At 65.9% G+C, this 92,092-nt stretch carries 104 protein-coding genes, 1 tRNA gene and 2 rRNA genes (2 of these 107 cut by a window edge); 40 read left to right on the forward strand and 67 right to left on the reverse strand.

Going from position 1 to position 92,092, the window contains the following annotated elements; all coding sequences use genetic code 11:
* The 3 genes in view from C0V78_RS06125 to C0V78_RS06135 are tightly spaced (at most 57 nt apart) and all read right to left on the reverse strand, a layout consistent with a single transcriptional unit that may run on beyond the window.
* Positions 1 to 1,035: the 5' portion of an amidohydrolase family protein gene (locus tag C0V78_RS06125; protein WP_101796910.1), read on the reverse strand. Its footprint begins 144 nt before the window's first position; 1,035 of the gene's 1,179 nt are visible here — the first part of the coding sequence; its start codon is at positions 1,033 to 1,035; its stop codon lies off the left edge, out of view.
* 57 nt (positions 1,036 to 1,092) lie between these two features.
* Positions 1,093 to 2,112, reverse strand: a complete 1,020-nt coding sequence (locus C0V78_RS06130; protein ID WP_254049835.1) for a DUF2889 domain-containing protein — start codon at positions 2,110 to 2,112, stop codon at positions 1,093 to 1,095.
* A gap of 2 nt (positions 2,113 to 2,114) precedes the next feature.
* Complete coding sequence (locus C0V78_RS06135; protein WP_158241481.1) at positions 2,115 to 3,362, reverse strand: MFS transporter; 1,248 nt, start codon at positions 3,360 to 3,362, stop codon at positions 2,115 to 2,117.
* Positions 3,363 to 3,475: 113 nt separating this feature from the next.
* Here C0V78_RS06135 and C0V78_RS06140 point away from each other — a divergent pair, with 113 nt between their 5' ends.
* A complete protein-coding gene (locus C0V78_RS06140; protein WP_254049836.1) occupies positions 3,476 to 4,276 on the forward strand; it encodes an enoyl-CoA hydratase-related protein in 801 nt (266 codons plus the stop codon).
* Positions 4,277 to 4,285: 9 nt separating this feature from the next.
* Here C0V78_RS06140 and C0V78_RS06145 read toward each other — a convergent pair whose 3' ends face one another.
* The 15 genes from C0V78_RS06145 to C0V78_RS06215 form a co-directional block, all read right to left on the reverse strand.
* Positions 4,286 to 6,466, reverse strand: coding sequence for a molybdopterin cofactor-binding domain-containing protein (locus tag C0V78_RS06145; protein ID WP_101796913.1), 2,181 nt, complete (start codon positions 6,464 to 6,466; stop codon positions 4,286 to 4,288).
* Complete coding sequence (locus C0V78_RS06150) at positions 6,463 to 6,939, reverse strand: (2Fe-2S)-binding protein (RefSeq protein WP_101796914.1); 477 nt, start codon at positions 6,937 to 6,939, stop codon at positions 6,463 to 6,465. The genes C0V78_RS06145 and C0V78_RS06150 overlap by 4 nt, the downstream gene beginning before the upstream one ends.
* 41 nt (positions 6,940 to 6,980) lie before the next feature.
* Positions 6,981 to 7,448: a pyridoxamine 5'-phosphate oxidase family protein gene (locus C0V78_RS06155; RefSeq protein ID WP_101796915.1), complete on the reverse strand. Its 468-nt coding sequence runs from the start codon at positions 7,446 to 7,448 to the stop codon at positions 6,981 to 6,983.
* Between the two features lie 14 nt (positions 7,449 to 7,462).
* The gene (locus C0V78_RS06160; RefSeq protein ID WP_101796916.1) at positions 7,463 to 7,984 is read right to left on the reverse strand and encodes a nuclear transport factor 2 family protein; all 522 of its coding nucleotides are present in this window, start codon (positions 7,982 to 7,984) and stop codon (positions 7,463 to 7,465) included.
* 160 nt (positions 7,985 to 8,144) lie between these two features.
* Positions 8,145 to 8,621 carry a nuclear transport factor 2 family protein gene (locus C0V78_RS06165; RefSeq protein ID WP_101796917.1) on the reverse strand — a complete coding sequence of 159 codons (477 nt, stop codon included), beginning with the start codon at positions 8,619 to 8,621 and terminating at the stop codon, positions 8,145 to 8,147.
* Positions 8,618 to 9,058: a hypothetical protein gene (locus C0V78_RS06170; protein ID WP_101796918.1), complete on the reverse strand. Its 441-nt coding sequence runs from the start codon at positions 9,056 to 9,058 to the stop codon at positions 8,618 to 8,620. The genes C0V78_RS06165 and C0V78_RS06170 overlap by 4 nt, the downstream gene beginning before the upstream one ends.
* A 23-nt stretch (positions 9,059 to 9,081) precedes the next feature.
* On the reverse strand, positions 9,082 to 9,870 hold the full coding sequence (locus C0V78_RS06175; RefSeq protein ID WP_101796919.1) for an SDR family NAD(P)-dependent oxidoreductase: 789 nt from the start codon (positions 9,868 to 9,870) through the stop codon (positions 9,082 to 9,084).
* Positions 9,867 to 10,361: a nuclear transport factor 2 family protein gene (locus tag C0V78_RS06180; RefSeq protein ID WP_101796920.1), complete on the reverse strand. Its 495-nt coding sequence runs from the start codon at positions 10,359 to 10,361 to the stop codon at positions 9,867 to 9,869. The genes C0V78_RS06175 and C0V78_RS06180 overlap by 4 nt, the downstream gene beginning before the upstream one ends.
* Complete coding sequence (locus C0V78_RS06185; RefSeq protein ID WP_254049837.1) at positions 10,337 to 10,999, reverse strand: carboxymuconolactone decarboxylase family protein; 663 nt, start codon at positions 10,997 to 10,999, stop codon at positions 10,337 to 10,339. Before C0V78_RS06185 ends, C0V78_RS06180 begins: the two co-directional genes overlap by 25 nt.
* 88 nt (positions 11,000 to 11,087) lie before the next feature.
* Positions 11,088 to 11,834, reverse strand: coding sequence for an SDR family NAD(P)-dependent oxidoreductase (locus C0V78_RS06190; RefSeq protein ID WP_101796921.1), 747 nt, complete (start codon positions 11,832 to 11,834; stop codon positions 11,088 to 11,090).
* Between the two features lie 92 nt (positions 11,835 to 11,926).
* The gene (locus C0V78_RS06195) at positions 11,927 to 12,598 is read right to left on the reverse strand and encodes a spermidine synthase (RefSeq protein ID WP_101796922.1); all 672 of its coding nucleotides are present in this window, start codon (positions 12,596 to 12,598) and stop codon (positions 11,927 to 11,929) included.
* Entirely contained in the window at positions 12,595 to 13,968 is a 1,374-nt protein-coding gene (locus tag C0V78_RS06200) for a class II 3-deoxy-7-phosphoheptulonate synthase (protein ID WP_101796923.1), read from the reverse strand. Before C0V78_RS06200 ends, C0V78_RS06195 begins: the two co-directional genes overlap by 4 nt.
* 88 nt (positions 13,969 to 14,056) lie before the next feature.
* On the reverse strand, positions 14,057 to 16,987 hold the full coding sequence (locus C0V78_RS06205) for a pitrilysin family protein (protein WP_101796924.1): 2,931 nt from the start codon (positions 16,985 to 16,987) through the stop codon (positions 14,057 to 14,059).
* Between the two features lie 55 nt (positions 16,988 to 17,042).
* Positions 17,043 to 17,588, reverse strand: a complete 546-nt coding sequence (locus tag C0V78_RS06210; protein WP_101796925.1) for an FKBP-type peptidyl-prolyl cis-trans isomerase — start codon at positions 17,586 to 17,588, stop codon at positions 17,043 to 17,045.
* A 9-nt stretch (positions 17,589 to 17,597) separates the two neighbouring features.
* The gene (locus C0V78_RS06215; RefSeq protein WP_101796926.1) at positions 17,598 to 17,930 is read right to left on the reverse strand and encodes a hypothetical protein; all 333 of its coding nucleotides are present in this window, start codon (positions 17,928 to 17,930) and stop codon (positions 17,598 to 17,600) included.
* Between the two features lie 84 nt (positions 17,931 to 18,014).
* On the opposite strand from C0V78_RS06215, the gene C0V78_RS06220 reads away from it, so the two are divergent.
* From C0V78_RS06220 to C0V78_RS06250, 7 genes are all read left to right on the forward strand, one after another.
* Positions 18,015 to 18,590 carry a NifU family protein gene (locus C0V78_RS06220; protein WP_101796927.1) on the forward strand — a complete coding sequence of 192 codons (576 nt, stop codon included), beginning with the start codon at positions 18,015 to 18,017 and terminating at the stop codon, positions 18,588 to 18,590.
* Positions 18,587 to 19,186, forward strand: coding sequence for a malonic semialdehyde reductase (locus C0V78_RS06225; RefSeq protein ID WP_101796928.1), 600 nt, complete (start codon positions 18,587 to 18,589; stop codon positions 19,184 to 19,186). Before C0V78_RS06220 ends, C0V78_RS06225 begins: the two co-directional genes overlap by 4 nt.
* A 10-nt stretch (positions 19,187 to 19,196) precedes the next feature.
* Complete coding sequence (tsaB, locus tag C0V78_RS06230) at positions 19,197 to 19,817, forward strand: tRNA (adenosine(37)-N6)-threonylcarbamoyltransferase complex dimerization subunit type 1 TsaB (RefSeq protein WP_101796929.1); 621 nt, start codon at positions 19,197 to 19,199, stop codon at positions 19,815 to 19,817.
* The gene (locus tag C0V78_RS06235; protein ID WP_173843348.1) at positions 19,814 to 20,272 is read left to right on the forward strand and encodes a GNAT family N-acetyltransferase; all 459 of its coding nucleotides are present in this window, start codon (positions 19,814 to 19,816) and stop codon (positions 20,270 to 20,272) included. Before tsaB ends, C0V78_RS06235 begins: the two co-directional genes overlap by 4 nt.
* A 171-nt stretch (positions 20,273 to 20,443) precedes the next feature.
* Positions 20,444 to 20,929 (forward strand): MucR family transcriptional regulator, encoded by a 486-nt coding sequence (locus C0V78_RS06240; RefSeq protein ID WP_101796930.1) that lies wholly within the window; start codon positions 20,444 to 20,446, stop codon positions 20,927 to 20,929.
* 77 nt (positions 20,930 to 21,006) lie between these two features.
* Positions 21,007 to 21,453 carry a Fur family transcriptional regulator gene (locus C0V78_RS06245; protein ID WP_101796931.1) on the forward strand — a complete coding sequence of 149 codons (447 nt, stop codon included), beginning with the start codon at positions 21,007 to 21,009 and terminating at the stop codon, positions 21,451 to 21,453.
* Complete coding sequence (locus tag C0V78_RS06250; protein ID WP_101796932.1) at positions 21,453 to 22,214, forward strand: 1-acyl-sn-glycerol-3-phosphate acyltransferase; 762 nt, start codon at positions 21,453 to 21,455, stop codon at positions 22,212 to 22,214. Before C0V78_RS06245 ends, C0V78_RS06250 begins: the two co-directional genes overlap by 1 nt.
* On the opposite strand, the gene C0V78_RS06255 is transcribed toward C0V78_RS06250, so the two are convergent.
* Entirely contained in the window at positions 22,204 to 23,163 is a 960-nt protein-coding gene (locus tag C0V78_RS06255) for a rhodanese-related sulfurtransferase (RefSeq protein WP_101796933.1), read from the reverse strand. The genes C0V78_RS06250 and C0V78_RS06255 overlap by 11 nt on opposite strands.
* A 68-nt stretch (positions 23,164 to 23,231) precedes the next feature.
* Here C0V78_RS06255 and miaB point away from each other — a divergent pair, with 68 nt between their 5' ends.
* The 5 genes from miaB (at position 23,232) to C0V78_RS06280 (ending at position 28,044) form a co-directional block, all read left to right on the forward strand.
* Complete coding sequence (gene miaB / locus C0V78_RS06260) at positions 23,232 to 24,566, forward strand: tRNA (N6-isopentenyl adenosine(37)-C2)-methylthiotransferase MiaB (RefSeq protein ID WP_101796934.1); 1,335 nt, start codon at positions 23,232 to 23,234, stop codon at positions 24,564 to 24,566.
* 105 nt (positions 24,567 to 24,671) lie between these two features.
* On the forward strand, positions 24,672 to 25,691 hold the full coding sequence (locus C0V78_RS06265) for a PhoH family protein (RefSeq protein ID WP_101796935.1): 1,020 nt from the start codon (positions 24,672 to 24,674) through the stop codon (positions 25,689 to 25,691).
* Positions 25,692 to 25,732: 41 nt separating this feature from the next.
* On the forward strand, positions 25,733 to 26,218 hold the full coding sequence (ybeY, locus tag C0V78_RS06270) for an rRNA maturation RNase YbeY (RefSeq protein ID WP_101796936.1): 486 nt from the start codon (positions 25,733 to 25,735) through the stop codon (positions 26,216 to 26,218).
* A gap of 42 nt (positions 26,219 to 26,260) precedes the next feature.
* The gene (locus tag C0V78_RS06275; RefSeq protein ID WP_101796937.1) at positions 26,261 to 27,160 is read left to right on the forward strand and encodes a hemolysin family protein; all 900 of its coding nucleotides are present in this window, start codon (positions 26,261 to 26,263) and stop codon (positions 27,158 to 27,160) included.
* Between the two features lie 5 nt (positions 27,161 to 27,165).
* On the forward strand, positions 27,166 to 28,044 hold the full coding sequence (locus tag C0V78_RS06280; protein ID WP_101796938.1) for a LysR substrate-binding domain-containing protein: 879 nt from the start codon (positions 27,166 to 27,168) through the stop codon (positions 28,042 to 28,044).
* Positions 28,045 to 28,104: 60 nt separating this feature from the next.
* Here the strand turns inward: C0V78_RS06280 and C0V78_RS06285 are convergent, their stop codons facing one another.
* Positions 28,105 to 28,554: a peptidylprolyl isomerase gene (locus C0V78_RS06285; RefSeq protein WP_101796939.1), complete on the reverse strand. Its 450-nt coding sequence runs from the start codon at positions 28,552 to 28,554 to the stop codon at positions 28,105 to 28,107.
* 110 nt (positions 28,555 to 28,664) lie between these two features.
* Between C0V78_RS06285 and mgtE the strand changes: the two genes are divergently transcribed.
* From mgtE to C0V78_RS06300, 3 genes are all read left to right on the forward strand, one after another.
* Entirely contained in the window at positions 28,665 to 30,098 is a 1,434-nt protein-coding gene (gene mgtE / locus C0V78_RS06290) for a magnesium transporter (protein WP_101796940.1), read from the forward strand.
* Positions 30,098 to 30,511, forward strand: a complete 414-nt coding sequence (locus tag C0V78_RS06295) for a DUF1489 family protein (protein ID WP_101796941.1) — start codon at positions 30,098 to 30,100, stop codon at positions 30,509 to 30,511. Before mgtE ends, C0V78_RS06295 begins: the two co-directional genes overlap by 1 nt.
* An 82-nt stretch (positions 30,512 to 30,593) precedes the next feature.
* Complete coding sequence (locus C0V78_RS06300; RefSeq protein ID WP_101796942.1) at positions 30,594 to 31,622, forward strand: hypothetical protein; 1,029 nt, start codon at positions 30,594 to 30,596, stop codon at positions 31,620 to 31,622.
* On the opposite strand, the gene nudC is transcribed toward C0V78_RS06300, so the two are convergent.
* Genes nudC through C0V78_RS06315 form a run of 3 tightly spaced genes read right to left on the reverse strand, consistent with a single transcriptional unit; the run spans position 31,592 to position 34,864 of the window.
* Positions 31,592 to 32,500, reverse strand: coding sequence for an NAD(+) diphosphatase (nudC, locus tag C0V78_RS06305; RefSeq protein WP_173843350.1), 909 nt, complete (start codon positions 32,498 to 32,500; stop codon positions 31,592 to 31,594). The two genes, C0V78_RS06300 and nudC, sit on opposite strands and share 31 nt — an antisense overlap.
* Positions 32,500 to 33,822 (reverse strand): serine hydrolase, encoded by a 1,323-nt coding sequence (locus tag C0V78_RS06310; RefSeq protein WP_101796944.1) that lies wholly within the window; start codon positions 33,820 to 33,822, stop codon positions 32,500 to 32,502. The genes nudC and C0V78_RS06310 overlap by 1 nt, the downstream gene beginning before the upstream one ends.
* Complete coding sequence (locus C0V78_RS06315; RefSeq protein WP_101796945.1) at positions 33,815 to 34,864, reverse strand: A/G-specific adenine glycosylase; 1,050 nt, start codon at positions 34,862 to 34,864, stop codon at positions 33,815 to 33,817. The genes C0V78_RS06310 and C0V78_RS06315 overlap by 8 nt, the downstream gene beginning before the upstream one ends.
* A 14-nt stretch (positions 34,865 to 34,878) precedes the next feature.
* Between C0V78_RS06315 and C0V78_RS06320 the strand changes: the two genes are divergently transcribed.
* From C0V78_RS06320 to C0V78_RS06335, 4 genes are all read left to right on the forward strand, one after another.
* Entirely contained in the window at positions 34,879 to 35,433 is a 555-nt protein-coding gene (locus C0V78_RS06320; protein ID WP_371514424.1) for a DUF721 domain-containing protein, read from the forward strand.
* The gene (locus C0V78_RS06325; RefSeq protein ID WP_101796947.1) at positions 35,430 to 36,125 is read left to right on the forward strand and encodes a thioredoxin domain-containing protein; all 696 of its coding nucleotides are present in this window, start codon (positions 35,430 to 35,432) and stop codon (positions 36,123 to 36,125) included. The genes C0V78_RS06320 and C0V78_RS06325 overlap by 4 nt, the downstream gene beginning before the upstream one ends.
* A gap of 102 nt (positions 36,126 to 36,227) precedes the next feature.
* Positions 36,228 to 36,995 carry a thioredoxin domain-containing protein gene (locus C0V78_RS06330; RefSeq protein ID WP_101796948.1) on the forward strand — a complete coding sequence of 256 codons (768 nt, stop codon included), beginning with the start codon at positions 36,228 to 36,230 and terminating at the stop codon, positions 36,993 to 36,995.
* Positions 36,996 to 37,027: 32 nt separating this feature from the next.
* Entirely contained in the window at positions 37,028 to 40,453 is a 3,426-nt protein-coding gene (locus C0V78_RS06335; RefSeq protein ID WP_101796949.1) for a chromosome segregation SMC family protein, read from the forward strand.
* Between the two features lies 1 nt (position 40,454).
* On the opposite strand, the gene soxR is transcribed toward C0V78_RS06335, so the two are convergent.
* From soxR to C0V78_RS06365, 6 genes are all read right to left on the reverse strand, one after another.
* Positions 40,455 to 40,895, reverse strand: coding sequence for a redox-sensitive transcriptional activator SoxR (gene soxR / locus C0V78_RS06340; protein ID WP_101796950.1), 441 nt, complete (start codon positions 40,893 to 40,895; stop codon positions 40,455 to 40,457).
* Between the two features lie 114 nt (positions 40,896 to 41,009).
* Positions 41,010 to 41,642: an SOS response-associated peptidase gene (locus C0V78_RS06345; protein WP_101796951.1), complete on the reverse strand. Its 633-nt coding sequence runs from the start codon at positions 41,640 to 41,642 to the stop codon at positions 41,010 to 41,012.
* Complete coding sequence (gene ubiA / locus C0V78_RS06350; protein ID WP_101796952.1) at positions 41,642 to 42,550, reverse strand: 4-hydroxybenzoate octaprenyltransferase; 909 nt, start codon at positions 42,548 to 42,550, stop codon at positions 41,642 to 41,644. The genes C0V78_RS06345 and ubiA overlap by 1 nt, the downstream gene beginning before the upstream one ends.
* Positions 42,551 to 42,601: 51 nt before the next feature.
* Entirely contained in the window at positions 42,602 to 42,997 is a 396-nt protein-coding gene (locus tag C0V78_RS06355; RefSeq protein WP_158241482.1) for a TadE/TadG family type IV pilus assembly protein, read from the reverse strand.
* Between the two features lie 2 nt (positions 42,998 to 42,999).
* Entirely contained in the window at positions 43,000 to 43,461 is a 462-nt protein-coding gene (locus C0V78_RS14895) for a TadE/TadG family type IV pilus assembly protein (RefSeq protein WP_158241483.1), read from the reverse strand.
* Entirely contained in the window at positions 43,458 to 44,774 is a 1,317-nt protein-coding gene (locus C0V78_RS06365) for a TadE/TadG family type IV pilus assembly protein (protein ID WP_101796955.1), read from the reverse strand. Before C0V78_RS06365 ends, C0V78_RS14895 begins: the two co-directional genes overlap by 4 nt.
* A 91-nt stretch (positions 44,775 to 44,865) precedes the next feature.
* On the opposite strand from C0V78_RS06365, the gene C0V78_RS06370 reads away from it, so the two are divergent.
* The 3 genes from C0V78_RS06370 (at position 44,866) to C0V78_RS06380 (ending at position 47,893) form a co-directional block, all read left to right on the forward strand.
* Positions 44,866 to 45,615, forward strand: coding sequence for a 16S rRNA (uracil(1498)-N(3))-methyltransferase (locus C0V78_RS06370; RefSeq protein ID WP_101796956.1), 750 nt, complete (start codon positions 44,866 to 44,868; stop codon positions 45,613 to 45,615).
* A gap of 65 nt (positions 45,616 to 45,680) precedes the next feature.
* A complete protein-coding gene (locus C0V78_RS06375) occupies positions 45,681 to 47,051 on the forward strand; it encodes a glutamate--cysteine ligase (protein ID WP_101796957.1) in 1,371 nt (456 codons plus the stop codon).
* Between the two features lie 5 nt (positions 47,052 to 47,056).
* The gene (locus tag C0V78_RS06380) at positions 47,057 to 47,893 is read left to right on the forward strand and encodes a TauD/TfdA family dioxygenase (RefSeq protein ID WP_158241484.1); all 837 of its coding nucleotides are present in this window, start codon (positions 47,057 to 47,059) and stop codon (positions 47,891 to 47,893) included.
* Position 47,894: 1 nt separating this feature from the next.
* Here C0V78_RS06380 and C0V78_RS06385 read toward each other — a convergent pair whose 3' ends face one another.
* The 5 genes from C0V78_RS06385 to C0V78_RS06405 form a co-directional block, all read right to left on the reverse strand.
* The gene (locus C0V78_RS06385; protein WP_101796959.1) at positions 47,895 to 49,244 is read right to left on the reverse strand and encodes an isoprenylcysteine carboxylmethyltransferase family protein; all 1,350 of its coding nucleotides are present in this window, start codon (positions 49,242 to 49,244) and stop codon (positions 47,895 to 47,897) included.
* 44 nt (positions 49,245 to 49,288) lie between these two features.
* The gene (locus tag C0V78_RS06390) at positions 49,289 to 50,629 is read right to left on the reverse strand and encodes a PQQ-like beta-propeller repeat protein (protein WP_254049838.1); all 1,341 of its coding nucleotides are present in this window, start codon (positions 50,627 to 50,629) and stop codon (positions 49,289 to 49,291) included.
* A gap of 20 nt (positions 50,630 to 50,649) precedes the next feature.
* Positions 50,650 to 51,420 (reverse strand): tetratricopeptide repeat protein, encoded by a 771-nt coding sequence (locus C0V78_RS06395; protein ID WP_158241485.1) that lies wholly within the window; start codon positions 51,418 to 51,420, stop codon positions 50,650 to 50,652.
* A 102-nt stretch (positions 51,421 to 51,522) separates the two neighbouring features.
* On the reverse strand, positions 51,523 to 52,650 hold the full coding sequence (locus tag C0V78_RS06400; protein ID WP_101796962.1) for a glycosyltransferase: 1,128 nt from the start codon (positions 52,648 to 52,650) through the stop codon (positions 51,523 to 51,525).
* A 9-nt stretch (positions 52,651 to 52,659) separates the two neighbouring features.
* Positions 52,660 to 53,520, reverse strand: coding sequence for an alpha/beta fold hydrolase (locus tag C0V78_RS06405; RefSeq protein ID WP_101796963.1), 861 nt, complete (start codon positions 53,518 to 53,520; stop codon positions 52,660 to 52,662).
* Between the two features lie 62 nt (positions 53,521 to 53,582).
* Here C0V78_RS06405 and C0V78_RS06410 point away from each other — a divergent pair, with 62 nt between their 5' ends.
* The gene (locus C0V78_RS06410; protein ID WP_101796964.1) at positions 53,583 to 54,974 is read left to right on the forward strand and encodes a protein adenylyltransferase SelO family protein; all 1,392 of its coding nucleotides are present in this window, start codon (positions 53,583 to 53,585) and stop codon (positions 54,972 to 54,974) included.
* A gap of 58 nt (positions 54,975 to 55,032) precedes the next feature.
* Positions 55,033 to 56,445 carry a succinylglutamate-semialdehyde dehydrogenase gene (astD, locus tag C0V78_RS06415; RefSeq protein ID WP_101796965.1) on the forward strand — a complete coding sequence of 471 codons (1,413 nt, stop codon included), beginning with the start codon at positions 55,033 to 55,035 and terminating at the stop codon, positions 56,443 to 56,445.
* A 6-nt stretch (positions 56,446 to 56,451) separates the two neighbouring features.
* Here the strand turns inward: astD and C0V78_RS06420 are convergent, their stop codons facing one another.
* Entirely contained in the window at positions 56,452 to 57,153 is a 702-nt protein-coding gene (locus tag C0V78_RS06420; RefSeq protein WP_101796966.1) for a hypothetical protein, read from the reverse strand.
* Between the two features lie 91 nt (positions 57,154 to 57,244).
* On the reverse strand, positions 57,245 to 57,691 hold the full coding sequence (locus tag C0V78_RS06425; RefSeq protein ID WP_101796967.1) for a glycine zipper 2TM domain-containing protein: 447 nt from the start codon (positions 57,689 to 57,691) through the stop codon (positions 57,245 to 57,247).
* Positions 57,692 to 57,890: 199 nt separating this feature from the next.
* Here C0V78_RS06425 and rarD point away from each other — a divergent pair, with 199 nt between their 5' ends.
* Complete coding sequence (rarD, locus tag C0V78_RS06430) at positions 57,891 to 58,793, forward strand: EamA family transporter RarD (RefSeq protein ID WP_101796968.1); 903 nt, start codon at positions 57,891 to 57,893, stop codon at positions 58,791 to 58,793.
* On the opposite strand, the gene pyrC is transcribed toward rarD, so the two are convergent.
* Positions 58,771 to 59,808, reverse strand: coding sequence for a dihydroorotase (gene pyrC / locus C0V78_RS06435; protein WP_101796969.1), 1,038 nt, complete (start codon positions 59,806 to 59,808; stop codon positions 58,771 to 58,773). The genes rarD and pyrC overlap by 23 nt on opposite strands.
* Before the next feature lie 38 nt (positions 59,809 to 59,846).
* On the opposite strand from pyrC, the gene C0V78_RS06440 reads away from it, so the two are divergent.
* A complete protein-coding gene (locus C0V78_RS06440; protein WP_101796970.1) occupies positions 59,847 to 60,542 on the forward strand; it encodes a folate-binding protein YgfZ in 696 nt (231 codons plus the stop codon).
* Positions 60,543 to 60,546: 4 nt separating this feature from the next.
* Here C0V78_RS06440 and C0V78_RS06445 read toward each other — a convergent pair whose 3' ends face one another.
* Positions 60,547 to 61,137: a TetR/AcrR family transcriptional regulator gene (locus tag C0V78_RS06445; RefSeq protein WP_101796971.1), complete on the reverse strand. Its 591-nt coding sequence runs from the start codon at positions 61,135 to 61,137 to the stop codon at positions 60,547 to 60,549.
* Between the two features lie 30 nt (positions 61,138 to 61,167).
* Here C0V78_RS06445 and C0V78_RS06450 point away from each other — a divergent pair, with 30 nt between their 5' ends.
* Positions 61,168 to 62,043 carry a metal-dependent hydrolase gene (locus C0V78_RS06450; RefSeq protein WP_101796972.1) on the forward strand — a complete coding sequence of 292 codons (876 nt, stop codon included), beginning with the start codon at positions 61,168 to 61,170 and terminating at the stop codon, positions 62,041 to 62,043.
* A 4-nt stretch (positions 62,044 to 62,047) separates the two neighbouring features.
* Here the strand turns inward: C0V78_RS06450 and C0V78_RS06455 are convergent, their stop codons facing one another.
* The 3 genes from C0V78_RS06455 to rplU form a co-directional block, all read right to left on the reverse strand.
* Positions 62,048 to 62,596, reverse strand: coding sequence for a GNAT family N-acetyltransferase (locus C0V78_RS06455; protein WP_254049839.1), 549 nt, complete (start codon positions 62,594 to 62,596; stop codon positions 62,048 to 62,050).
* Positions 62,597 to 62,829: 233 nt separating this feature from the next.
* Complete coding sequence (gene rpmA, locus C0V78_RS06460; RefSeq protein ID WP_101796974.1) at positions 62,830 to 63,096, reverse strand: 50S ribosomal protein L27; 267 nt, start codon at positions 63,094 to 63,096, stop codon at positions 62,830 to 62,832.
* A 20-nt stretch (positions 63,097 to 63,116) separates the two neighbouring features.
* On the reverse strand, positions 63,117 to 63,485 hold the full coding sequence (rplU, locus tag C0V78_RS06465; RefSeq protein ID WP_101796975.1) for a 50S ribosomal protein L21: 369 nt from the start codon (positions 63,483 to 63,485) through the stop codon (positions 63,117 to 63,119).
* Positions 63,486 to 63,688: 203 nt separating this feature from the next.
* Between rplU and C0V78_RS06470 the strand changes: the two genes are divergently transcribed.
* Positions 63,689 to 64,201, forward strand: a complete 513-nt coding sequence (locus C0V78_RS06470; RefSeq protein WP_101796976.1) for a hypothetical protein — start codon at positions 63,689 to 63,691, stop codon at positions 64,199 to 64,201.
* A 61-nt stretch (positions 64,202 to 64,262) separates the two neighbouring features.
* Here C0V78_RS06470 and C0V78_RS06475 read toward each other — a convergent pair whose 3' ends face one another.
* The 5 genes from C0V78_RS06475 to C0V78_RS06495 are packed head-to-tail and all read right to left on the reverse strand — an operon-like array spanning position 64,263 to position 66,667.
* Entirely contained in the window at positions 64,263 to 64,709 is a 447-nt protein-coding gene (locus tag C0V78_RS06475; RefSeq protein ID WP_101796977.1) for a molybdenum cofactor biosynthesis protein MoaE, read from the reverse strand.
* Between the two features lies 1 nt (position 64,710).
* Positions 64,711 to 64,953 (reverse strand): MoaD/ThiS family protein, encoded by a 243-nt coding sequence (locus tag C0V78_RS06480; RefSeq protein ID WP_101796978.1) that lies wholly within the window; start codon positions 64,951 to 64,953, stop codon positions 64,711 to 64,713.
* Between the two features lie 8 nt (positions 64,954 to 64,961).
* Positions 64,962 to 65,966, reverse strand: a complete 1,005-nt coding sequence (gene moaA / locus C0V78_RS06485) for a GTP 3',8-cyclase MoaA (RefSeq protein ID WP_101796979.1) — start codon at positions 65,964 to 65,966, stop codon at positions 64,962 to 64,964.
* A 4-nt stretch (positions 65,967 to 65,970) separates the two neighbouring features.
* A complete protein-coding gene (locus C0V78_RS06490; protein ID WP_101796980.1) occupies positions 65,971 to 66,294 on the reverse strand; it encodes a Rossmann fold domain-containing protein in 324 nt (107 codons plus the stop codon).
* A 1-nt stretch (position 66,295) separates the two neighbouring features.
* The gene (locus tag C0V78_RS06495; RefSeq protein WP_101796981.1) at positions 66,296 to 66,667 is read right to left on the reverse strand and encodes a dihydroneopterin aldolase; all 372 of its coding nucleotides are present in this window, start codon (positions 66,665 to 66,667) and stop codon (positions 66,296 to 66,298) included.
* An 84-nt stretch (positions 66,668 to 66,751) separates the two neighbouring features.
* Between C0V78_RS06495 and C0V78_RS06500 the strand changes: the two genes are divergently transcribed.
* Positions 66,752 to 67,228, forward strand: coding sequence for an MgtC/SapB family protein (locus C0V78_RS06500; protein ID WP_254049840.1), 477 nt, complete (start codon positions 66,752 to 66,754; stop codon positions 67,226 to 67,228).
* Here the strand turns inward: C0V78_RS06500 and C0V78_RS06505 are convergent.
* From C0V78_RS06505 to coxB, 10 genes are all read right to left on the reverse strand, one after another.
* Positions 67,216 to 68,109 carry a class I SAM-dependent methyltransferase gene (locus C0V78_RS06505; RefSeq protein WP_101796982.1) on the reverse strand — a complete coding sequence of 298 codons (894 nt, stop codon included), beginning with the start codon at positions 68,107 to 68,109 and terminating at the stop codon, positions 67,216 to 67,218. The two genes, C0V78_RS06500 and C0V78_RS06505, sit on opposite strands and share 13 nt — an antisense overlap.
* Positions 68,109 to 69,509 (reverse strand): threonine synthase, encoded by a 1,401-nt coding sequence (thrC, locus tag C0V78_RS06510; RefSeq protein ID WP_101798229.1) that lies wholly within the window; start codon positions 69,507 to 69,509, stop codon positions 68,109 to 68,111. Before thrC ends, C0V78_RS06505 begins: the two co-directional genes overlap by 1 nt.
* Before the next feature lie 28 nt (positions 69,510 to 69,537).
* On the reverse strand, positions 69,538 to 70,143 hold the full coding sequence (locus C0V78_RS06515; RefSeq protein ID WP_254049841.1) for an SURF1 family protein: 606 nt from the start codon (positions 70,141 to 70,143) through the stop codon (positions 69,538 to 69,540).
* Positions 70,140 to 70,433, reverse strand: a complete 294-nt coding sequence (locus tag C0V78_RS06520) for a DUF983 domain-containing protein (RefSeq protein WP_371514425.1) — start codon at positions 70,431 to 70,433, stop codon at positions 70,140 to 70,142. Before C0V78_RS06520 ends, C0V78_RS06515 begins: the two co-directional genes overlap by 4 nt.
* A 101-nt stretch (positions 70,434 to 70,534) precedes the next feature.
* Positions 70,535 to 71,356 carry a cytochrome c oxidase subunit 3 gene (locus C0V78_RS06525; RefSeq protein WP_101796984.1) on the reverse strand — a complete coding sequence of 274 codons (822 nt, stop codon included), beginning with the start codon at positions 71,354 to 71,356 and terminating at the stop codon, positions 70,535 to 70,537.
* A gap of 66 nt (positions 71,357 to 71,422) precedes the next feature.
* On the reverse strand, positions 71,423 to 72,031 hold the full coding sequence (locus C0V78_RS06530) for a cytochrome c oxidase assembly protein (RefSeq protein ID WP_101796985.1): 609 nt from the start codon (positions 72,029 to 72,031) through the stop codon (positions 71,423 to 71,425).
* Positions 72,031 to 72,168: a hypothetical protein gene (locus C0V78_RS15015; protein ID WP_173843352.1), complete on the reverse strand. Its 138-nt coding sequence runs from the start codon at positions 72,166 to 72,168 to the stop codon at positions 72,031 to 72,033. The genes C0V78_RS06530 and C0V78_RS15015 overlap by 1 nt, the downstream gene beginning before the upstream one ends.
* 3 nt (positions 72,169 to 72,171) lie before the next feature.
* Positions 72,172 to 73,080, reverse strand: coding sequence for a heme o synthase (locus C0V78_RS06535; RefSeq protein ID WP_101796986.1), 909 nt, complete (start codon positions 73,078 to 73,080; stop codon positions 72,172 to 72,174).
* Positions 73,081 to 73,207: 127 nt separating this feature from the next.
* Entirely contained in the window at positions 73,208 to 74,860 is a 1,653-nt protein-coding gene (ctaD, locus tag C0V78_RS06540; protein ID WP_101796987.1) for a cytochrome c oxidase subunit I, read from the reverse strand.
* Between the two features lie 26 nt (positions 74,861 to 74,886).
* Complete coding sequence (gene coxB / locus C0V78_RS06545; protein ID WP_101796988.1) at positions 74,887 to 75,957, reverse strand: cytochrome c oxidase subunit II; 1,071 nt, start codon at positions 75,955 to 75,957, stop codon at positions 74,887 to 74,889.
* Between the two features lie 187 nt (positions 75,958 to 76,144).
* On the opposite strand from coxB, the gene pyrE reads away from it, so the two are divergent.
* The 7 genes from pyrE to ruvX are packed head-to-tail and all read left to right on the forward strand — an operon-like array spanning position 76,145 to position 80,700.
* Positions 76,145 to 76,729, forward strand: a complete 585-nt coding sequence (gene pyrE / locus C0V78_RS06550; RefSeq protein ID WP_101796989.1) for an orotate phosphoribosyltransferase — start codon at positions 76,145 to 76,147, stop codon at positions 76,727 to 76,729.
* Between the two features lie 10 nt (positions 76,730 to 76,739).
* Positions 76,740 to 77,474, forward strand: coding sequence for a pyridoxine 5'-phosphate synthase (locus C0V78_RS06555; RefSeq protein WP_101796990.1), 735 nt, complete (start codon positions 76,740 to 76,742; stop codon positions 77,472 to 77,474).
* Positions 77,471 to 77,794, forward strand: a complete 324-nt coding sequence (locus tag C0V78_RS06560; protein WP_144039845.1) for a hypothetical protein — start codon at positions 77,471 to 77,473, stop codon at positions 77,792 to 77,794. Before C0V78_RS06555 ends, C0V78_RS06560 begins: the two co-directional genes overlap by 4 nt.
* Positions 77,791 to 78,195, forward strand: a complete 405-nt coding sequence (gene acpS, locus C0V78_RS06565) for a holo-ACP synthase (protein ID WP_101796992.1) — start codon at positions 77,791 to 77,793, stop codon at positions 78,193 to 78,195. The genes C0V78_RS06560 and acpS overlap by 4 nt, the downstream gene beginning before the upstream one ends.
* 8 nt (positions 78,196 to 78,203) lie before the next feature.
* Positions 78,204 to 79,130: a signal peptidase I gene (gene lepB / locus C0V78_RS06570; RefSeq protein ID WP_101796993.1), complete on the forward strand. Its 927-nt coding sequence runs from the start codon at positions 78,204 to 78,206 to the stop codon at positions 79,128 to 79,130.
* Positions 79,127 to 80,236 (forward strand): AI-2E family transporter, encoded by a 1,110-nt coding sequence (locus C0V78_RS06575; RefSeq protein ID WP_254049842.1) that lies wholly within the window; start codon positions 79,127 to 79,129, stop codon positions 80,234 to 80,236. The genes lepB and C0V78_RS06575 overlap by 4 nt, the downstream gene beginning before the upstream one ends.
* A complete protein-coding gene (gene ruvX, locus C0V78_RS06580; protein WP_101796994.1) occupies positions 80,233 to 80,700 on the forward strand; it encodes a Holliday junction resolvase RuvX in 468 nt (155 codons plus the stop codon). Before C0V78_RS06575 ends, ruvX begins: the two co-directional genes overlap by 4 nt.
* Here ruvX and C0V78_RS06585 read toward each other — a convergent pair.
* The 7 genes from C0V78_RS06585 to argH all read right to left on the reverse strand — a co-directional run bounded on the left by C0V78_RS06585 (position 80,697) and on the right by argH (position 86,519).
* On the reverse strand, positions 80,697 to 81,593 hold the full coding sequence (locus C0V78_RS06585) for a transposase (RefSeq protein WP_101796995.1): 897 nt from the start codon (positions 81,591 to 81,593) through the stop codon (positions 80,697 to 80,699). The genes ruvX and C0V78_RS06585 overlap by 4 nt on opposite strands.
* The gene (locus C0V78_RS06590) at positions 81,581 to 82,546 is read right to left on the reverse strand and encodes a hypothetical protein (protein WP_101796996.1); all 966 of its coding nucleotides are present in this window, start codon (positions 82,544 to 82,546) and stop codon (positions 81,581 to 81,583) included. Before C0V78_RS06590 ends, C0V78_RS06585 begins: the two co-directional genes overlap by 13 nt.
* 29 nt (positions 82,547 to 82,575) lie before the next feature.
* Positions 82,576 to 82,752, reverse strand: coding sequence for a hypothetical protein (locus tag C0V78_RS14900; RefSeq protein WP_158241487.1), 177 nt, complete (start codon positions 82,750 to 82,752; stop codon positions 82,576 to 82,578).
* Between the two features lie 95 nt (positions 82,753 to 82,847).
* A complete protein-coding gene (locus tag C0V78_RS06595; RefSeq protein ID WP_101796997.1) occupies positions 82,848 to 83,615 on the reverse strand; it encodes a bifunctional precorrin-2 dehydrogenase/sirohydrochlorin ferrochelatase in 768 nt (255 codons plus the stop codon).
* A complete protein-coding gene (lysA, locus tag C0V78_RS06600) occupies positions 83,612 to 84,874 on the reverse strand; it encodes a diaminopimelate decarboxylase (RefSeq protein ID WP_101796998.1) in 1,263 nt (420 codons plus the stop codon). Before lysA ends, C0V78_RS06595 begins: the two co-directional genes overlap by 4 nt.
* A gap of 21 nt (positions 84,875 to 84,895) precedes the next feature.
* Positions 84,896 to 85,141, reverse strand: coding sequence for a hypothetical protein (locus C0V78_RS06605; RefSeq protein WP_101796999.1), 246 nt, complete (start codon positions 85,139 to 85,141; stop codon positions 84,896 to 84,898).
* A gap of 4 nt (positions 85,142 to 85,145) precedes the next feature.
* Positions 85,146 to 86,519 carry an argininosuccinate lyase gene (argH, locus tag C0V78_RS06610; protein WP_101797000.1) on the reverse strand — a complete coding sequence of 458 codons (1,374 nt, stop codon included), beginning with the start codon at positions 86,517 to 86,519 and terminating at the stop codon, positions 85,146 to 85,148.
* 16 nt (positions 86,520 to 86,535) lie between these two features.
* On the opposite strand from argH, the gene C0V78_RS06615 reads away from it, so the two are divergent.
* From C0V78_RS06615 to C0V78_RS06625, 3 genes are read left to right on the forward strand one after another with little or no spacing between them, the layout of a single operon-like run.
* Positions 86,536 to 87,108: a TlpA disulfide reductase family protein gene (locus C0V78_RS06615; RefSeq protein ID WP_254049843.1), complete on the forward strand. Its 573-nt coding sequence runs from the start codon at positions 86,536 to 86,538 to the stop codon at positions 87,106 to 87,108.
* 1 nt (position 87,109) lies between these two features.
* The gene (locus C0V78_RS06620) at positions 87,110 to 88,237 is read left to right on the forward strand and encodes an alcohol dehydrogenase catalytic domain-containing protein (protein ID WP_254049844.1); all 1,128 of its coding nucleotides are present in this window, start codon (positions 87,110 to 87,112) and stop codon (positions 88,235 to 88,237) included.
* A complete protein-coding gene (locus C0V78_RS06625) occupies positions 88,234 to 88,665 on the forward strand; it encodes a thioesterase family protein (RefSeq protein WP_101797003.1) in 432 nt (143 codons plus the stop codon). The genes C0V78_RS06620 and C0V78_RS06625 overlap by 4 nt, the downstream gene beginning before the upstream one ends.
* Here C0V78_RS06625 and C0V78_RS06630 read toward each other — a convergent pair.
* The 4 genes from C0V78_RS06630 to C0V78_RS06645 all read right to left on the reverse strand — a co-directional run.
* Positions 88,662 to 90,152 (reverse strand): glycerol-3-phosphate dehydrogenase, encoded by a 1,491-nt coding sequence (locus C0V78_RS06630; protein WP_101797004.1) that lies wholly within the window; start codon positions 90,150 to 90,152, stop codon positions 88,662 to 88,664. The genes C0V78_RS06625 and C0V78_RS06630 overlap by 4 nt on opposite strands.
* A gap of 68 nt (positions 90,153 to 90,220) precedes the next feature.
* Positions 90,221 to 90,297 (reverse strand) — tRNA-Met (locus C0V78_RS06635).
* Positions 90,298 to 90,434: 137 nt separating this feature from the next.
* A 5S ribosomal RNA gene (gene rrf / locus C0V78_RS06640) occupies positions 90,435 to 90,549 on the reverse strand.
* 131 nt (positions 90,550 to 90,680) lie between these two features.
* Positions 90,681 to 92,092 (reverse strand): 23S ribosomal RNA (locus C0V78_RS06645) (it continues 1,379 nt past the right edge of the window).

A 92,092-nucleotide genomic window follows, 5' to 3' on the forward strand; every position in this document is an offset into this window, starting at 1 on the left:
ATTGTCCACGCCCACGCGGCGCACGGTTTCGGCCATGGCCTTGCCCTTTTCGAACCAGAAGCAGGCATGGAAGTTGCTCTGGAAGTATTCCGAGGGCTTCTTGTCGAAGCGTTTGCCCTCGGCAATCTCGGCCAGCTGGTAATCGAGCGCCTCCAGCAGGAAGGGCACCCAGCCGATACCGCTTTCGACCGAGACGAATTGCAGCCCCCTGAAGCGGTCGAGGATGCCCGAATAGATCAGGTTCGACATGACCGCGCCGTTGTTGAAAAAGATCATCGCGCCGGAAATGCCCGAACGCAGGTCACGCGGCAGGCCGGGCCAGCCCTGCTTGCCCATCCAGTCGATCGCGGTTTCCGAAGCGCCGATGTGGAAGTTGATCGGCAGCTTCCTGTCCTCGCAGACCTCCCACAGCGGGAACCAGTGTTCCTGCCCCAGGTCGGGGATCGGGTCGCCGTTCTCGTCGCGCGAGGTGTGCGGATCGGAATTGATGTTGATGCCCTTGAGACCCATGGCAACGCAGCGTTCGGTTTCCTGCACCGCCTGCTGCACATCCCACCAGGGCAGCAGCGCCATGGGGAACAGGCGCTGGCCGCTCTCTTCCTGGATCTCGGCCATGGCGTCGTTGTAGATCTGCACGCAGGCGAGCCGCAGTTCGGGATCGACCCGGGCCGAAGCCTGCCCGCCGAAGCCGAGGATGTTGGGATAGACGATCTGGGCGAAGATGCCGGCCTCGTCCATCAGCGCCAGCCGCTCCTTCACCTGGGAAGAGCCGGTGTGCACTTCCTCGAACTGCAATTGCAGGAACCGGTCCAGCGTGCGGACCTTGCCGCCTTCCTTCAGCACCGCGCTGTTGGGGTGTGCGCCGTGGCCGATGGACTTGTCGCCATCGATCACCCAGCAGCGCCGGCCGTTCAGCATCTTCACCTGCGGCACCCGCTCGCGGATCGAGGCGGGTGCACGCTTCACCCACATGTCGTGCGGCTCGGTCAGGTGGGTGTCGGTATCGATGATCTTGATCGGCGCTGCGGTGGCCATGGCACTCTCCCTTGGTGTCGCCACCCTAGGGAGCCACGGCGGGCCGGCCAATCGCTGTCAGGCCGGTTGGGTTGCCTGTCCGTCCAGCGCGGCAAGAAGCTCGGGCACGTCGGCAAGGGCGCGCAGGGCATCGTTGAGATGGGTGCACCCGGCAGGCCCGCGCAGGCTGTCCAGCACGGCCTCGCGGATGCCGTCCATCGGCGTGCCGACAAGCTTGCGCGCATTGGCAATGGCGCCCGGACATTCGCGGAAGGGCAGCACCCGCGCTTCCGGTTCAAGGCTGGTAATGACCAGCCGCGACGGATCGAGCGAGACGCGCAGGATATATTCGTGCAGCGCGGCCCGCCCCCCTTCGCGGCGCGGGGCGGAATCCTGGAACGATGCCTCCACCCTGATCGCGTCTGCCTCGCGCCAGACATCGATGCGGCGGGCGCGGCGAAAGGACAGGCCCTCCGATTCCGGGAAGGCGTGCCATCCTTCGGGATCGGCGGGGTTGCGCAGGTCCATGCCGTCGGCAGCGATGTCTTCGCCCAGCCGGGTATGCGGATCGTGCGAGGAGAAGCCGGGCTGGAAGCCCCAGCAGACGTTGGTCCGCTCTGCCAGCATCTCGGAAAAGTTGGCCGCGCCGGAAAGGCGCTGCATCCGCGAAAGCCAGTCCTCGCCCCACTGCGACCAGGCCCAGTTGGATACCAGGCTGGTGCCGGAAATGTCATCGAGCAGCAGGTAAAGCGGATGAGCCTCGGCAATCAGGCCGGGCATCAGATCGCGCAGGAAAACACGCAGGTGCCCGCCGCCCTTCTGGCCGACAAGCTGCGGCAGCTCTGCCGGTGCAGGGTCGGCGGTGATCGACACGATCTTGCGCTCGAAGTCGAGGTCGGCCGTCATGCTGCCGGCGGCGCGGACAAGGTCCGATCCGTCTGCGCGGCGCACCAGGTCACGCGCGCGGCCTTCGAAGCGGCGCAGGTCTACGCCGCCGTCGGGCCAGGTCACGTCGATGGAGCTCGTCCGGCGGATCGAACCGGCACGGCGGACCGGCACGGGATTGGCGGTAGAGCGGACGGGTTTCAGGTCGGTCATGGTCACTCGCCTGTGCGCCCGGCGGCTTCGCGGGGCAAGCGCAGAAACAGCAGGCTGCCAACCAGCACCGCCCCGGCGGTGAGCCACAGAAACGGTCCGAAGGTATCGTATGTTGCCAGCAGGCGGCTGTTGAGCAGGACACCGCTGAGCGAGGCGATGTAGAGCGCGCAATAGCACATGCCCAGCGCCGTCCCGAAGATCTCGATGCGGAAATAGCGCCCCACCAGGAACGAGAGCAGATCGCCCTCAGCCCCTACGGTCACGCCGATCAGGAACACCGCAAAGCCGATCGCCCACGCCACGTCGAGCGGGCTGGCCAGCAGCGCCAGGCCGAAGGCGGGCAGCATCATCGAGATCGTCGCGACGTAGCGCGCCGGGTAATAGTCGAGCGCCACGCCGCAGACGATGCGGCCGATCAGCGTACCGAGCGAATAGACCTGCAGCATCCGCGCCGCCGCCATGGCATCGAGCCCCTGCTCATTGAGCAGCACGACGAACTGCGAGCCATGCAGCGGCGTGTGGACCGTGGTCAGCAGGACACCGGCAAAGATCGCCCAGAAGGCCGGCGCGCCCAGCACCTCGCGGAAGTGCCGCTCGCGGGGGGCGCTCGGCTCGCGCACTTTGCGCACAGGCGCACCGCCGCAATCGCGCGGGATCAGGGCGATGGCGATCAGGCCCGCCACCAGCACGAACAGGGCAAGCCATTCGTAGGCCAGCCGCCAGCCATTCTCCGCCATGAAGCGCGTCAGCGTCGGCGGCAGCAGGATGCCTGTGAGCGCAGGGGCGCTCATCACGATGGTCAGGGCCAGGCCCCGCGCGCGCTGGAAGCGCTCGACGATCAGGCGGGTATAGGTGACCGGACTGGTCAGGCAGCCGACCGCCATCACACCGGCCGAACAGGCGAAGTAATAGCGGAAATCGCCCTGCAAGCGCGAGAACAGCCAGATCACCGCGGGCAACAGCAGCACCCCGGCCAGCGCCATGCGCTTGGCGCCGAAACGGTCTGCCAGCCGGCCGGCGATCGGCATGGTCGGCAAGGTGACAAGCATGGTGAAGCCGATCAGCGCGAAGGTCGAACGCGTCCAGCCGAAGTCCTTGATGAGGAACGGGGCAAAGATCGAGGTGATGTAGGAGAACATCTGCAAGCCCACGGCCATGCCCAGCCCCGCCCCGGCAAGCACCCGCCAGTTGGACGCGATCTCGCCCAGGTAATCGCCCAGCGGCGCGCGATCGCTGATCGGCTGGTGCATGGCATCTCCCCTCTGTTCTTTCCGGCAGTCTCGGCAAAGAGCCCAGCCTTGTCGAGCGGCCATTCGCCCGAATCGCTTGCCATTGCTCCGAACAGCCATTGAGCGCCGCCACGATGCCGGGCAGGATGGCGCGCATGGACTTCGAAACGATCCGCTACGAGCCCGATGGCGCAGTGCTGACCATCACCTTCAACCGCCCCGAACGGCTCAATGCCATGTCACCGCAAAGCCATGCCGAGCTGGAAGAGGCGTTCAACCGCTTCGCCGCCGACGATGCCTTGCAGGTTGCCATCGTCACCGGCGCGGGCCGGGCGTTCTGCGCAGGCAGCGATCTGAAGAGCTTCCGCCTGGAAGAGGCTCCGCCCTATCCGCCGCACGGCTATGCCGGGCTGATCCAGCGGCATGACCTGCTGAAACCGGTGATCGCGGCGGTGAATGGCCTTGCCTATGGCGGCGGGTTCGAATTCAGCCTTGCCTGCGACATCGTCGTGGCTGCGGAGAGCGCCAGCTTCGGCCTTGTCGAGCCGAAGGTCGGCCTGATCGCCATCGCCGGGGGCATCACCCGGCTGGTGCGGGCCGTGGGCAACAAGCGGGCGATGATCCCGCTGCTTACGGCAGAGCCGCTGTCTGCGCGCGAGGGGCTGGAACTGGGCTTCGTCAGCGAGGTCGTGCCCGATGCCGAACTGCTGGCGCGGGCAAGGGAACTGGCGGGCCGGATTATCGCCTGCGCCCCGCTGGCCGTGCGCGCGACCAAGGACATTGCTTACCGATCGATGGACGAGCCGAGCCTTGCCGAAGCGATCCAGGCGCAGGAACACTATGCCTCGTTCCAGGCCTGGCGCCATTCGGAAGACGCGCACGAGGGCATGCGCGCCTTTGTCGAAAAGCGGCCGCCCGTCTGGAAGGGGCGTTAGCGCAGCCGCTCAGAGCCGGGCGGGCAGGTCCCTGATCCGCTTGCCGGTGGCCGCGGAGATCGCGTTGGTCACTGCCGGCAGCACGGGCGGCAGCGCCGGTTCGCCAAGGCCTGAGGGCGGATAGTCGCTCAGCACCCACGAGATGGCGATCTCGGGCGTCGAGGAAATGCGCGGCAGGGCGTAACTGTCGAAGTTCTTCTGGTCGATCACGCCGTCCTTGAAGGTGATCGCATGATGCAGCGCTTCGGCAATGCCATCGATCACCGATCCCCGCACCTGCGATTCCGCGCCGAAGGGATTGACGATCTGCCGGCCGACATCGGCCGCCACCCACACCTTGTGCACCTTGGCCGCGCCCGCCTCGACGCTGACATCGGCGACTTCGGCAAAGTAGCCAAGGTGGCAGAAATAGAAGCCGAAACCCAGCCGGCGGTTGCCGCTTTTCGGGCGCCCGGCCCAGTTGCAGTCCTTCAGAACCCGCTCCACCACGCCGCGGGCGCGCGAAGTGATAAAGGCGGAAGACGCACGCGAGGGATCGCCGGGATCGCCGATTGTCCGGTCACCCGCGCACAGTTCGAGCACCAGCTGCGGCAGGTCCTTGCCCGCCATTTCCGCAACCTCGTCAAGGAAGCCGTTCATCACGAAGGCAAGCGCATTCGATTCCGGCGCGCGCATCGGCCCGGTCGGGATGACGGAGGGGATGACGCTCTGCACATAGAGCAGGTCCGGGATCAGGCCGGCGGGAAACTGGCCGTCGCGCATGCCCGCAGAGCGCCCCGGCTTGCCATCCACGCCCACGGTGACGAAGTGATCGAACAAGCCGATAAGCTTGCCCGAGGCATCGATGCCTGCGCGCAGGCTGTGCCATCCGCCCGGCCGGAAATAATCGCGCTGCAGGTCATCCTGCCGGTTCCACAGCAGCTTGATCGGCTTGCCCGGCAAGGCCTTGGCGATGGCGGCTGCCTGCAACATGAAATCGCCCATCAGCCGCCGCCCGAAGCCGCCGCCGTTGCGGGTGATATGGATCGTCTGGCTGGCCTGCGGAATGCCGAGATGCCGTTCGATGGCATCGGCCCCGGCCCCGGGGTTCTGCGTCGGCGCCCACAGCTCAAGCTTGCCATCCTGGAACAGCGCCGTGCAGTTCTGCGGCTCGAGCGGGGCGTGGCTGAGGTACTGGTAGGAATAGCGCTGGCTGATCTGGCGGGCACCTGCAGCGATCCCGGCGAGGGCATCGCCATCGCGGCGCAGGTCCTTGGGCGTATCCTTGTCATGCAGCCGCGCAGCCTCGGCGGCATAGGCCTCGCTCGAATGGCCCTTGGCTGCCGACAGATCCCAGTCTGCCGCCAGCAGCTTGCGCGCCTGTTCGGCATACCAGTGATTGGTGGCGATCACGGCAATCCCGTCGGGCAGGCCGTCCGCGCCGGGCGTGCCGGCAATCTGCAGGACAGCCACCACGCCCCGTGCCGCGCGCGCGGCCGCAAGATCGGCTTTGATCAGCTTGCCGCCATGCGCCGGGGCGACCTCCAGCACGGCATGCAGCATGCCGGGAAGCCGTGTGTCGATGCCGAACAGCGGCTCGCCGCGCAGCACGCGGGCGCTGTCGACACCCGTCGTCGGCTTGCCGATGATGCGAAAGTCCCGGGCATTCTTGAGCGGCACCCTGGCAGGGTCGGGCACCGGCATGGTGGCGGCGAGCGAGGCCAGTTCGCCATAGGACCACTTGCGGCTCGAAGCCTTGTGCAGCACCCATCCCCGGTCTGTGGAAAGCTCTGCTACCGGAACGGCGTGTCTGCTCGCCGCGGCAGCAAGCAGCATCTGCCGCGCCGCCGCGCCCGCCTGGCGCATGGGCAGCCAGTTCTGCGGCGTCGACTGGCTTCCCCCCGCGAACTGCCGGCCATAGAGCTTGGGGTTGTAATCCGATTGCAGCACGGAAACCTGCGCCCAGTCGCAATCCAGCTCCTCGGCCACCATCATCGGCAGCGAGGTCTTGATGCCCTGCCCGATCTCCGGGTTCTTGCTGGTGATCTCCACCTTGCCATCGGCGGCGATCGCCACCCAGACGGACAGGGCACTGCCGGCCGGAGCGGTCGCGGCCATCGCGCCCGGCATGGTGAGGCCCAGCGCCATCCCGCCTCCGGCAAGCGCCGAGACGGAAAGGAAGGCGCGGCGGTTCAGCACGGGCGCGTTCATGCCTTGCCTCCCTGCCCGGAGGCATTGCGGATTGCCTCGCGGATCTTGGGATAGGTTGCACAGCGGCAGATGTTGCCTTCCATCGCGGCATCCACTTCCGCCGCGCTGGGGCGCGGATTCTGGCTCAGCAGGGCATGGGCCGTCATGATCTGCCCGGCCTGGCAATAGCCGCATTGCATCACGTCGATCTCGAGCCAGGCCTTGCGCAGTCTTTCCGCCAGCGGATCGGCCAGCCCCTCGATCGTTGTCACCTTGCCACCTCCCAGGTCGCCAAGGGTCAGCTGGCAGGACCGGGTGGGCGAACCATCGACATGGACGGTACAGGCCCCGCAGAAGCCGCCGCCGCAGCCGAATTTGGCGCCGCTCAGCCCCAGCTCGTCTCGCAGGGCCCAGAGCAATGGCATTTCGGGCGGCGCATTGACGGTGCGCGCCTTGCCGTTGACCGAAATGGTGATGGCCTTCGTATCCGACATCCTGCCCTGCCTGCTTATCGAAGCCGCAGCGACCGGAGCTTTCAGGGCCCCTTGCCGCCGAGCTTGCGGTGATCCCATGACATGATCTTATCGGGATGGACGCGGATGACCACCCGTTTTTCCGCCATCCGCCGGGCCATTTCGTCCAACGACTTGGCATCCTGGCCGGGGAAATGATGATCGACCAGTACGCGCATCAGGTCGGTGCGCTGCGGGTTGTCCTCGATCACCTCGGCGCGGCCGTTGATCGATACGCCGCGCAGCTCGTCATAGGTGCGTCCGTCTTCCGCCAGAACGGCGATGCGCGGATCGCGCTTCAGGTTCACCACCTTCTGCGACTTGCCATAGGTTTCGAAGAGGATCGCACCGTCATGCACGGCGAACCACACGGTGGTGAGGTGCGGCGCGCCATCCTTGCCCAGGGTTGCCACCTGAAGCGAATGGGCGCCGTCGAGGAAGGCGGAAACCTCTTCCCCGGTCATGCCGACGATGTCGCGAGCCTTGGCCATGCCGCGATGGGTAGTCAGGTCCCTTCGCGCGCGTCAATCGCCTTGAGGAAGGATATCGACCCTGCAGCAGCCTCTGCCGGCATGGAAGCGAACCGGATGTCGAATGCGGAGCCGGGGATCGTTTCCATCACCCGCATGTTGCCGGTCGCCCAGACGATGCGGGACACCCGTTTGCGGCAGCGCCAACCGGCGTGAGTCCTGACCCATTCATCGTCATACCAGCCGGTTCCGTCGAGCAGCGGCCCGCCTTCGGTCGCATGCCGCAGCAACCGCCACTGGCCATAGGTGAAAGAATGCGCGTGATCGCCAAGTACGCGCACCTGGTGATTGGCCATGATATGCTGGGTGGAATCCATATTCTCGTGGAAAGCGGCAAACACGCTGGTCCACTCCTTCAAGCCGTACCACTTCGCCGTACCGCCGAAATCGACGTTCACATATTCAGTGAAAATCTGCTCGAACAGGTCCCAGCGCCGGGTATCAATGGCAAATCCGTAGAGATTGATGTGCTGAATAATCTCTTCGTGATCTGTCATCTAGTGTTCTCCCAGTGAGACCTTGTGGCACTTGTGGGGTTGGCCTGCCACCCCCTGCCGCAACTTGCTCCTTGCCATGACGGCAGGCAAGCCTTGAGGCGAAGGATCGGGCATCTTCCAAAACGGATGAACCCGCGTGAAGGTCCATCCGCAAGCGGCATCAGCCATCGGTATTGGCGATGGCCGTTTCGAACAGGCCCTGGGGGCTGACCCAGTCCTTGCGGACGCGGCGCAGGGCGATCAGCCATTGATCGCCAACCTTGCGGAAATCATCGATATAGACGCCGCAATGGTCCGGTCCGATATCGGTCCAGGCCGCCCAGTAGGTCCGCACCTTTGCGGTGTCTGGGCCGGTGAGGTCGATCTTGCAGGTTCCCAGGTGGTGCCGCACGAAGCTGGCCTTGTGCACCGTATCCTGTCCCGGCTCCCGGTTGCGCCAGCGGTTCTGCCAGGCCCGGATCGCCTCGCGCCCCTCGTAACGAAAGATGAAGTCTCCCGGCGCGCGTTCGGACTGTATTACGCCGTCTTCCGTGAAGCAGGCGGCGTAATCGTCGACCTTCAGCCGGTCACCCGAAACGTTGTACTTGGCAAGCGTGTCGCGGATCGCCTCGCGCGCCAGAAGCTCCTCGATCGTCACGCAGGCTGCTTCCGCAAGGGCATGACATAGACATCAAGGTGACGCAGCTTGCCCACCTCGTCGAACTCGTAGATCGTCACGGTGTTGGAAACGTCGGTTTCGCCGCCGCGCGTGTTGCGCTCCTCAAGTTCCAGGATCACGCGGCCGGGGGTCTCGGTGATCCGCCGCAGGGTGCCTTCCCACGAGGTATGCCCGCCGAACTGCGTGACGTAATAGCGGTAGGTCGGCCAGTCGATCACTTCCGCCTGCGGCCCCAGGAATACGCCTTCACGGATGAATTCCGCCGTATTCACCAGCCCTTCGATCTCGGCCCAGTCGGCATCGCCAAGCGGCCCGGCCTTGGCCTTGTCGGTCAGCCGGGTGAAGGCTTCGCTGTAGGCGATGACCGATTGCGAAAGTCCGGTGAACCCGCTCGACGGGGGCATTTCGTTGGCCATGTTTTCCTCTCCTCCTTGCGGCTTCAGCTCATCACCTGTCCGCCATCCACATTGATCGATTGCCCGGTAATCGTCCGCGCCTCGTCCGAGGCCAGGAACAGCGCCAGGTTGGCAACGTCCTCGGTCGTCGAAAAGGTCCGCAGGGCGACATTGCCGGTCAGGCCTGCCTTGATCTCTTCAAGCGTGACGCCCTTCTCGCCCGCGATCCGCTTCATGTAATTGACCATCAAGTCGGTCTCGATTGCGCCGGGCACCACGCAATTGCAGCGGATGCCGAACTCGCCGACCTCCTTGGCGATGACCTTGGTCAGCACGCGAAGCGCACCCTTGGCGGCCGAATAGTGGCTTTTGCGGACCATGCCATCCCAGCCCGCACCGGAAGAGAAATTGACGATCGCACCAGTCTTGCGTTCCAGCATGGAGCGGTTGAGAACCTCGCGGCTGCACAGCATCGCGGCCATGCAATCGACCTTGTAGGTATCGAGGAAATTGTCGACCGTCTGTTCCCAGATGAATTTGTCCGCGCCGGGAACCGCGGCATTGTTCATCAGCACGTCGACCTGGCCCCAGCGGCTCATCGCCGCTTCCACCATCGCGGCGACATCTGCTTCGTTGGTGACATCGGCCTGCACGGCGATGGCATCGGGGCCAATGGCTTGCGCCTCTGCGGCGACCAGTTCAAGCCGGCGCGCGGCCATGACGACCCTGGCCCCCTCTTCCACCAGCATCCGCGACATCACGGGGCCAAGGCCGGTAGAGGCGCCGGTGACCACGGCCACCTTCCCGGCAAAGCGCTGGCCGGCGCGGCTCATATGTCGAGCACCTTCTTCATCGTCGCATGGCTCTCAGGCGAACCATCGAGCGCACGGTTGAAGCGTTCGACGATGCGCCAGCCATCCGCCGTGCGCTTCAGCGTCCAGTGATTGACTGCCGCGCGCCAGAGGAACCAGCGCTCGCCTTCCTTGAGGATCACCACCGAATAGCCGACCGCCTGGGCATCATCGCCCTCGACCGTGATCTTCGGAGTGGCCGTCAGGTGCGCGCAGCCGGTGTTGACGAGATCGAGGTGCCCCGGCCAGGCATACATCCCGGCGATCTCGTCCGGGGCTTCGAGCCGTTTCGCGCCGCCATCGGGCAGGGTGAAATTATAGCCCCCGCCCGGAACCCAGAGCTCCCCGGCCGGCCCGGCGGTGGCACTATCCACCAGCGGGCCATAGCTCATCAGCAGGTTCTGGATTTCAAGCTGGTCTTCCGCCCGTTGCAGGCGGCGTTCAAGCTCTAGTAGCCGCGCTTCTCGATCCAATCTTCACTCTCCCCGGGACGATATGTGACGCCCGGCGTTTTCCCGGACTTGGTCTTGAGATCAAAGCCGATGGCATCCGCGCCACCTTCGATCGGCACGCCGAAGGCGGAAATCGCCCAGCTGGTCATCACATAGTTGCCGACCAGCATGACCAGATCCATCATCTGTTCCTGGCTCAGCGTCTTCTGCAGCGTGGCCCAGGTCGCATCGGAAACGTTGTTGGTCTTGATCAGTTCGTCGCAGGTCGAGAGGATCGCGCGCTCTTCCTCGGTGAATTCATTGGCGGCTTCCGGAAAATCGCGGATCTGGGCGATCTCCTCAAGTGTGATCCCGGCCTGCATGGCATAGCCAACATGGTTGTGCCATTCGTAGATCGAGTTGACCAACACCGCGACGCGCAGCACGACGAATTCGAGCTGGCGGTTGTTCAGCGTGTGGCCGGTCATGAAGTACTTGCCGTAGTGGCTCCATGCCAGCGCCAGCGGCGGATGGTTTGCCATCACGTTGATGATATTGGTCTTGGAGCCTTCTTCCCAGGAATTCGGCTCGCCCCAGAACGACTGCACTTCGCGCGTGGCGTCGGTCCAGGTTTCCTTGGGCGGCCACTTGATGCGGAATTCGTTGGGAACGGTCGACACGGGATTTCTCTCCTGGGTGAATATTTGAACGCTAGTTCAAGGCTTGCTGCCCGCAGGTCAAGCGCGGAAAGGTGCTATCGCCCCCGCGTCAGGTTACCGACCAGCCCGCATCCACGCAAATCGTCTGGTTGGTGACATAGCGGGCGATGGGCGAGACGAAATAGGCGACGGCGGCGGCAATATCCTTCGGCTCGCAGAAGCCCATGGCCGGCAGGCGCCGTGCCGGGCCTTCCGCCGGCGGCCCCTTGGCGGCGATGGCACCCGGGGTGCCCACGCCGCCCGGCAGCACCGTGTTCACCGTGATGCCATGCTCGGCCAGTTCCAGCGCGCTCGCCTTGGTCAGCGCCCAGAGCGCACCCTTGGAGCCCATGTAGCTCGTCAGCCCCTTGATCGCCTGTCCCCACAGGCTGCACGAGGCCAGATTGACGATGCGCCCGCCCTCTCCGCCGGCGATCATGGCGCGGGCCACTTCGCGGGTGAGCAGGAAGGGGCCGCGCGCGTTGATGGCATTGTTGCGGTCCCACTCCTCGGCGGTAGCATCGAGCAGAAGCTGGCGATCCTGCACACCGGCATTGTTCACCAGTGCCCAGGGCGTACCGAGCTGCTCTACGACCGCCGCAGCCATGGCGCAGATCGATCCCTCGTCCGCCATGTCCACGTGAAAGGCCTTGCCGCCGATCTCGGCCGCCACTGCCTCCGCCTTGGGCAGGTCGCGGTCGGCAACGGCCACGGTGGCACCGCATTCGGCCAGCAGGCGGGCAACGCCCTCGCCAATGCCCATGGCAGCGCCGGTTACGATGATGACGCGGCCGTCGAGGGAAAAGGGATTGCTCATCAGGTGCCTCTCGCAAATCAGATGGCGAGCATATGAGCAAGTGACAGCGCTGTAAGCAATTCCCCCCGGCGCTTATCGCGCAAGCGGTAAGATCAACCGGCCTTGCGCCCGAACCAGATCGTGTGGCGCGGCCCCTTGCCGTTGGCGCGGGCGCGAACCTCTACCGTTTCGACCGCGAAGCCGGCCTTCGTCATGCGCGCGGCGAAGGCCCTGTCGGGCGCGGCCGACCAGACCGCCAGCACCCCGCCGGGGGCCAGCGCATCGCGGGCGGCCAGCAGCCCTGCCCGGGAATAGATGCGGTCGTTCTCGTCGCGCACCAGGCCGTCGGGGCCGTTGTCCACGTCGAGCAGGATGCCGTCGTAAAGTCCGTTGCCGGTAACGATGGCATCGGCAACGTCGCCCATGCGCAGCGTTACGCGGGGATCGTCAAGGCATCCCTGCGCCACTTCGGCCATCGGCCCGCGCGCCCATTCGATGATTTCGGGCACCAGTTCGGCAACCGTAACGCGGCCCTTGGGGCCCATGTTCGCCAGCGCGGCGCGCAGGGTGAAGCCCATGCCATAACCGCCGATCAGCAGGTGGGCATCGCGACCCTGAAGGCGCTCCAGCGTCATGGTCGCCAGGGCCTCTTCAGAGCCGCGCATGCGCGTCGACATCAGCTCGTTGCGATCGAGCACGATCATGAAATCGCGCCCGTGCGAGTAGAGCCGCAGCTCTTCCCCGCCGGGGACCTGCGCGGTGCCGAGATGAATGCGCGGGATCAAGCGGCCTGCTTGGCCCGGTCCTGCGCCTCGAGGTTGAGCATCTCGGCAATGAGGAAGGCCAGCTCAAGCGACTGCGCCGCGTTGAGGCGCGGGTCGCAATGCGTGTGATAGCGATCGGCCAGCGCCTCGTCGGTGATGCCCATGGCGCCGCCGGTGCACTCGGTAACGTTCTGGCCGGTCATCTCGATGTGGATGCCGCCGGCATGCGTACCTTCGGCGCGGTGCACGGCAAAGAAGCCGCGCACTTCGGCCAGGATGCGGTCGAACGGACGGGTCTTGTAGCCCGTGGCGCTCTTGATCACGTTGCCGTGCATCGGGTCGCACGACCAGACGACGGAGTGGCCCTCGCGCTTCACTGCGCGGACCAGTGCGGGCAGGCCCGCTTCCACCTTGTCATGGCCGAAGCGGCTGATCAGGGTGATCCGGCCAGCCTCGCGCGACGGGTTCAGCGTATCGAGCATGCGCAGCAGCGCGTCGGGCTCAAGGCTCGGGCCGCACTTCATGCCGATGGGGTTGCCCACCCCACGCAGGAATTCGACATGCGCCGAATTGTCGAAGCGCGTGCGATCGCCGATCCACAGCATGTGGGCGGAACAATCGTACCAGTCGCCGGTCAGCGAATCGCGGCGGGTCAGCGCCTGCTCGTAAGGCAGCAGAAGCGCTTCGTGGCTGGTGTAGAAGCTGGTGCCCTGAAGCTGCGGCACGGTCTGCGGGTCGATGCCGCAAGCCTCCATGAAGTCCAGCGCCTCGCCGATGCGGTCGGAAACCTCGGCGAACTTCTGCGCCCAGGGGCTGCGGCCCATGAAATCGAGCGTCCACTTGTGGACCTGGCGCAGGTTGGCATAGCCGCCGTTGCTGAAGGCGCGCAGCAGGTTCAGCGTCGCGGCCGACTGGCTGTAGGCCTGCACCATGCGCTGCGGATCGTTCACGCGGTCCTGCGGGTTGGGCTCGATGCCGTTGATGATGTCACCGAAATAGCTCGGCATTTCAACGCCATTAACCGTCTCGGTCGGGGCAGAGCGCGGCTTGGCGAACTGGCCGGCCATGCGGCCAACCTTCACCACCGGCTGCTTGCTGGCGAAGGTCATGACGACCGCCATCTGCAGCAGCACGCGGAAGGTGTCGCGAATGTTGTCCGGGTGGAATTCGGCAAAGCTTTCGGCGCAGTCGCCGCCCTGCAGCAGGAAGCCCCTGCCCGCAGCAACTTCGGCCAGATCGGCCTTCAGCGCGCGCGCTTCACCGGCAAAGACCAGCGGCGGAAAGCTCGTCAGCGTCTTTTCGACGCGCGCCAGTTCCTCTGCATCGCCATAGGCGGGCAGGTGCCGCGCTTCTGCCGACTTCCAGCTCTCCGGGTTCCAGTTACTTGCCACAGTCTTGCTCCTTTGCGGGGTGGGCCCATAGCCCCGAGTCCCCGCGAATGCAAAACCAGCTTTGCTAAACCCGGCGAAAGTTCGGCCTCTATCGCGTGGTCGAGAGCACCGCCCCGCCGGCAACCACGCTCTGCCCCTTGGGCAGAACGGCCAGCCGCCACGACCGGTCCTTGAGCAAATACTTTGCTGCAAGCTGCTGCATGGCTTCGGGCGTGGTGTTCGTGGAATCCGACATCAGAGTGCGCAGCGCCTCGTAAAGCTCGGGCTTCTGGGTCGCGCCCTCCAGATGGTACATGAGGTAGGCAGAACCGGTCGCCGCACGGGTGATCTGCTGGCGCAGCGGCTCGGTTACGCGCTCCAGTTCGTCGGCGCTGGGCGGACGGGCAACAAGGTCCGCGGCAATCTCGTCGGCGGCGGCATAGAAGGTCGCCACGTCCTTGGGCTCGATCTGCGCCAGCGCCAGGATCGTGCCGCCGGCGTTCAGCTCCACCGGCCAGGTCGAATAAACCTGCGGCGAGTAGCTCGCCCCCAGCTTCTCGCGCATGCGATCGAGCAGGCGGTTGGAGAACACCTCGGACAGGATCCGCAGCTGGCGGCCTTCGCGGATGCCGGCAAAGCCCGCCCCGGTCGGCCAATAGACCATGGCGGCGGCCTGGTTCGCCTCGCCATGGTGGCTGAGCACGATCGGCGCCCCGCCGCCCGCCGGCACGCGCAGCCCCGCCCCTGCCACGGCAGGCGCGAGCGGCTTGCGCGGCTTGAGGGCGCCGAAAGTGCGCGACAGCGCGGCAACCGTCTCGTCGCGGTCGATATCGCCGAATACCTGCACTTCGACCGGACCGGATGCGAGGATCGACGACCAGATTTCCTTGAACCGTTCGGGCGTTGCCTTGTCCACCTCTGCCGGGGTCGGGGCCTTGTAGCGGGGGTCGCGATCGCGCTCGAGCCACTTGAGATCGCGTTCGAGCACGCCCTGCGGCGAGCTGGCATAGGCTTCATACTGTATCTTCAGCGCCGCCTTGGCGCGTTGCACCGGCTGCGCATCCCAGCGCGGCATGGCCAGCTTTGCGGCGAGGAGATAGAGCTGGTCGGCCAGGTCATCGCGGCGGGTGCTGGCGGAGAAGGTGAAGTCGGCATCGTCGATCCCGAAGTCGAAGCCCATCTTGCGCCCGGTCGATACCCGGTCGAGATCCTCCTGCCCCAGCACCGACACGCCCGAGCTGACCAGCGCCATGTCGCCCAGGGCGGCATAGGCGGCATCTTCCGGGCGGAAGGCGCGATAACCCGCACCGAAGCGGACCTTGACCGTAACCCGGCCGGGCTCATCGGTGCTCGGCCAGACAATGGCCTTCACCCCGTTGGCGAAGTTCACCTGCTCGATGCCCGAAAGCCCTGTGGCAACCGGTACCGGCTTGCCCGGCTTGCCGATCGCCGGCAGGTCGGAAAACTTGATCTGCTTGTAGGCCAGCCGCGATCCGCCATCGGCAGCCACGGGGCTGGAAAGCGCCGTACGCAAGGCACCCTCGCTCGCCTCGTCAGCCCCGGGGGTAACATAGACGCCTCGCGTTACCGTGCCTTCGAACTGCGCTCGGGTGTGGCGCAGCACGGCCTCTGGCGTGAACAGCTTCACGGTGCGTTCGAAAATGTCGAGCACGGCGACGGGATCAGCCACCGTTTCGCGGATGTCGAGCGCCTGGACAATGTCGTCCGCCACCTTCGATCCGGACAGCAGTTCACGCTGTTCGGCGCTGGAGGTGAAGGCGATCCGCATTTCCGCCACTTCGCGGTCAATCTCTTCCTGCGTCGGCGGACTGGCCAGCGCATCGGCAATCACCCCGCGCACGTCCTTGACCGCTGTCTGCCAGTCCGCGCCGAGCGGAGTGACAACAACGAAAGTCCCGTCGACCGATCGCGAGACATCCTGCTGGTTGACCTGCGCGGCAAGGTAGCTGCCGCCCGCACGGGCGCGCGCTTCCAGCCGGCGGTTGATGATCGCCAGCCCGAGAGCATCGGTCATCAGGCCCTGGTTGTAGGCGATGTTGTCCGTCACCGGGCGCCAGGGACGCAGTGTGGCCCAGGTGAAGACGCGCGGCAGGTCCGGCTCGACGACGACCTTCACTTCGCCCACCGGGGCAAGATCGGCCTTGGTCGCATCCGCAGGGGCCACCGGATCGCCGAAACTGGGCGCTGGCGTCGTCGGGCCGGTCACCGGCCAGTCGGAAAACCACTTGGCGATCAGTTCGGCAAAGACTTCCGGCGCACGATCGCCCGCAACGATGACCACGGTGTTTTCCGGCCGGTACCAGCGCTTGTGGAAGGCACGGACCGAATCCCGCGTGGCGGAGCTGAGCGTCGCCTCGGTGCCGATGGGCGCGCGATTGGCCAGCGGCTGGCCGGCGTAGATCGCCTGCCGCATCGCCTCGTCCACCCGCCCAGCGGCGCCGCCCCGCTCGCGCTTTTCGGCCAGCACGATGGGCAGTTCCGCCTTGATATTGGCATCGCTCAGCGTCGGGTGGATCATCATCCCCGAAAGCAGCTTGAACGTCTCGTCCAGCCCGCTGGCCGAGGCATTCGGCAGGTCCAGCTTGTAAGTGGTGGCAACCGGCGTGGTCTCGGCATTGGTATCCGAACCGAACGTCGCGCCAAGGCGCTGCCAGGTGGGAATTGCCTGCGCTTCACCGATATATTTCGACTGGCGGAACACCAGGTGCTCGATGAAGTGAGCATAGCCGCGTTCGCTATCCGCCTCGTTCAGCGATCCGGCATCGACGCGCACGCGGATCGAGACCTGCCCCGGCGGCACGCCATTCTTGCGGACGGCATAGCGCAGGCCGTTGGGCAGTTCGCCGAACACCCATTCCTTGTCCTGCGGAATGTCGCTGCCCCGATAGAGCCACGGGCCCGTATCAGCCTTGGCGGCTGCGGGTGCCGCAACTGCCGTTTCCTGCGCCGCAAGGGTGCCGGAAAGGACGGAAGGGACCAGGGCGACACAAAGCGCCAGGGCGCGGAAGCGAGCGTTCATGCCGCAGGTATAGGAAGGGTGAGTGTGAAGGACCAGTGAATAGCTGCAAACAGGACTATTTGCCCGTCGCGGATCCACTTGTTCCGGCCGCCGCAGCAGCGGCTGCTGCATCATCGGCCTTCTTCTGCATTTCCTGGATTTCCGCCATCGACTTGAAATCGAGCACTTCCACCTGGAAAACCAGATCGGCATTGGCCGGGATCGGCCCCGTGCCGCTTGCGCCATAGCCCAGCGTAGAAGGGATGCAGACCCGCGTGATCGCGCCCTTGGCAGTCAGCTTGAGGCCTTCGGCGAAGCCGGGGATCACTTCGCTGACCTGCATCGGCGTGCCGGTGCCCTGATCGAAAACCTCGCCATTGGCGGCCAGATAGCCGATGTAGTTGATCAGCACGGCATCACCGTCACCGGGCTTGGCCGCAGTCGCCGGACGCAGGGTGGTATAGCCCAGCCCGGAAGGTGTCTTTGCGGAACAGGTGCGCTTTGCCGTTTCGATCACGGGATTGAGCGGCAGCGGGATGATCTGCGATGCGGCCTGTGCAAGACCGGCCTGCGAAGAGACGAGGGCGGGAATGGCGAGCAGCGCGGCTGTAAGGATTTTCATGCCGCTTGCTTAGGCGCGGCTGCCATCGCCCGCCAGCAAATTCGGCCAGCGCCGCGCGATCACCAGCATCAGCGTGGGCAGGGCCATGGTGAGGACGATGTCCTTGGCGATCTCGCCAAATTGCTGCGCCACTTCGTTAGGCCAGGTTTCGACCAGATAGTCGTTCGCCTCGTTCAGCAGCTCCAGCGCCAGCACCACCAGCCAGGGCCGCCAGCGAGCGAGCGAGGACCGCAGCAGCGCCGCGGCAACCAGCGCGATCAGCAGCCCGACGATGACGTGCAGGGCATCGTTATGAAAGGCGACTGAGCGTTCGACGAACATCTTGGCGGAATAAAGCGACATGCCCGCCCGGTTATTGGCGATCTGATGGCCCGGGGCAATGCCCCGCCTCTTGACCGCCTGCGCAGGCCACTTACATGCGGCACCATGTTCATCGAAACCGAATTGACGCCGAACCCCGCGGTTCTGAAGTTCCTGCCCGGTCGCGAGGTGATGCCCGCTGGCACGCGCGATTTCGTCGACGAGGATGAGGCGCAGGCATCGCCCCTCGCCGCGGCGCTGTTCTCGCTCGGCGATGTCGCGGGCGTGTTCTTCGGCCGCGACTTCATCTCGGTGACGGCCGGCGAAGGCGTCAGCTGGAGCGCGCTCAAGCCGCAGGTCGTGGCCATGCTGCTCGATCATTTCGTTTCGGGTGCCCCGCTGTTCGCCGAAAGTGCGGGCAACGGCATTTCCGTTCCGGTCGAAGATGACGAAATCGGCGATGATCCCGGCACCGAGGATATCGTCGTGCAGATCAAGGAACTGATCGAAACCCGCGTCCGCCCGGCCGTGGCCAACGACGGCGGCGATATCGTCTATCGCGGTTTCCGCGAGGGCGTGGTCTACCTGTCCATGCAGGGTGCCTGTTCCGGCTGCCCCAGCTCTACCGCCACGCTCAAGCAGGGCATCGAAAGCCTGCTCAAGCACTACGTCCCCGAAGTGACCGAAGTTCGCGCGGCATGAACGCTCCGCTTGGCGAGGCCGCACTCGACCAGCTGTTTCGCACCGCGCGCACATACAACGGCTATCTCGACCGCCCCGTCCGCCACGAGCAGATCGAGGCGATCTGGGACCTGATGAAGTTTGGCCCGACTTCCGCCAACTCGCTCCCGGCCCGCATGGTTTGGTGCACAAGCGCGGAAGCGAAGGAAAGGCTGGCCGCCTGCGCCAGCGGCACGAACGGCGACAAGATTCGCCAGGCACCGGTTTCGGTGATCATCGGCATGGATGTCGATTTTCATCAGGCCCTGCCCGAACTGTTCCCCCATGCCTCCGCAATGAAGGACGTGTTCGGCAAGGTCCCCGCGGCTGCTCGTGAGGCCATGGCACTGCGCAATTCTTCGCTACAGGGCGCCTATTTCATCATGGCGGCCCGCGCGCTCGGGCTGGATACGGGGCCAATGTCGGGCTTTGACAATGCCGCGGTCGATGCCGCCTTCTTTGCCGACAGCCCCAGCGTGAAGTCCAACTTCATCTCGACCCTGGGCTATGGCGATCCCGCCACGATCTTCGACCGTTCGCCGCGGCCCGATTTCGCCCACTTCAACACCTTCGCCTGATCGCGCGCCGATGCGGACCCTGGTGATCGACAGCGCGACAGAGGCCTGCTCGGTAGCATTGTTCGAGGGCGGGACCCTGCTCGCAGGCGACTTCCGGGTGCTCGGGCGCGGCCATGCCGAAGCGCTGGTGCCGATGATCGCGGCGCTCCCCGCCAGGGGGCAGGCACAGCGGATTGCCGTCTCGCTCGGCCCCGGCAGCTTTACCGGTCTCCGGGTCGGCCTTGCGGCTGCCCGCGCGCTGGCGCTGGCCTGGGGCGCGGAACTGGTCGGCTATCCCACCCTCGCCCTGATCGCCGCGCAGGTCATCGCCGAACGGAATGGCGATGGCGTGACGGTTTGCATGACCGGCGGGCACGGCGAATGGTTCGTGCAGGATTTCGGCGCGGACGCCGCAGCCCTTGGCGACCTTGCCTCGCTGGCACCGGACCAGGCAGCAGCACGGGCTGGCCGCGCGCTGGTTGCCGGCACCCAGGCCGAGGCGCTGGTGCGCCTGCGCGGTTCAGGCGAAGCGATCGCTGCCCTGCCCGATGCCCGCCGCTTTGCGCTGTTGCCATCGCAGGCCATCACCCCGGACACAGCGCTGATCTATGGCCGTCCGCCCGATGCGCGCCTGCCGGAAGCCGCGCGGTGATCGACGATCTCGACCGGATCATGGCCGTGATGCAGGCCGCCTTCGACCCTCTGTATGGCGAGGCATGGACCCGTCGCCAGGTAGAAGACGCACTGCTGGTAGGCAATTGTCACTATCTTCTGGCCGGTATTGACGGCGAAGAACCCGAACCCGGCGCGCCCGCAGCGGGCTTTTCACTATCGCGCCATGGTTTCGGCGAAGAAGAACTTCTGCTTTTTGCCGTACAGCCGGAACATAGAGGCAAGGGAATTGGTTCCCGCCTGCTGCGCCGATTTGCCGAGACCGCGCGACGCCGGGGGGCGACGCGACTGCTGCTTGAAATGCGACGCGGCAACCCTGCGGAACGTCTTTACCGGGCGCACGGCTTTGAACCAATCGGCGAAAGGCCCAAGTATTACCGGCAAAGCAATGGCGAAAGAATCGATGCGATAACTTTTTCGTGCAACTGCGAATAGTTGCAGTTGATTACGCCGTAATACTTAAGTATCTGCACTTAAAGCAGATCGCGCGTTAACCTTTTTGGCTTGAATTCCGACCAGAAAAGCGCGAAAGCTCCACGCAAGGCGGCATAGTGGTGCCGTTGATTTCCTTTGCAGTGGTCGCAAAAAATATAAGAGGAAGCAGAAATGGAAACCCCTGCGTACGACATGAAAGAAACCCTGATTACATTGACATCGGACATCGTCGCGGCCCATGTCAGTAATAATAACGTCTCGACCGAAGAAGTTACTTCGCTGATTTCGAACGTTTATTCCGCGCTCGCCAATCTTGGTGCTCCCGCCGCCCCGGTGGTTGAAGCCCCCAAGCCTGCAGTTTCCGCCCGCGCCTCGGTCAAGCCGGGCAAGGTGGTGTGCATGGACTGCGGCATGGAGCTGCAGATGCTCAAGCGCCACCTGATGACTCACCACGGCATGACGGTTGAAGAATACCGCGCCAAGTGGGGCCTTTCCGCCGACCACCCCATCGTTGCGCCGAACTATGCCGAACGCCGTCGCGAACTGGCCAAGAAGATTGGCCTTGGCCGCAAGCCGGGCACCAAGATGCCGAAAAAGGCTGCTCCCGCCGGAGACGGAACCCCCGCCAAGCGCGGCCGGCCCAAGAAGGTCTCGTAAAAACCGCGATGCGCGGTTGCAGAAATGCCTCGCCGGACTAATATCCGGCGAGGCATTTGTTTACTGACGGACACCCTGTGCACCAGGCAATCGACATCGAGGCTCTCTGCGCCGAACGCGGGCTGCGCATTACCGAGCAGCGCCGGGTGATTGCGCGCGTGCTGTCGGACAGCACGGATCATCCCGATGTCGACAAACTGCACGAACGCGCCGTTGCCATCGATCCGGGCATTTCGATCGCCACGGTCTATCGCACCGTGCGCCTGTTCGAAGAGGCCGGGATTCTCGACCGCCACGATTTCGGCGATGGCCGCGCCCGCTATGAAGCGGCTCCCGAGGCGCACCACGATCACATGATCGACGTGGAAACCGGCACGGTCATCGAATTCGTCGATCCCGAGCTTGAGGCCCTGCAACGCCAGATCGCCGAGCGGCTGGGCTATCGCCTGGTCGATCACCGCATGGAACTGTTCGGGGTGAAGCTGGTGCGCAACACGCCCGGCGGAGGATCGGGCGAAAGCTGATGACGGCGCTGGCGCAGGCTCCGCGCCGCCGTTTCGGTCCTTTCGGGCTGATCCGGATCGTCATCCGCATCATGGCCATGCTGGGCCTGCTGCTGGCTTGCCTGCCGCCCTATTACCTGTTCGCCCTGCTGCGCCTGCACAATCCCTGGCCACGCCTGTTCCTGGCCGGGATAGGCTGGATCGCCGGGGTAAATCTGCGGGTAATCGGCGAAAGGCCGCGGGGCGGCGCCTTCCTGATTTCCAATCACGTCAGCTGGATCGACATTCCCGCCATCGCCCGGGCCACGGGCAGTGCCTTTGTCGGCCACGATGGCCTCGCCTCCACGCCGCTGCTCAAGCATCTCTGCGCGATGAATGACACCGTGTTCATCGCCCGGCATGACCGCGCCAGCGTGCACCGGCAGGTGGAGGACGTGCGCCGCGCCATCCGCGACACCGGCGCGCTGACGATCTTCCCCGAAGGCACGACGAGCGACGGCACCGGCCTGCTGCCGTTCAAAAGCTCGCTGCTATCCGCGCTCGAGCCGGTGCCCGATGGCGTCAGCGTCATCCCCGTCCTGCTCGATTTCGGGCGCGAGGCGGCGGATATCGCCTGGGTTGGCGACGAGCACGGCGTTGACAATTTCCTGCGAATCCTCGCACGCCGCCGCCCGGTGCAGCTGACGGTCCATTTCCTGCCGCCGCTTGCCGGTGAGGCGGTGAAGGACCGCAAGGCGATGGCAAGCGCCGCCCGCGAAGCGCTGCTCGCCGCTATGAACTGACCGAGCTGTTCGCCGAATTGCCGACGTGGCTGGTGCCGCGCGCGGCGGCAATCTGTTCCTGCCGGTAACGTTCGCGATAGCGGGCACGCTGCGCCTCGTCGCGTTCGTCGTGGCAGGAAGGGCAGCTTACGCCTTCCTCGAACAGCGGCGATGCCTTGTCTGCCTCGGCAAGCGGGCGGCGGCAGGCACGACACAGGCCGTAAGCCCCGGGGATAAGCCCGTGGCCGACCGAGACGCGCTCATCGAAGACAAAGCATTCGCCCTGCCACAGGCTCTCGGTTTCCGGCACCTCTTCAAGGTATTTCAGGATGCCGCCTTTCAGGTGGTAGACCTCGTCTATTCCCTCGGCCTTGAGGAAGGCAGTCGATTTCTCGCAGCGGATGCCGCCGGTGCAGAACATGGCCACCTTCGGCGGTGCCTCGCCCGTGCCCAGCAGCCTTTCCCGCTCGGCACGGAACCACGCGGGAAAATCGCGAAAGGTGCGGGTCTTCGGATCGATCGCTCCGGCAAAGGTGCCGATGCCCACCTCATAGTCGTTGCGGGTATCGATGACGATGGTGCCGGGATCGGAGATCAGCGCGTTCCATTCCTGCGGGTCGACATAATGGCCAACGCCCTGGAGCGGATCGATATCCGGCTCACCCATTGTCACGATTTCCTGCTTCAGGCGCACCTTCATGCGCAGGAAAGGCAGGTCCAGCGCGTGGGAGAACTTCGCCCCAAGCCCCTCGAACCCCGGCCAGGCGCGCACATGGCGCAGCACCTCGGCCACCCCGTCCTCACTTCCGGCAATCGTGCCATTGATCCCTTCGCGCGCCAGCAGCAGCGTCCCCCGGATGCCCTGTTCGCGGCACAAGGCCAGCAGCGGTTCGCGCCGCGCGGCGAAATCCTCGTGCCGGGCGAAGTGGTAAAGCGCAGCAACGCAGACGGGCAGGTTCGATTCGGCCATGGCCTGCCCGATAGCGGCGCGAACCTTTCCCTTCAAATCCTCGCGCGAATCCCCTATCCGCAGCGCCCATGCGCCAGACCCCGCCCCCCAGGACCTATCGCGTCAAAAGCTTCGGCTGCCAGATGAACGTCTATGATGGCGAACGCATGGCCGAGCTGCTTGCCGAACAGGGTATCATCCCCGCGCCAGAGGGCGAGGAGGCGGACCTTGTGGTGCTCAACACCTGCCACATTCGCGAAAAGGCGGCGGAGAAGGTCTATTCCGACATCGGCCGCCTGCGCCGCGAAGATGGCACATCGCCCCTGATCGCGGTGGCGGGCTGCGTTGCCCAGGCTGAGGGCGAGGAAATCATGAAGCGCGCGCCCGCCGTCTCGATGGTGGTCGGCCCGCAGGCCTATCACCGCCTGCCGGGCATGATCGCCGAAGCGGTCGAGGGACGTCGCGCGATCGATACCGACATGCCGGCAGAGACCAAGTTCGATGCCCTGCCCGATCGCCGCAAGGTGGGGCCGAGCGCCTTCCTGACCGTGCAGGAAGGGTGCGACAAGTTCTGCACCTATTGCGTCGTTCCCTATACCCGCGGGGCGGAAGTTTCGCGCTCCTTCAAGGACCTGGTCGAGGAAGCGCACAAGCTGGTCGATGCCGGCGCCCGCGAGATCACCCTGCTTGGCCAGAACGTCAACGCCTGGACCGGCGAAGATGCCGCGGGCCGGGCCATCGGCCTGGACGGGCTGGCGCGGGAACTGGCCCGCAACCCCGATCTGCACCGCATCCGCTATACCACCAGCCACCCCAACGACATGACCGACGGGCTGATTGCCGCGCACGGCGAGCTGGAAAAGCTGATGCCGTTCCTGCACCTGCCCGTGCAGGCCGGATCGGACCGGGTGCTGAAGGCAATGAACCGCAGCCACAGCCGCGACAGCTACCTGCGGATCCTTGATCGCGTCCGCGCCGTCCGGCCCGACATTGCCCTTTCCGGCGATTTCATCGTCGGCTTCCCCGGCGAGACCGACGCCGAGTTCGAGGAAACGCTGAGCCTGGTCGATGCCGTAGGCTATGCCCAGTGCTTCAGCTTCAAGTACTCCGCCCGCCCCGGCACGCCTGCCGCGACGATGGACGGCCAGGTTCCCGCCGAAGTGATGGACGAACGGCTCCAGCGCCTCCAGGCCGCGCTCAACCGCGACCAGCTGGCCTTCAACCAGGCTTCGGTCGGCAAGCGCTGCACCGTGCTGGTGGAGCGCAAGGGCAGGCATCCCGGCCAGTTGCTGGGCAAATCACCCTGGTTGCAGTCGGTCCATTTCACCGGCGATGCCGCCATTGGCGACCTTGTCGAGGTAGAACTGACCGAGGCCGGGCCCAATTCGCTTTCGGCGCGGCTGTTGCACCCGGCCCACGCCTGAGGGGTATTCCACAGTCCTGCGCCGGCTGTCGCTTGCCTGAAACAAAGCGCTGCCTATCTTGGTTGTCAGTGGGCCGCACACCCGCGGCCCTCTCGAAAGGAGCGCATGGCCCGCAAAGCAGCCCGTGCCCACAACGTGGCACACCTCGCCCCGCAGCAATCCCAGCGTGCCCGGGCGGAACTGGAATTCGACGAACCCGCCGTGCTCGGCGCGTTGTTCGGACAGTTCGACGCCAATCTGGTGCAGCTGGAGAACCGGCTCGGAGTGTTCATCGCGGCTCGCGGCAATCGCATCCAGATCGAAGGCAAGGCGGACGACGTTGCCCGCGCCCGCGACGTGTTGCGCGGGATGCACCAGCGGCTGCTGCAAGGCCATGATCTTGATACCGGCGCGGTGGAATCGCTGATCGCCATGTCGGCCGAACCGACGCTGGACGGCATTGTCTCGAAGGAGCTGGAAAGCCCCTCGGTGATGATCCGGACCCGCAAGAAGACCATCGTTCCGCGCTCCACCACGCAGATCGAATACATGCAGGCGCTGTCCAGCCGCGATATCATCTTCGCGCTGGGTCCGGCCGGCACCGGCAAGACTTATGTTGCCGTGGCCCAGGCGGTGAGCCAGCTGATGAACGGTTCGGTCCAGCGCCTGATCCTTTCGCGCCCGGCTGTCGAAGCGGGCGAGCGGCTGGGCTTCCTGCCCGGCGACATGAAGGAAAAGGTCGATCCCTACCTGCGCCCGCTCTACGATGCGCTGTACGATTGCATGCCGCCCGAGCAGGTGGAACGCCGCATAGCCAGCGGCGAGATCGAGATTGCGCCCATCGCCTTCATGCGCGGCCGCACCTTGGCCGATGCCTTCGTCATCCTTGACGAGGCGCAGAACACCACGCCCGCGCAGATGAAGATGTTCCTTACCCGTTTCGGCCAGAACAGCCGCATGGTGATCTGCGGCGACCCGCGGCAGGTCGACATTCCCGGCGGCGCGCCGATGAGCGGGCTGAAGGACGCGGTGGACCGGCTTGAGGGCGTGGAGGGCATCGCGGTGGTGCGCTTCAACGCAGCCGACGTGGTGCGCCATCCCATCGTCGGGCGGATCGTCGAGGCCTATGAGGGCAAGGACGCATAATCCGCTTTCGGGTTCGGACCCGTCCGCCTAGGAACGGCGCGATGAACCTCGATATCGAAATCGACGCGCCCTGGCGGAACGACACGGACTGGGCCGATCTTGCCGTTCAGGCGGCCGAGGCGGCCATGGCGGTCGCCCCGGAACTGGCGAACCCGCGCCTGACAGCCAGCCTGCTGTTCACTTCGGACGCGGAAGTGCACACGCTCAATCGCGAATGGCGGGCCAAGGACAAGCCCACCAACGTCCTGTCCTTCCCCATGCTGGAACGGGATGACCTGCTGGCGCTCGCCGCCGATGGCCCGCCCGAGATGCTCGGTGACATCGCCCTGGCCCAGGAAACCTGCGCGCGCGAGGCGGCTGATAAAGGCGTGCCGCTGGAACATCACGCCGCCCACCTGATTATCCACGGGCTGCTTCACCTGGCCGGCTATGATCATGAGATTTCGGCGCAGGATGCGACCGAAATGGAGGCGCTGGAGACAAAGGCGCTTGCACATATGGCAATTACCGACCCATATTGCGATTGAACCGATTGCAACTGCCAACGATTCTGAGGACTGAGTTCTTACATGGCCGATCATAGTTCGGGAGACGCGGACAGTAGGCGCTCGCTGCTCGGCAGCCTGCGCACCATGCTGGGCTTTGCCAAGGACCAGAGCCTGCGCGCGCAGCTTGAGGATGCGATCGACGAGCATGAGGAGGACTCCTCCCCCTCGCCCGCTGGCGACCTTTCCCCGATCGAACGGCAGATGCTGCGCAACCTGCTGCATTTTTCGGAACACGATGCCGATGACGTCGCCATTCCCCGGCGCGAGATCGTGGCCGTTCCCGAAAGCCTGACCTGGGAAGAACTGGTCGGCGCCTTTGCCGAACACGGCCACAGCCGCATGCCGGTCTATGGCGAGAGCCTCGACGAGATTAAGGGCATGATCCACATAAAGGACGTGTTCCCCTTCCTGGCCGGGGCGAAGGCTCCGCCGAAGGACTGGCTCGCCCTGATGCGCCAGCCGCTGTTCGTGCCGCAATCGCGCAACGCCATCGACGTGCTGGCAGACATGCGCGCCAGCCGCACGCACCTGGCCGTGGTGTTCAACGAGTATTCGGGCACCGAAGGCATCGTCACCATCGAGGACCTGGTCGAGGAAATCGTCGGCGAGATCGAGGACGAGCATGACGATGCCCCCACCGACCTGCTGACCGAGCTGGAAGGCGGCATGTGGGAGGCTGATGCCGGGGCCGAACTCGACGATGTTGGCGAGCGGATCGACCCGCGCCTCGCAGAGGTCGAGGAAGACGTTGATACCTTGGGCGGCCTCGCCTTCGTGCTGGCCGAGCAGGTGCCGCCCGTGGGCGCCGTGCTGCACCATCCCAGCGGCTGGAGCCTTGAGGTTATCGCCGGCAACGAACGCCACGTCACCCGCCTGCGGCTGCACCCGCCCGCGGCCGCCGGTGACGAAGGAGAAAGCTGATAGCCATGCGCCGCCTTCCCCCCCTCCGCGCGCTGGAAGCCTTCCTTCGCGTCGTCCGGCAGGGTTCCGCCAAGGCTGCGGCCAGCGAGCTGGGCCTGAGCCCGTCCGCCCTTTCACGCCGCCTGCAGGCGCTTGAGGACTTCCTGGGCAAGAAGCTGTTCCTGCGCCAGCACCAGGCGCTCAAGCTGACGGATGAAGGCCAGGCTTTCTACGATGCCGTCAGCCCGCTGATCGAAGACCTTGCCGAAGCGGTCGAAGCGCAGGTCGATACCGGCAAGCTGCTGCGCCTGCACCTTGGCGTGCCGTCGCTCTTTGCCGAACAGCGCCTGTTCCCGCGCCTGCTTGAACTGCGCAAGCTGCACCCGCGCCTGCATATCGACGTCGATACCGGCCCGCATCTCGACGTGCGGCTGGGCGATACGCTCGATGCAGCCATCGTCGTCACCGGCCAGCCGGACGAGGCGCTCTATTCGGTGCGGCTCGATCACAACAAGGTCTATGCCTTCACCTCGAAGGCGCTGGCAGAGGAACTGGGCAACGCCCCCGATGCCGCCGTGCTATCGCGCCAGACCTTCCTGATCCACAACGAGCTGCCCGAAAGCTTCACCGCCTGGAAAAAGGCCATGGGGCTCGACAACCTGCAGCCCGCAGCGATCGACCACTTCGATTCAGGGCAGCTGATCCTTGAGGCGGCGGCGCAGAGCCTTGGCATCGCCATCATGCATGACGATCACTTCCGCCGATCGGGCGACAAGCGCATCGCCCGGCTTTACGATGTCGAGGTGGAAAGCCCCTATTCCTACTGGTTCGTCTGCCGCCCGCGCGCACTGGATGCCCGGCCGGTGCGCCTGTTCCATGACTGGCTGGTCAACGCCGGGGTCTGATCACGCACAAAAAAGGGGGCGAACCAGCGCCCCCTTTTCCGTTTTCCGGCAGCGAACTTTTCAGCTCACGGTTGCCTTGATGATCTTGCCGGGGTTCGCCGGCGGTTCACCCTTGGGCAGGGCATCGACGTTTTCCATGCCTTCTTCGACCACGCCCCAGACGGTGTACTGGCGATCGAGGAAGGTCGCATCGTCGAAGCAGATGAAGAACTGGCTGTTGGCCGAGTGCGGATAGCTGGTGCGGGCCATCGAGCAGACGCCGCGCACGTGCGGTTCATTGTTGAATTCGGCCTGCAGGTCGGGCTTGTCCGAACCGCCCATGCCGGTGCCGTTCGGGCAGCCGCCCTGCGCCATGAAGCCGGGGATGACGCGGTGGAACTTGACGCCATCGTAGAAGCCTTCGCGGGCCAGTTCGGTAATGCGCGCGACATGGCCGGGGGCAAGGTCGGGACGCAGCTTGATCTTCACGTCGCCGGTATCGAGCGTGAGGGTGAGATATTCGTCGGCCATCGGGGAATCTCCTGTAATCCGAGCGCCGATATAGGCCGGGCGCGAAGAAAGTCACGCCCCTGCCGGTTGCGACGGTTGCAATTGCATTCCATCCGCCTAGACCGGCCCGCATGACTCCCGAGGAAACCGACCAGACCCTGCTGCAAGAGGCCGCCGATATGGCCGGCGATGCGGCGGAGTCCGAAAGCCTCGACGAGGAGAACACCCTCAAGCCGGAATTCGTCCGCAAGGTCCGCGAAGCTCTGGAAGAAGGCGAGCGCGACGCGGTCTATGACCTGGTCGAGCCGCTCCACCCGGCCGACATCGCCGACCTGTTCGAGCTGGTAAACGCCGACGAACGCCCGCAACTTGCCCGCGCCATCACCGACCTGATGAGCCCGGACGTGTTCGCCGAGCTGAACGATCACGTCCGCGAACTGATCGTCGAGGCCCTGCCCGCCGGGCAGGTGGCCGATATCGCCGAGCAGCTCGATACCGACGACGCGGTCGCCATGATCGAGGATCTCGACGAGGAGGACCGCGAGGCCGTCCTTGCCGAGATGGAGCCGGAAGACCGCGCCGCCATCGAATCGGCGCTGGCCTATCCGGAGGAATCCGCAGGCCGCCTGATGAGCCGCGATTTCATCGCGGTGCCCGAACACATGAGCGTGGGCGGCCTGATCGATTACCTGCGCGAACACCCCAACCTCGCCACCGAGTTCTGGGAAGTGTTCATCGTCGATGCCCGCCACCACCCGGTCGGCACCTGCGTGCTCAGCTGGATCCTGCGTGCCCCCCGCTCTGTGGCGCTGGTGGATGTGATGAAGCGCGACCAGACGCTGATCCCGGTCGGCATGGACCAGGAAGAAGTGGCGCTGCGCTTCCAGAAATACGCGCTGATTTCGGCTGCCGTAGTCGATGAAAGCGGGCGGCTGGTTGGCCAGATCACGGTCGACGACGTGGTCCACATCATCCAGGAAGAAGCGGGCGAGGACGTGCTGCTGCTGTCCGGCGCCGGCGAAGGCGACATCAACGAGCCGATCCGCGATTCCTATGTCAGCCGCGTGCGCTGGCTGATCGCCAACCTTGTCACCGCACTGCTGGGCGCAACGATCATTTCCAGCTTCGGCGGCGCCATCGAAAAGCTGGTGGCCCTGGCCGCGCTGTCGCCGATGGTGGCTTCGATCGGCGGCAATGCGGGGACGCAGACCATGGCGGTCACCGTGCGCGCCTTGGCGACCAACCAGCTGACCCGGGCCAATACAGGCCGCATCCTGTGGCGCGAAATGCGCGTCGCCATGCTCAATGGCGCAACCGTTGCCAGCCTGATCGGCTGCGCGACATGGCTGTTCTTCGGCAGCCCCCTGCTGGGCGCGGTCATCGGATCGGCAGTGATCGTCAATATCCTGACCGCCGGGATCGCCGGACTGGTCGTACCCGTGCTGCTTGACCGCTACGATCAGGACCCGGCGGTTGCCAGCTCGGTATTCGTGACGATGATCACCGATTCGATGGGCTTCTTCGCCTTCCTCGGCCTTGCGGTGGCCAGCGGGCTGGTCGGCTGATGCCCCTGCACCTGACCAAGGTTGCCTATGGCGCGCAATCGCTGGACGACATGCGCCGCTGGTTCGCCACACGCGGACAGGAAGCGTTCCTGACCACCCGCTACCTGCCCAAGCGCCATGACGAGATCGTGCCGCCCGATGGCTCGCCCGGAGGCTCGCTGTTCTGGATCTTCAAGCACCAGCTGGTGATGCGATCGCCCATCCTGCGCTTCGAGGAAGCCGAGGGCGGCAAGACCAACATCGTCATCGCCACCGGCCTGATCGACGTTCACCCCCGCCCCAAGCGGGCGCATCAGGGCTGGCGCTATCTTGAGCACGCCGAAGCCCCGGCCGACCTTGCCGAGGGCGAGGTTGCCGGAGATGCCATGCCTCCGCACCTTGCGGGCGAGCTTGCGCGGCTGGGGCTGGTCTAGCCCTGCGGCTTGACCGTTCCCGGCACCGGGGTCCATGATCGGTGCCTGCCAACACTCCATGGCGAAAGGTCCCGACAGGCTAATGCATCAGGCAATCAACCGCATTTTTGCGCTGTTCAGCGTGCTGCCCGCCTTCATTGTGCCGCCAGCCGCTGCCCAGCCGGTGGCGACCAAGCCCGCGGCGACGGCCGCCAAGCCGGCAAGTCCGTCCGGCCAGCTCTGCTTCCTCGATGTCCGCAAGGTGGAAGACCTGATGCTCAGCAAGGCAGGCGTCGGCCGCGATGACATTACGTTCCGGCTGAGAACCTATGAGGACGATCCCGCCTACAAGCGCGCCATGAAATCGTTCGAGGTCAGCTCCTCCACCGCCTACAACCGCAACCGCTGCGTTGCCCTGGTGCGGCGAAACGTCCGCAACGCGCTGGACCTGACGCCCGAGGTGGTGAAGGCCATCGAAACGGGGCGCACCGGGAAAAAGGTGCCGCTGGTCCACGGCAAGTCCGAAGGGTTTTGCAGCGCGAACCTGGAAGGCGCTGGCGGCGGCGTTGACCAGAACAAGCTGATGGAAGTGGCCAATGCCCTGCTGAAGGAACGCAAGTGCACCGCCTATGTTGACGAGGGGCAGGTGTTTGGCGGGGCAATGGATCCGTCGATCAGCATTACCAAGGCGATGCTGATCCGCATCGAAGCCCTGCGCCCGCAGGGGACGGCAGCCAACCGGCCCTGCGACCCCGCCGCCAAGCCGCTTGCCGACAAGCCCATGTGCTATGCCACCGGCAAGATGCATCAAGCCACGATGCGCGAGGCCAGGCCGGTGAAATCGACCAGCGATGTGATCGGCGAGGATTCGATCCAGTTCTTCGGCAAGGCCGGGGACAAGGTCCGCATCACCATCCTGGGCGACCTGCCGATTGCCGATCCGCCGATCTGGGCAACGCTGTTCGGCCCTTACAAAAACACGACAAGCTCCATCGCCATGGGACGCGAAAAAGCGCAGTTCGGGCTGGAGGAATACTGGCGCGAATTTGTCATCCCGGCGACGGGCAACTATTCGACCAATCTCAAGACCTTCGGCAAGGCCTATGGTCTGGAGATCGCCATCGTCGGCTGATCCTCTGCCACTTCGCAGGCCAGCCACCAGCGCAGCAGCTGGTGCGCTATGGCCGCCGGCGGCGGGGCAAGGAAGGGTGCGGCAGGATCGCCAGCCATGGCCGCCGCGACCTCGTCACGCGAAAACCAGCGGGCTTCTTCCAGCTCGTTGGCATCCAGCGTGATCGACTTATCCTCGGCCAGTGCATGGCAGCCGATCATCAGCGACGACGGAAAGGGCCAGGGCTGGCTGGCGACATAGCTGACATCGCGCACCCTGATCCCGGCTTCCTCAAGCACCTCGCGCGCCACGGCTTCCTCGATCGTTTCGCCGGGCTCGACAAAGCCGGCCAGCGCGGAAAAGCGGCCTGCCGGAAAGCGCGGCTGGCGGCCCAGCAACAAGTCACCGTCATGTTCCACCAGCATGATCGTTACCGGATCGGTGCGCGGGAAGTGCTCTGCCCGGCAGGCTGTGCAGTTGCGCTGCCAGCCGCCCTTGGCCAGGGCCGTCGGCGCGCCGCACTGGGCGCAGAAGCGGTGCCGCGCGTGCCAGCTTACCAGCGCGCGGGCCACGCCATAGGCAGCAAGGTCTTGCGGCGAGACGCAGGAAAGCGACTGCCACAGCCGGGGATTGGCCGGCCCGGCCGATGCGCGCGCCGGGACCTGCGCAAAACAGGCCCGGCCATCGTCAAGACCGAGGAAAACCAGTTCACCATCGGCTGCGGCTTCGGCAAGGCTGCCCCAGGCGAGGGCGCCGTGCTCGTCCAGCACCGGATCGAGCCCGTCCAGCCGCAGCAGGCGCGCGCGGTGGTCCATCAGCGCGGCCAGCGCGGCGGCATCCGCGCGCAGGTGGTCCGCACGGTCGATCCGGCACCCGGCAAAGGCAATGTCCAGCTGCATCAGGCAGCTTGCTTGGCCGGCCGGGGCGTCACGTCTTCCCTCGCGGCGGTGAGGAATTCGCGCTGCAAGGGATAGACCTCCGGCGGCATGAACTGGGTGTAAAGTGCGCCGCGCAGGCCGATCCTGCGCTGGATGAAGAACACCGTGCCCGCTGCGCCCGACCAGCCGAATGAGCCCTCGTCAGCCCCAAGTCCCACGCGCCCGCCCGCGCCATAGCCCGCACCTTCCGAGAAGGTGCCTTTGGTGCTGACCCCCGCCGGCAGCAGGTTGGATACGGCAAGGCGCACCGCCGCGGGATCGACCACCCGCCGGTTGCCCAGCTTCCCGTCGTTCAGCAGCAATTGCATGAACCGGTCGAAGTCGCGCGGAGTGGAAACCAGCCCGGCACCGCCGAATTCGAAAGCTGTCGGGTCGGTGAAGATGGTGTCGGCCGGGCCATCGATCGGCACGGTCAGCGATCCCAGTATGCCATAGTTCGTGGTCAGCCGCGCCTTGTCCGCCTCGCGCAGCTGGAAGCGCGTGCTGGTCATCCCGGCAGGGCCAAAGATCCGCTCCTGTATCAGCGCGCCCAGCGACTTGCCGGTCATCCGGGCCATCATCAGCCCCAGGATGTCCAGCGCCATCGAATAGCGCCAGGCGGTTCCCGGCTCGGCCACCAGCGGGACGGCGGCGGCGCGGCGGAGAAATTCGTCCGGCCCCGGAACCGGGACCGGCGAGGTGAACACGGGAATGGGCTTGCGCGAAATGACGCCCGCGATCAGTCCGTTGCGGGCCAGCTCCGCGCTGGCCTTGTCCTGCCCGATCCCGCCATAGCCGAAGCCGGCAGTGTGGGTGAGCAGGTGGCGCACGGTAATCGGCACCGTTGCGGGGCGCGATTCCAGGCCCTTCTTCGGGTCGATCGCCACGCGCATCGCGGCGAACTGCGGAAACACGTCGGCCAGCCGGGTTTCGAGCGAAAGCTTACCCTCGGCAATCAGCGTCGCGGCGACCAGCCCGGTTACCGGCTTGGTCATCGAATAGATGCGGTAGAGGCTGTCCAGCCCCACGGGTTGCGCCCCGTCGAAGGCATGGCTGCCCATGGTGAGTACCCGCGGTTCGGCCTTGCCCCAGCCGAGAGTTGCGATCATACCCGGCAACTTGCGCTGGGCGACATAACGGCGGATCAGTTCCGCCACCGCCGGCCAGTCCGCGGCCACATCGCCGGCCAGCGCCGCCGAGGCAGCGCGCGCCAGCGCCGGGTTTGCCAGCAGGGCCGCGGCAAGCGAGCCGCGCAGCAGCGAGCGGCGCGAAATCCGGTTCATCTGCACGTCCAAGTCAGTCATCTCCCCGACCGGCCACGGCAAGCCGCGCCGCCTTGACGAACAAGGTGGGCAGGCCAGCCTCCTCAAGGCGGTTGACCGGCCACCATTCGCCGTCGTTTGCGCCTATTCTAGCGCTGGCTTCGCCTGAATAAAGACTGAGCGACAAGGAAAGCTGGAAATGGGTGAAGGTGTGCTCCACCTGGCCGCCTGCGCGCCATTCCCCTGCGGCTGGGGGCGCGCCATGCCCGTCGCCGCGCGCAGACCAGCCATCGTCCGGCAGGGCGCGCATCCCGCCCAGCATCCCCTGCGGCGGGCGCGTGACCAGCCAGACCGCGCCATCGCGCTCGATCCAGAAGGCCGTGCCCCGGCGCTGGGGCTTTGCCTTCTTCGGCGCCTTCACCGGATAGCGTTCGGCTTCCGTCCGGCCCCGGCAGGCATGGGCCAGGGGGCAAAGCAGGCATCGCGGGCTGCGGGCGGTGCAGATGCCTGCGCCAAGGTCCATCATGGCCTGGGCAAAATCACCCGCGCGCGCGTCCGGCGTGATGCTGTCTGCCGCCGCGCGGATCGCCGCCCTCGCCCCCGGCAGGGGATCGGCAATGGCGAACAGGCGAGCCACCACGCGTTCGACATTGGCATCGATCACCACCGCGCGCCGGCCAAAGGCAATCGCCGCCACGGCAGCAGCGGTATAGGCCCCCAGCCCCGGCAGTTCGCGCAGCTGCGCCTCAGTGTCGGGAAAGCTGCCGCCCCGCGCCGCGACAGCGCGGGCGCAGGCCAGAAGGTTGCGCGCGCGGGCATAATAGCCCAGCCCCGCCCAGGCGCTCATCACCTCGGCATCGTCGGCGGCGGCCAACGCCTCCACGCTCGGCCAGCGGGCGGTGAAGGCCGCGAAATAGGGCTGCACGGCAGCAACCGTGGTCTGCTGTAGCATGACTTCCGAAAGCCATACCCGATAGGGATCGGGCGGCGGCGATCCCGGCGGGGAACGCCACGGCAGGACGCGCGCATTGGCATCGTACCAGCCGAGGAGGGTGCCGGCGATGTCCTGCGCGCTGGAAACCATGGCGCGGCTATGGCATGGCGTGGCCCGCAATGGAACGGGATCGCGACAGCAAGGATGCAAAGGGGCCGCGGCGCTTCGAACGCCCGCGCGGATCGGGCGCGCGCGCGATCGCCGATCTGATGCCCGACATCGGCCGCACCGCCTTTCGCCGCTTTGGCTTCGTGCAATCCAGCGTGGTCACGCGCTGGCCCGAAATCGTCGGCGAACGACACGCGCGGGTCTGCATGCCCGAATCGATCCGCTTCCCTCCCGGTGAAAAGAGCGAGGGGATCATGGAGCTGGTCGTGGTGCCGGCCCACGCCCCGATGATCCAGCACGTGGTTCCCGAGATCATCGAACGGGTGAACCGCTTTTTCGGCTATAACGCCGTTGCCCGCATCCGCCTGCGGCAAGGCGCGGTTAAGGCGCCCCCTGCTGGAGAGCGCCCGACGGCACCGCCAAGCCTGAAGCCCATTCCGATGGAACTGGGCGAAAGCCTGCGCGATATCGGCGATCCCGAATTGCGTACTGTCCTTGAATCACTCGCCCGCAGCCTCGATGCCCGGGCAAATGACGGAAAGACCGAATGAAGACCGCCCGCCTGATCCTGCTTGCCGCTGCCGCCGTTCTGTCCGTCGGCGCGACGAAGCCCGCCCCGAAACCCGCCGCTGCGGCCAAGGGCAACTGGACCGCAACCGTTGTCCGCACGCCTGCCGATGCCGTGCGCGTGGGCAATCCCAACGCGCGGGTGAAGGTGATCGAATATGTCAGCTACACCTGTTCGTCGTGCTCGCGCTTCGAAATGGAGGCGAGCAGCGAGCTGGCGCTGGGCTTCATCCGTCCCGGAACCGGATCGGTGGAATACCGCCCCTATTTCCGCAACGAGATCGATATCGCCGCCACCCTGATGGCCCTGTGCGGCCCGGTGGACAAGTTCACCGGCAACCACGCCCTGCTGCTGCGTTCGCAGGCGAACTGGAACAAGTCGGTCAGCCGCGAACAGCAGCAGCGCTGGATCTATGGCGAATTCGGCGACCGGATGCGCGCCATCGCCACCGACCTCAAGCTCTACGACCTGTTCCAGCAGCGCGGGTATGACCGCCCGACGCTCGACCGCTGCCTGAACGACCGCGCCCTGGCAGACCGGCTGGCGCGCGAAAACACGGTGGCAGATGACCAGATCGGCATCACCGGCACGCCCAGCTTCCTGATCAATGGCAAGCTGCAGCCCGTTCATGACTGGGCCTCGCTGCGCAAGCTGCTGCTGGCGGCCACGCGCTGATCTGCTAGTTGTGGACACATCCGGGGGTAGCGCAATCTGCCCCCTTCCCTCGGGCCAGCCAGTTGCTAGCCTGATTGTTCTGCCTTGAAAGAGGAACCTGCAATGTCCGTCCGATTCGTTCGCCGTATCGCTCTTGCCTCCACCGCTGCTGTCCTCGCCCTGGGTCTCTCCGCCTGCAAGGAAGAGCCGAAGGAAGGCGCTGCCGGGGGAACCCCGGTCGTTTCGGCCACGCCGCACGCCAACGTGCCGCCGCCCGCCGGCAAGACCTGGGCCGACGTTATCGAGAAGACCGCCGATGGCGGCTATCGCGTCGGCAATCCGAATGCGCCGGTCAAGGTGGTCGAATACGGTTCGCTTTCCTGCCCGCACTGCGCCAAGCTGGCGCAGGAAAGCTTCGAGACGATGTTCGGCGAATATATCCCCTCGGGCCGCCTGAGCTTCGAATTCCGCTCCTTCGCCATCCACCCGCAGGACGTGCCGATGACCGTGCTGCTCGAATGCGGCCCTAAGGAAAGCTACGTCAGCCTGGTCGAACAGGTCTATGCCAATTTCGACCAGCTCGCGCAGAAGACCCAGCAGGGTGCGCAGGCCGCCGAACAGGCCCTGACCCTGCCGGAAGGCCAGCGCTTCGTCGCCATGGCGGAAGCCATCGGACTGCCGGAATTCTTCGCCCAGCGCGGCATTTCGGTCGATCAGGGCAAGGCCTGCCTTGCTGACTTCGCCCGCGCCACCAAGGTTGCCCAGAACGCGGAAGCCTATGGCGCCAAGGGCATCAATTCCACGCCGACGCTGTTCATCAACGACGCGAAGCTGGAAGACACCACCTGGAACGGCCTGAAAGGCGCCCTCCAGAAAGCCGGCATCCGCTGATCGCCGGCTGAAGGGGGGAGACAGCCGGTACGATGCGCATCAGGCGGCTCAAGCTCAGTGGTTTCAAGAGCTTTGTCGAGCCGGCTGAACTGCGGATCGAACCCGGGCTGACCGGCGTTGTCGGGCCGAACGGCTGCGGCAAATCGAACCTGCTGGAAGCCATCCGCTGGGTGATGGGCGAGAACTCCGCCAAAAGCCTGCGCGGCGGCGGCATGGAAGACGTCATCTTCGCCGGCACGGCCAACCGCCCCTCGCGCGATTTCGCCGAAGTCGTCCTCCACGCCGAGGACGCGCGCGGCGAGGAACTCGAAGTCGTCCGCCGGATCGAGCGCGGCGCGGGCAGCGCCTATCGCGTCAACGGCCGAGATGTGCGCGCCAAGGATGTGGCGCTGGTCTTTGCCGATGCGGCAACCGGCGCCCACTCTCCGGCCCTGGTCAGCCAGGGCAAGATCGCCGCCGTTATCGCCGCCAAGCCGGCCGAGCGGCGGCAGATGCTGGAAGAGGCTGCCGGTATCGCCGGCCTCCATGTCCGCCGCAAGGATGCCGAACAGAAGCTGCGCGCCACCGAGGCCAATCTCGCCCGGCTGGAAGACATCATGGGCCAGCTTGACCAGCAGATCGGCTCGCTGCGCCGCCAGGCCCGCCAGGCAGAGCGCTATGTCTCGCTGTCGGACCGGATCCGGCTGGCAGAGGCCCGGCTGGTCTATGCCCGCTGGCGCGACGCCGCCGCCGCGGCGGATGCCGCCCGGGCAGAGGCGCAGGCCGCCGATGCCCGCGTAACGCAGGCGCAGGCCGTGCTGCAGGCGGCGCAGAAGGCGCAGCACGAAGGGGCCGAACGGCTGGCCGAAGCGCGCGACGAGCTGGCTGACCGGCGCGACGATGCCTCTGCCCACGGGCACCGGCTGGCAGCACTCACCACCCAGCTTGAGGCGGCGGAGCAGCGGCTAAAGGATCTCGACCGCCAGCGCACCCGGCTGGAAGAGGATCGCGGCGATGCCGATCGCCTGACGCGCGATGCGGCAGAGGCCCTCGCCAGGCTGGAAAAGGAACTGGCTGAAGGGCTTGCGGCCCTGCAACGCGACGAGGCACGGCGCCCCACCATGGCCAATGCGTTGGACGATGCCGACCGCGCCGCCCGCCAGGCCGAACTCGCACTGGCGCAGGCAACCGCGGCCCAGGCCGGGGTCGAAGCCGAATGGCGCGTTGCCGATGCCGAACTCGCCGCGGCAGAACAACGGCTGCAGCGCCTGTTGGACGAGCTCGCCCGGCAGGAAGGCCTGCGCGCCGCCCTGACGCGCGAGGGCGATCCGCAAGCCGCGCTCGAACAGGCCGAGGCAGGCCGGCAACAGGCAGAAGCGCAAGTTGCCGCGGCCCGCACCGCGCTCGAAACGCAGCAGGCCCGCAAGGCCGAATTGCAGTCCGCGCGCGATGCCGCGGGGTCAACGCTTGCCAGCGCCCGGGCCGAACTCGCCGGCATCGAACGCGAACATGCAGCCCTGCTGCGTGACCGTGAGGCCCGCGCTCGGCAGGCCAAGGGTGGCCACGGGCTGACATCGGCCATCGATGCCCTGCGCGCGGAGCCGGGATACGAACGTGCACTCGCTGCCGTGCTGGGGCGCGATGCAAAGGCGGGCCTTGGCGCCGCGCCTTCCGGCGTGGAAGGCCGGTTCTGGACGGGTGCCGATGCGCCCGCGCGCGTTTCCGGGAGCCTCGCCGATCACGTCAGCACCTGCCCCCCAGAGCTCGCCGCCCGCCTCGCGCTGGTGCACGTGGCGGAGGCGGACGATGGCCGCAAGCTGGGCCCCGGCGAATGGCTCGTCACCCGCGATGGCGCCTTGCGCCGGTGGGATGGCTTCGTCGCCCGGGGCGAAGGCGCGGCCGAGGCAGCGCGGCTGGAGGCGGAAAACCGCTTTGCCGCGCTCGACGGCGAACTTCCCGCGCTTCGCGCCGCCGTGGCCGAGGCTGAGGCCGCCGCCCAATCCGTGCAGGCGGAACTTGCCGAATTGCAGCTTGGCGTGATCGCCTCCGAACGTGCCCTTGCCGCGGCCGCCGATGCCGAACGCACCGCCTTGCGCGCGCTTGACCAGGCAGAAGCGGCCAAGGCCCGGCTGGAAGCACGCCGTGCCGAACTGGCGGCAGCCGCCGACGATCTCGCCGAACAGAAAGCGCAGGCCGAGGCAGAGCTGGCCACCGCCCGCTCCCGCCGGAGCGAACTGCCCGATCCGGAAAGCGGCAGGGCCCAGCTTGCCGCGGCGCAGGCGAAGAACGATGCCGCCCGGCAGTCCATGCAGGCGGCAACCGCTGCGCTTGCCGCGCATGACCAGGCACTGGCCGTGGCGCGAGAGCGAACCGGCGCGCAGCGCTCCGATATCTCATCCTGGCAATCGCGCGCAGGCGATGCGGCCAGCCGCCTTTCGCAGATGGCGCAGCGGCTGGACGAGATCGAGGAAGAGCGCGCCGTCATCGCCGCCAAGCCCGCCGCCCTGCTAAAGGAAATCGAAGCCAGCGACGCCATCCGCGCCCGCATTGCCGCCGAGCTTGCCGAGGCCGAGGCGAAGGTCAACGTCGCCTCAGACGAAGCGCGCGAGGCCGATGCAGCCTTTGCCGCCGCCAACGAAACGCTCGCCACCGCCCGCGAAGCACGCGCCGGTGCCGCCGCCCGCGCCGAAAACGAGGAAGAGCGGCGCGCCGAAATGGGCCGCATCTCTGGCGAGCGCTTCCAGTGCCCGCCACCGCTGCTGCCCGAGCGGTTCGAATTCGACAGCGCAAGCGTCGCCGCATCGGCAGAAGAATCGGCGACGATGGACCGCCTCGTTGCCGAGCGCGAACGCATCGGTCCGGTCAACCTTGTCGCGGCGGAGGAATTGAAGGCGGCGGAAGAGCGGCACGGGGCATCGCTGGCCGAGCAGGCGGAACTTTCGGAGGCGGTAAACCGGCTGCGCGGCTCGATCGGCAACCTCAACCGCGAAGGGCGAGAGCGCCTGCGTGCCGCGTTCGAGGCGGTGAACGGCCACTTCCAGGAACTGTTTTCCAAGCTGTTCCAGGGCGGCGCCGCGCACCTGGCCCTTGTCGACAGTGACGACCCGCTGGAGGCGGGCCTCGAAATCTTCGCGCAGCCACCCGGCAAGCGCCTGCAATCGCTGACCCTGCTTTCCGGCGGCGAACAGGCGCTGACCGCGGTGGCGCTGATCTTCGCGCTGTTCCTTACCAATCCCGCGCCGATCTGCGTGCTCGACGAAGTCGATGCGCCGCTTGACGATGCCAATATCGAACGGTTCTGCGACCTGCTCGAAGCCATGGTCGGCGAGACCGATACCCGTTACCTCATCGTCACGCACAATGCCGTCACGATGAGCCGGATGCACCGCCTGTTCGGTGTGACCATGGTCGAAAAGGGTGTGTCGCGCCTCGTCAGCGTGGATCTTGGCGGGGCAGAGGAACTGCTCGCGGCGGAATAGCTCAGTCGAGCACCAGCCGCGGTCCCGGCCCAGCCGCGCCCACCTTGTCCCCCCGGTTGTGCATCTCGCAGCGCGGCAGGCTGAGGCAACCGCAGCCGATGCATTCGTCCAGCTTGGCACGGGCGCGGGTGAGCAGCTGGATCTTCGCATCGATGGCGCCACGCATCGAGCGGCTGATCTTCTGCCAGTCGGAAAGCGAGGGCGTGCGCCCTTGCGGCAGTTTGGCAAGCTCCGTCTCGATCTCGGCCAGGCCAAGCCCGAGCCGCTGGGCCACGAGGATGAAGCTGAGACGGCGGATGTCGCTGCGCAGGAAACGCCGCTGGTTGCCGACGGTGCGGAAGGCCTGGATCAGCCCTCGATCCTCGTAGAAGCGGATGGCAGAAACCGCGAGGCCGGTGCGCCGGGCCAGCTCGCCAATGGGCAGCAAGTCATTCTTGTCCAATCCCGCCTCCGGGCCTGAAATCGCCTGACCTGAAGCTAGCTTGAGGTTTCTTCAAGATAAAGCATTTTCATGGCATGACCGCCCAACAGCCTGAATTACAGACCTTCTTTATGCCTAGAACAGTTCCGGTTGCGACGGCGCGCCGGGCCCGCCACCCGCCCAGCGTTCGCTGGTCCGCTCCACCGTCAGGTCATCCTCCCAGGTCCGGCAGAGGGCCAGCGCGTCCTCGGGCGAGCCTTCGAGCCAGTAATGCTGAGCGGCACGGGAGAGGATCAGCGGCATGCGATCATGCACCTCGGCCATCCGGGGATGCCCATCGACCATGACGATGCTGTAGACGTCGCCCCACTCCGCGCTGCGCCGCCACAGGCCGGCCACCGCGAAGACGTCCTCGTCCGGCAGGCCATACCAGGTGCGGGTCATGCGCCCCTTCTCACCTTCCGCCTCTGCCCATTGCGAGACCGGCACGAGGCAGCGGCGCTGGACGAAACTTTCCCGCCAGAAGCCCGTCAGCAACTTGTCCTCTCGCGCATTGGTGACTGGCTTGGGCTTCAGGGCCTGCCCCTGCCGCCCCTTGAGAGCGAGGGGAAAGCCCCAGTGCATGGCACGCAACTGCCCTTCGGCCACGACCATGCCGGGAAAGCCGGGATAGAGTTCCGCGGCGACGTTGATCCCCTGCCGCGCCTCCACCGCGAAGAGCTTCGCTACTTCCTGCGTGCCCTTCGTCATGCGGTAGAGGTTGCACATCAGGCGTTGCCCACCACCCAGCAGGCAAGCGCCATCAGCAGACCGGCAAACCGGTTGGCGCGAAAGCGCGCGAGCGGGTTGCTGCCGTCGGCCGGGTCCAGCGTCACGACCTGCCAGGCAAGATGAAGCGCAACCGGCAGCAGGGCGACAAGGGCCAGCCAGTCCGGCCGCAGCAGCCAGAACGCCGCCGCCCAAAGCCCCACGGCGGCAGCGTAGAACCCGGCCACTCCTCCCCGCACACGCGTACCCAGCGCCCGCGCGCTCGACCGGATGCCGACAAGCGCATCGTCCTCTACGTCCTGCAGGGCATAAATCGTGTCATAGCCGATCACCCATGCCACCGACCCGGCGTAAAGCAGGGCCAGCACACCGGGGTGCGCGGTGGTCAGCTCGACCCAGCCGACCAGCGCCGCCCAGGAAAACACCAGCCCCAGCCACGCCTGCGGCCACCAGGTGATGCGCTTCATGAAGGGATAGGCGGCAACCGGGGCAAGGCTGGCAAGGGCGACTGCCTGCGCCGGCCAGCGCAGTTGCAGCAGCACGACAAGGCCGACCAGGCACAGCAGCAGCAGCCAGGCCCAGGCCGCACGCCTGCTCACCCGGCCGCTGGCCACGGGGCGGCTGGCGGTGCGCGCCACCTTGCGGTCAAGGTCTGCATCGACGAGGTCGTTATAAACGCAGCCCGCTCCGCGCATGACGATGGAGCCCAGCAGCAACCATCCGATCAGGTCCCACCGCTGCATTCCGCCAGCGAGCAGCACTCCCCAGGCACCGGGCCAGAACAGCAGCCACCAGCCGATCGGCCTGTCGAACCGCGCCAGCAGGGCATAGTCACGCAAGGGTTGCGGCAGGGCGGCGACGAGGCCGCGGTGCTGGCTATCGGGTACGATTTCTGCCGAGGAAGACATCGGCCTTCCATGCCACAGCAGGTGGCCGGGCAACAAGCTGCGCCAGACCGATCAGGACGAGGCGGTATAGACCCGCTTGCTGGCCGATATCGGCAAGGCGCCAAGGTTCACGAAACCCAGGTTGATCGAGATCGAGGTGGTGGCGGTGATCTGGGTCCAGTCGATATTCGCGTTCACCTGCCCGCGCGTGATGGTGAGCGTGGGAACGCCATCGGCCACGGCGCCGAAATCCTGCTGCTGGAAACGGGTCGTCAGGTCGGCGTCGCTGGGCACGGGGTAAACGCTCGCCAGCCGCGCGGCCTCGTCCACGGCGTGATTCACCGCGCTGCGGACGTAGAAGTAATTGCCCATCTGCAGGATGCCGATGATCAGCAGGAACACCAGCGGGGCAATGAGAGCAAACTCGATAGCCGCAGAGCCCCGGCGGTTGCGTAACAGACGGCGCACGGTCAGCGGATCCTTGCCGTGGAACTGGCGACATAGGTGGTGGTCTGCGCCAGCTTGCCGAAGGGGCCACTGAAGATCGGCGTGTAACTGCCTGTAACTGTTACCGTGAGATAGTCTGCCCGCACGTCGGATGCGTTGGGACATGCGGCGATATTGGCCTGCGCTGCCTCGTTGCATTCGGTCCACCGGGTAACGGTGATGGCCGATGCAGCCATGCCGGTGTCTGCCGCCAACCGCGCGGCAAGCGTGGTGTTGTCGGGCGGGGTATTGCCGCCGGCAACCGCCATGGCCGCCCCTGCATTGGCCACCTGTTGCAGGTTCAGCCGCATGACCGAAAGCTGCGTCAGGTCTATAGCGCCCACGGCAAGGCTGAGCAGGATGGGCATGAAGATCGCCGCTTCCACGGCCGAGACGCCGCGCTGATCGTGCCACAGGTGCCGCATCAGGTTCCGCATCGTCATCATCCGATCAGCTTCACCGAAGTTGCCCCGCCAAAGGCGCCCGCGCCGGAACCGTTGGGGCAATTGTTGGTGATCGTGGTGTTGCCGGTGAATTCCACCTGGAAAGAGACGATCTGCATGCAGGGCGTGCTGACGCCGCTGTTGCCGGTGAATCGCACGGAGCTTTTCGGGGCGTAGATCGCACCCTGGTACTGCGAGAACCAGGTGCCGCTGTAGTCGGCAAAGGAGGTTCCGGTGACGAACATGTTGGTCTTGCTCGAAGTGACGGTCCGGGGGTCCTGGTAAATGATGATCCCGGCATAGGTGCCCGTGCTGGGGGCGATCAGGCGGACATAGGAATTGCCGGCCGCGTCGAAGCGCCCCGGCTTGGTCGGATCGGCGATATTGGTGAAGATCAGGGTGACGCCATCGCCGCTGATCAGCGATTGCGATCCCACCTGCACGTCGCCGCCGTTGATGTAATAGATGCCGGGGTTCAGCGTCAGCGAACCCAGGCTCTTGATGCTGGAATAGCAGCCCGGGTTGATCGTCAGGCTGGTCATGCTCTTGACCGTCACGGCCGGGGCGCCGTTGCACAGGCTTCCCGGATTGGGCAGCGGCAGGCCGGCATAGGGATCTTGCTGGGCCGAGGCACCGGCATTGATCGTGGTGGTAGACGGAACCCCGCTTCCCGCCGTAACCGAACCCACCGCCGAAAGCGAAGGCACGGCCACGGTCTGCGCATCGGCCAGCAAGGCGGGTGCGCCTATCGAATTGGACGCCATGCCGCATTGCATGGTCAGGCTGGCCGAGCCGGTGACCGAAACGGCCGTCGTGCCCGAAGGGTCCAGCCCGAGCACGCAATTGGGCGTGCCGCCGAACACCTTGGCCGTCGATTCCACCTGGATGCGCGGGGCGGTGGAGAGGAAGATGCTGCTGAACGGCAGGGCCTGTTCAACCGACAGGACAACGCGGACGGCATAATTGTCGGCAGTTCCTGTTCCGGTGCTCGGCGGGTTCTGCACCGCCTCGATCGTGAAGCTGCGCTGCTCGTTCTTGGCCAGCGCCAGCCGCACGGCGCGTTCGACATTCTGCGAATTGATCTTGGCGCGAGCGCCTGCGAGCGCGGAAAGATCGGCGGCGTTGCGCAGGGCATTCTGCCAGGCCACCCATTGCGCCGCATCGATCGCCAGCCCGACACCGGCGATGACCGGCGTCAGCGAAAGCGCAAAGACCGTCAGGGTCTGGCCGCTGCGGTCGCGCTTCAGCCGCGCGAGCGGGCGCATCAGCCGCGCCAGCCGATCGCGAGTGGCCAGAATGGAAGTCTGCGGGTACATGGCCTCGGGTTAGGCCTTGATGTTTAACGGTCGTTTTCCCAAAGCTTTCCCAGCCTGTAACTTATCGTAAAAGCGAGGCCCCATCCGCCCCATGCCCGCCACCCCCGCCTGGCCGCCCAAGAGCGCTCCCCGCCTGTTCGTTGGCGAACGGCTGGCCGCAGGGGCATCTGTCGCGATCGATGGCCCGCAGGCGCACTACCTTGGGCGCGTCATGCGCGTGGCCGAAGGCGATGCCGTGGTGCTGTGCGATAACCAGACGGGCGAATGGGCCGCGCGGGTCAGCTCTGCCGGCAAGCGCGATGTCGTGCTTTCGGTCGAAAGCCTGCTCCGCCCGCGCGAGGACGTGCCCAATTTCACGCTCTGCGCGGCGCTGCTGAAGAAGGACCGTTTCGACCTGGTGCTGGAAAAGGCCTGCGAACTGGGCGCGCGGCGGATCCAGCCGGTGATCACCCGGCGCTGTGTGGCGGACAAGCTGAACCTTGACCGCGCCCGCGCCATCCTGATCGAGGCGGCAGAGCAATGCGCCCGCACCGCGCTGCCCGAACTGGCCGAACCGGTCAGGCTCGATGCCCTTATCAAGCATTGGGAAACGGATCGTGCGCTGTTTTTCGCCGACGAGAACGGCGGCGAGCCGGCGGCCCCGGCCTTTGCCGCGAATGTCCCGGCAGCCGCCCTGCTCACCGGCCCCGAAGGCGGGTTTGACGAGACGGAGCGCGCCGCGATCCGGGCCCTGCCGCAGGCCCGCGCGATCATGCTCGGCCCGCGCATCCTGCGCGGCGAGACCGCAGCCATTGCCGGAACCGCGTTGTGGATGGGCACCATGGGCGATTGGACGGCGTGAATTTTGATCGCTTTGCAGGGCGGAATTTAGTGGCATCGCCGCGCCCCACGCACTAACCCGCCCGCATGAGCACGAGACAGGTTTCAGATCGCAACGATCCCCTGATCGAGCGCCGCGAGGATCTCGTGGCGCCGATGGCCAAGGGTGAGAAACCCCGCGAACAATGGCGCATCGGCACCGAGCACGAGAAGCTGGTCTTCTCGCTGGGTGACAAGCATGCTCCTTCCTATGGCGAGCCCGGCGGCATCCTCGACCTGCTGAAGGCGCTGCAAGCCTATGGCTGGGAGCCGATCGAGGAAGGCGGCAAGATCATCGCCCTCGCCGGCGCCGACGGTAATGTCAGCCTGGAACCGGCGGGTCAGCTCGAACTGTCGGGCGCGCCGCTCGAAAACCTGCACCAGACCTGCGCCGAAACCGGCCGCCACCTGCGACAGGTGAAGGAAATCGGTGAGAAGTTCGGCATCGGCTTCCTCGGCCTTGGCATGTGGCCCGACAAGACGCGGGCCGAGCTGCCGATCATGCCCAAGGGCCGCTACGAGATCATGCTGCGCCACATGCCGCGCGTCGGCACCATGGGCCTCGACATGATGCTGCGCACCTGCACCATCCAGACCAACCTCGATTATTCGAGCGAGGCGGACATGGTGCAGAAGTTCCGCGTCAGCCTGGCGCTCCAGCCGCTGGCGACCGCGCTGTTCGCCAATTCGCCCTTCACCGAAGGCAAGCCCAACGGGATGCTGAGCTATCGCAGCCACATCTGGTCGGATACCGATCCGGCGCGCACGGGCATGCTGCCCTTCGTTTTCGAAGACGGCTTCGGCTATGACCGCTACGTCGAATACATGCTCGACGTGCCGATGTACTTCGTGTTCCGCGACGGCAAATACATCGATGCCGCAGGCCAGAGCTTCCGCGATTTCCTTGACGGCAAGCTTCCCGCCCTGCCCGGCGAACGGCCGACTCTGGGGGACTGGAACGACCACCTTTCCACCGCCTTCCCGGAAGTGCGGCTGAAATCGTTCCTCGAAATGCGCGGCGCCGATGGCGGGCCTTGGAACCGTATCTGCGCCCTGCCGGCGTTCTGGGTCGGCCTGCTCTATGATCAGGGCGCACTCGATGCAGCGTGGGATCTGGTCAAGGACTGGGACATGGAAGGGCGCGAACTGCTGCGCTCGTCAGTGCCGAAGCTGGCGCTCGATGCTCCCCTTCCCGGCGGCGGAACCCTTCGCGACATTGCCGCCGAGGTACTGGCCATCGCGCGCTCGGGACTCAACGCACGCGGGCGGCTGAATTCGGCAGGCGACAACGAAAGCGGCTTCCTCGAACCACTCGACGAGATCGTGCGGACCGGCAAGGTTCCGGCGCAGGTGCTGCTCGACAAGTATCACGGCGAATGGGGCGGAGACCTCACCCGGATCTACGAGGAAAGCTTCTGACCGGCGTGGCGGGAAAGCTCGACCACCACCCGATCAAGCCCTTGATCGGCAGCGAGGTGAGCGGCGATCCCGGCGATCTGGCCAGCGGGGTGCACGGGGCGGAACTGCGCCGCCTGCTGCAGGAACGCGGCGTGATCCTGTTCCGCGACCTCGACATCTCGCCTGAGCAGCAACGCGCGATCACCGCTTCGATCGGCCCGCTGCGCGGTGCTGCGGGCGATGAACTCCAGCGCGTCACGATCGACGAGACTGCCAGCCCTGAATATTCGGCCTATGTCGCCCAGACCATGTTCTGGCACATCGACGGTTACCACAACCAGACCGTTCCCTGCTTCGGCGGTTCGTTCCGCCCGGTGAAGCTTTCCCCCAGTGGCGGGGAAACCGAATTTCTCAATTGCTACGCCGCCTACGACGCGCTCGATAGCGAGACGAAAGCGCTGATTGATCCGCAGCGCGTCGTGCTGAGCGCGCAGACCTCCGGCAAAGCGGCCTTTCCCGAAGCAAGCGATGCCCAATTCGCCGCCTGGCGGGCCGTGCCGCCGGCACAGCAGCCGCTGGTCTGGCAGCATTGCGACGGGCGCAAGTCGCTGATGCTTGGCGTTTCGGTCTCTCACGTTGCGGATATGGCCGCTGCTGACAGCTATGACCTGCTGCTGCGCCTGCGCGCGCATCAGACCCGGCCGGAATTCGTCTACAGCCACCAGTGGCGGCCAGGTGACCTGCTGATCTGGAACAACACCGGGACATTGCACCGCGCCCGGCCGTTCGATCCGGCATCGGGCCGCCTGCTCAACCGTTTCACCATCGAAGGCGACGAACCGATCTGCGGCGTTCGCGGCTGACCTATTCCGCCGGCTGGGCTACCGCGCCGCGCTGCGGGCGCAGGCCTGCGAGCAGTCGCTTGATGAACCGCGTAACCGTGGGGTTGCGTTCCATCCATGCGTGATATTCGCGGTACTTGGCATCTTCCGCCAGCAGGTGCTTTTCCTCTGTCCTGGCGCGCCAGAAGTAAATCGCGCTGACCCCGGCGAGGCACACGGCGTTGCGCACGGCGTCGGTCAGCGAGCCATTGGTGACGAGGAACGGCAGGGTGGCGCACCACCAGAAGGCGTTCTTGGAGAGGTAGGCCGGATGGCGGGTCCAGCGGTAGGGACCGTTGGTCAGCACGCCGCGATAGGTGAGGTTGGAAAAGCGGATGCCGAAGGCAACCGTTGCCCATGCGTATATCCCGGTCAGCACCACCAGCAGCGCGGCCCAGGCCCAGAGCAGCACGGCCTGCCCTTCCATCCACCATGCCCATCCGGCGGTATTGGCTTCGTAGAACAGCGGGCCGCCCATGTTCATCATCTGGAACGGCGGATAGCACATCAGCGCCGCCACCCAGCCCGCGAGGTAGGGATTGGCCGAGCGGATCTGCGCGTCGAGCGGCTTGACCGTGAGGATATAGCCCACCGTGCCGATCTGTTCGTCGACGACGAACATCATCAGCACCAGCAGGTTCGTCACGGCCACCGGGTCCAGCCACATGCCGCTCCAGTCGCGGCCGACAAGGTCGGCGAAACCGCCCGGCACGATCGAGATCATGAAGGCCGTGAAAAAGCCCTTCACCGCCCAGGCGCGCAGATGGATCGGCAGCATGGCCGGATCATGTGCCTCGCGCCCGATCAGCCAGGCGCCGAAGTGCCAGCAGGGGTCGCGCGGTTCCACCAGCACGCGGTCAAGCCAGAGGACATAAGGGACCGACAGCAGGAACATCGGTACCGCGGCCCAGCCGAGCACGGTCATGGCCACCTGGTACGGGCCATCCCAGTACCAGCGGAACAGGCAATAGAGGAACCCGATGATCGCCCAGGTGGCCCACAGGCCGGCAAGCTTGGTGATCGAGATATCGACAACGGCGGAAAGCGGCCGCTTCACCTGCCAGTTGATCCCGGTGGACGGGCGCAGGTGGACCTTTTCGACCAGCACCGACCATGCGACCATCGGCAGGGCGCAAAACACCAGCCCCATCAGCGCGGCATTCGGCCCGGTCAGCCGCTCGCGCGGGCTGTCCAGGCCCAGCAGGTCAACGATTTCCGGCCAGAAATGGCACAGGCACACCCACAGGGCGAGACCGGCAAGCCCGGTCAGCCCGGTGGCCGCCGAAACGTCACTCGTGGGCCGCGGATCGGCGGAAGGCGCATGCGTCGTCACGCTGCGCGCAATAGCGGCAAAGGGTTAAGGGCGCGGTAACGCCCTTAACGGAAGGAAGTGATGCGCCCGCTGTCGTCCAGGATGTACAGCTTCTTGCCCGCCACGATCGGCGGCAGGCTGATCGAGCTGCCCAGCTTGGTGAAGGGCGCAACCGTACCGTCGGTGACGCTGGCCGAAAGCAGTTCGCCCTCGGTATTGGCGATCCACAGGCGGTTGTTGGCCAGCACCGGGCCGGTCCAGAACACCGGGTTCTTCTTCTTCTCTTCGTTCTTGAAGCGCGTCAGCTGCGTCACCCACTTCACCTTGCCGGTGTTGCGCGCAATGCACAGCAGCTTCGCTTCGTCGGTCAGCGTGAAGATCCAGTCGCCGGCGATGGCCGGGGTGGAAATGCCTGCGAGGTTAAGCTCCCAGACGCGCTGCCCGGTGAGCAGTTCATAGGCCGCCATGCGCCCGCCCTGACCCAGCGCGAAGACCCGGCCGCGATCGATGATCGGATCGGCGTCGATATCGGTGAGCACGCCCACCGTCGTCGCCAGCGAGGTGCGTGCCAGGGCGTCGGACCACAGCGTGCGGCCGTTTTCATAGCGGTAGGTAACCAGTTCGCCGGTCGAATAGCCGGCGATCACCGAGCCCTGCCCGATGGTCGGCGCGGCAACGCCGAAGATGCCGGAAAGGCCGTTCGATCCGCTCTCGTTCCACAGCAGCGCGCCGTCCTTGGCATCGAGCGCGATCAGCTGGTTCGACTGCGTCATGACGAAGACCATGTCGAAGGCGACCGTCGGCGATCCGCGCAGCGGGCCGGCGGGCTTCACCTTCCACAGCTGGTTGCCATCCTTGGCGTCGAGCGCGGCTACTTCGCCCACGCCGGTCGTCACATAGACCTTGTCGTCATCGAAGCTGGCGCCGCCGCCGAAGACCGAGCTGGCGCCATCGCCGCTGATCTTGAACGATTTGGCCCAGCGCTTTGCCCCGCTGGCCGCATCGAAAGCGTGAACCGTGCCTTCGGTGTCCATGGCGAAAAGCGTTCCGCCGCCCACCACCGGTGCGGCGGCAAGGCGCTGGCGCTTGTTGTTGCCGGCAATCGCCCCGCTCCACCCGCGCACCGGCGCTTCGGCAAGCGCAAGGTGGCCATAGGACTTGCTGGGCGTGTTGCCCGCCTGCGGCCATTCCGGATCGGCCTCTGCCGGGGGGAGAACAACCGAGACGGAGGCGAGGTTGGGGTCAACCTTGGCACCCGATTCGACCCGGCTGAGGATCGGCACGCGGTTGCCGACGGTGGGCGTGGTCGGCCCCTTCTTGCCGAATACGCCGCAGCCCGAAAGCGTTACCGCCATGGCAAGCGCAGCGACGGCAGCCGCACGGCGGAACGGGGTCTTGGTGGTCATCCGGGCATCCTTCATCGCAATCACTGTCCCTGCTCCGGCGCATTGGCCGCGGTAACATCCTTCACCGCCTCGTTCACATCGTCGACGGCATCGACGCCGAGGTAGCCGGCCATCTGCCGCGCACGGCGGCGCAGCGTGTCAGGCACGGCCTTGTCGCGCGCAATCGAGGCGAAAACGGGGCCGGCCAGATCGTTCTTGCCCTGCTTCATGTATGCAAGGCCAAGCAGTTCACCCGCCGAACCGAACCACGGATTACCGGGCTGGGCAAAGGGCTTCATCGCGGCAACCACCTGGTCTGCCGGCATCGAATCGAAACGCAGCGCCACTTCGCGGATGCGGGCCAGATCGCGATAGGCCTGCGGCGCGCTGTCATCGGCGGCAACTTCGGCGAAAATCTTGGTCGCGGCGTCTGCCTTGCCCTGCTCAAGCGCGATGCCGGCCTGCAGCAGGCGGGCTGCCGCCTGGCTGCCATCGCCACCTTCCTTGGCCAGCGGAGCCAGCAGCTTGCTGGCTTCGTCGAGCCGGCCGGCTTCCAGCTGGTCAAGCGCCTTGACGTATTCTTCCGAGCGCTGCTCGCGCCCCTGGTCGCGGTAATAGTTCCAGCCCAGCCATGCGGCGAGGGCGCCAAGGCCGAGGAAAACGGCCCAGCCGATCAGCTTGCCCCAGCGCTTGACGAGATCGAGCGCTTCCTGCTCGCGCAGGGCCTCGTCCACTTCGCGCAGGAAGCCTTCCTGTTGCGCATCTTCGCGGCTGATTGCGGGCGTTTTCGAATTATCGGGGCGAAGGGCCAAGTCTGGGTCTTTCGGCAAGCTGATCCGGATGGCGGTGTTTAGCGGATGGGCCTGCCATTTCAACGGATATGATCGTGAAGCGGGCCTGAATAACCGTGTTTGTCACCCGAAACGTTCGCGCTTCATCGCCCGGGCATAGACCTGGCGATAGGCGGCAACCATCGTTCCCTCGTCATATTCGGCGCGTGCCCGCACCTGGTTGGCGGCACCGACATGGCGGCGCAGCACGGGATCGGCCGCCAGCTTTTCCAGCGCAAGGGCAAGTTCTGCCTCGCTGCCCGGGGAAACGATGAAGGGGCGGTTTTCGGCAGCGACCATCGCGGCGACATCTCCCACGCCCGGCGATGCTACGGGCAGGCCAGCCGCCATGGCTTCCACCACCGAAATCGGGAACTGCTCGCTTTGAGATGACAGCGCGAAGATATCGAACAGGCCGATCACCTTGGCCGGATCGGCGATGAACCCCGGCAGGTGCACGCGGTGGCCGACATCCAGCGCAATCGCCTGCTGGATGATCGCCTCGCGCTCGGGCCCCTCACCCAGGATAACCAGCTGCCAGTTGTCCGGCAGGGTGGAAAAGGCGCGGACCAGCAGGGGCAGGTCCTTCACCGGGCGCAGCCCCGCAACCGTGCCGATCCAGAGATCGTCCTCGTGCTTGATTACCCGCGGCAAGGCATCGCGGCGCGGCTTGCGGCCATAGGCGGCAGTCTGGATGCCATTGGCGATGCGGTGGACCTTGGCGCGCGGCTGGGCCCAGGTGTTCAGCGCGATTTCCTCCAGCCGCCGCGAAGGAACGACAAGCGCCTCGGCATGGACCAGCGCCACCCGGCGATACCAGTTGCGCGTGGTCTTCAGCTTCACCGCCTCGTCATGGTTGAACCCGTCTTCGTGGTGGACCAGCGGCGGCAGGCCCATGCGCGGGCCGAGCAGCGTATGCGCCATCACCGCGTCCATCGCGCCCCAGTTATAGGTGAGCACAAGGTCGTAGCCCAGCAAGGCGCGGGCGATGCGTTCGAGCCGGCGCGGCAGCGGCTTGCCCTGCAACGACGGGAAATCGCGCGGATAGCGCACCTTCATGTGCGGCGAGATCGCCTCGTGCGCGTCCAGCGCATCGGGGATGGCGGAGACGATATCGTGCTCGATGCCCTTGCCGAAGGCGTTGATCAGCTTGGCGCAGCGCAGCTCCTTGCCGCCGGCGTGAAAGCTGGAATGCAGGTGGAGAACGCGCACGCCGCTGGCTCAGGCAAGCTTGGCCAGCAGGCGTTCGATCGCAGCGACCGCTTCCGGTTCGTCAAGCGTCGGGGCATGGCCGACGCGCGGGACGGTAACCAGCTCCACATCCGGCCCACGCTCGCCCATCTTGCGGAACGTGGCTTCGGAAAACAGGTCGGATATCTCGCCGCGCAGCACCAGCACGGGCCGCTGCGCGAGGGCATCGAAGCCGGGCCAGAGATCAGGCTGGCTGGTGAAGTCCATGCCGATGAAGGGTTCGGCGATCTTCATGTCGTAATCGAAGACGATGCGCCCGTTGCTCGACAGCGTCATCGTGCGCTTGGCCATGACCAGCCATTGCTCGATGGTCCAGTCAGGGAAGGATGCGCCGTGCACCTCTTCCAGCGCGCGGGCCGCGTGCATCCAGGTGGGAAAGGTCCGCCCCTGGCCAAGGTAGTCCTTGATCTTCTCGATGCCCTTCATTTCCAGTTCGGGGCCGACATCGTTCATCACGCAGGCCGCCACGCGATCGGCCATGGTAAAGCCCATCAGCAAGGTCATCAGCCCGCCCATCGACGTGCCGATGGAAACGAAGCGGTCGATCTTCAGCTCTTCCAGCAGCAGCACGACATCGCGGACGTACTGGACGGGGGAATAGCTGTCCGATTCCTTCGCATAGCCGCTGTCGCCCCGCCCGCGCATGTCGGGGCAGATCACGCGCCAGCCGGCGGCGGAGAGCCGCGGGGCCAGCCCGTCGAAGTCACGCGCATTGCGCGTCAGCCCGTGCAGGCAGAACACCGGCGGGCGATCGTCCCTGCCCGGATAGTCGCGATAATGCAGCCTGAGCCCGTCCTGGCTCGTCCAATAGCGGTCTTCGAACTGGCTCACGTAAACCCCTGAACAACTGCGCGCCGCTTGCGCGGGGCCACTCTTGCCCCCACTATCGCGTGATGCGCGCCGAACCGCAACCCAGTGAGTACAGGCCAGAACCTGCAATTGCCCCCCTTGCCCCATGGCTTGCCGACCCGGTGCGCCCGGCGGACTTCCCCGAAACCCGGCTGCGTTTCCGCAACGATCGCTGGGCCGCGGCAGTGGGGCTGGAGACGCTCGACGATGCCGCGTGGATCAGGCACTTCGGCCGTTTCGATCCACTGCCGGGCAACCTGCCTGAGCCGCTGGCGCTGCGCTATCACGGGCACCAGTTCCGCCATTACAACCCCGATATCGGCGATGGCAGAGGTTTCCTTTTCGCCCAGATGCGCGATGGCGCTGGCCGCCTGCTGGACCTGGGAACCAAGGGTTCCGGCCAAACCCCGTGGAGCCGCGACGGCGATGGGCGGCTGACGCTGAAGGGCGCCGTGCGCGAAATCCTCGCCACAGAAATGCTCGAGGCGCTGGGGGTCAACACCTCCAAGACATTCTCCGTCATCGAGACGGGCGAGTCCCTGTGGCGGGGAGACGAACCCTCGCCCACCCGCTCGGCCGTGCTGGTTCGGTTGAGCCATGGCCACGTCCGCATCGGCACCTTCCAGCGGCTGATGGTGCTGGAAGAGCGGGACAACCTTGAGACACTTGTAAATTATTGTCTCGACACCTTTCCCGGCCCACCCCCTCCACACGATGCTCCCGGGGCTGACGAACCGGCGGTGCAGCTGATGCATCAGGTGGTCGAGCGGCTGGCAGAACTGGCCGCGACATGGATGGTCGCCGGCTTTGTCCACGGGGTGCTCAACACCGATAACATGAACATCTCGGGCGAGAGTTTCGACTATGGCCCGTGGCGCTGGCTGCCGCGCTGGGACCCGGGCTTCACCGCCGCCTATTTCGACCATTCGGGGCTCTATGCCTTCGGTCGCCAGCCCGAGGCACTGCTGTGGAATTGCAGCCAGATGGCCGTGGCCCTGCGTCCCTTGGCCGAAGCCAAGCCCTTGATTTTCGCGCTCGATCGCTTTGGTCCGCTTTACGAGGAGGCACTGGCCCGGCAGTTCTGCTGGCGGCTGGGCATCGTACACCCTGGCGCGGAGCGGGCACGCAATCTGGTCAGCGCGGCGGAGCGCCACATGCGCGAGACCGGCCAGGGACCGGACGCCTTTTTCTTCGCCCATCGCGGCGGCCGCAACCGGCCTGACGGAGAGCTGGGAGAGATGCTTCAGGCCCTCACACCCGCCGCCGGTGCGCTTGACCATCCGCTGTGGTCCGCACCCGCTGCGCCGGACCTGGTGATCGAGGAAGTCGAGCGTATCTGGAGCGAGATCGCCGACAAGGACGATTGGCAAGCGCTTGCCGACAAGATATCGGCAATACGCAGCTTGGGAGCGGCACTTGGCGGACCCGGAAATTGACCCTTTGGCAAGACAATCGGCGTAGCTGCCTGCAAAAGACAGGAACCCTGCACAGTCCATGAGCAAGGAAATCATCTCCTACGAACCGGCAACCGGCGAAGAGCTGTGGCGGGGCAAACGCAGCGATGTCGACGCGACCGTCGCGCGTGCGCGCCGCGCATGGCCGGCCTGGGCAGCCCAGCCGCTTGCCACCCGCATGGAACTGATGCGCCGCTTCGCCAACGAGGTGCGCAAGGAAAGCGACAAGTTCGCCGAGCTGATCTCGCGCGAGACCGGCAAGCCGCTGTGGGAGGCCCGGTCAGAGGTCGAAACGGTTGTCGGCAAGGTGGAAATCTCGATCCGCGCCTATGCCGAGCGCACTTCGCAGCGCAAGCTGGACAACGCGTTGCAGGGCACCATGGCCGTGCGCCACAAGCCGCATGGAGTGATGGCCGTGCTTGGGCCGTTCAACTTCCCGGCTCACCTGCCCAATGGCCACATCGTGCCGGCCCTGATCGCGGGCAACGTGGTGGTGTTCAAGCCCAGCGAAAAGACCCCCGCGGTCGGTGAATTCCTTTGCCAGTGCTTCCACCGCGCCGGGATCTCCGCCGCGGTCGTCCAGCTGCTCGTCGGCGGACCGGAAGAAGGGCAGGAACTCGTCGCGCATGAAGGCATCGATGGCGTGCTGTTCACCGGCTCCGCCCATGCCGGCATCGCGATCAACCGCAAGCTCGCCACCCGTCCCGACAAGATCGTCGCGCTGGAAATGGGCGGCAACAACCCGATCGTCGTCTGGGATACCCCCAAGATTTCCGATGCCGCGGTCCTGGTTGTGCAAAGCGCCTTCACCTCTGCCGGCCAGCGGTGCAGCGCCGGGCGGAGGATGATCGTCAAGGGCTCGCTCTATGATGCCATGATCGACGAGGTGAAGCGCCTGGCTGATCGCATCATCGTTGGCGGACCGTTCGAAAACCCCGCCCCGTTCATGGGGCCGGTGATCGACAATGCCGCGGCTGACGGGCTGACCGAAAGCTTCGTCTACCTGCTGTCCAACGGCGGCAAGCCGATCAAGCACATGGTGCGGATCGATCCCAACCTGCCTTTCCTCTCGCCGGCAATCATCGACACCACGGCGATGAAGGAACGCCCCGATGTCGAACTGTTCGGCCCGATGCTGCAGGTGATCCGCGTCGACGATTTCGACGAGGCGATTGCCGAGGCGAACAACACACGCTTCGGCCTTTCCGCATCGCTGATCGGCGGCAGCCCGCAGGAATACAACCGCTTCTGGGCCAACGTTCGCGCCGGTATCATCAACTGGAACCGGCCGACCAATGGTGCCAGCTCGGCCGCGCCGTTCGGCGGTGTGGGCCTTTCGGGCAACCATCGCCCGGCAGCGTTCTATGCGGCGGACTATTGCGCCTATCCGGTCACCAGCACCGAGATGGAACAGCCGCGCGCGACCATCGGCGTGGGCCTGCGCGACGCCTGATCGCGGTCAGCCGCCGCTGGTCAGCAGGTCAACCGCTGTTGAACCCTCCGGCCCCGGCCGCACGAAGATAGAAAAGGCAGTGCCGCCCTTGCGGCCATGAATGGCGTGGGCATCGCCCTCGGCGTGGTGCTGCGGATTGAACCCGGCCCTAGTTGCGCGGGCCCAGTAGAAATCGATGACATCGTTCACTGCCACGCCGGTGCGGAAGCTGATGCCTCGCAGGCGGCAACCCTGCGCGTCCGAACCCAGCGCATCCTGGACATGGCCGCGCGGATAGACGGCGAAGGGCTCGGGAAGCCGACTGGCCCAGACTGCCGACCAGCCCAGCCCGTCTTCACAGGCGCTGCGCCCGAAGGCCCGGCGCAGCGAAAGCAGCAGCGTGGCGCCAGCCTCGGCCTTGTCGTCGCTGCTTGCCGCAGGAGCGGGCGAAAGCGAGCCTCCGGCCAGCCGCGCCGCTTCCAGCTTCGCCGCAGCCACGGATTCGCTGTTGAACAGCCCTGCCGGCACCAGGGCAGAGGCGACCCCTGTGCCGGAAAGTGCGCGGCCGGCGCCGTTCAGTTCGGCAAGGTCCGGCTCCGTCAGCAAGGGCCCGGCGAGCGCCGCGCTGATCGCGGGATCGACCGGCTTCTGCGCAGCGTCATCTCCCGACGAACAGGCGGCCAGCGCCAGCGACGCGGCAACGACGGCGGGGAAACGGCGGGCAGGCATGGCCCGCGCTTATCGGCGAACAAGGTTAAGATAAACGAAAGCGCCCCCGGGGACTGAGGCCGGGGGCGCTTCGGAAAGGGGCAGTTCGCGCTTAGCGGCAGCGGCTGCCCGAACGGTCGATCTCGCGGCCAAGCAAGGCACCGGCACCGGCACCAAGGATGGCACCCAGCGTGCGGTCTCCGCGGCGACCGGCAATTTCGTTGCCGAGTACGCCGCCCACCACGCCGCCGATCAGCAGGCCGGTGGTGCCGTTGTTGCGGCGGCAGTAATAGCGGCCGTCATCGCCGCGCCAGACGCGGGTGTTGCGATAGACCGGCTCGCCATAGCCGCGGCCATAGTAGCCGTCGTTGCCATAGCCGTAGTTGCCGTAGCGTCCGTCGTTGTTCCAGCCGCGGCGGCGGTCGTGGTTCCAGCCGTCGCTCTGCTGCGACCAGCCAGGACGGCCATATTCGCCTTCGTGGGCCTGGGCCGGAATAGCGGTGGCGAGGAGCCCCGGGGCAACCAGCGCCAGGGCGGCGTTCTTGAGGTTCATGGTCATCGAGGCACTCCTTCAGCGATCTTTCAGCCGACTCGGGCATCGGCTACATGTTCAGCTATAAGCCTCCGAAGCTGAACAGGCGGCAACCGGTTAGTCAGCTTGCAATTTTGCGACGAACCGAGCGACAGCCGGGGGTGGATCGTGGCTTGCCCGCGCAATTGCCCCCGGCTAGGCGCGGCGGCATGAAGGCCGCACACACATGACGGGCGCACAACACCGGCAGGGTGGCCTGCCGCTGGCACTGGGCGCCTACCTGATATGGGGCCTGTTGCCGCTGTACCTGCGGCTGGTGCACCATGTGCCGCCGTTCGAATTCGTCGGCTGGCGAGTGGTATTCACCCTGCCGTTCTGCATGATCGCGGTAACCCTCGCGCGCCAGTGGCCGGCGATCCGGCAGGCACTGGGCAACCGGCGGACCGTTCTGACCTTGCTGGCCAGTTCGCTGCTGATCGGCGGCAACTGGCTGATCTATATCGCGGCGATCCAGTCTGGCCATGTCTTCGCGACGAGCCTCGGCTATTACATCAACCCGCTGATCAACGTGCTGCTGGGCACGGTATTCCTGGGCGAGCGGCTGAACCGCCGCCAGTGGCTCGCTGTCGCCCTTGCCGGGGCCGGGGTCGCGCTTCTGGCCTTCGGTGCAGTCGAAATGCTGTGGATCAGCCTGTCGCTGGCGCTCAGCTTTGGGGGCTACGGGCTGGTCCGCAAGGTCGCCCCTGTCGAATCGCTCCCCGGCCTGACGATCGAGAGCGCCGTGCTGCTGCTGCCCGCCCTGGCCATCATCGGCTACTATGGCCAGGGGCCGCAGGGAACGGCGATAGGTGAAGGCATGGTGCCCGACCTGCTGGTTGCACTTTCCGGCGTGCTGACAGCCGTTCCCCTGCTGCTGTTCGCAGCGGCGGCGCGGCGGATGGACTATTCCACGCTGGGCTTCGTCCAGTTCCTTTCGCCCAGCATCGTCTTCCTGCTTGGCCTGTTCGTGTTCCACGAACCGCTGCGTACCGTGCAGCTTGGCAGCTTCCTGCTGATCTGGGCGGCCATCGGCCTGTTCGTGGCCGATCTGCTGGCGCGGCGCAGGACTAGCCGGCAAATCGCCAGCTGAGGCTTTCCCCGGCGTGGAACGGCACGATCTGCGTGCCGTTGGCATCGATCTGGTCCGGCACTGCAACGGCAACCTTTTCCAGCGTCACCTTCGCCTCGTTCACCGGCAGGCCGTAGAACGCCGGGCCGTTAAGCGAGGCGAATGCCTCGAACCGGTCAAGCGCGCCTTCTTCCTCGAACACGGCGACATAGCTTTCCAGCGCAAAGGGCGCGTTGAAGATCCCGGCGCAGCCGCAGGCGGATTCCTTTGCCCCCACGGCATGGGGGGCGCTGTCCGTTCCCAGGAAGAACTTGGCGCTGCCAGAAGTTGCCGCTGCGCGCAGGGCCAGCCGGTGCTTTTCCCGCTTGGCGACGGGCAGGCAGAACATGTGCGGGCGGATGCCGCCCACCAGCATGGCATTGCGGTTGATATGGAGATGCTGCGGGGTAATCGTCGCCGCGACATTCGGCCCGCTGCCCTCGACGAAGCGGACGGCTTCCTCGGTGGTCACGTGTTCGAACACGACCTTCAGTTCAGGCAGTTCGCGCACCAGCGGCGCCAGTGTGCGTTCGATGAACACGGCCTCGCGGTCGAAGATGTCGACGTGGGCATCGGTCACCTCGCCATGGACCAGCAGCGGCATGCCAATTGCGGCCATGCGTTCCAGCACGGCGCGGATGTTGGCGACATCGGTGACGCCATGGGCCGATCCGGTGGTGGCGTGGGCGGGATAGAGCTTTGCCGCCACGAAAACGCCCTCGGCGAAGCCGCGCGCCACCTCGTCCGGGTCGGTCGCGTCCGTGAGGTAAAGGGTCATCAGCGGCGTGAAGTCCATGCCCGCAGGCAGCGCCGCTTCGATGCGCTGGCGATAGGCGGCAACCCCGGCGCAATCGGTCATCGGCGGGGACAGGTTGGGCATGACGATCGCCCGGGCAAACTGCCGCGCGGTATGCGGCAGCACGCCCTGCAGGACGGCGCCATCGCGCAGGTGGACGTGCCAGTCATCGGGGCGGCGGATGGTGAGTTGCTGCGTCATGGCTTCCCCTTAGTCACCTCGCACCCTATCTGTCACCCATGACTGCAACGCTTCTGGCAACCCGCGCCGTGATCCGCCTTTCGGGCGAAGACTGCCGGGGCTTTCTTCAGGGACTTGTCACCAGCGACGTCGGCGGCGCGCTGCCCGTCTGGGCGGCCCTGCTGACCCCGCAGGGCAAGGTGCTTTTCGATTTTCTCATCTGGGCAGACGGCGATGACCTGCTGCTCGATTGCGAGGCCGATCAGGCAGAGGCGCTGGCGAAACGGCTCTCGCTTTATCGCCTGCGCCGCCCGATCACCATTGCGCGGGACCCGGCCCAGGCGGTGCACTGGCGCGCCGACGGCGCCGGGAACGATCCGCGCCTGCCCGCACTGGGAACCCGCTGGATCGGCCCGCCCGAAGGCGAGGCGGCCGATGCGCAGTGGCTTGCCCACCGCCTGTCCCTCGGCGTTTGCGAAGGCCGTGCCGAACTGGCCGACCTGCTCTGGCTGGAATGCAACGCGGCTGAACTGAACGGCGTCTCGTTCACCAAGGGCTGCTATGTCGGGCAGGAAAACACCGCGCGGATGAACTGGCGGCAGAAGGTCAACCGCCGCCTGGTGGTCGTGCCCATTGAAGAAAGCGATCCGGCGCGCCGGCGGGTGGCCTACCCGGACCTTGGCCTGGCCGTCGATCACCGGCGCGTGGACGACATATCCGCCGCCGGTCTGCCGCAGTGGCTTGCAGAGGCCTGAGCCGCTAGCCCTTGGCCGGCACGATCCCGGCACGTTCGGCGGCTTCCACCAGCATCTTTTCCGCCTGGTCGCGCGCGGCAGAGGCCGGCAGGCCAAGCGATGCGCTCAGCGCCTCGCCCATCAGGGCATCGCCCAGCGCCATCAGCACCAGCGTCAGCGTCACCTCGTGCATCGGTTCCACGTCATGGCCGTGAACCTCGTCGATCATGTCGTGGATCGCCTCGACAATCGGGTCGAGCGCGTCCTCGTTGCCGGAAAGCAGCATCCAGCTGGCCAGTGCGCCCCCGCCTTCCCGGCCGAATGCATCGAAGGTCAGGTCCACCACGCGGCGCAGGCTGCCCACGCCGGTGCGGGTGGCGATCACCGCTTCGCCGATCGTGGCGCAGATCGTACCGGCAAGATGCTCGGCCAGCGCCTTCTGCAGGCCCGATGCCGAGCCGAAGTGATGCAGCAGGTTGGCATGGGTGCGGCCGATCCGCGCGGCCACGGCCTTCAGCGTCACGGCTTGCGGCCCTGCCTCGATCAGCAGCGATCGCGCGGCCTCCATCGCGGCGGTGCGGCTTTCTTCCTGGGTGAGTCTGCGCCTTATTGACATTATTGTAAGTTAGCCTATGTTCGCGACACCATGAACGCCCGATCGACCATCGAGGTAGAATCCTCCCCCGCTTCAGGCAAGGCCGCTCCCCTTGGTCACGACATCGTCGTGCGCGACATGCGCTTCAATCGCAAGGGCAAACCCCGGCGCTGGTGGCTGGGCGGCGATCCGGTGGCCACGGCATGGCACAATGCCCTGTCCGCAACCTTCCCGCGCGGCGAGGCATTCTTCATCGAATCGGTGCGCGCCTTCCGCGATGGCGCACCGGCCCCGCTGGCAGAGGAAATCCGCAAGTTCATCCAGCAGGAGGTGAACCACAGCCGCGAACACCTGGCGTTCAATCGCGCGGCGGTGGATGCCGGTTACGATCTTTCGCGCATCGATGCCCACGTTACCGAGATGCTCGATCTCGCCAAGGGGCGGCCGCCGATCGTCAACCTTGCGGCGACCATGGCGCTGGAGCATTTCACCGCGATCCTGGCCCACCTGCTGCTGACCAATCCGCAGATCCTCAAGGGCGCGGAGCCGGAGGTCGCCGCGATGTGGCGCTGGCACGCCGTGGAAGAGATCGAACACAAGGCCGTTGCCTTCGACACCTTCCTCAACGCCACGAAGGGCTGGCCGCGCCGCCGGCGCTGGCTGCTCAAGAGCATCAGCATGCTGTCCATCACCCGCCGCTTCGTCTCGCACCGCATCGACGATACGGTGGACCTGCTCGCGCAGGACGGCATCACCGGCTGGAAGGCGCGGCTGCGCGTCTGGTGGTACGTGTTCGGAGCGCCGGGATACCTGCGCAGGGTATTCCCGGCATGGCTCGCCTATTTCCTGCCCGGCTTCCACCCGTGGAAGCACGACGACCGCCACCTGATCCCCGCCGCCGAAGCGGAACTGGGGGCCTTTGCCTGAACGATCAGGCGGCTCGCCTTACCGGCAGGTCATCGTCGCAATCGCAGGGCTCGCCCAGCGCGATCTTGAGGATCGCGGCAGGAGCCACCTGACCACGGGCCAGGCTATAGCGCTCTTCGACCCGACCGGTCGGGCAGAAGCCGGCCTTGCGAAGTACGCGGCCCGAAGCGGGATTGTCGATGAAATGGGCTGCCGAAAGCTGCCGGTGGCCGATCGCCCGGGAAAGGCTGAGCATGGCGCGAACGGCCTCGGTGGCAAAGCCCCTGCCCCAGTGCTCGCGCCCGATCCAGCAGTCCAGCTCCGCCGCATCGTAGCCGGGGGTCAGGCCGATGCAGCCGACCAGCCGCACACCCTGCGCGTCGGGAAGGGTAATCAGGAAATGCGGGTGATTGCCATCCTGCCGAAGGGCGGCAAAGTGCTGTGCCGCCTCTTGCGTATAAGGCCAGGGAACGCGGCTGAGGTTGCGCACCACCGCCTCGTCCGAGATCTGGGCAAAGATCTCGCTCCAGTCTTCCGGCCAGGCTGGCCGCAGAAACAGCCTTTCACTGCGCATGAACATTCGAACTCTCCAACTCGGGCCCCGCAAGACCGGTCTAGCCGGCCCGCATGACAGCGCCATTACGCTTGCGTCGGACAACCGCCGGAATGCGGCACAAGGTCCGATGCGTGCTGAGGGAGAGACGAAAAAAGGGAGACGGGTTGCCCCTCTCCCTCTTTTCCTGCCGGCATCGCGATGCACCGGCTGGGGGCTATCCCGTCAAGGACAGCCCTTTATCGACTGTCCGGTTATTCGGCGGCCTGCGCCATGTCGACCGAGACGTATTTGCGGCCGAGCTTGCCATCGTGGAATCGCACGCGGCCTTCGGTCAGGGCAAACAGGGTATGGTCCTTGCCCATGCCCACGTTCGCGCCCGGGTACACCTTGGTACCACGCTGACGGATGATGATGTTGCCGCCGATCACTTCCTGACCGCCGAACTTCTTCACGCCAAGGCGGCGACCGGCTGAGTCGCGACCGTTACGCGAGGAGCCGCCTGCTTTCTTATGTGCCATGGTCTTCTACTCCGGAAATCTTATTCGGCTTCGGCGGCGGCTTCGGCCTTGGGCGCAGCCTTCTTGGCAGCAGCCTTCTTGGCGGGAGCATCCGCACCGACGGCGGTGATGCGCAGCAGGGTCATCTGCTGGCGGTGGCCGTTCTTGCGACGATAGTTGTGACGACGGCGCTTCTTGAACACCACCACCTTTTCGCTCTTGGCCTGCGCGATGATCTCGGCCGAAACCACGACGCCCTTGGCATCCTTGATTTCGCCGCCGTCGCCGGCCAGCAGGACGTCGCCCAGGGTGATGGTCTCACCGGCTTCACCGGCCAGCTTTTCGACTGCGATCTTGTCTCCGGCGGCAACCCGATACTGCTTGCCACCCGTGCGCACGACTGCGAACATGATACCTGCTTCCAATTCTGTCTGTCTTTTCCACCCCGGTCCACCGGCTTCGTCGAATCGAAGCCCGCGCATCCGGCGCGCCGAATCTCCCTGAATTGAGCCAGGGGGGTCCGCAAGAAGCAGCGCCCCTAGTCCAACCGCCCCTGCCTGTCAACGCCGGAAGCGGGACTTTCGCTTGGGGCATCGAGGCGGTATGGCAAGGCATGGCCAAGCCCAACCTGCCCGTCGCCGCCGCTGCACTCAGCGCCTGCCTGCTGCTTTCCGCCTGCGGCGATACGGCAGGCTATCCCTCGCTGGCCCGCCGTCCGGCAGAACGCATTACCGATGCTCCGCCGCCCCCGCCTGCTCCGGCCGCCACTCCGCAGCCGCTCGATCCGGCGGTAGCGGCGCGGCTCGGCGCGCTTGTCGAACAGGCGCGCAAGGCGCACGCCGGCTTCATCGCCACCCGTCCGAAGGCAGACCGGCTTTCCGCCGCCGCCAAGGGTGCGGCCGTTGCCAGCGAAGCCTGGGTCGTGGCGAGCGTTGCCTTGGCGGAACTCGAATCGCGCCGCAGCGAGGCAATGGTCGCGCTGGCAGAGCTTGATTCGCTCTATGCCCGGAATCGAGTGGACGGCGGCGATGGACTCGCCATCGCCGCCGCCCGCGACCAGGTCACCGCATGGGTCGCCGATGAGGATGCGGCGCTGGCCGAACTGAGAGGTCGCCTGCGCGACTGATCGGTTGATTGCAGGGATAGATTGGAGCACCGCGCCGATCCTTGACCAAGGTCAAAGGCCCTCAGCCCCAGCGTGAAAGATCCTGCCGGTCTTCCTCGCGCGGTTCGATCCAGCGCCAGGTGCCTGCCACCTTCTCGCGCTTCCAGAACCAGGCGCAGCTTTTCAGGTGATCCATGGCAAAATCGGCTGCGGCGAAGGCATCGCGGCGGTGGCGCGCGGCTGCGGCAACCAGCACGATGGGATCGCCCGGCGCCATTTCGCCCGAGCGGTGAATCATCAGCAGCCCATCAAGCGCCCAGCGCGACAGGGCCTGCGCGGCAAGGTCTTCCATGCCCGGCAGGGTGAGCGGTTCGTAATGGGATAGCTCCAGCGCCTCGACGCCGCCTCCGTGCCGCACCTGCCCAAGGAAACTGACCACGCCGCCAGCCTCCGGATGCGCTGCGGTAAAGCGCGCCAGCTCCGACTGGGGGTCGAATGGCCGAAGCAGCAGGCGAACGTCCGTCGCCATTTCAGCCGCCGCTTACCGGGGGCAGGAATGCCAGTTCATCGCCGGCATCGACGACCACTTCGCCCCGCGGAACAAGCCTGCCGTTCAGCGCCAGCTTCACCCGCGCATCGCCGAGCGGTTCGGCAAGCGGGGCAGGCAGGCCGATCAGCAGGTCCTCCAGCGATGTGGGGCCTGACAGGGCAAGATCGAGCGTGCCCGTGCCGACAAGGTCCGCCAGCTTGCCCAGGAATACCAGCCGCACCATCGCCCGGACTACCCCCCGGTCGTCGACATGTGCCGCGCCAGCGCCGGTGCGCCGCCGGGTGCATCGATACGGAAATGGTGGCGTTCAGGCTTGATCCGCATGGCCATGTCCAGTGCCGCATCCAATGCAGCCTCCGGATCGGCGGAGCGCAGCGCGGCGCGCAGGTCCACCCGCTCGCCGCCGCCAAGGCAGGGATAGAGCTGGCCCGTTGCCGTTACCCGGATGCGGTTGCAGCCCTCGCAGAAATTGTTGGTCAGCGGGGTAATCAGTCCGAGCCTGCCGCCCGTTTCCGCCACGTCGAAATAGCGCGCCGGCCCGCCCGTGCGGTGATCGCTGGGGGTGAGTGTGAAGTCGCCTTCCAGCTTCGAGCGGACCTCGGAGAGCGGCAGGTAATGATCGAAGCGATCCTCCTCCACCTCGCCCAGCGGCATGACTTCGATCAGGGTCAGGTCCATGCCCTTGCCGTGCGCCCATTCGACCAGCGCGGGGATCTCGTCCTCGTTGATGCCTTTCAGGGCCACGGTGTTGAGCTTGACCCTGAGCCCCGCCGCCTGCGCCGCCGCGATGCCTTCCAGCACCTGCGGCAGCAGGTCGCGCCGGGCAAGGCGGGCGAAGCTATCGCGATCCAGCGTGTCGAGCGAAATGTTGATCCGCCGCACACCGGCCGCGGCAATATCGTCTGCATGGGCGGCGAGCTGGGTGGCGTTGGTGGTGAGCGTCAGCTCTTCGAGCCCGTCGCCCAGCTTGCGGCCCAGCGCGCGGACCAGCTCGATCATGTCGCGCCGCACCAGCGGCTCGCCGCCAGTCAGCCGGATCTTGGTGATGCCGCGGTCAATGAAGCCGAGCGCCATGCGGTGCAGTTCTTCGAGGCTGAGCACCTCTGCCTTGGGCAGGAAGCTCATCCGTTCGGGCATGCAATAGCCGCAACGCAGGTCGCAACGATCGGTAACCGACAGGCGGAGGTACGTGATCCGCCGGGCAAACTGGTCAAGAAGGGGGCGGCTGGTGCTCACGCCGCTATTCTATCACCTTGCCTGCCCCGGCGCTATCCAGCGCAAGGTATTGCCCGGTCACGCCATCTGCCGCTGCGAGGTAGGCCAGCGCGGCTTCGATCGCCGATTCGTCATCGCTGGCAATCGCATTGATTCGCCGCGGCGCCAGTTCGCGCGCCAGCGACTGCACGGCGGCGCGGCGCCAGGCGGTGTGGGTATGGTCTGCGGGAGCAAACAGGAAGGTCACAACCGGATCGGCCATGCTGCGAAGGCGCGGCAGCTCGGCTGCATGAAAAGCGCTTGCCGCATCGAGCGCCCCGTCCGGCAAAGGCCCGATGCGCACCAGCATGTCAGCGACGCTCTCGCGTCAGCGTCATGCCGATGTCCTCGCCATTCTCGCTGATCGCCAGCTTGACGATCTTCACCGTCACCGCCTCCACCCGGTCATCCTGCAGCAGCAGGGTTTCGCAGATGTGATCGGCCACGGCCTCGATCAGCTTGAAGTGCACGCCCTGCGGCAGCGCCTCGGTCGCAGCGGCCTTCAGGTCCATGTAGTTCTTGCTGGCCGAAAGCGGGGTATCGGGTTCGAAGCGCGCAGGCACCTTCATGCGCACCTGGATGGTGATGCGCAGGGGCTGCGGGCGGCCGGTTTCCTCAGAATAGATGCCGGTCAGGACATCGTGTTCAAGGTTGGCGACTTCAAGGATGAGGCTGTCTGCCATGCGCGGCGCGATGGCATGGCCGCCCCCGCCTGTCCAGTCCGCGTATTCACGGCACAAATCCGGCCCGCCAATTGTTGAACCGCCATGCTGGACCTTCCCGGAATGCAGCCCCCGGATTTCGGCGCGCATATCGTTGCGCTGGCGCTGGCTTACCTGCTGGCGCTGCCGCTCGGCTGGAACCGCGAGAAGGAAGAACGCAGCGCCGGCCTGCGCACCTTCCCGCTGGTTGCGGTTGCCACCTGCGGCTTCATCGAGGCGACCGAGGCGCTGGCCACCGGCCATCCCGAAGCCATGGCCCGGATCATAGAGGGGCTGATAACCGGCATGGGCTTCATCGGCGGCGGGGCGATCCTGCGGCGCGCCGATTCGGTCCACGGTACGGCCACGGCGGCAAGCCTGTGGGTTACCGGCGCCGTGGGCGCGGCAGTGGGATTGGGCAGCCTCGATGTCGCCGTGCTGCTATCGGCGACGACCTTCCTGACCTTGAGCGTGATGCGCCCGATCAAGCGCCTTGCCGGCGCCGAGGGCGACGAGCGCGAAACCGACGATCAGGTATCCTGAGCGCGCCACCGGGCGAAGATCGCGGTGGGCAGCAGGCGCGCGCCCTCACCTTCCTCGCGCACGGCAAGGTCGCCATGTTCGATAATCCCCGGCAGATCGCCAAAGTGCTCTGCCAGCAGCCCGGCAAGCGCGAGCGAGGACATCCGCACGGCATAGACCGTCAGGAACAGGAAGCGGCTTTCGCCATCGAGCAACTGGCGGCAATCGGCGATAAGCCCCGGCAGGCCTTCCTCCAGACGCCAGACCTCACCCTCCGGACCGCGTCCGAACTTCGGCGGGTCAAGGATGATGCCGTCATAGCGCTTGCCCCGGCGGACTTCGCGCGCGGTGAACTTTGCCGCATCGTCGATGATCCAGCGCACCGGCCGGTCGCCCATGCCGGAAAGCGCGGCGTTCTCGCGCGCCGCGGCAACCGACTTCTTCGAGGCATCGACATGGGTCACCGGACCATGCCGGCTGAGCGAAAGCGTGCCGACGCCGGTATAGCCGAACAGGTTCATCGTCTGCGCATCACTGCGCCCGGAAAGCTGTTCGTCCATCCAGTCCCACACCGGGGCCATGTCGGGGAAGAAGCCGAGGTGGCGGAACGGGGTGCAGCTTGCGGTGAACTTCACCTCGCCACGGGCAAGCTGCCAGCCTTCGCGCGGGACCGGCCGGTCGAAATGCCAGCGCCCGCCGCCATCATCGTCCGATGCCGGGATGAATTCGCCATGCGCCTGCCAGTCGGCCTGCCGCGGCGTCCACATCGCCTGCGGTTCGGGCCGGATGAAGCGAAAGGGGCCATAGCGCTCAAGCTTGCGACCGTGGCCGGAATCGACAAGGCCATAGTCGGCCCAGCCCTCGCCCGCGAGGATCAGCGGATCGGGCCTGAGGTGCGCCATCAGCCCTTCGGCACCGCGTGGACCGAGACATAGTCCGCAATCGCGTCATAGTCGCCCGGCAGTTCGGCGCAGCGTTCCTCGCGCTCGAACAGGTCACCCACCCGCGCCGGAAGGCTCGGGCGGTGGCCGGTGGCGCGTTCCACCGCGTCGCGGAACTTGGCCGGGTGCGCGGTCGCCAGCGTGACCACCGGGACCGACGCATCGATGCCTGCCGTGCGGGCGGCGTGGATGCCGCAGGCGGTGTGCGGATCGATCATCTCGCCGCACTGCTCCCAGCCCCAGCGGATTGCCGCGGCCATTTCGGTGGCATCGGTGCGCGCGCTGGAAAACAGCGCGGCGGCACCTTCGCGCTGGGCGTTGGTCAGCTGCATGGCCTTGCTCGCCTCGAAGCCGGCCATCTGGTCGGCCAGCGCCTTGCCGTCGCGGCCACCGAGGTCGAACAGCAGGCGTTCGAAGTTGGACGAGACCTGGATGTCCATCGAAGGCGCCGCCGTGGGCGTGACAGTGCCCTGCGAATAGTCGCCATTGGCCAGGGCGCGGTGGAGAATGTCGTTGACGTTGGTCGCCACGATCAGCCGTTCCACCGGCAGCCCCATCTGCGCCGCGACATAGCCGGCGAACACGTCGCCGAAATTGCCGGTCGGCACCGAGAAGGCCACCTTGCGATGGGGCGCACCAAGCTGGAGCGCGGCGGCGAAGTAATAGACCACCTGCGCCATCAGGCGTGCCCAGTTGATCGAATTGACCGCACCGATGTTGAACTGGCCGGTCATCGCCGCATCGTTGAACATGCGCTTCACCATCGCCTGGGCATCGTCGAACGAGCCTTCGATGGCGATGTTGTGAACGTTGGGTGCCAGCACCGTGGTCATCTGGCGGCGCTGCACGTCGGAAACGCGGCCATGCGGATGGAGCATGAAGATGTCGATCCGCTCGCGCCCGGCAACCGCGTCGATCGCCGCCGAACCGGTATCGCCCGAGGTTGCGCCGACAATGGTCAGGTTCTGGCCGGTGCGGCCGAGGAATTCCTCGAACAGCAGGCCAAGCAGCTGCAGGGCCACATCCTTGAAGGCCAGCGTCGGGCCGTGGAACAGCTCCAGCAGCCAGTTCTGCTCGTCCATCTGCACCAGCGGCGTCACGGCCTTGTGGGCAAAGCGGCCATAGGCCTGCGTGGTCAGTTCGAGCAGTCGCTCTTCGGTCAGGCTGCCGGCAACGAAGGGTGCCATCACCTTCGCGGCAAGCGCGGCATAGGGCAGGCCGGCCATCGCGGCGATCTCGGCCTCGGTAAAGCGCGGCCATTCGCGCGGGACGTAAAGCCCGCCATCGCAGGCCAGGCCCGCAAGCGTCGCGCCGGCAAAATCGAGCGCCGGAGCGCTGCCGCGTGTGGAGATGTATTCCATGGCCATCCTGTTCAAATCTGGCGCGCGGTTAGCCGCGCTGGTCCCGCGCGGCAAGCCGCTTCCTCAGCGCAATGCCGTAGATCACCAGGGCAATGCCGGCGAACAGGAACCACTGCACCGCATAGGAGAAGTGGTTGTTCGGCACCTCTTCCAGCGATCGCTTGGGGTTGGCGGACAGGCCGGGAACCGGGCTATCGGTCACCAGCATCAGCTCGCGCGGGGAATGATCGAAGGCGGTCACGATCAGCGGTCGCGAATCGGGCGCCTGCCCGATCGAACCGGTTACGCTGCCGCCTGCCCATTCAACCACGGCGCGCGGATCGCGGCTGGTGCCAAGCTGGACGAGCGCCCCGCCCTCGCACCGGGCGATCACGCGGTACCCGACCTTGCCCGCACCCGAGAGCGTGGGCTTGGCGGGATTGCGGCAATCGAGCCGCGCCGGACGGAACAGTTGCGACTGGTCGAAGCGGTCAGCGGGAAAATCAACCACCCCAGCCGAAACGTTCTGCGCCAGCCGGCCCAGCTCAAGCTCCTTCTCGTGCATGCGGTCAAGCTGCCAGAAGCCGAGCCGCACCATCACGGCAACGGCCGCCAGCACGACGAGCGTGGGGATCAGGGGCAGGCGACGGATCATTCGCTGCGCAGGTCCTTGGCCTGGGCCTCCACCGCCTTGCGCCGGAATTCGGCATCGATCAGCCAGGCCTTCGCCGCGCGCAGGCCCCAGACCACCGAACCGGCGGTCAGCGGCAGCCACAGGATCGCATGAACCCACAACGGCGGACGCCATGCCGCATCGAGCCACAGCGCCAGGCCGACGATGACCGCGCCGATGATCAGCGTGAGGAAGGCCGCCGGCCCGTCACCCACGTTGAACTGGCCATAATCCAGCCTGCAGGAACGGCACTTGTCGGCGAATTGGGTCATGCTGCCGAACAGCGTGCGCTGCCCGCAGCGGGGGCACAAACCGAAAAGGGCAGCCTGGACTTGTCCCGGCTGCCCCTTCGTTTCTGGCGTTTCGCCGTTCATCAGTGGACCGGATAGCCCCAGCCGCCCCAGACGTAGATGGCGACGAAGAGGAACAGCCACACCACGTCAACGAAGTGCCAGTACCACGCGGCCGCTTCGAAGCCGAAGTGCTGGCGCGGGGTGAAGTGGCCCTTGTAGGCGCGAACCTGGCAGACGATCAGCATGATCGTGCCGACAATGACGTGGAAGCCGTGGAAGCCGGTCGCCATGTAGAAGGCCGAACCGTAGGTGTTCTTGCCGAACGCGAACGGAGCGTGGACATATTCGAAGGCCTGGATCGCGGTGAAGACGAGGCCGAGGATGATCGTCAGCCACAGGCCCTTCTTCATGCTGTCGCGATCGCCGTGGATCAGGGCGTGGTGCGCCCAGGTCAGCGTGCAGCCCGAGCACAGCAGGATCAGCGTGTTGAGCAGCGGCAGGTCGAACGCGTCGATAACCGCTTCGATCGCCTTGGGCGGCCACTGTCCGTCAACCACTTCGGTCATCGCCGTGGGGAACAGCGAGAAGTCGAAGAAGGCCCAGAACCAGCCGACGAAGAACATCACTTCCGAAGCGATGAACAGGATCATGCCATAGCGCTGGTGCAGCTGCACGACCGGGGTGTGGTCGCCGGCATGCGCCTCGGTCACGATCTTGGAGAACCACTGGTACATGGCCAGCAGCAGGATCGCCATGCCCAGCCAGGGAACCCACTTGCCGCCGGCCATGTCGTGCATGAACAGCACCATGCCCGAGGTGAAGGTGAGCGCGCCGATCGTCGTAGCCAGCGGCACGATGTCGGGCGGAAGGATATGGAAATCGTGGTTCTTTGCGCCGGCCATGATGGTCCTCAAGTCCCTGTTGCAGCATAAGGCGGTAGGCCCGCCAAAGATGGATTTGCTGGCCCCTTATCGCGCCCTTGTGCCGCGGTCCAGCCCATTCGCGCCGGAATTGGCCGCGCTGGTGCGATCCTCGTGGAAAGTGTAGCTCAGCGTGATCTGCTTGATCGACTTGGCGACATCATCTTCAAGGATGGCGGGGTCAACATAATAGGTCACGGGCATGCGTACTTCCTCGCCCGGCTTGAGCGTCTGCTGGGTGAAGCAGAAGCACTGGATCTTCGAGAAATACTTGCCCGCTTCGTCAGGCGAAACGTTGAAGCTCGCCATGCCGGTGATCGGCACGGACGAGGTGTTCTTGGCCGTGTAGATCGCCATGTTGCGCGCGCCGAGGCGCACCGTCTGGGTGATCTGCTCCGGACCGAACTGCCAGGGCAGGCCCTTGTCGACATTGCCGTCGAAGCGCACCGAGATCGTCGTGTTGAGCGCCTCGATCTTGCGGGCCTCGGCCTCGCTGACGCGCTGCGCCGTGCCGCCGAAGCCGGTGACCTGGCAGAACAGGCGGTAGAGCGGCACCGATGCCCAGCCCAGGCCCAGCATGGCAAGCGCCAGCCCGGCAGCCATCAGACCGACCTTGCGGTTGTCCCGCGGCGAAGGAATGACGGGTGCCGTAGCCATCAGTGCTGAAACTTCACGATGGTGATGGCGAAGAACAGCACGACGAAAGCACCGAGCGTCAGGGCCAACACCAGGTTGCGCTGGCGGATCACCTTGAGGCGCTGTTCTTCGGAAGTCTGGATTTCAGGATCGGTCATGGATCACGCTCCGGCGAGCATCCGGTCCGCCACGAGTGCGGCAAACAGGACGAAAAGATAGAGGATCGAATACTTGAACAGCCGCTTTTCCGGCTTCATCGCATCGTCATCGCCGCTGCGCGAGCGCAGGCCGACCGGCACCGAAAGCAGCAGGAACAGGCCCGAGAGCACCAGTGCCGAGAGGCCATAGACCGCGCCCGTCCCGCCGATGAACCACGGCACCATCGACAGCGGCAGCAGGATCACGGAATAGGCGAGGATCTGGCGGCGGGTCGAGCGCTCGCCCGCGACCACCGGCATCATCGGGATGCCGACCTTGGCGTAATCGGTCTGCACGAACAGGGCCAGCGCCCAGAAGTGCGGCGGGGTCCACATGAAGATGATGAGGAACAGGACCACCGGCATGAGGGTGATGTCCCCCGTCGCCGCGACCCAGCCGATCATCGGCGGGAACGCCCCGGCCCCACCGCCGATCACGATGTTCTGCGGCGTGCGCGACTTGAGCCAGATGGTGTAGACCACGGCATAGTAGAAGATCGAGACGGCGAGGATCACGGCGGAAAGCAGGTTGATCGCCAGGCCCATGATGATGACCGAAGCCGCCGAGAGCGCCACCCCGAAATCGCGCGCGGAGGTACGGTCCATGCGGCCGGCCGGAAGCGGGCGCTTGGCCGTGCGCTTCATGCCGGCATCGATATCCGCTTCCCACCACTGGTTAAGCGCCGCCGAGCCGGCAGCGCCCATGGCGATGCACAGGATGGCGGTGAAGGCGAGGACCGGATGGAGCCGCTCGGGCGCTGCCAGCAGGCCGCAAAGCCCCGTGAACACGACGAGGCTGATCACCCCCGGCTTGGTCAGCGAGAGGAAGTCACGCCAGTCGGCGGGCAGGGTCTGTATCTGAGCGGCGGCCATTGCGAGCGCCCTATAATCCGCCTGACGCGCGAGGGGAAGCGAGTCCGCGATGAATCGCTGCAATTCGCCATGCAAAAGGCCCCGGAAGTTTCCTTCCGGGGCCCTTTCTTGCCTGTCAGACTGCCAATCAGTGATGCTTGGAGTCGTCGATCACCGGCAGGGTCTCGTACTGGTGGAACGGCGGCGGGCTCGACAGCGTCCATTCGAGCGTCGTTGCGCCTTCGCCCCAGTAGTTGTCCTCAGCCTTCTTGCCGCCAACGAAGGCGTAGATGATGTTGAGGAACCAGATGCCCACCGAGCCGGCCGTGATGGCGTAACCCAGCGAGGAGATGCCGTTCCAGTAGGCATAGGCCTCGGCATAGTCCGGGTAGCGGCGCGGCATGCCCTGCAGACCCAGGAAGTGCTGCGGGAAGAAGATCATGTTCACGCCGATGAAGAAGACGATGAAGTGCAGGTACGAGAGGAACTCGGAGTGCATCTTCCCGCTCATCTTCGGGAACCAGTAGTAGAAGCCGGCGAACAGCGAGGTGACCGCGCCCAGCGACAGCACGTAGTGGAAGTGCGCCACGACGTAGTAGGTGTCGTGCAGGTTGTCGTCCACGCCGCCGTTGGCAAGCACGACGCCGGTCACGCCGCCGACGGTGAAGAGGAAGATGAAGCCGATCGCCCAGATCATCGGGCTCTTGAACTCCAGGCTGCCGCCCCACATCGTCGCGATCCACGAGAAGATCTTGATGCCGGTGGGCACCGCGATGACCATGGTCGCCGCCGTGAAGTACATCTTCGTGTTCACCGACAGACCGGTGGTGTACATGTGGTGCGCCCAGACGATGAAGCCGACGACACCGATCGCGACCATGGCGTAGGCCATGCCGAGGTAGCCGAACACCGGCTTCTTCGAGAAGGTCGAGATGATCTGGCTGATGATGCCGAAGCCCGGCAGGATCATGATGTACACTTCGGGGTGGCCGAAGAACCAGAACAGGTGCTGGTAGAGAACCGGGTCACCGCCGCCGGCCGGATCGAAGAAGGTCGTGCCGAAGTTGCGGTCCGTGATCAGCATGGTGATCGCGGCAGCAAGAACCGGCAGGGCCAGCAGCAGCAGGAAGGCGGTAACCAGCACCGACCACACGAACAGCGGCATCTTGTGAAGGGTCATGCCCGGCGCGCGCATGTTGAAGATGGTGGTGATGAAGTTGATCGCGCCCATGATCGAGCCCGCGCCAGCCAGGTGGAGCGAGAAGATCGCGAAGTCCACGGCCGGGCCCTGCGCACCATAGGTGGAGAGCGGCGCATAGGCGGTCCAGCCGATGCCGGCACCCTGCCCCGTGCCGCCGGGCACGAAGGCCGAGAGCAGCAGCGAGATGAAGCCAGCGACCGTCAGCCAGAACGAGATGTTGTTCATGCGCGGGAACGCCATGTCCGGCGCGCCGATCATGAGCGGCACGAACCAGTTGCCGAAGCCGCCGATGATTGCCGGCATGACCATGAAGAACACCATGATCAGGCCGTGCGCGGTGATCAGCACGTTCCACAGGTGGAGCTGCTGGTCGAAGGTCGGGTTGGCGGTGCCGAAGAATTCGGCCCAGTAGCCAAGGTACTGGATGCCCGGGGCAGCCAGTTCGGCGCGCATGATGCCCGAGAAGGCACCACCCACGATCCCCGCGATGATCGCGAAGATCAGGTAGAGCGTACCGATATCCTTGTGGTTGGTGGACATGAACCAGCGGGCGAAGAAGCCCGGCTTGTGATCATGATCGTCGTGATGGTCGTGAGCCATGTCAGTCTAACCTTGTCTCGGGTCGCTCAGGCGCCGGGCGCCGCGGAAGCGGAAGGAGCTGCGGAAGCGTCAGCAGCCGGAGCGGCGGCATCAGCCTTGGCGGCGGCGGGGGCCGGAGCGGCGGCAGCCGGTTCGGGCTGGCCGTCGATCTTGCCGCCGGCGTGGGTCAGGACCCACTGGTTGAACTTTTCGCGCGGCAGGGCCTCGACCGCGATCGGCATGTAGCCGTGGCGGGCGCCGCACAGTTCGGAGCACTGGCCGTAATAGACGCCGGGCTTTTCGATCAGCAGCGTACGCTCGTTGATGCGGCCGGGCACGGCGTCGATCTTGAACCACAGGCTGGGGACGGCGAAGGCGTGGATCACGTCGGCGCCGATGGCCTGGATCTTGATCTTTTCGCCGACCGGCAGGACCAGGCGGTTATCGACTTCAAGCTGCGCCGGACCGTCCCAGGGCTGGCTGCCCGCTTCGCGGATGCCGGGGTTCACGACCGGCTGGCCCTTCTGGTTGAGCATGTTCGAGATCACTTCGAACCCGCCGTTGTCGGGGTATCCGTAGGTCCAGTACCACTGGTTGCCGGTGACCTTGACGGTCAACGCCTTTTCAGGAGCCGGCTCGTACTGCTTGGCCAGCAGGCGGAACGAAGGAACCGCGATGATCACCAGGATCAGCACCGGAACCAGCGTCCAGATCACTTCGATCAGCGTGTTGTGGCTGGTCTTCGAGGGGTTCGGATTGGCGCGGCGGTTATAGCGCGCCATGACCCAGAGCAGCAGGGCAAGCACGAACAGCGTGATGACCACGATGATCGGCAGGAGGATGGCATCGTGCATCCACGCCGCATATTCGCCGTTGGGCGAGAACTGCGCCTGGAAACCGATACCCTTGTCCACCGGCATGCCGATGCCCGGGGTGGGAGCCATCGGGGTGTAGCTGCCCGCCGCCGGTGCAGCAGAGGCGGCAGGAGCCGCTTCCTTGGCTGCTTCCTGCGCGTAAGCCACGCCCGTCATGCAGGTTGCGCCGGCAAGGACGCTGAGCGCCTTGAGGGCCGATCCTGCCCGCCGGAGCGATCCGGCTGCCTTTTCGCCAATTGTCATCACAGCTTTCGCTTTCCGCTTTCCTATGCCGGCGAGAGCGTTACCGTGCCCCCCTCGCCTTACAGATGAGGCCTATTTTGACCGGGCCTATACGCGCGCTTGCGGGGCCACTCAAGCGCCTCTAGGGGATATTTTTGACCGGGCGCAAGTCCTTCCCGAAATTCATTCCCTGGGAGCATGGCGAATCATGCAAGATGAAGAGGTCCTGGCCGAGTTCCGCGCCAGCAAGGCGTTGCTCGAAGGGCACTTCCTGCTGTCCTCGGGCCGTCACAGCGCACATTACCTTCAGTGCGCGCGCGTATTGATGGATCCCGAGCGGGCCGGCAGGCTGGCCGTTGCACTTGCGGCAAAGCTGCCTCGCGAGCTGCGCAAACAGATCGCCAAGGTGATATCCCCCGCCATGGGCGGCGTGATCATCGGCCACGAGATGGGCCGCGCGCTGGGAGTCGAGGCCATGTTCGTGGAACGGCCCACCGGCACCTTCGAACTGCGCCGCGGCTTCAGCGTGGAGCCGGGCGACAAGGTGCTGATGGTGGAGGACGTGGTCACCACCGGCCTTTCCAGCCGCGAGGCGATCAAGGCCATCGAGGAAGCCGGTGGCGAGGTGATCGCGGCTGCGGCCCTGGTCGACCGGTCGGCCGGCAGCGTCGATCTCGGCGTACCGTTCTTCCCGCTGATCGCGCTCAATTTCCCGACCTATGCTCCTGACGAGCTGCCGCCCGAGCTGGCAGGCACCGAGGCGGTCAAGCCCGGCAGCCGGGCCAAGCCATGAGGCCGGCAGCGTGATCGTGCCCGGCCGCCTTCGCCTTGGCGTGAACATCGATCACGTCGCCACGATCCGCAATGCGCGGGGCGGCGACCATCCCGATCCCGTGCGCGCGGCAGAGATCGTCGCGGCCTGCGGGGGCGACGGCATCACCGCGCACCTGCGCGAGGACCGGCGCCACATCCGCGACGAGGACCTCGCCCGCATCCAGGCGGCGACCGACCTGCCGCTCAACCTCGAGATGGCGGCGACCGACGAGATGCTGGCCATTGCGCTCCGCCACAAGCCGCACGCCGCCTGCATCGTCCCCGAACGGCGCGAGGAGCGCACGACCGAGGGCGGGCTCGACGCTGCCGGGCAGCACAACCGACTGGTGCCGATCGTCGGCGCGCTGGCTGACGCGGGCATCCGCGTGTCGCTGTTCATTGCGCCGGAAGTGCGCCAGCTCGAAGCCGCGATGCGGCTCGGCGCGCCGGTGGTGGAATTCCACACCGGCGAATATGCCCATGCCGAGGGCGAGGCGCGCGCGGTCGAACTCAAGCGCATTGCCGACATGTCGGCGCTCGCCGCGCGCAATGGCATCGAGCCGCACGCTGGCCATGGCCTGACGTACGAGAACGTACAGCCCATCGCCGCGATCCCGCAGCTCGCCGAACTGAATATCGGCCACTACCTGATCGGCGAGGCCATCTTCTGCGGCTTGGAACCGGCAGTGGTGAAGATGCGCGAGCTGATGGACGCAGCGCGGTGATCGAGGCACGGGAACATCCCCTTCCCGGACCGGCTGCCGCGCTGTCCATGCTGTGCACGGTCGTCTCGGGCACACTTCTCCTTATTTATAGCCTCTCGGCCATTGCCGTTGCCGGTATAGGCGGGAGCCTTGCCGACGCCGCATTCATGATCGGCCTGTTTGCCGTGCTGCCGATCACCGGCGTTGCCCTGGCGACGCGGGCCGCGCACCGCGCCTTCCGATCGGCTGACGCGACTGGCGCGAGGCGCGCGCAGTGGGCGCAAATCGCCTGCTGCCTGGCCATGCTGGTCCCCCTTGTCTTTGCGGCAGTCAGCGCATGATCATCGGCATGGGCTCCGACCTCTGCAATATCGAGCGGATCGAGAACTCGCTCGCCCGTTTTGGCGAGCGTTTCGAACTGCGCGTCTTCACCGAAACCGAACGCGCCAAGGCCAATCGCCGCCCCTTCACCAAGGCCGGCACGCTCGCCAAGCGCTTCGCCGCCAAGGAAGCCTTTTCGAAGGCGGTAGGAACCGGGTTCAAGGCGGGCGTGTTCATGAAGGACATCGGCGTGGTCAACGCCAAGTCCGGCGCGCCGACCCTTGCCCTGACCGGCGGGGCCGCCGCGCGACTTGCGGCGATCACGCCCGCCGGACATGAAGCCGTGGTCCACCTGACGCTGACCGACGATCATCCCTGGGCGCAGGCCTTCGTGGTGATCGAAGCCCGCCCCCTTGCCTGAAAGCAGCCATGACCGTCGAAGAGCCGAAGACGCCTGCCAATGCCGAACCCGCCGCCCCGGCGGATGCCCGCCCCCGGGTTTCCTGGCTTGAGGAAATCCGCGGCCTTGCCTGGATGCTGCTGGCGGTGCTGGCCTTCCACTCGTTTATCGCCAAGCCGTTCTACATCCCCTCGATCTCGATGACGCCGAACCTGCTGGTCGGTGACCGGCTGGTGGTTTCCAAATATCCCTATGGCTGGAACTGGTCCTCGGTCAGCTTCCACCTGCTGCCGCGCGGCACCTGGCGGTTGCTGGGCGGAACGCCCGAATATGGTGACATCGTCATCGTCGTGCCGCGCGATCGCGAGGAAGACCTGATCAAGCGCGTTGTCGCCCTGCCGGGTGACCGTATAGCGGTGAAGGCCGGGCACATCTACCTGAACGGCAAGCCGATCAAGCGCGAGATGGAGCCCGCGATCCGCCTGCCAGCCGACGATGCCCTGCGCTGCGACAGCGGCCATGCCCAGGACTATTGCTATGCCGCCTCGGACATGAGCCGCCACCGCATTCGCCTGCCCGACGGGCGCTGGGTGCTCGAACTGCCCACCTGGCGCGAGACGCTGCCCAACGGCGCGACCTACGTGACGCTCGATACCGAAGAGACGGTGGGCGACGACTTTGCCGAGATTACCGTTCCTGCCGGCCATGTCTTCCTGATGGGCGACAACCGCGACCATTCCGCCGACAGCCGTTTCCCGGCATGGTCGCAGGGTCTGGACGGGCCGGTGCCGCTTCACAATGTGGGCGGCAGGGCGGAATTCATCACCTTCTCGCTGGATGGCACGCAGGATTGGAACCCGCTGACCTGGTGGGGGGCCTTGCGTTCGGGCCGCGCCTGGAGCAGCCTGCGCCCGGCCATTGCGCCCAACAGCGCGCCAAGCGGGGAGAGCCAGTGAGCGACGCCGACCGCAGCAAGGACGATGCACCGCCCACCAAGGCGCGCGTTGCCGGACCGGCCGATTTTGCCGATCCGATGCTGCGAAGCGAGGTAAAGCGAGCCGCCGTCTGGCTCGGCATGGCCGGGCTGATCGTGCTGACGGTCTACCTGTCGCAGGCGCTGCTGGTGATCTTCGGCGGCCTCGTCTTCGCCGCAACCATCGATGGCGGCGCGCGGCTGCTCGGGCGGGCCCTGCCCATCCCGCGCGGCTGGCGGGTGACCATCGTGATCCTGCTGGCCACGGCCTTCCTGCTGTGGACGCTGATGTTCGCCGGAAGCCAGCTTGCCGCGCAGGCTGCGCAATTGCCCGAGATCATCGAATCGCAGGCGCTGCGGATCATTGCCTGGCTTCAGAACCACGGCATGCAGATCAATGCCGAAGCCGTGCAAGGCGTCGCCAAGGAAGTCCTGGGCGGCGTCGGCGAGGTTACCCATGCCGTGGGCGGGTTGATCGGCGGCGCGACGACGCTGTTCCTCGTCATCGTGCTGGGCATCTACATTTCCGCCGAACCGCGGCTGTACCAGCGCGGGGTGGCGTGGATGTTCCCGATCACCGAACGCGCGCATTTCCACGCCACGGCGGCACAGATGGGCCGATCGCTGCGCCGGCTGATGGCCGGGCGCCTGCTCGGCATGCTGCTGGAAGGCGTGCTGACCTGGATCGCACTCTCGCTGTACGGCGTGCCCATGGCCGCGCTGCTCGGCCTGCTGACCGGCCTGCTGGCCTTCCTGCCCAACATCGGCGCGCCGATTTCGGGGGCGATCATGGTCATGGTCGGTTTCTCGGGCGGGGTCGACATGGGCATCTACTGCATCATCGTCTACTTCGTGCTGCACACCATCGATGGCAACCTCGTCGCCCCCTACATCGCCCGCAAGACGGTGGACCTGGCCCCGGCGCTGGTGCTGGGCGCACAGCTGATCATGGGCACCCTGTTCGGCCTGCTTGGCCTGGTGCTGGCCGATCCGCTGGTGGCGATGATCAAGATCCTGCTCGAACGCCATTCCAGCCGCAACGAGGCGGAATGGCACGCCGAACATGGCAACCTGGCGGACAGCGAATGATCACCGCCAGCATCATGGACATGCGCGCAGAGCTGCCCGGCGGCGGCGCGCTGATCGCACTGGACCTGGGTACCAAGACCATCGGCACGGCTTTCTGCGATGCCGGCTGGCGCTTCTCCAGCCCGGGCAAGACCCTGCCGCGCGGCAAGTTCACCGCGGACAAGGCCGCCATTGCCGCCCTGATTGCCGAGCGCGGGATCAAGGGCATCGTCATCGGCCTGCCGCTGAACATGGATGGCTCGGAAGGACCGCGCAGCCAGGCCAGCCGCGCCTATGCCCGCAACCTCGAAGCGCTGGGCCTGCCCATCCTGCTGTGGGACGAACGCTGGTCCACCACCAGCGCGGAACGGGGCCTGATCGCCCAGGACATGAGCCGCGCCAAACGCGCCGAGCGGATCGATTCCGCTGCTGCCGCAGTCATCCTGCAAGCGGCGATAGACGCGCTGGCCGGCGGCGGATTCTAGGCCAGCGCCGCCCTTCGCGCCTTCGCCTCCGCCGCGACCATGCGGCTGCCCGACGTTTCCGCCCGTGCCCAGAAGGCATCGCGCTCGGCCACGTCCGTCAGTCGCGAGGCCAGCGCATCCGATGCCGTGAGCCGCATGCGGTCGCTGGGATGGCGGGCGGCGAAGGTCTCGGCCAGGTCCAGCGCCTCCGCCCCGCCCATGGCCACGGCCACGCGCAGGAAAGCGTCGGTCGATCCGTGGCTGACAATCGCGGCCAGGGTGCCCTTCTCCACATCGAAGCGATACTGGTCGAGCCAGCCGAGCGCCGGATTGGCGTGCATGATGTTCACCGAGACCGAAAGGGCATCGGCCGGCAACTGGCGGTGCACGTCGCGGTGCGCACGATAGAGCATGAGCTTGCCCGGTTCGAGCCGTTGCCGCCCCAGCGACTTCAGCCGCACCGGCTCGCCCTGCCAGCCGCAAACCTCGGAATAGTCGTATTCGTAATAGTCGCTCCAGTAGCCGGGACCGAAATAGCCGAGCGTCAGGAAGTGGAAATTGTGGTCGTGCGGCATGTCGTAGAGGAACGGCGAACGGCCGCTCGCCGCCAGCAGGTGGTCCTGCGCGCCCGGCCAGATGTTGGCTCGCAGGAAGCAGTTGCCGCGATGGTCGGAAAGGACGATCGACTGCGGGCCATAGCTCTGCCTGTCGGCATCCTCGCGATGGCGGTGCGTCAGGTTCTCGACCAGCAGGTCGCCGAGGAACGTGGCATTGTTGCCCAGCCGCCGCAGCCAGAGCGCGCCGTGCTGCAGGCTTTCCTCGTCCATGGGATCAAAGCCGCGCGTCGCAAGGGCGTCGGCACATTCGGCAAGGCTGCACTTCGCCTCGTCGGCAAGCGCGATCACGCGGGGCATGGGTCTACCTCGGCAAGCTGGGGATAGGTTTCAAGCAGCTGGGCACGCAACGCCCCGGCCGGGATCGCCAGCGCATCGGAGCCGGCGCGGGCAATGGCTGTCAGGGTCCAGAAGCCGGTGCGGGTATCAAGCCCCAGGCATTCGCGCAGCGCCTGCCAGCGCAGCGAATCGCCGTGGCTTTCATCGCGCGCGATCTCGGCCAGCACCGGCGCGGCATCGGCCCGCCCCATCCGGCCAAGCAGCGCCACTGCCACTTCCAGCCGGCTTTCCTGCGGCGTGGCGTTGGCGCGGTGCAGCACGCGGCCATCTTCAAGCGATACTTCCAGCTTGGGCTGCATCAGGTCATGCCGCCGCTGCAAGCGCAGCATCAGCAGCACGCCATCGACATCGTCGAAAATCAGCGCTTCGCGCGCGCCATCGCGGCCGAGGGCCAGGCCGGGCGAAAGGTCGATGCCATGCGTTGCGATCCTGTCCCCGCACCGCTCGACCAGCCGCGCCCTGCCGGACCCGGCAATCACCACTTCCCATTCCTCGGCCGGGGCAAAACCCGCCGATCGCGGCTTGGGACGGGCGGCAAGCCCTGCCCCGTCGATCGCCACGAGCGTGAGCAGGCAATCCGCCTCGCGGGCCAGCATCAGGCTGGCCATCATGCCATCGGCGAAGTGCCTGAGCGGGACGATGCCCAGGGGCTCGCGGGCGAGCTCCCTCGAAAAGGCGTCTATCAGGGGCGCAACCAGTGCCCGCGCGCTATCTCCGTCCGCGCCGAACAGGTCCGCCAGGGCGCGCTGTTCGGCCAGCGGCGCGCCGCGGGCATAGCGGGAAAAACCGGCCAGAACCGGCCTCGCCTCGGCTCCCTCCTGCCAGGAAGCCAGCGCTGCGGTAAGTCCGGCCTGCGCCTGCACCTGCCGGACCGGTTCGGCCTGGAGTGCGGCGATTTCGGGTCTCACTTCCACAGCGCTGCCTTTCCTGTCTCTCCACTCGCTCAGGGCGTGGGTGTGGGGAAAAGTTCCGGATGGAGCAGTTCGTAAAGGAACACCATCAGGATGACAATTTCATCGCCCGAAGACTGCGCTTGCCCGCCGGGCAGCAGGCTGCCGAAAACGCCGGTCAGCGCATCGAGATGCGGCAAGGACGCCACATCGATCAAAGGTAGGACCATGGCTAACCCCCATGCTCTGCAAGGCCCCATTGCCTTGCCTCGCCGGATTGCCGGGGGCGGCGCTGCAACTGAAATTAAAAGCTTGTAATCCGGTATTAACGCGGGGCCCGCAGCACCACGGTCAGCCCCGGGAAAGTGGCATCCGCGCCGCCATCCCCGATCTCGCGGCGGCTGGCATCGGCGCGGGCGCGGAGCAGGATCTCGACCGGGACAGCGGCATCATGCACGACAAGGTCGGCGCTGCCCAGCAGCCGTGCCTCGCGCAGGGTCAGGTCATCGGGATCGGCAGAGCGCAGCACGATTTCGGCAAGGCCCGCCGTTCCGGCCGCAGCCCCGGCCAGCCAGGCATCGACCCGCGCGGCACTTGCCGCGTCCAGAGGATCGAGAATGCCGCCCGCAGCCAGCGCCGCATCAAGTGCGCGCCGCCGTTCGGCCCCATCGGCAAAACGCGCGCGCAGGGCGCCGCGTGCGCGGCCAAGCCCTTCTGCCAGCGCCCCCAGCGAGGCGGGGAGCATCGTTTCGAGCCGCAGGCGCAGTGCTTTGGCAAGGCCGGCCGAAACCCCGCCGGTGCCGACCGCGATCTGCACCGGGCCGCGTTCCAGCAGGCTCGGCACGGTAAAGTCGCACAGGTCCGGGCGGTCGGTGACATTGACCAGCAGGCCTCGCGCTTTGAGCCGCGCGGCAACCGCTTCCGGCTCGGCAAGGGCCACGAAGGCCAGCCGGGCTTCGCCATTGTCCTCGCCGACGATCACCGCGCCGAACCGTTCGACCAGCCGCCGCTTGGCTTCACCCGCCTCGCCCTCGCCCAGCACGATCACCGGCTGGCCGGCCACGCGGTGGAACAGGGGCAGCGAATTCGTCATTCCAGCCAGTCTGGCACGCGCTCGGCGGAGGAAATCGCCTCGGGCAGGATACGGTCGGCAACCACGGCGAACTTGTCTCCGTCAACCATCACCTCGGCAACGAAACCGCGGCTGTTGTAGCTGGAAGCCATGGTCGCGCCATAGGCGCCGGCGGTGCGGAACACGGCCAGGTCGCCGGCGACGAGCGCATCGCATTCGCGGTCCATGGCAAAGGTATCGCCGGTTTCGCAGATCGGGCCGACAATATGGGCGGTCATGCGGTCGCCGCTGGGCTGCACCGCGTCGAAATCGTGCCAGGCGCCGTACATGGCCGGACGCGCCAGATCGTTCATCGCCGCATCGACGATGACGAAGGGCGCCTTGTTGGAGCTGCGCTTCACGCGCACCACGCGGGTCAGCAGCACGCCGGCATTGCCGCAGATCACGCGGCCCGGCTCGAACATCAGCGTCACGTCCCAGCCCTCGGTCGCGCGGGCGACCATGGCGGCATATTCCTCGGGGCTGGGGAAGGTCTCGCCCGCCTTGTAAGGCACGCCCAGGCCGCCGCCGAGATCGGCATGGGTCACCGTCTGCCCGTTGGCACGCAGTTCGGCGATGAGGTCGCCCACCTTGGCGAAGGCCTGCTCGAAGGGTTCGAGCTCGGAAAGCTGGCTGCCGATGTGAACGGCAACACCGCGCATGTTGATGCCGGGCAGCGCGGCAAGGCGCGCATAGATGCCGGCGGCACGGTCGATCGGCACGCCGAACTTGTTTTCCGCCTTGCCGGTCGAAATCTTGGCATGGGTGCGGGCATCGACATCGGGATTGACGCGCAGCGCGCAATTGGCGGTGAGCCCGCGCGCGGCGGCGATTGCGGCAAGCTCCTCGCCCTCTTCCTCGCTTTCCAGGTTGAACTGGCCGATCCCGGCTTCAAGCCCGGCAATCATCTCGTGGTGCTGCTTGCCAACGCCCGAGAAGACGATGTCCTCCGCCGGCATCCCTGCCGCCAGCGCGCGCGCCATCTCGCCTGCCGAAACGACATCCGCGCCCAGCCCTTCGCGCTTCATGATGCGCAGGACCGCCAGGTTGGGATTGGCCTTGATGGCAAAGGCGATGTGCACGCGCGGCAGGATCGAAAGGGCATCGCGGAACACCCGCGCATGCCGTTCCAGCGTGGCGCGCGAATAGACATAGACCGGCGTTCCGACAGCATCGGCAATCGCGGTCAAGGGCACGTCCTCGGCGTGGAGCACGCCGTTCCTGAGTTCGAAATGGTCCATGAATCGGGTCTTTGCGGAAAATCAGCCCTCGGGGGGCAGGTCGTAAGGATCGTCGGCGCGGTCTTCGGACTTGCTGCGCAGTTCGACGGTGCGTTCGGGTGCGGCCTGCGGCCTGAGTTTCAGCAGCTCGTCCGAGGTCGGACGGGTATCGCGGCCCAGGGGTGCGACCGGCAGGTCCTTGCCGGCCTGCGGTTTCAGCGGCGCGGTAACCCCGCAACCGGCAAGCGGCAGGGCAAGGACGGCAAGGGCAAGGACGGCCTTCTTCATCGAACTACTCCAGCCCGAGCGCCAGCCGCGCTTCGGCAAGGCGCAGCCTTACCTGATCCGGCGCGGTTCCGCCATGGCTGGCGCGAGCCGCGACGCTGGCTTCGACCGAGAGGGCCGCATAGACATCTGCCGTCACGCGCGGATCGATGGCCTGCAAGTCTTCCAGCGGCAGCTGGTCGAGCGCGATGCCGCGCGACTCCGCCAGCTTCACCGCCGAACCGGTGATGTGATGCGCCTCGCGGAAGGGAATGTCCGCCTGCCGCACCAGCCAGTCGGCAAGGTCGGTCGCCGTGGCATAGCCAAGCTCGGCAGCGGCGCGCATCCGGTCGGTGCGGAACGTGGTCTGTTCGACCATGCCGGTCATTGCGGCAAGGCACAGGGTGAGCAGGCCCGCGGCTTCGAAGACCGGCGGCTTGTCGTCCTGCATGTCCTTCGAATAGGCGAGCGGCAGGCCCTTCATGGTCATCATCAGGCTGACAAGGCAACCCGAGATGCGCCCGGCATGGCCGCGGACCAGCTCTGCGGCATCGGGGTTCTTCTTCTGCGGCATGATCGAGCTGCCGGTCGACAGGCTGTCAGGCAGGCGCACGAAACCGAAGGGCTGGCTGGCCCAGATGATGAATTCTTCCGCCAGTCGGGAAAGGTGCAGCGCGCACTGGCTGGCAGCCATCAGGTAATCGAGCGCGAAATCGCGGTCCGAAACCGAATCGAGGCTGTTGGCGGTCGGCCCGTCAAAGCCCAGCGCCTTCGCGGTCGCCTGCCGGTCGATCGGGAAGCCGGTGCCCGCCAGCGCTGCCGAACCCAGCGGGCAGCGGTTCATCCGCGCGCGCGCATCGGCAAAGCGCGACACGTCGCGCGCCGCCATTTCGTAGTAGGCCAGCAGGTGGTGGCCGAGCGTTACCGGCTGCGCGGTCTGCAGATGGGTGAAGCCGGGCATGATGCTGTCGGCATGTTCGCCGGCGCGGGTGACCAGCGCGACCTGCAGCGCTTTCAGCCCCTCAAGCGCCTGGTCGCAGGCATCGCGCACCCACAGGCGGAAATCGGTCGCCACCTGATCGTTGCGGCTGCGCGCGGTGTGCAGGCGGCCGGCGGCGGGGCCGATCAGTTCGGCCAGCCGGCTTTCGGTGGTCATGTGAATGTCTTCGAGGTCCCAGTCCTCGGGCACGCCGCTGGCCTCGTATTCGGCGGCAACCTTGTCGAGCCCCTCGGCGATCAGCGCGGCATCCTGGGCGGAAACGATGCCTTGCGCCCCCAGCATGGCGACATGGGCCTTCGATGCGGCGATGTCCTGCCGCCAGAGTGCCTTGTCGAAGGGGATCGAGGCATTTATCTCACGCATGATCGAGGACGGTCCTTCCGCGAACCGTCCGCCCCACATCTGGTTGGAGCCTGCCTTGCTGTTATCCCGATCGCTCAATTCTGCTGTCCTTGGACTGGCCCTTGCCGGGGGCCTGCTTGCCGGGTGCGATAGGCAAAGCGGCGAGAAGGCGCAAGGCGCTGCGAAAAGCGCGGCCTGCACCTCGATCCCCGCCAAGGTGGGCGAGCCCGATTGCGCCAAGCAGGGCAACCAGCTGCCCGATTTCACGCTTGAGGATCCTTCGGGCAAGACGCTTTCGCTGGCATCGCTGAAGGGCAAGCCGGTGCTCATCAACCTGTGGGCCACCTGGTGCGCCCCCTGCGTGGCCGAGCTGCCGCAGCTTGACGCACTGGTGGGCGAAGGGCTGCGCGTGGTCACCGTGTCGCAGGATCAGGACACGGCCAAGGTCGCCGATTTCCTCAAGCAGCGCGGCGTGAAGCACCTGGAGCCCTGGCTGGATGCCAAGAACGATCTTTCGGTGCATTACGATATCCAGGTCCTGCCCACGTCGATCCTCTACGATGCCGAGGGTCGCGAGGTCTGGCGCATCACCGGCCCGCGCGAGTGGAATACCGAGGCGACGAAGAAGCTGCTCGGCCCGGCGCTGTGACTTGAACGGTCGCCGCATCACCGCCGCCGTCCTGCGCCAATCGGGCGACCAGCCCCGGCCCTATGCGCAAAACGCGCCGCTGGAACTGGCAGAGCTGGACCTTGCCGGGCCCGGCCCGGGCGAACTGCTGGTACGGATCGACGCGGCAGGCGTCTGCCATTCGGACCTTTCCGTCGTCAACGGAGACCGCCCCCGCCCCATGCCGATGGCGCTGGGGCATGAAGCGGCAGCGACCGTAATCGCCACCGGAACGCCGGACGATCCTGGTTTCGCCCCGGGCGACCGGGTGGTGCTGGTGTTCCTGCCGGCCTGCGGCGAATGCGCGCTGTGCCGCGATGGCCGCGGCTACCTGTGCGAGGTCGCGGCGGCGGCGAACGGACGCGGCGAGCTGATCGGCGGCGGCGGGCGGCTTAGCGAAGGGCACGCGCCCGTGCACCATCACCTCGGCGTCTCGGCCTTTGCCAGCCACGCCGTGGTCGATCGCCGCTCCGCCGTGAAGGTCCCGTCCGATATCCCGGCAGAGATCGCCGCGCTGTTCGGCTGCGCGGTGCTGACCGGCGTCGGCGCCGTGCTTAACACCGCAGCCCTGCGCGAAGGCGAAAGCGTGCTGGTCTATGGCCTCGGCGGCGTCGGCATGGCGGCGCTTATGGGGGCGCTGGCGGGCGGCGCATCGCGGGTCACGGCGATAGACCCCTCGCCCGAAAAGCGCGGGCTGGCTCTCGAACTGGGCGCAGCCGCGGCCGTTTCCCCGGAGGAGGCGGACAGCCTCGATACCGCCGATGTGGTAATCGAAACCGTGGGCCGGGCCAGCGTTCTGGCCGATGCCTGCACCCGCGCGCGGCGCGGCGGGCGGATCGTCACTGTCGGGCTGCCGCACCCGTCCGAAAAGCTCGTCATCCCTGCCTTGTCGCTGGTGGCAGAAGGCAAGGCGCTGATCGGAAGCTACATGGGATCGTCGATCCCCGCGCGCGACATCCCGCGCTACATCGCCCTGTGGCGCGAGGGCCGCCTGCCGGTTGAGCGCCTGCTCACTTCGGTCGCCCCCCTGAGCGAGATCAACCGCTGCATGGATCGCCTTGCCGACGGACAGGCCATCCGCCAGGTCGTCATCCCCGGAGGAACCGAATGAGCCGCCAGCCCCTTCTCGGCCGCGATGCCTATCGCCACTGGCAGACCCTGCCGACGCAATGGGCGGACAACGATGTCTATGGCCACGTCAACAACACGGTGCATTACCGCTGGTTCGATACCCTGGTGAACTCGTGGCTGATCGCGCAGGGCCTGCTCGATATCGAGCATGGCGATCCCATCGGTCTCGTCGTCGAAACCGGTTGCCGCTATGCCGCATCGCTGACCTATCCGGGCTCGGTGGACCTCGGACTGAGGCTCGACCGGCTGGGCTCGTCAAGCGTCACTTACCGCATCGGCGTCTTCGCTGCGGACAGCGCGGAACCTGCGGCAGAAGGCCACTTCAGTCACGTTTACGTCGGTCGCGAAAGCCGCCGGCCCGTGCCTCTGCCGCAAGCCTGGCGGGACAGGCTGGAATTGCTGGCCTAGGCCGGAACGATCGTTGCCATGAAGGCGCGCAGCCGGTCTTGCTGGGCGGCCGTCAACCGAAGGCCCAGTTTGGTGCGGCGCCAGAGCACGTCCTCGGCGGTTCGCGCCCATTCGCGTTCGACAAGGTAGCGGACTTCGCGCTCGGTCAGGCCTGAGCCGAAATCGATTCCGCACTGGTCGAGCGTGGTCGCATCGACAAGCACCTGCGGGCAAAGCGTGCCATAGCTGCGCGCCATTCGCGCCGCCCAGGCGGGCTCAAGGAAGGGATAGCGGCGCGCAATATCGGCGGTGAGCTGCGCCGCGCCGTCCATGGGAAAATCGCCGCCCGGCAGCGCCGATCCTGCCGTCCAGGCCGGGCCTGACAGCGCGGGCAGGCGCTCGGCCAGAAGGTCGCAGGCCTCTTCGGCAAGGTGGCGGAAAGTGGTGATCTTGCCGCCGAACACGGTCAGGATCGGCGCGCCCTCGTCCGGCTCTGAAAGGTCGAGCCGATAGCCACGCGTCGCCGCTTCCGGTTTGCCGGAATGATCGTCAATCAGCGGCCGCACACCCGAATAGGTCCAGACGACATCGGCTGGAGTCACCTGCTTGCGGAAATAGCGGCTGGCGCCTTCGCACAGGTAGGCGATCTCCTCTTCACTGGCGCGCGGATCGCCGCCCGTATGATCGCGGTCGGTCGTGCCGATGAGGGTGAAATCGTCCTCATAGGGGATGGCGAAAAAGATACGGCCATCAGGCAGTTGGAAGAAATAGGCGAAGGGATGGTCAAACAGTCGCGGCACGACAATGTGGCTGCCGCGCACCAGTCGCATGCCGTATTCCGGCTGCTCATGCGCGCGGCCCAGCAGGTCGAGCACTTTCGGACCCCCCGCGTTGACCACGGCCTGCGCGCGGAACGTGCCTTGGGCGGTGGTAATGGTCCAGCCATCACCCCCGCGGTCAAGCGCGGTTACCGGACAGCGCGTCCGGACCACGGCCCCGCGATCGGCCGCATCGCGGGCGTTGAGCACAACCAGCCGGGCATCATCGACCCAGCAATCCGAATAGGCGAAACCCCGCGCATATTCCGGCTTCAGCGGCGCGCCCGCAGGGTGGCGGGACAGGTCGAGCGACTGCGCGGCCGGCAGGCGGCGGCGTCCGCCGATGTGATCGTAAAGAAAGAGGCCAAGCCGCAAGAGCCAGCGCGGACGCAGGCCCCTGACATGCGGCAGGACGAAGCGCAGCGGCCAGATGATATGCGGGGCGATCTTCCACAAACGCTCGCGCTCGCTCAACGCCTCCCGGACAAGCGCGAACTCGTAATACTCAAGGTACCGCAAGCCGCCGTGGATCAGCTTCGTCGAGGCGGAGGAAGTGCCACCGGCAAGGTCGCCGCCCTCCAGCAGCAGGACGCGCGCCCCGCGCCCGGCGGCATCGCGCGCGATTCCACAGCCGTTCACGCCGCCACCGATGACGGCAATGTCGTAATGTGGATCAATATCCGTCTGCATCGTCCGCGACGATTGCCGCCAGGCGGGCAATAGGCAACAAAAAACCCCGCCGAAGCGGGGTTCTGTTGTGGTTGCGGGGGTAGGATTTGAACCTACGACCTTCAGGTTATGAGCCTGACGAGCTACCGGGCTGCTCCACCCCGCGTCACCATGATGGCCAATTAAGGCCGAATTGCCGGAAAACAAGTCCCCGGAAACACAAAAAGGGCCTCTCGGCCCTTAGAGTGCAGGCCTGTAAAGCCCTGACGTGTGAATGGGTTTTCCGCTTCCGCCGGCTGTAATGCCTGGCGACGACCTACTCTTCCGGAGCTTGAGCCACAGTACCATCGGCGCTGTCTGGTTTCACGGCCGAGTTCGAGATGGGATCGGGTGGGTCACAGACGCTATGGTCACCAAGCAATAAAGCAGGCGGAAACGGTTTTTAATCGATGCACTTCTTAAGCTGCGTTCGCAGTTTGAGGCGTCTCTGGCTATGATTTCGTCCGCTCATCGCAGACAACCGCAAGGCTGTCATTGATGGTGGGATTCATCAAGCATGATCAGAGTTATTAGGACTGGTTAGCTCCACACGTTACCGCGCTTCCACATCCAGCCTATCAACGTGATGGTCTATCACGACTCGAAGATACCTTATCTTGAGGGAGGCTTCCCGCTTAGATGCTTTCAGCGGTTATCCCGTCCATGCATAGCTACCCTGCTGCACCGTTGGCACGATGACAGGTACACCAGAGGCATGTTCACCCCGGTCCTCTCGTACTAGGGGCAACTCCTCTCAAGTATCGACGCCCACGGCAGATAGGGACCAAACTGTCTCGCGACGTTCTGAACCCAGCTCACGTACCACTTTAATTGGCGAACAGCCAAACCCTTGGGACCTGCTCCAGCCCCAGGATGTGATGAGCCGACATCGAGGTGCCAAACGATTCCGTCGATATGAGCTCTTGGGAATCATCAGCCTGTTATCCCCGGCGTACCTTTTATCCGTTGAGCGATGGCCCTTCCACGAGGGACCACCGGATCACTATGACCGACTTTCGTCTCTGCTCGACTCGTCAGTCTCGCAGTCAGGCAGGCTTATGCCATTGCACTCTAACAGCCGGTTTCCAACCGGCCTGAGCCTACCATCGCGCGCCTCCGTTACTCTTTAGGAGGCGACCGCCCCAGTCAAACTACCCGCCACAGAGGGTCCCTGCGCCGGCTAACGGCGCGAGGTTAGACATTAAAAAATCACAGGGTGGTATTTCACCTATGGCTCCACACCAGCTGGCGCCAGTGCTTCAAAGCCTCCCACCTATGCTACACAATAATTTTCCAATGCCACTCTGAAGCTGCAGTAAAGGTGCACGGGGTCTTTCCGTCTAACCGCGGGTACTCCGCATCTTCACGGAGAATTCAATTTCGCTGAGCATATCCTGGAGACAGTGGGGAAGTCGTTACGCCATTCGTGCAGGTCGGAACTTACCCGACAAGGAATTTCGCTACCTTAGGACCGTTATAGTTACGGCCGCCGTTTACTCGGGCTTCAATTCGGAGCTTGCACTCCTCCTCTTAACCTTCGAGCACCGGGCAGGCGTCAGACCCTATACGTCGTCTTGAAGCCGACTTAGCAGAGTCCTGTGTTTTTGCTAAACAGTCGCTACCCCCTGGCCTGTGCCCCCTGCAATTGCTTGCGCAAAAGCAGGGCCTCCTTCTTCCGAAGGTACGGAGGCAATTTGCCGAGTTCCTTCAGGATACTTCTCTCAAGCGCCTTGGTATACTCTACCAGACCACCTGTGTCGGTTTCGGGTACGGTCTATACGGTGGGGCTATTTCCTGGAACCTCTTCGAAGCCTGACCAATCCGATAAGGTCAGACAACACACGAGATCCGTCACACACCACCAGGCCCACGAATATTAACGTGGTTCCCATCGACTACCCCCTTCGGGCTCGTCTTAGGGG

Origin of the sequence: Novosphingobium sp. TH158 (assembly GCF_002855555.1) — a bacterium.
In the GTDB taxonomy this organism is placed as follows: Bacteria; Pseudomonadota; Alphaproteobacteria; order Sphingomonadales; family Sphingomonadaceae; genus Novosphingobium.

Bases quoted from the DNA above. Each gene is read 5' to 3' on its own strand.
- C0V78_RS06130 (WP_254049835.1), bottom strand. From the start codon at position 2,112: ATGACCGACCTGAAACCCGTCCGCTCTACCGCCAATCCCGTGCCGGTC.
- C0V78_RS06135 (WP_158241481.1), bottom strand. From the start codon at position 3,362: ATGCACCAGCCGATCAGCGATCGCGCGCCGCTGGGCGATTACCTGGGC.
- C0V78_RS06140 (WP_254049836.1), top strand. From the start codon at position 3,476: ATGCCGGGCAGGATGGCGCGCATGGACTTCGAAACGATCCGCTACGAG.
- C0V78_RS06145 (WP_101796913.1), bottom strand. From the start codon at position 6,466: ATGAACGCGCCCGTGCTGAACCGCCGCGCCTTCCTTTCCGTCTCGGCG.
- C0V78_RS06150 (WP_101796914.1), bottom strand. From the start codon at position 6,939: ATGTCGGATACGAAGGCCATCACCATTTCGGTCAACGGCAAGGCGCGC.
- C0V78_RS06155 (WP_101796915.1), bottom strand. From the start codon at position 7,448: ATGGCCAAGGCTCGCGACATCGTCGGCATGACCGGGGAAGAGGTTTCC.
- C0V78_RS06160 (WP_101796916.1), bottom strand. From the start codon at position 7,984: ATGACAGATCACGAAGAGATTATTCAGCACATCAATCTCTACGGATTT.
- C0V78_RS06170 (WP_101796918.1), bottom strand. From the start codon at position 9,058: ATGGCCAACGAAATGCCCCCGTCGAGCGGGTTCACCGGACTTTCGCAA.
- C0V78_RS06175 (WP_101796919.1), bottom strand. From the start codon at position 9,870: ATGAGCCGCGCCGGCCAGCGCTTTGCCGGGAAGGTGGCCGTGGTCACC.
- C0V78_RS06190 (WP_101796921.1), bottom strand. From the start codon at position 11,834: ATGAGCAATCCCTTTTCCCTCGACGGCCGCGTCATCATCGTAACCGGC.
- C0V78_RS06205 (WP_101796924.1), bottom strand. From the start codon at position 16,987: ATGAACGCTCGCTTCCGCGCCCTGGCGCTTTGTGTCGCCCTGGTCCCT.
- C0V78_RS06210 (WP_101796925.1), bottom strand. From the start codon at position 17,588: ATGAAAATCCTTACAGCCGCGCTGCTCGCCATTCCCGCCCTCGTCTCT.
- C0V78_RS06215 (WP_101796926.1), bottom strand. From the start codon at position 17,930: ATGTCGCTTTATTCCGCCAAGATGTTCGTCGAACGCTCAGTCGCCTTT.
- C0V78_RS06220 (WP_101796927.1), top strand. From the start codon at position 18,015: ATGTTCATCGAAACCGAATTGACGCCGAACCCCGCGGTTCTGAAGTTC.
- C0V78_RS06225 (WP_101796928.1), top strand. From the start codon at position 18,587: ATGAACGCTCCGCTTGGCGAGGCCGCACTCGACCAGCTGTTTCGCACC.
- tsaB (WP_101796929.1), top strand. From the start codon at position 19,197: ATGCGGACCCTGGTGATCGACAGCGCGACAGAGGCCTGCTCGGTAGCA.
- C0V78_RS06240 (WP_101796930.1), top strand. From the start codon at position 20,444: ATGGAAACCCCTGCGTACGACATGAAAGAAACCCTGATTACATTGACA.
- C0V78_RS06250 (WP_101796932.1), top strand. From the start codon at position 21,453: ATGACGGCGCTGGCGCAGGCTCCGCGCCGCCGTTTCGGTCCTTTCGGG.
- C0V78_RS06255 (WP_101796933.1), bottom strand. From the start codon at position 23,163: ATGGCCGAATCGAACCTGCCCGTCTGCGTTGCTGCGCTTTACCACTTC.
- miaB (WP_101796934.1), top strand. From the start codon at position 23,232: ATGCGCCAGACCCCGCCCCCCAGGACCTATCGCGTCAAAAGCTTCGGC.
- C0V78_RS06265 (WP_101796935.1), top strand. From the start codon at position 24,672: ATGGCCCGCAAAGCAGCCCGTGCCCACAACGTGGCACACCTCGCCCCG.
- ybeY (WP_101796936.1), top strand. From the start codon at position 25,733: ATGAACCTCGATATCGAAATCGACGCGCCCTGGCGGAACGACACGGAC.
- C0V78_RS06275 (WP_101796937.1), top strand. From the start codon at position 26,261: ATGGCCGATCATAGTTCGGGAGACGCGGACAGTAGGCGCTCGCTGCTC.
- C0V78_RS06280 (WP_101796938.1), top strand. From the start codon at position 27,166: ATGCGCCGCCTTCCCCCCCTCCGCGCGCTGGAAGCCTTCCTTCGCGTC.
- C0V78_RS06285 (WP_101796939.1), bottom strand. From the start codon at position 28,554: ATGGCCGACGAATATCTCACCCTCACGCTCGATACCGGCGACGTGAAG.
- mgtE (WP_101796940.1), top strand. From the start codon at position 28,665: ATGACTCCCGAGGAAACCGACCAGACCCTGCTGCAAGAGGCCGCCGAT.
- C0V78_RS06295 (WP_101796941.1), top strand. From the start codon at position 30,098: ATGCCCCTGCACCTGACCAAGGTTGCCTATGGCGCGCAATCGCTGGAC.
- C0V78_RS06300 (WP_101796942.1), top strand. From the start codon at position 30,594: ATGCATCAGGCAATCAACCGCATTTTTGCGCTGTTCAGCGTGCTGCCC.
- nudC (WP_173843350.1), bottom strand. From the start codon at position 32,500: ATGCAGCTGGACATTGCCTTTGCCGGGTGCCGGATCGACCGTGCGGAC.
- C0V78_RS06310 (WP_101796944.1), bottom strand. From the start codon at position 33,822: ATGACTGACTTGGACGTGCAGATGAACCGGATTTCGCGCCGCTCGCTG.
- C0V78_RS06315 (WP_101796945.1), bottom strand. From the start codon at position 34,864: ATGGTTTCCAGCGCGCAGGACATCGCCGGCACCCTCCTCGGCTGGTAC.
- C0V78_RS06320 (WP_371514424.1), top strand. From the start codon at position 34,879: ATGGCGTGGCCCGCAATGGAACGGGATCGCGACAGCAAGGATGCAAAG.
- C0V78_RS06325 (WP_101796947.1), top strand. From the start codon at position 35,430: ATGAAGACCGCCCGCCTGATCCTGCTTGCCGCTGCCGCCGTTCTGTCC.
- C0V78_RS06330 (WP_101796948.1), top strand. From the start codon at position 36,228: ATGTCCGTCCGATTCGTTCGCCGTATCGCTCTTGCCTCCACCGCTGCT.
- C0V78_RS06335 (WP_101796949.1), top strand. From the start codon at position 37,028: ATGCGCATCAGGCGGCTCAAGCTCAGTGGTTTCAAGAGCTTTGTCGAG.
- C0V78_RS06345 (WP_101796951.1), bottom strand. From the start codon at position 41,642: ATGTGCAACCTCTACCGCATGACGAAGGGCACGCAGGAAGTAGCGAAG.
- ubiA (WP_101796952.1), bottom strand. From the start codon at position 42,550: ATGTCTTCCTCGGCAGAAATCGTACCCGATAGCCAGCACCGCGGCCTC.
- C0V78_RS14895 (WP_158241483.1), bottom strand. From the start codon at position 43,461: ATGATGACGATGCGGAACCTGATGCGGCACCTGTGGCACGATCAGCGC.
- C0V78_RS06365 (WP_101796955.1), bottom strand. From the start codon at position 44,774: ATGTACCCGCAGACTTCCATTCTGGCCACTCGCGATCGGCTGGCGCGG.
- C0V78_RS06370 (WP_101796956.1), top strand. From the start codon at position 44,866: ATGCCCGCCACCCCCGCCTGGCCGCCCAAGAGCGCTCCCCGCCTGTTC.
- C0V78_RS06375 (WP_101796957.1), top strand. From the start codon at position 45,681: ATGAGCACGAGACAGGTTTCAGATCGCAACGATCCCCTGATCGAGCGC.
- C0V78_RS06390 (WP_254049838.1), bottom strand. From the start codon at position 50,629: ATGACCACCAAGACCCCGTTCCGCCGTGCGGCTGCCGTCGCTGCGCTT.
- C0V78_RS06410 (WP_101796964.1), top strand. From the start codon at position 53,583: ATGCGCGCCGAACCGCAACCCAGTGAGTACAGGCCAGAACCTGCAATT.
- astD (WP_101796965.1), top strand. From the start codon at position 55,033: ATGAGCAAGGAAATCATCTCCTACGAACCGGCAACCGGCGAAGAGCTG.
- C0V78_RS06420 (WP_101796966.1), bottom strand. From the start codon at position 57,153: ATGCCTGCCCGCCGTTTCCCCGCCGTCGTTGCCGCGTCGCTGGCGCTG.
- C0V78_RS06425 (WP_101796967.1), bottom strand. From the start codon at position 57,691: ATGACCATGAACCTCAAGAACGCCGCCCTGGCGCTGGTTGCCCCGGGG.
- rarD (WP_101796968.1), top strand. From the start codon at position 57,891: ATGACGGGCGCACAACACCGGCAGGGTGGCCTGCCGCTGGCACTGGGC.
- pyrC (WP_101796969.1), bottom strand. From the start codon at position 59,808: ATGACGCAGCAACTCACCATCCGCCGCCCCGATGACTGGCACGTCCAC.
- C0V78_RS06440 (WP_101796970.1), top strand. From the start codon at position 59,847: ATGACTGCAACGCTTCTGGCAACCCGCGCCGTGATCCGCCTTTCGGGC.
- C0V78_RS06445 (WP_101796971.1), bottom strand. From the start codon at position 61,137: ATGTCAATAAGGCGCAGACTCACCCAGGAAGAAAGCCGCACCGCCGCG.
- C0V78_RS06450 (WP_101796972.1), top strand. From the start codon at position 61,168: ATGAACGCCCGATCGACCATCGAGGTAGAATCCTCCCCCGCTTCAGGC.
- C0V78_RS06455 (WP_254049839.1), bottom strand. From the start codon at position 62,596: ATGCGCAGTGAAAGGCTGTTTCTGCGGCCAGCCTGGCCGGAAGACTGG.
- rpmA (WP_101796974.1), bottom strand. From the start codon at position 63,096: ATGGCACATAAGAAAGCAGGCGGCTCCTCGCGTAACGGTCGCGACTCA.
- rplU (WP_101796975.1), bottom strand. From the start codon at position 63,485: ATGTTCGCAGTCGTGCGCACGGGTGGCAAGCAGTATCGGGTTGCCGCC.
- C0V78_RS06470 (WP_101796976.1), top strand. From the start codon at position 63,689: ATGGCCAAGCCCAACCTGCCCGTCGCCGCCGCTGCACTCAGCGCCTGC.
- C0V78_RS06475 (WP_101796977.1), bottom strand. From the start codon at position 64,709: ATGGCGACGGACGTTCGCCTGCTGCTTCGGCCATTCGACCCCCAGTCG.
- C0V78_RS06480 (WP_101796978.1), bottom strand. From the start codon at position 64,953: ATGGTGCGGCTGGTATTCCTGGGCAAGCTGGCGGACCTTGTCGGCACG.
- C0V78_RS06490 (WP_101796980.1), bottom strand. From the start codon at position 66,294: ATGCTGGTGCGCATCGGGCCTTTGCCGGACGGGGCGCTCGATGCGGCA.
- C0V78_RS06495 (WP_101796981.1), bottom strand. From the start codon at position 66,667: ATGGCAGACAGCCTCATCCTTGAAGTCGCCAACCTTGAACACGATGTC.
- C0V78_RS06500 (WP_254049840.1), top strand. From the start codon at position 66,752: ATGCTGGACCTTCCCGGAATGCAGCCCCCGGATTTCGGCGCGCATATC.
- C0V78_RS06505 (WP_101796982.1), bottom strand. From the start codon at position 68,109: ATGGCGCACCTCAGGCCCGATCCGCTGATCCTCGCGGGCGAGGGCTGG.
- thrC (WP_101798229.1), bottom strand. From the start codon at position 69,509: ATGGAATACATCTCCACACGCGGCAGCGCTCCGGCGCTCGATTTTGCC.
- C0V78_RS06515 (WP_254049841.1), bottom strand. From the start codon at position 70,143: ATGATCCGTCGCCTGCCCCTGATCCCCACGCTCGTCGTGCTGGCGGCC.
- C0V78_RS06520 (WP_371514425.1), bottom strand. From the start codon at position 70,433: ATGACCCAATTCGCCGACAAGTGCCGTTCCTGCAGGCTGGATTATGGC.
- C0V78_RS06525 (WP_101796984.1), bottom strand. From the start codon at position 71,356: ATGGCCGGCGCAAAGAACCACGATTTCCATATCCTTCCGCCCGACATC.
- C0V78_RS06530 (WP_101796985.1), bottom strand. From the start codon at position 72,031: ATGGCTACGGCACCCGTCATTCCTTCGCCGCGGGACAACCGCAAGGTC.
- C0V78_RS15015 (WP_173843352.1), bottom strand. From the start codon at position 72,168: ATGACCGATCCTGAAATCCAGACTTCCGAAGAACAGCGCCTCAAGGTG.
- C0V78_RS06535 (WP_101796986.1), bottom strand. From the start codon at position 73,080: ATGGCCGCCGCTCAGATACAGACCCTGCCCGCCGACTGGCGTGACTTC.
- ctaD (WP_101796987.1), bottom strand. From the start codon at position 74,860: ATGGCTCACGACCATCACGACGATCATGATCACAAGCCGGGCTTCTTC.
- coxB (WP_101796988.1), bottom strand. From the start codon at position 75,957: ATGACAATTGGCGAAAAGGCAGCCGGATCGCTCCGGCGGGCAGGATCG.
- pyrE (WP_101796989.1), top strand. From the start codon at position 76,145: ATGCAAGATGAAGAGGTCCTGGCCGAGTTCCGCGCCAGCAAGGCGTTG.
- acpS (WP_101796992.1), top strand. From the start codon at position 77,791: ATGATCATCGGCATGGGCTCCGACCTCTGCAATATCGAGCGGATCGAG.
- lepB (WP_101796993.1), top strand. From the start codon at position 78,204: ATGACCGTCGAAGAGCCGAAGACGCCTGCCAATGCCGAACCCGCCGCC.
- ruvX (WP_101796994.1), top strand. From the start codon at position 80,233: ATGATCACCGCCAGCATCATGGACATGCGCGCAGAGCTGCCCGGCGGC.
- C0V78_RS06585 (WP_101796995.1), bottom strand. From the start codon at position 81,593: ATGCCCCGCGTGATCGCGCTTGCCGACGAGGCGAAGTGCAGCCTTGCC.
- C0V78_RS14900 (WP_158241487.1), bottom strand. From the start codon at position 82,752: ATGGTCCTACCTTTGATCGATGTGGCGTCCTTGCCGCATCTCGATGCG.
- C0V78_RS06595 (WP_101796997.1), bottom strand. From the start codon at position 83,615: ATGACGAATTCGCTGCCCCTGTTCCACCGCGTGGCCGGCCAGCCGGTG.
- lysA (WP_101796998.1), bottom strand. From the start codon at position 84,874: ATGGACCATTTCGAACTCAGGAACGGCGTGCTCCACGCCGAGGACGTG.
- C0V78_RS06605 (WP_101796999.1), bottom strand. From the start codon at position 85,141: ATGAAGAAGGCCGTCCTTGCCCTTGCCGTCCTTGCCCTGCCGCTTGCC.
- argH (WP_101797000.1), bottom strand. From the start codon at position 86,519: ATGTGGGGCGGACGGTTCGCGGAAGGACCGTCCTCGATCATGCGTGAG.
- C0V78_RS06625 (WP_101797003.1), top strand. From the start codon at position 88,234: ATGAGCCGCCAGCCCCTTCTCGGCCGCGATGCCTATCGCCACTGGCAG.
- C0V78_RS06630 (WP_101797004.1), bottom strand. From the start codon at position 90,152: ATGCAGACGGATATTGATCCACATTACGACATTGCCGTCATCGGTGGC.